This is a genomic window from Enterobacter cloacae complex sp. SHL001, from assembly GCF_049236825.1.
GTDB classification, from domain to species: domain Bacteria; phylum Pseudomonadota; class Gammaproteobacteria; order Enterobacterales; family Enterobacteriaceae; genus Enterobacter; species Enterobacter hormaechei_C.
Genome location: NZ_JBMKIP010000005.1, coordinates 56,998 through 172,340 on the forward strand (window position 1 = coordinate 56,998; position 115,343 = coordinate 172,340).

Consider the following 115,343-nt stretch of genomic DNA (forward strand, 5'->3'; position numbering starts at 1 on the left):
GGAACGTTAAATGGCGCAGTAGCGCAGAAAACGCTGGAGCGAGCTGGAAAGGTGTTTCTGACGATGATGGATGCACCACAGCGTGCGCACCAGCTTCGGCAGCGGAACGGGGATCTCAACCAGAGAGCCGGTCTCCAGCTGTTCGGCAATCACCCGTCGGGAAAGACAGCTAATGCCCAGGCCATGACGCACCGCATGCTTAATCGCCTCGGAGTTACCTAACTCCATCCCTAACTGGAACTGCGGCAGATGGGACAGCAGCAGATAATCGACAATCTCACGCGTGCCGGAGCCCTGCTCTCGCAGGATCCACTGCGCCTGCGCCAGACGCTCCAGCGTCACCTCGCCCTGGAGTAAAGAAGAGGCCGGGGAGGCAAACACCACCAGCTCATCCTCCAGCCAGGGTTCCGCAATGATATCCACGTTGTGGCACGGCCCTTCGATAAGCCCGATGTCCACGCGGAAATCGATCACCGCGTTGATCACGTCCTGGCTGTTGCCGACGCTCATTTCCAGCGGCAGGGTCGGAAAATCCCGGCGGTAGCGGGCAATCACTTCCGGCAGGATGTAGTTACCGATCGTGCTGCTGGCGTAGACGCGAATAGCGCCGTTGTCCTCGCGGAACAGCTGTTCGATCTCCGTTGCCTGCTCCAGCAAGGCCAGGGCACGCGGGTACAGCAGGCGGCCATGTTCGTTCACCACCAGCCGCTTTCCTACCCTGTCGAAAAGCTGAACGCCCAGTTGCCCTTCAAGATCGGTCAAGGCTGCGCTAACGGCGGACTGCGAGAGCGCCAGCATTTGTGACGCCTGGGTTGTCGAGCCGCTTTTCAGCACCTCGGCAAAAACTTCCAGCTGACGCAATGTAATGTGCATGGTTGCTTACCACTTATAAAGATTGATTATAAATATATAATCAATTTTATTTTTAAGCCAGAGCGCCGTAACCTTTAGCCAGACAAAGGAGAAGGTTATGTCAGAAATCACCTTACAACATCATCGTACAGTGTGGCACTTCGTGCCGGGCCTCGCGCTCAGCGCCGTGGTGACCGGCGTGGCTTTATGGGGCGGCAGTATTCCGGCGGTCGCCGGTGCAGGTTTCAGCGCGCTAACGCTGGCCATTTTGCTCGGCATGGTGGTCGGGAATACCGTTTACCCGCACATCTGGAAATCCTGCGACGGCGGGGTAATCTTTGCTAAACAGCATTTGCTGCGCCTCGGGATTATTCTTTACGGTTTCCGCCTCACCTTTTCGCAGATTGCGGACGTTGGCGTCAGCGGGATTGCCATTGACGTCCTGACCCTTTCGAGCACCTTTTTACTGGCGTGCTTTATCGGCCAGAAGATCTTTGGGCTGGACAAACAGACCAGCTGGCTGATCGGTGCGGGTAGCAGCATCTGCGGCGCGGCGGCGGTACTGGCAACAGAACCCGTCGTTAAAGCCGAAGCCAGTAAAGTCACGGTTGCCGTCGCGACGGTAGTTATCTTCGGTACGCTGGCGATCTTCCTGTATCCGGCCATGTATCCGCTGGTGGCGCACTGGTTTAGTCCGGAAACCTACGGCATTTATATCGGCTCAACCATGCACGAAGTGGCGCAGGTGGTGGCGGCAGGTCACGCCATTAACCCGGAAGCGGAAAACGCGGCGGTCATCGCCAAAATGCTGCGCGTGATGATGCTGGCCCCGTTCCTGATTTTCCTCGCGGCGCGGGTTAAACAGCTTGCTCCGGCAGGCGGCAGCGAGAAAAGCAAAATCACCATTCCGTGGTTTGCGATCCTGTTCATCGTGGTCGCTGTCTTCAACTCTTTCCACCTGCTGCCAAAAGCGATGGTGGATATGCTGGTGACGCTGGATACGGTCCTGCTGGCGATGGCGATGGCGGCGCTGGGCGTCACCACACACGTCAGCGCGCTGAAAAAAGCCGGCGCGAAACCGCTGCTGATGGCGCTGGTGCTGTTCATCTGGCTAATCGTTGGCGGTGGTGCGATTAACCTCGCCGTGCACAGCCTGTTGGCATAAACCATCTCGTCCTTCTCCTGTTAACCCGCTATCATAGGCATTTCGGGTTAACAGGAGTCTTTTTATGAAATATGTTGGAGCGCACGTCAGCGCTGCCGGTGGCCTTGCGAATGCCGCCATTCGCGCCGCCGAAATCGAGGCGACCGCTTTCGCCCTGTTCACCAAAAACCAGCGCCAGTGGCGCGCCGCAGCGCTCACCGCTGAAGTGATTGATGATTTCAAAGCCGCCTGTGAGAAATACCACTACGGGCCTGGCCAAATCCTTCCCCACGACAGCTACCTCATTAACCTCGGTCACCCGGTTGCCGAGGCGCTGGAAAAATCCCGCGAAGCGTTCCTGGATGAGGTTCAGCGCTGTGAACAGCTGGGGCTGACGCTGCTGAACTTCCATCCCGGCAGCCATCTGATGCAGATTGACGAAGACGCCTGTCTGGCGCGCATCGCCGAGTCCATCAACATGACGCTGGATAAAACCCAGGGCGTGACGGCGGTGATTGAGAATACCGCCGGTCAGGGCAGCAACCTCGGCTTTAAGTTTGAGCATCTGGCGGCGATCATCGACGGCGTGGAGGATAAATCCCGCGTGGGGGTGTGCATCGATACCTGTCACGCCTTTGCCGCCGGCTATGACCTGCGCACAACCGAGGCCACGAAAAATACCTTCGAGGAGTTCGAGCGTATTGTCGGTTTTAAATACCTTCGCGGTATGCACTTAAACGATGCGAAAAGCGCGTTCGGCAGCCGCGTTGACCGCCACCACAGCCTGGGCGAAGGCAACATCGGCCATGATGCGTTCCGCTTCATCATGCAGGACGCCCGCTTCGACGGTATTCCAATGGTGCTCGAAACCATTAACCCGGATATCTGGGCGGAAGAGATTGCCTGGCTGAAGGCGCAGCAAACCGCTGAACAGGCGGCATAAAAAAAGCCGGGCTGCTTACGCACCCGGCTTTTTTTGTAGGTCGGGTAAGGCGAAGCCGCCACCCGACACCTCTTTTAGGCTGCTTTTGCGACCACTTCCGCTTCCGGGCGCTTCAGCACCGCGTAAGACAGGCCTGCCACCAGCGTACCGGCAACAATCGCCAGCAGATAACCCAGCACCGGCGTGATGGCGCCAGGGATCAGCAGGACGAACAGACCGCCGTGCGGCGCCATCAGTTTCGCACCTACCGCCATGGAGATAGCCCCCGTCACCGCACCACCCACGATACAGCACGGCAGGACACGCATTGGATCGCGTGCCGCAAACGGGATTGCGCCTTCGGTGATGAAGCACAGGCCCAGCACCAGCGCCGCTTTACCGCCTTCCTGCTGCGCTTTATCGAACTTACGGCGGGCAATAATCGTCGCCAGACCGAGCGCCAGCGGAGGCACCATACCGGCCGCCATGATCGCCGCCATCGGCGCGTAGGTCTGGGTACTTAGCAGGCCAACGCCAAACGCATATGCCGCTTTGTTTACCGGACCACCCATGTCGGTACACATCATACCGCCGAGGATTGCGCCCAGCAGCACCGCGTTCGCCGTCCCCATGGTTTGCAGCCAGTGGGTCAGACCTTCCAGAATGCCCGCGACCGGCTTACCAATCAGGTAAATCATCGCCAGACCGACCACCAGGCTGGAAATCAGCGGAATGATCAGGATAGGTTTCAGCGCCTCCATACTCTGCGGTAGCTTCAGCTTCGAGCTGATCAGCTTCGCCACATAACCGGCGAGGAAACCGGCAATGATACCGCCGATAAAGCCAGAACCGGTGCTCACGGCCAGCATACCGCCGATAAGACCCGGCGTCAGACCCGGACGGTCAGCAATGGAGAAAGCGATAAAGCCCGCCAGCACCGGCACCATCAGCGCAAACGCGGAGCCGCCGCCAATCTGCATCAACGCAGCCGCCAGCGTGCCCGGCTCTTTAAACGCCTCGATACCAAAGGCGAAGGAGAGCGCAATACACAGGCCGCCCGCCACCACCATCGGCAGCATGTAGGATACGCCGGTCAGCAGGTGACGATACGCGCCCGCAGACTCTTTTTTCCCTTCGGTCGCAGTTTTAGCCGCACCGGTTGCCTGATACGGTTTGGCTTCTGCCAGCGCCTTATCAAACTCCTGCGCGGTCTTCTTCAGCGCCAGGCCGGTAGAGGTACGGTACATCGGCTTGCCGGCAAACTTCGCCAGATCCACTTCGATATCCGCCGCCACAATCACCAGATCGGCTTCCGCCACCTCTTCAGGCGTGATGGCATTGCCCGCACCAACAGAGCCGCGGGTTTCAACCTTCACCCACCAGCCACGTTTTTTCGCTTCGGTTTCAATGGCTTCAGCCGCCATAAAGGTGTGCGCCACACCTGTCGGGCAGGCCGTTACCGCAACAATGCGTTTCGGCCCAGCGGCGGCAACCGGCGCCGCCTCAACAGGTGCGCTGTAAACCGTCGCATGACCTTTTGCTTCGCTCAGAAACAGTTCAGGGTGTGCCACCGCGCGATTAATATCACCCAGCCACACTTTTTTACCGTTCAGGGCGCTGTCCGCGGGGATTTTGTCGCCCAGAACAATCGCCATTTCAGCATCACCCGGGTTATCAATGATATCCAGGTGCGCTTTTTGTGCCGCCGCGCCCAGCAGGGTCTTCGCCATATAGGCACGAGCCTGTCCGAGACCGGAGTCAATGATCAGCAGCGTTTTCATTATTCCTCTCCTGCTGTTAGTTAAAAGGTTTTAAGTCAACGCGCGCCATCATCGCGGCTAACTGGGTACGATCGGTAATACCGACATTGCTCTGGCTCACGGCCAGGGCCGCAACGGCGGTAGCAAGACGTAAGGTATGTTCACTGGATTCGCGCATCAGCAGACCGTAGATCAGGCCGCCAACCATCGAATCCCCGGCACCCACGGTGCTGACCACCTCCATTGAAGGCGGTTTGGCAATCCATTCCCCGGAGGCGTTCACCCACAGGGCACCTTCTGCACCCAGCGAAATCACCACGTGAGCGATACCCTGCTCGCGCAGCGCATGGGCAGCGTCAATCACATCCTTTAATTCTGGCAGCTTACGGCCCGCCCAGATCTCCAGTTCGCGGCGGTTAGGCTTAACCAGCCATGGCGAGGCTTTCAGACCGGCGACCAGCGCGTCGCGGCTGCTGTCGAAAATAATGCACGGGCACTGGCTGCGCAGGCGCGTCATCCAGTCGGTGAACGCTTCCGGGCTGACGCCGGACGGCAGACTGCCGCTGACGCACACCATGTCAAACTGGCCCAGCCAGCTCAGGGAATCGGCAACAAAGCGCTCCCAGTCAGCCGGGGTCACTTCGAAGCCGGAGAAGTTCAGATCGGTCACTTCACCGTCTTTCTCGGTCAGCTTAACGTTGATGCGGGTACGGCCCTGCACAACCTGAAAACGGTTAGCGATGCCCAGTTCACTGAACAACTGCTGAAAACCATCCTGGTTGTCTTTACCGAGGAAGCCGCCTACGGTGACGTCGATGCCGAGATCTTTCAGCACCTTCGCCACGTTAATCCCTTTTCCTGCGGCATGCAGGCCGGTCGTCCGCACCAGGTTGACTTCGCCACGCTCAATTTCCGGGCAGAAACCCACCAGATCGTAAGCCGGGTTCAGCGTAATGGTCGCAACACGTCTGCTCATTATGCGCCCTCCCCCAGACCGGCCGCGATGGCGTCGCCAATCGCTTTCAGCGCCTGTTCAGCATCCGCACCCTGCGCGGTAAAGCGCAGACGATGGCCTTTCTTCACGCCCAGCGCGACAACTTTCATCAGACTGCGCCCGTTGGCTGGTTTACCCGAACCGTCCAGATTGGTCACGGTGATCTCACTTGCAAATTGTTTAATGGTATTCACCAGCATGGTGCCCGGACGGGCATGCAGGCCGTGTTCGTTACGCACCACGTACTCTGCGCTCAGCAGATCATCCGTCAGCGCATCGTCGCTGGTCAGCAGGGCCAGCACCGTCGCCGCGTCTGCGTTCAGCAGTTTTTCAGCTTTATTGTTCAGCAGCAGATCGCCCAGACGCTTCAGCACGGATACCGGCTGATCGTCCGCCATGGCGACCGTTACCAGCATCGCGGCGCGTTCGCCGTCTGTCTCAAAGGCAACCGCAGCACGGCTGACCGCGATAGCGCTACGCAGGTTGCCTTCAGCACTGTCGTTCAGCCAGATGCCCTGACCCAGGTTTAATGGCTTATCATTGATGGCGCGCGTCACAAAAGTGGTATCTGCCGCTCCCACTTCTTTCAGGCGGGCCGCGTTCAGCGCCTGGAGCGTCAACAAATCGGACGCAACGACGTCCAGCGTCAGGGTTTCATTATCCAGCTTCAGCGCTTCGCTCTGTTTTTCGCCCATCAGCAGGGCACGCAGCTCTTCAGCAGTGGTGGCGGATTTAAGCTGTTCCGCGACGGCATCATCACTCAGCACGTGCGTCAGCTGACGCAGCAGGCCCAGGTGTTCGTCACCGCTGGCCGCGATGCCGATCGCCACATAAGCCACCTGACCCTCGCCCCACAGCACGCCCTGCGGGAACTGGAAGACCTGCACGCCGGTTTTCAGCACCTGATCGCGGGTGTCCGTGGTGCCGTGCGGAATTGCAATACCGTTACCGAGGAAGGTGGAGGTCTGCTGTTCACGCGCCAGCATGCCGTTGACGTAGCCGTCAGCCACGTTGCCAGCCTGCACGAGCGCAGCGGCGACCTGGCGAATAGCCTCTTCTTTATTCCCGGCCTGTTCGCCCGGGTGAATATCCTGAACAGATAACTGGAACATGATTCTCCTCTCCTGCTGAAATTGAATCGTTTCAGCTTAACTGAGAAAATAGGCGCTAACCTGCTTCGTCAGGACAGGCAAGATAGCGCTGAAACGTTTCAAGAAGTCTTGTCTTTTCTACAAAAGGTTGCAAGAAAAGTTACATTTCTTGTTGCAGAATTTAGAAGTGCAGCACATTTCTTCTTCAGTCGGGAGGTTTTTGCTGATGTTCAGCAAACAGGTTCAGCACGCTTCAGCGAAACGGCGATAAACTGAAATGCTATTTTGATTTATTGTGGCAATCTTGATTTTGCCCTCTGTTTATTTATTGACAGGCGGCGTAAACTCCGCCTCTCTCTGTTACTCGCAAAGACTGAACATGCATAACACCCCCGCTGCCGCCTCACCAAAGCCTTTTGATTTGACGTCAACGGCGTTTTTGATCGTTGCTTTTCTCACCGGTATTGCCGGTGCGTTACAAACGCCTACGCTGAGCCTGTTTCTGACCAACGAAGTTCACGCCCGCCCGGCGATGGTTGGCTTCTTCTTCACCGGGAGCGCCATCATCGGCATTTTCGTCAGCCAGTTTCTAGCCGGGCGTTCAGACCGCAAAGGCGATCGCAAAAGCCTGATCGTTTTTTGCTGCCTGCTCGGGGTGTTTGCCTGCCTGCTGTTTGCCTGGAACCGTAACTACTTCATTCTGCTGTTCGTGGGCGTCTTCCTGAGCAGTTTCGGCTCGACCGCCAACCCGCAGATGTTCGCCCTTGCCCGCGAGCATGCCGACCGCACCGGGCGAGAAGCGGTGATGTTCAGCTCGATACTGCGCGCGCAGGTGTCGCTGGCGTGGGTGATTGGCCCCCCGCTCGCCTACGCGCTGGCGATGGGTTTTGGCTTTACGGTGATGTACCTCAGCGCAGCCGTGGCCTTCGTGGTATGCGGCGCAATGGTCTGGTTCTTTCTGCCCTCCATGCGCAAAGAGCCGAAAGTGGCGACCGGTACGCTGGAAGCTCCGCGACGTAACCGGCGCGACGCGCTGCTGTTATTCATTATCTGTACGCTAATGTGGGGAACCAACAGCCTCTATATCATTAATATGCCGCTGTTTATTATTGATGAGTTGCATCTGCCGGAGAAGCTGGCCGGGATCATGATGGGAACCGCCGCGGGGCTTGAGATCCCCACCATGCTGATTGCGGGCTATTACGCGAAGCGCTTCGGCAAGCGCTTTTTGATGCGCGTCGCCGCCGTAGCCGGGCTGCTGTTTTATGTCGGTATGCTGACGGTTCATACGCCAGCCCTGCTTCTTGCTTTACAGCTGCTGAACGCCATTTACATCGGCATTCTGGCCGGTATCGGCATGCTCTACTTCCAGGATCTGATGCCGGGTCAGGCAGGCTCTGCCACCACCCTTTATACTAATACCACCCGCGTGGGCTGGATTATTGCAGGCTCACTGGCGGGCGTTGTGGCTGAAATCTGGAACTATCATACGGTGTTCTGGATTGCGCTGGTGATGTGCGTCCTGACGCTGAGCTGCCTGACGCGAATCAAAGACGTTTAAGGCGCGGTGAGCGCTTCCAGCTCAAGCAGATAAGTGATGGCCTGCTGGCGCGTACTGCCGCACATTTCGGCGGTTGGCTGGAGCCCGGAGCACACCTTCGGGCGCAGGGGCGAGCCAAAGATCATGCACAGGTTAGTGTCAGAGAGCTGAACGCAGCGGGTATTGGCAGGCTTGCCCTCCGGCATGCCTGGAATGGGGCTTGAGATGGACGGTGCGGTACAGCACGCGCCACAGTCGGAACGACAATCCATACATGCTCTCTGTTGGTGGCAGATGCCCGCGCAGTCGGGCATTGCGCGCACAGTAACACCTTTTATGTATTGATAGCAAAACCCACGAATTCCGCTTGCCTGAAAGGCCGCGCGCGAGTAATTTGGCGCGATATTTTTTACCTCCCGTAAACAGGATTACTGCAATGCCAAGAGCGAACGAAATTAAGAAAGGTATGGTACTGAATTACAACGGCAAACTGCTGATTGTGAAAGATATCGACATTCAGGCACCCAGCGCCCGTGGCGCAGCAACGCTGTACAAAATGCGTTTCTCCGATGTCCGCACCGGCCTGAAAGTGGAAGAACGTTTTAAAGGCGACGATATCGTTGATACCGTGACCCTCACCCGTCGCTACGTTGATTTCTCCTACATCGATGGCAACGAATACGTGTTCATGGATAAAGAAGATTACACCCCGTATATCTTCACCAAAGATCAGATCGAAGAAGAGCTGCTGTTTATTCCTGAAGGTGGGATGCCGGACATGCAGGTGCTGACCTGGGATGGCGTGCTGCTGGCGCTGGAGCTGCCGCAGACCGTTGATCTGGAAATTGTTGAAACGGCACCGGGCATCAAAGGCGCGTCTGCAAGTGCGCGTAACAAACCGGCTACCCTGACTACCGGTCTGGTCGTACAGGTGCCAGAGTACCTGTCAGCGGGCGAGAAAATCCGTATCCATATCGAAGAAAAACGCTATATGGGTCGTGCTGACTGATCCTGCTTTTCGCCCGGTGGCGCTACGCTTACCGGGCCTACAAAAAACCGGCTCTGATGCCGGTTTTTGTGTTTTTGTAGGCCGGGTAAGGCGCAGCCGCCACCCGGCAACAACCTTTACAGCAGTTCAGGATACTTCGTCATTTTCAGCGCCAGCTCGATACCGCGCACTTCCGCCATCCCTTTCAGACGGCCAATCGCCGAATACCCTGGATTCGTTTTCTTGCGCAGATCGTCCAGCATCTGGTGCCCGTGATCCGGACGGAACGGGATAGGACGTACAACCCCCGCCTGCTTACGACGTACCTCTTCAGAGAGAATGGCATCCACCACCGCAACCATGTTCACGTCGCCGCCAAGATGGGCTGCTTCGTGGAAGGTTTTCGGGTTCTCTTCACGGCAGGTTGCACGCAGGTGGGTGAAATGAATGCGATCGCCGAAGGTTTCGATCATCCGCACCAGATCGTTATCCGCCCGCACGCCATACGAGCCCGTACACATGGTAAAGCCGTTGTAGATGCTGTCCACCGTCTCTTTCAGCCACTGCATATCTTCAATCGTAGACACGATACGCGGCAGGCCGAGGATAGGGCGCGGTGGATCGTCAGGATGAACCGCCAGCCGCACGCCGACTTCTTCTGCCACCGGCACAATAGCGCGCAGGAAGTGCGCCATGTTTTCACGCAGCTGGTTTTTATCGATATCGCCATATTCCGCCAGGCGCGCACGGAACTGATCGAGGGTATAACCCTCTTCCGCACCGGGCAGGCCCGCGATGATATTGCGAACCAGCTTCTCAATGTCCGCTTCACCGGCGGCATTGAACCACGCCAGCGCCTGCTGCTGCTCTTCGGCGGTGTAGTCTGCTTCCGCCCCCGGACGCTTCAGAATGTGCAGTTCGAAAGCCGCAAAAGCGATTTGATCGAAACGCAGCGCCTTCGAACCATCGGCCATTTCATATTCCAGGTCGGTACGCGTCCAGTCCAGGATCGGCATAAAGTTGTAGCAGACGGTATCAATACCACAGGCTGCCAGGTTACGAATGCTCTGCTGATAATTCGCAATCCAGGTATCACACTCACCGGAGTGGGTTTTGATATCTTCGTGAACCGGAATACTTTCCACAACAGACCAGGTTAACCCCTTCTCTGCCAGCTGAGCCTGACGCTTTTGGATTTCCTCTACCGGCCACACCTGACCGTTCGGAATATGATGCAGCGCCGTGACCACACCCGTTGCGCCAGCCTGACGCACATCATCAAGAGAAACCGGATCGTTCGGCCCGTACCAACGCCAGGTTTGTTCCATTGCCCCACCCTCTCAAGTTGTTATACCAATATGTGTTACTTCAATGACGACTACCATACATGTTTAATCGAAGTGGTCAATACAGCACGCGGCATTGATTGATCAAACTCACATAACAGGGATATTTACGGCTTACCAATTTAATTTGTTGTCATATAACTTTACACTGGCATTGTTAATTAATGGTTAATCAGGTGTGTATTACATGAAGACTATTGCCTCCACCGCGCTTCCTGCTCATGTCCAGCAGCCCCGCTACGATCGCGAGCAGTTACGCTCCCGCATCGTCCATTTCGGTTTTGGCGCGTTCCACCGGGCGCATCAGGCGTTGTTAACAAACCGGGTACTGAATGCCAAAGGAGGCGACTGGGGAATTTGTGAGATTAGCCTCTTTAGCGGCGATGTCCTTATGGGCCAGCTCCGGGCGCAGGATCATCTGTTTACCGTGCTGGAGAAAGGTGCCGAAGGCAATCAACCCATTATTATCGGTGCGGTAAAAGAGTGCCTGAACGCCAAACTCGACTCGCTGGCAGCCATTATTGAGAAATTCTGCGAACCGCAGGTGGCAATTGTCTCCCTCACCATTACCGAAAAAGGCTACTGTATCGATCCGGCGACGGGAAAACTGGATATGCGGAACAGCCGCATCCTGCACGATCTCGAGCACCCGTCTGAGCCGCATTCCGCGCCGGGTATTCTGGTTGAAGCGCTTCATCGCCGCCGCGAGCGGGGCCTGCCGGCGTTTACCGTGCTCTCCTGCGACAATATTCCCGACAACGGCCACGTGGTGAAAAATGCCGTTCTCGGCATGGCCGGAAAGCGTTCCGCAGAGCTGGCCGCATGGATCGAGGCGCACGTGAGCTTCCCTGGTACCATGGTCGACCGAATCGTGCCCGCCGCCACCGACGCCTCACTCGCGGAAATCACCCAGGAACTTGGCGTTGAGGATCCCTGCGCCATCAGCTGTGAACCGTTCATTCAGTGGGTAGTGGAAGATAACTTTGTCGCCGGGCGTCCGGAGTGGGAGGTGGCAGGCGTACAGATGGTTGAGGATGTCCTGCCCTGGGAGCAGATGAAGCTGCGGATGCTGAACGGCAGCCACTCCTTCCTCGCGTATCTGGGCTACCTTGCCGGCTACGCGCACATAAATGAATGTATGCAGGACGACAGTTTCCGCGAGGCTGCCCGCAGGCTGATGCTGAATGAGCAGGCCCCTACGCTGCGCATCACCAACGTTGATCTGACAGCCTATGCTGACAGCCTGCTTGACCGCTTCGCCAACCCGGCCCTACAGCATCGTACATGGCAAATCGCCATGGACGGCAGCCAGAAGCTGCCTCAGCGCATGCTGGAAGGGATCCGCATGCATCTTGAGCGTAACACCGCCTGGCCATTACTGGCGCTGGGGGTGGCGGGCTGGATGCGCTACGTCAGCGGTACGGACGAACAGGGCAACGCCATTGACGTACGCGATCCGCTGAGCGACAAGTTTCAGGCCATTGTCGCTACCAGCAGCGACGCAGAACGCGTTAGCGCCCTGCTGACGCTAAATGAAATCTTTGGCGACGACCTGCCGCAAAACCCTGTCTTTGTCGAGGCAATCACCAGCGCGTACCAGCGCCTCGTCCGGCTTGGCGCGCGCCAGGCCGTTATCGAAACGTTAAAAATTTAGCGATTATTGCGTTTAAGGCGAACGGTTTTATGCTCCGTTCGCCCTCCCTCTTCTCAATGCCCGATTTTTTCGTCAGGATGATAGATAGTTGTTACTACATCACAATTATTTATCGGAGCGCACGTGACCAAAACCAACCTGATCACCGGTTTTCTAGGCAGCGGTAAAACTACGTCCATTCTGCATTTGCTGGCCAATAAAGACCCGGCGGAAAAGTGGGCCGTGCTGGTCAACGAATTTGGCGAAGTGGGGATCGACGGCGCGTTGCTCGCCGACAGCGGCGCGATGGTGAAAGAGATCCCGGGCGGGTGTATGTGCTGCGTGAATGGTCTGCCGATGCAGGTCGGGCTGAATACGCTGCTGCGTCAGGGCAAGCCGGACCGTCTGCTGATTGAGCCCACCGGGCTGGGGCATCCTAAGCAAATCCTTGATTTACTGACCGCCCCGGTATACGAGCCGTGGCTTGAGCTGCGTGCGACGCTTTGCCTGCTCGACCCCCGCCAGCTGCTGGATGAAAAAGCGATCAATAATGACAATTTCCGCGACCAGCTCGCCTCGGCAGATATTATCGTGGCGAATAAATCCGATCGCGCGACGGCTGAGAGTCAGGCCGCGTTCCAGTCCTGGTGGCAGCAGGCTGGCGGTGGACGTCAGTATGTGCAGACGACCCAGGGCAACATTGATGGCGCCCTGCTCGACCTTCCCCGCCTCAACCAGACGCAACTGCCTGCCAGCGCTGAGCATTCGCATAGCCACGGCGCGAAGCAAGGCCTGGCTGCACTGAGCCTGCCGGAGCATCAGCGCTGGCGTCGCAACCTGAACAGCGGCCAGGGGCATCAGGCCTGCGGGTGGATCTTCGATGCCGATACGGTTTTCGACACCATTGGTATACTGGAATGGGCGAGACTCGCGCCGGTTGAGCGGGTAAAAGGGATCATGCGCACTCCGGATGGTCTGGTGCGCATTAACCGTCAGGGCGAGGATTTCTTTATTGAAACCCAGAACGTCGCCCCACCCGACAGCCGGATAGAGTTAATTAGTGCGGTTAATACCGACTGGAATGCCCTCCAGTCAAGCCTGTTGAAGCTTCGTTTAAGTTTGGGCGGCTAACGTTGCCCCTGATTTCACACATTGCTGAAGACTATGACGACTCGACTTCCTGCTATTTTATTGCTCAACGCTGCCGGCCTGGCGATCTTTTTCTCCTGGTATATCCCGGCGGATCACGGTTTCTGGTTCCCGCTGGATTCCGGGCTGTTCCACTTCTTTAACCAGGCGCTGGCGAAGAGTGAAGCCTTCCTGTGGCTGGTGGCGATCACCAACAACCGCGCGTTTGACGGCTGTTCGCTGCTGGCAATGGGCTGTCTGATGCTCTCCTTCTGGCTGAAGGAAGACAAAACGGGTCGTCGCCGTATTCTGATTATCGGCCTGGTGATGCTGCTGACGGCCGTGATTATCAACCAGCTGGCGCAGCATCTGATGCCGGTTAAACGCGCCAGTCCTTCGCTCTTTTTCCCGAATATTAACCGCGTCAGCGAGCTGCTTCATATTCCAACCAAAGATGCCTCGAAGGACAGTTTCCCGGGCGACCACGGTATGATGCTGCTGATTTTTGCAGGCTTCATGCTGCGCTATTTTGGTAAAAAAGCCTTCACCATCGCCCTGGTTATTGTGGTGGTATTTGCATTCCCGCGGGTGATGATTGGCGCTCACTGGCTGACAGATATCGCCGTAGGCTCCCTCACGGCGGTGTTAATTGGTTTACCGTGGGTGCTGATGACCCCCCTGAGCGATCGCATAATAGACATTTTTGATCGCTATCTTCCTGGCAAATTTAAACAAGCTGGAAACAAATAAATAACGAAAATTAACACCATTCATCAGGGATCGTTTTCGATCCCTGCGTCACTTCTTTTCGGCGTCATTCAACGCTGTCATCATCCCGTCATACAATTCGTGATAAAAATGAAGCAATTGCAGGGATTACCGATATGAATGGCGGCATTTTGAGCAATTCCGCGCTGTAACTTTGTGTATCACATTTTCTTATAAAAAAACGGACTTTTTTGCTCGCAATACCCCGTGCAATCGGTTAACCTCGAACTCGTTTTGCCCCACTGAGATAATTATTATCATGGTGAATAATTTTGTGCGTTGAGCCACAGTTTTCACCATAAAGAATTGTCTCATTGTGAACAGATTATTAGTCTCGTCACGGTTGGCATTTTTATAACGATATTTTCGTTAAGGACTTCAAGGGAAAACAAACAAAATGGTCAAATCTCAACCAATCTTGAGATATATCTTGCGGGGGATCCCGGCGATTGCAGTGGCGGTTCTGCTTTCGGCATGTAGTACGACGAACACCGCGAAGAATATGCATCCTGAGACGCGTGTTGTGGGAATGGAAGATTCCTCTTCACTGCAAGCCTCTCAGGATGAATTTGAAAATATGGTACGTAATCTCGACGTTAAGTCGCGTATTATGGATCAGTATGCTGACTGGAAAGGCGTGCGTTACCGTCTGGGCGGCAGCACCAAGAAAGGCATCGATTGTTCCGCGTTCGTACAGCGTACATTCCGTGAGCAGTTTGGGTTAGACCTTCCGCGTTCTACTTATGAACAGCAGGAAATGGGCAAATCCATTTCGCGCACTAAACTGCGCACGGGCGATTTAGTCCTGTTCAGAGCGGGTTCAACCGGTCGACACGTTGGCATCTATATCGGTAACGATCAGTTTGTCCATGCTTCCACCAGCAGTGGTGTGACGATTTCCAGCATGAACGAACCTTACTGGAAGAAGCGCTACAACGAAGCTCGCCGCGTTCTGAGCCGTAGTTAATATTGCTGTCGTATCGTTGGTTATCCCTTGGCTGGCGATACGATAAAAAAAGCACTGCTCCGGCAGTGTTTTTTTTTGCCCGTTACACTGATAACTATCCAGCGGCATTTCAGGAATCACGACATCTATGTTTACCCGCTACTTCTCCAGCAACCGCAAGATTCTGTTTCTCAGTTTCCTTACGGGGTTATTCACTGCCCTGCTCCTGGGAGCATTACAGTTTTACTGGAGTTATCACAAGCGAGACGTCAGATTCGATACCCTTATTACCGATTTAAGCGTCTACATGGAGAGCTATTTTGATGAGCTCAAAATGTCGATTGATACGCTCCAGCCACTCACGCTAAACAGCTGCGAGGAAGTGAGTGCCGCCCTGACCTCCCGGGCGGCCTTTAGCATCAATGTGCGCGCCTTTTTGCTGGTCAGGGATAAAAACGCCTACTGCTCTTCCGCCACCGGCCCGATGAATGTCCCTCTGGAAGCGCTTATTCCTGAACTGCACATCAATAAACAGGTTGATATGGCGCTCCTGCCGGGCACTCCCATGCTGCCGGACAAGCCCGCGATTGCCATCTGGTATCGCAACCCACTGGTGAAGGACGGCGGTGTATTTACCTCCGTTAATCTTAACCTGACTCCTTATCTCCTCTACACCTCAAGACAGGATGAGTTTGCCGGTATTTCCATCATTATTGGCGATTATGCGTTATCAACCCATTCCGGAACGCTGGTCCCTGCACGTGATTTGCCTGATATCCCGGTCCGTACCGCCACGCTGAAAAATGTACCTCTGACCATCCATGTTTATGCGGAAGCCTGGACGACCGATGATGTGCTGTACGCCCTGTTTTTCGGCCTGGTCTGCGGTATCGCGGCGGGCCTGTTGAATTTCTATATTCTTACTATCCGTCTTAATCCGGGGAAAGAGATCCTAACGGCCATCAAACGCGACCAGTTTTACGTGGTCTATCAACCCGTCGTGGATGCGCAGTCGCTCAAAATGACCGGGCTGGAAGTCCTGATGCGCTGGAAGCATCCGGTGATGGGAGAAATTCCACCGGATGCCTTTATTAATTTCGCTGAAGCGCAGAAGCTGATTGTCCCGCTGACGCTGCATCTTTTTGACCTGATTATCCGCGATGCCCCTGTCCTGCAAACGGTGCTCCCGCCTGGGGCCAAGTTTGGGATCAACATCGCGCCCGGGCATCTGCATGCGGAAAGCTTTAAAGAGGATATGCGCGCGTTTGCCGCCGCTCTTCCACCCGATCACTTCCAGATTGTGCTGGAAATAACCGAGCGCGATATGATCAACCACCGCGAGGCTAATCAGCTGTTCGAATGGCTGCACGAAGAAGGTTTCGAAATTGCCATCGATGATTTTGGCACCGGCCACAGCGCGCTGATCTATCTGGAACGCTTCACGATGGATTACCTGAAAATTGACCGTGGCTTCGTGAATGCCATCGGGACTGAAACCGTCACCTCGCCAGTGCTTGACGCGGTGCTGACGCTGGCAGAACGCCTGAATATGTTAACCGTTGCCGAGGGTGTTGAAACGCCGGAGCAGGCGGCGTGGCTGCGCGAGCATGGCGTGAACTATCTTCAGGGCTACTGGATCGGCCGCCCGATGCCGCTGGAGCAGTTCAGGACGTGGCAACCCGACATCACGCTCGGGGAATAATTTCACAATCACGGCGCTGTCCCTTATTATTCTGTTCAACCGAGCCTGCCTGTGAACAAAGGGATCCGCCGCACTATGATTATGCGCGTTGTGTTGACGCTATTGGCGCTGGTGAGCCTGTCGAGCCAGGCGCAGACCATCAAAGAGAGCACGGCCTTTGCCGTCATTGGCGAGCCGAAGTACGCGGTTAACTTTAACCACTACGATTACGTTAACCCCGCCGCCCCGAAAGGCGGAAACGTGACGCTTTCCGCCACGGGAACGTTTGACAACTTTAACCGCTTTGCCCTGCGCGGCGTGGCGGCAGCGCGTACCGAATCCCTCTATGACACGCTGTTCGTCACCTCCGACGACGAGCCCGGCAGCTATTATCCCCTGGTCGCCGAGAACGTGCGATACGCCGATGATTTCAGCTGGGCAGAAATCGCGATTAATCCGCGGGCGCGTTTTCACGACGGTACGCCGGTTAGCGCCCGTGACGTGGCATTCACCTTTCATAAATTTATGACCGAAGGCGTGCCGCAGTTTCGTCTGGTGTACAAGGGCACCACGGTGAAAGCCATCGCCCCGCTGACCGTGCGAATCGAACTCCCTGAGCCGAACAAAGAGAATATGCTGAGCCTGTTCTCCCTGCCCGTCATGCCCGAATCCTTCTGGAAAAATCATAAGCTGAGCGATCCCCTCTCTACCCCGCCGCTGGCCGGAGGGCCGTATCGCATTACCGACTGGCGAATGGGCCAGTACGTGATCTATTCCCGGGTGAAAGATTACTGGGCAGCCACGCTGCCGGTAAACCGGGGCCGCTGGAACTTCGATACAATCCGCTACGACTACTACCTGGATGATAACGTGGCCTTCGAGGCATTTAAGGCGGGCGCGTTTGATTTACGTGTCGAGAACAGCGCCAAAAATTGGGCGACCCGCTATATTGGAAAAAATTTCGCGAAAGGCTATATCGTTAAAGACGAACACAAAAACGAATCCGCGCAGGACACGCGCTGGCTGGCGTTTAATATTCAGCGCCCGGTTTTTTCCGATCGTCGGGTGCGTGAAGCCATTACCCTGGCGTTTGATTTCGAATGGATGAACAAAGCGCTGTTTTACGGAGCCTACAGCCGGGCGAACAGCTATTTCCAGAATACTGAATATGCCGCCCGTGATTATCCCCACGCGGACGAGCTGGTTTTGCTGGCGCCAATGAAAGCGGAGCTCCCGCCGGAGGTGTTCACCCGCGTATTTGAACCGCCCAAGTCCGACGGAAACGGGTTCGACCGGGACAAACTGCTGAAAGCCAGCAACCTGCTGGATGATGCTGGCTGGGTGCTGAAAAATCGGCAACGGGTTAATGTGCAAACCGGTAAACCGCTCAGCTTCGAACTGCTGATTGCCTCCGGCGCAAACGATCAGTGGGTGCTGCCATTCAAGAAGAACCTTGCCCGGCTTGGCGTCACCATGAATATCCGCCAGGTCGATATGGCCCAGTTAACCAACCGCAAGCGCAGTCGCGATTACGACATGATGCAGACCCTGTGGGCCGCGCAGCCGTGGCCGAGTTCAGATCTGCAAATCTCCTGGGCATCGGGGTATATCGACTCCTCGTACAACGCCCCGGGCGTAAAGAGCCCGGTGACTGATGCGCTGATTGCAAAAATTGTCGCCGCTCAGGGCGATAAGAACAAGCTTCTGCCGCTTGGCCGCGCGCTCGATCGGGTCTTAACCTGGAACTATTACATGCTGCCGATGTGGTATATGGGCGAAGATCGCGTGGCCCGCTGGGATAAATTCTCCCTGCCTGCCGTTCGCCCGGTCTACACCCTCGGCTTTGACACCTGGTGGTATGACGTGAATAAAGCCGCAAAACTGCCCGCAGAGCGGCGTTAAGGAGTGACGATGGGCGCTTATCTTATCCGCCGGCTGCTGTTAGTGATCCCGACGCTGTGGGCCATCATTACCATTAACTTTTTTATCGTCCAGATCGCCCCCGGCGGTCCGGTGGACCAGGCAATTGCGGCAATAGAATTTGGTCACGCTGGCGGCATGCCGGGCGGCGGCGGTGAAGGAATGGGGGCCAGCCATGCCCGGACGGGCGTGGGCAACATCAGCGAAAGCCACTACCGGGGCGGTCGCGGACTGGATCCGGAGGTGATCGCCGAGATTACCCATCGCTATGGTTTTGACAAGCCGCTGCACGAGCGTTATTTCAGGATGCTCTGGGATTATGTCCGTTTCGATTTTGGCGACAGCCTGTTTCGCAGCGCCTCGGTGTTAACCCTGATCAAACAAAGCCTGCCGGTTTCCATCACGCTCGGACTGTGGGGGACGCTGATTATTTATCTGGTCTCCATTCCGCTGGGGATCCGAAAAGCGGTCTACAACGGTAGCCGTTTCGATATCTGGAGCAGCACATTCATTATCATCGGCTACGCTATCCCGGCGTTTCTGTTTGCCGTGCTGCTAATTGTCTTTTTCGCCGGCGGCAGTTATTTCGACCTCTTCCCGCTGCGCGGGCTGGTCTCTGCGGATTTCAGCACCCTGCCGTGGTATCAGAAAATCACCGATTACTTCTGGCACATCACGCTTCCGGTGCTGGCAATGGTCATCGGCGGATTTGCGGCGCTTACGATGCTGACCAAAAACGCCTTTCTTGATGAGATCCGCAAACAGTACGTCGTCACCGCGCGCGCCAAAGGCGTCGGTGAAAAGCAGATCATGTGGAAGCACGTTTTTCGTAACGCCATGCTGCTGGTGATTGCCGGTTTCCCCGCCACGTTCATCAGTATGTTTTTTACCGGCTCGCTGCTGATAGAGGTGATGTTCTCGCTCAACGGATTAGGGCTGCTGGGCTATGAGGCCACCGTCTCCCGTGATTATCCGGTGATGTTTGGCACACTCTACATTTTCACCCTGATCGGCCTGCTGCTGAACATCATCAGCGATATCAGCTATACGCTGGTCGATCCCCGTATCGATTTTGAGGGTCGCTGATGTCGCGTTTAAGCCCCGTCAATCAGGCCCGCTGGGCGCGCTTTCGCCACAACCGTCGCGGCTACTGGTCGCTGTGGATCTTCGCCGTCCTGTTCGCCTTAAGTATGTGTTCGGAACTGATTGCCAACGATAAACCCCTGCTGGTGCATTTCAAAGACCGCTGGTATGTACCGGTGCTGGCCACCTACAGCGAAAGCGATTTTGGCGGCCCGTTTGCGACGCCAGCCGAGTACCAGGATCCCTGGTTACGTGAACAGATAGCGCAGCACGGCTGGGCTATCTGGGCGCCGATTCGTTTTGGCGCGAACAGTATTAACTTCGCCACGTCCACCCCCTTCCCTTCGCCGCCTTCCGCGCAAAACTGGCTGGGAACGGACGCCAACGGCGGCGATGTGCTGGCGCGCATTCTCTATGGCACCCGCATCTCGCTCCTGTTTGGGCTGCTGCTGACGCTCTTTAGCAGCGTAATGGGCGTTGTGGCGGGCGCCGTGCAGGGCTATTACGGGGGTAAAATAGATTTATGGGGACAGCGCGTGATTGAAGTCTGGTCCGGTATGCCGACGCTGTTTCTGATTATCCTGCTGTCCAGCGTGGTACAGCCTGGCTTCTGGTGGCTGCTCGGGATCACCGTCCTGTTCGGCTGGATGGCGCTGGTCGGCGTGGTGCGCGCGGAGTTTCTGCGTACGCGGAATTACGACTATATTCGCGCTGCGCAGGCGTTAGGCGTGAGCGATGGCGCAATCATCTTCCGCCACATGCTTCCCAATGCGGTGGTGGCGACCCTCACCTTCCTGCCGTTTATTTTGTGCAGCTCCATTACCACCCTGACGTCGCTTGATTTTCTTGGTTTCGGTTTGCCGCTGGGCTCACCGTCCCTTGGCGAACTGCTGTTGCAGGGCAAAAACAATCTCCAGGCCCCCTGGCTGGGCATCGCCGCATTCCTCTCCGTGGCGGTGCTCCTTTCCCTGCTGATTTTTATTGGCGAAGCCGTGCGCGATGCCTTCGATCCCAACAAGGCGGTATGACATGACCCGGCCTCTTCTGAGCATAGAGAACCTGTCGATTGCGTTTTCAAAACAGGGCGAATCACGCACGGTGGTGACGGATTTATCGTTGCAGATCCAGCGCGGAGAGACGCTGGCGCTGGTCGGGGAATCCGGCTCCGGTAAGAGCGTTTCGGCGCTGTCGGTGCTGCGCCTGCTCCCTTCCCCGCCGGTCAGCTATCCGCAGGGGGATATTCTGTTCCATGGACAATCGCTGCTGAACGCTGACGAGCAAACCCTGCGCGGCATTCGTGGCAACAACATCGCCATGATTTTTCAGGAGCCGATGGTGTCGCTCAACCCACTGCATACCCTGGAAAAACAGCTCTATGAAGTGCTGTCCCTTCATCGGGGAATGCGTAAAGAGGCAGCGCGGGGTGAAATTCTGAACTGCCTTGAACGCACCGGTATCCGTAATGCGGCGAAACGGCTAAACGATTTCCCGCACCAGCTTTCCGGCGGCGAGCGCCAGCGCGTGATGATTGCAATGGCCCTGCTCACGCGCCCCGAACTGCTGATTGCCGATGAACCTACTACCGCGCTGGACGTCACGGTACAGGCACAAATTCTGCAACTGCTGCGCGAACTGCGCGACGAGCTGAACATGAGCCTGCTGTTTATTACGCACAACCTGAGCATCGTGAAAAAGCTCGCTGACGCGGTGGCCGTGATGCAAAACGGCCGCTGCGTGGAACAGAACCGGGCATCCGCCCTGCTGAGCGCGCCTCAGCACCCGTATACACAGCGCCTGCTCGATAGCGAACCCGCTGGCGACCCGGTTCCGCTTAACGCTGACAGCGCGCCGTTGCTGAGGGTTGAGGGGCTGTCGGTGTCATTCCCGATCCGCAAAGGCATTTTGCGTCGCGTGGTCGATCACAATCATGTTCTGAAAGACATGAGCTTCGCTCTGCGTCCAGGCGAATCGCTTGGGCTTGTGGGCGAGTCCGGTTCAGGCAAAAGCACCACCGGCCTGGCGCTGCTGCGCCTGATCGCCTCTCAGGGAAGCATTGTTTTTGACGGCATGCCGCTGCAAAACCTGAATCGCCGGATGATGCTTCCCGTGCGCCCGCGGATGCAGGTGGTATTTCAGGATCCAAACTCTTCGCTTAACCCGCGCCTGAGCGTATTACAGATTATTGAAGAGGGCCTGCGCGTCCACCAGCCGACAATGACGGCGCAACAGCGTGAAATCGACGTGATGCGGGTGATGGCGGAAGTGGGTTTAGATCCCGAGACCCGGCACCGGTATCCGGCTGAGTTTTCCGGCGGACAGCGCCAGCGTATAGCGATTGCCCGCGCGCTGATCCTGAAACCGGAGCTGATCGTGCTGGACGAGCCAACCTCTTCCCTGGACCGCACCGTGCAGGCGCAAATTCTGGCGCTGCTGAAGGGGCTACAGGAAAAGCATCGGCTGGCCTATATCTTTATCAGCCACGATTTACAGGTGGTGCGTGCGCTTTGCCATCAGGTGGTGGTATTGCGGCAGGGAGAAGTCGTTGAGCAGGGAGAGTGCCAGCGCGTATTCACCGCGCCGACGCAGGATTACACACGCCAGCTATTGTCCGCTGACTAGCACTCAGAAAGGATATTGACCGGAGAACGGCTCGGCAATGGCCACGCCGAAGTTTTTCAGCCGACAGGTGGCGGCAAACTCATCCTGGCTGTTAACAAACAGGCACGGCTCACCTTCGCATTCCAGCACGGAGCTGTCCACTTCGATGTCCGTCAGCGCCTGGCTGAGACGTTCCATGACCGGCCACGCATTTTCATCGCTCGGGCTGAGCAGTTTGAGGGCCACCAGACAATTATCCTCCCCGGCAACGCTTTGCGGAATCGGTTCAACTTTCGAACCTGCAAAACCCGTCGACCAGCGATAGCTCTGGGGCAAGCGATGGACAATGGAGAGTTGTAATGTATTCACGTTCAGATCCCCGGAAGCAAATTTACTTCACAATTTATTTACATTTATAGTAACACATCATCGCCAACCTGCACTGTTTAGCGGATTTTATAGGCGTTGCAGGCTCGCGTCGGCGCTATATGTACCCGTTTCTGCGATCTAACTCAACCTTTTTAAATACAATGATGTGACTTTTTACATAAATAGATTTTACATAAAAGAAACAAACACAGGGTAAACGAACGGAGGGTTGGTTGATATGGGTCAACAAAAAGGCCCGTCACGGGCCTTAAGTGGTCATTTATGCGCCGTCTTTCGCGGCCGGCTGGCGTAAAGATAGAAGAGTATGGAGCAGGTCGCGCAGAGGGCAATCGCCCACAGCATCGGCCAGGCGGTATTAAACGTCGCCGTCGAGAGCAGCGCCCCGACTATCGCGCCAATTCCGAAACGGAACGTTCCTGCCAGCGACGAGGCGGTGCCCGCCATATGCGGAAATTCGTCGAGGATCACCGCCATCGCGTTGGATGAAACCATCGACACGCAGCCGACAAACGCCGCCACGCCCACCACCAGCGCCCAGAAACCGACGCCCAGCAACGCGCTCAATACCAGCCAGATAGCCATCACGAACTGGATCCACAGCCCGGCGCGGAACATATTCAGCGCCCCAACCCGCCGGACAAAGCGGCTGTTGATAATGGTCATCACAAACAGGAACACAATATTCAGCGCGAAGTAGTAACCAAAATGCTGGGGTGACACATGGTTCAGTTCGATGTACACAAACGGCCCCGCGCTCAGGAACGAGAACATTCCGGCAAAGCTGAAGCCGCTGGCCAGCATATAGCTGAGCACACGCTTATGGCGAAACAGCGAGGCAAAGTTGCCAAGCGTGGTGCGAATGTGGAACTTCTGACGTCGCTCGACCGGCAGCGTTTCATCGATAAAGACGAAGATCATCACCGAGGCCAGCAGCGCGGCAATCGCCAGGATCCAGAAAATCGCATGCCAGCTGAACCACACCAGGACCGCCCCGCCCACCATGGGGGCGACCAGCGGCGCAATTGTCGTGACCAGCATGACGAACGACATCATGCGTGAGAACTCTTCCTTCGGGTAGACGTCGCGCATCAGCGCGTTAATCACCACGCTTGCCGCAGCCGCCGCCAGGCCATGGAAGAAGCGCATCACAATCAGCTGATCGATACTCTGCGCCAGCGCGCAGGCCACCGCCGCCGCGGCAAATATCAATGTCCCGCCCAGGATAACCGGTTTACGCCCCAGGCTGTCGGCCATTGGGCCATAAAAGAGCTGACCGAGGGCAAAACCAAGAATGTAGGTGCTGAGCGTCATCTGCGCGCTGCCTGCCGGTACGCCAAACTGCGCGGAAATCACCGGCAGCGCGGGCAGATACATATCGATAGACAGCGGCATCAGCATGGCCAGCAGGCCAAGGATAAATACAATTTTAAACGACGAGTGTGGCCTGGTGGTCACAGGGTTCTCCTGAATTTAGCGTGAAGGCAGCCCGACGCTGGCAATCTCTTCTTCCGTCAGCGGGCGATATTCCCCTGGGGCCAGGTCTGGATCGAGTTCAATCGCGCCGATACGTTCACGATGCAGCCCCACAACGTGGTTGCCCACGGCGGCAAACATCCGCTTCACCTGATGGTAGCGGCCTTCACTGATGGTCAGACGGACGTCCGTGGGGGTGAGGATTTCCAGCACCGCCGGTTTGGTCAGATCCTTCTCATTATGCAGCTGAACGCCTTTCGCGAATTGCTCTGCCGTGTCATCCGAGACCGGAGACTCAAGCATCACCCGATAGGTTTTCTCACAGTGATGGCGCGGGGAGGTGATGCGGTGCGACCACTGGCCGTCATCGGTCATCAGCACCAGGCCGGTAGTATCGATATCCAGTCGCCCTGCCGCATGCAGCTTGTGCGCCACAGGTTCGTCGAGGAAATAGAGCACCGTCGGGTGATCCGGATCGTCCGTTGAACAGACGTAACCTTCCGGTTTGTTGAGCATGAAGTAGCGCGGGCCATTCTGCTGGGTCAGCGGGTTGCCGTCATACTCCACCTGGTGCTCAGGCTGGAGTTTAAAAGCGCTGTCTTTCACAATGTCGCCGTCCACGGTTACGCGGCTGGCGCGAATTTCACGCCCGGCAATAGCGCGGCTTACGCCGAGTTGCTGAGCGATAAACTTATCAAGTCGCATGAAATCTTTTTAGCCTTAATGGTGCTGGAAGTCGGACTACGCGTCCGAAAAAGAAGCAGTCAGAAACAGTTCAGTATAATGGTCTGGTTGCGCCACTCAAGGGAAAAAGTTTCGTGGCATACTATATGCGAGTTAACTGAATAGAGAAGCTATGACGTTCACATTACGCCCCTATCAGCAGGAAGCCGTTGATGCCACCCTCGCCTGGTTTCGCAAGCATCGGGAGCCCGCCGCCATCGTTCTCCCGACCGGAGCCGGTAAAAGCCTGGTGATTGCCGAACTGGCGCGCCTGGCCCGCGGACGCGTGCTGGTGCTGGCGCACGTCAAAGAGCTGGTGGCGCAAAACCACGCCAAATATTGCGCGCTCGGCCTGGAGGCCGACATTTTTGCCGCCGGACTGAAGCGCAAAGAGAGCCACGGAAAAGTGGTGTTTGGCAGCGTACAATCCGTTGCGCGCAACCTGGAACTGTTTCGCAGCGAGTTTTCCCTGCTGATTGTCGATGAGTGTCACCGCATCAGCGATGACGACGACAGCCAGTATCAGCAAATCCTCACTCATCTGAAAAAGGTGAATCCTCACCTCCGTCTGCTTGGCCTCACCGCCACGCCGTTTCGTCTGGGCAAGGGCTGGATTTATCAGTTTCATTATCACGGCATGGTGCGTGGCGATGAAAAGGCCCTGTTCCGCGACTGTATCTATGAGCTTCCGCTGCGCTACATGATCAAGCACGGCTACCTGACGCCGCCGGAGCGGCTGGATATGCCCGTCGTGCAGTACGATTTCAGCCGCTTACAGGCGCAGAGCAACGGGCTGTTCAGCGAGGCAGATCTTAACCATGAGCTGAAAAAACAGAAGCGGATCACGCCGCATATCATCAGCCAGATTGAAGAGTTCGCACAAACGCGCAAAGGGGTGATGATTTTTGCTGCCACTGTCGAACACGCGCGCGAAATTACGGGGCTGCTGCCCGCCGACGACGCGGCGTTAATTACCGGTGAAACCCCCGGCCTGGAGCGCGACAGCCTGATTGAGGACTTCAAAGCTCAGCGGTTCCGCTATCTGGTGAATGTCTCCGTACTAACCACCGGCTTTGACGCCCCGCACGTCGACCTGATTGCGATTCTTCGCCCGACGGAATCCGTCAGCCTGTATCAGCAGATTGTTGGCCGCGGGCTGCGTCTGGCGCCGGGCAAAACCGACTGTCTGATCCTTGATTACGCCGGTAACCCGCACGATCTCTATTCGCCGGAAGTCGGCACGCCAAAAGGCAAGAGCGACAACGTGCCCGTTCAGGTTTTTTGCCCTGCCTGCGGGTTTGCCAACACCTTCTGGGGGAAAACCACCGCCGACGGCACGCTGATCGAACATTTTGGCCGCCGCTGTCAGGGCTGGTTTGAAGACGATGAAGGCCATCGCGAACAGTGTGACTTCCGCTTCCGCTTCAAAAACTGCCCGCAGTGCAATGCCGAAAACGACATTGCCGCCCGCCGCTGTCGGGAGTGCGACACGGTCCTGGTCGACCCGGACGACATGCTGAAAGCGGCGCTGAAGCTGAAAGATGCGCTGGTGCTGCGCTGTTCCGGCATGGCCTTACAGCCCGGCGCGGATGAAAAAGGCGAGTGGCTAAAAATTACCTACTACGATGAGGATGGCGCAGACGTCAGCGAGCGGTTCCGGGTCCAGACGCCCGCCCAGCGCACCGCGTTTGAGCAGCTCTTTATCCGCCCGCATACCCGCACGCCTGGCGTGCCGCTGCGCTGGATAACCGTGGCGGATATCGTGCGCCAGCAGGCGTTACTGCGCCATCCTGATTTTGTTGTCGCCCGTAAAAAAGGGCAGTTCTGGCAGGTGCGTGAGAAGGTCTTTGACTATGAAGGACGCTTTCGCCGGGCAAACGAATTGCGCGGTTAACGGGACTTTTCGTTGATGCGCGAGCCATTTGAGTATAAAATGCCGCCCGCTTCACATCCGTGAGGCAGAACACTCACCTGCTGCTGGGTCGCCTGTAGTAGGGTTTTAAATACAGAGAGAAATCAATGTTCACTATCGAAGCAGAAGTACGTAACGTGCAGGGTAAGGGTGCGAGCCGCCGCCTGCGTACCGCAAACAAGTTCCCGGCTATCGTTTACGGTGGCGAAGCTGCTCCAGTTGCTATTGAACTGGATCACGACAAAGTATGGAACATGCAGAACAAAGCTGAATTCTACAGCGAAGTTCTGACCATCGTTGTTGACGGTAAAGAAGAAAAAGTGAAAGTTCAGGCTGTTCAGCGTCACGCGTTCAAGCCAAAACTGACTCACATCGACTTCGTTCGCGCGTAATCGCAAACCTGTCGAGAAAAACCCCGCGTTTGCGGGGTTTTTTTATGGCTGTTACTTACCGCCTGAAGTGCGACGCTGAAGCTGGTCGCGCAGATTCGGCGGTGTGCCTTTAATGGTCAGCGTGTCGGTGGCCGGGTCCCAGAAGATACGTTCCCCGAGCAGCATGGCATCAAAGTTAATGGTTAACCCACCGCCGCTACCGGCAAATTTCGTCAGCTGACGCAGCGTACTGCGATCCGCCGGGAAGCTCTCTTCCAGCTCATAGCCTTTTTCCGCAGTAAATTCCTGGAAGCTGACTTCGCTGACGCCTGCCAGCTCTTTGGACAGCGACTCCAGCTCAATCTCTTCTCCAGCCTGTAGCTGCTCGTTGCAGTAGCTGTAAACCTGCTGACGCACGGTCTGACGCTCAGATTTATCAAGCTGCGCCTCAGCCGTAAAGTCATCCACCGCCTGGAGGAGACCTTTGTTCTGCGCTTTGGCATTCAGCCCTTCGCTGGCGCCGAGGAAGTCCATAAAGAAATCCGCCACTTTGCGGCCCACGCGGCCTTTAAGGAAGGTCAGATAGCGCGTTGATTCCGGGTTGGTTTCCCATTCGGTTAAATCGATACGCGCCACAATATCCGCATGGTTGATATCCAGGTAGTGCGTTGAGCTGATATCCAGCTGCTCGTTCACGCGCATACTGCTTAAGTTATTCAGCACGGTGACCAGCAGATACTCTACCGCCAGATAGCGGTAGTGGCAGAACAGGACGATACCGCCATCGGCGAAGGGATATTTCGCCAGCTCGTCACGCAGACGGCCAGTAGCAGCGCGGCTGAATGCCAGGAAATCCTCTTCGCCCTGACGTTGCAGGCGCAGGCTATCCGCCAGTTCGCTCTCTTCGCTGAACAAGCCATAAGCTTTATTTTTCGCGCTGTAGACGCGATGCAACTCCGCCATCATCTCGACAACGGTAGGCGTTGGTTCCAGTAACGAATCGCGCAGCACCACTTCAAGGGTTTGCTCATCACGCTTGATAAGCTGGTGCAAGGCAATCTGGTTGATTTCCAGACTCATGATAAACTCTCCTTTTAGACCGGGCGGTATTCAACCACCACCAACGCATGTGTGCAACAGAAGATAAAAAAGGGGAAAAAAAGCTGTTGCTACGGTAATATGTCGCCCTTCTCTCAACAAACTGATTTTGATTTATGCCACAACATTCCCGCTACAGTGACGAACACGTTGAACAATTGCTCAGTGAGCTGGTCAACGTACTGGAAAAACATAAAACGCCAACCGATCTCTCCCTGATGGTTTTGGGAAATATGGTTACCAACCTGATCAATACCAGCGTTGCTCCGGCTCAGCGTCAGGCGATCGCCAAATCTTTCGCCCAGGCTTTGCAGTCCTCCGTTAGCGACGACCAGGCACACTAAGGGAAACGAACAACAGTTTATGGTGACGAATCGTCAGCGCTACCGTGAAAAAGTCTCCCAGATGGTCAGCTGGGGGCACTGGTTTGCCCTGTTCAACATTCTGTTGGCGATGGTGCTCGGCTGCCGTTATCTGTTTGTGGCGGACTGGCCAACCACGTTAACCGGGCGCATCTACTCGTGGATGAGCCTTGTTGGTCACTTTAGCTTTCTGGTCTTCGCCACCTATCTGCTGATCCTGTTCCCACTGACGTTTATCGTCATGTCGCAGCGGCTGATGCGCTTCCTGTCCGCCATTCTTGCGACGGCGGGCATGACGCTGTTGCTGATCGACAGCGAAGTCTTTACCCGCTTCCACCTGCACCTGAATCCTGTCGTCTGGGAGCTGGTGATTAACCCGGATCAGAACGAGACCGCGCGCGACTGGCAGCTGATGTTTATCAGCGTGCCGATTATCCTGCTGATCGAAATGCTGTTCGCCACGTGGAGCTGGCAAAAACTCCGCAGTCTGACCCGACGCCGCCATTATGCGAAGCCCGTCGCGGCGCTCTTTTTCGCCTCATTTATCGGTTCGCACCTGATGTATATCTGGGCAGATGCGAACTTCTACCGCCCGATTACCATGCAGCGCGCGAACCTGCCGCTCTCCTATCCGATGACGGCGCGTCGTTTCCTCGAAAAACACGGCCTGCTGGACGCGCAGGAGTATCAGCGTCGTCTGGTCGAACAGGGTAATCCGGAAGCGGTCAGCGTGCAGTATCCCCTGAGCGATCTGAAATATCGCGACATGGGCCGCGGTCAGAACGTGCTGCTGATTACCGTCGATGGCCTGAACTATTCCCGCTATGAGAAGCAGATGCCAGCGCTGGCTGAATTCGCTGAGAACAACATCGTATTCACTCAGCATATGAGCTCCGGTAATTCGACCGACGCGGGTATTTTCGGCCTGTTCTACGGCATTTCACCGAGCTATATGGACGGCGTGCTGTCGGCCCGTATTCCGGCGGCATTGATTACCGGGCTTAATCAGCAGGGCTACCAGCTGGGGCTGTTCGCCTCTGATGGTTTCAACAGCTCGCTGTACCGCCAGGCGCTGCTGTCTGATTTCTCACTGCCCGCCGCGCAGAGCCAGTCTGACGATCGGACCGCTGACCAGTGGATAGACTGGCTGAAGCGCTATGCGCAGGAAGATAACCGCTGGTTCTCCTGGGTTGCGTTTAACGGCACAACGCTTGATGACAGCAATCAGAAAGGCTTCGCGCGCCGCTATAGCCGTGCGGCGGGCGATGTCGATGCGCAGATCGGCCGCGTGCTGACCGCCCTGCGCGACGCGGGCAAGCTGGATAATACGGTCGTGATTATCACGGCGGGGCATGGCGTGCCGCTCGGCGACGAGGCGAAGGGCATGGAGTGGTCGCGTCCGAACCTGCATGTTCCCCTGGTGATCCACTGGCCGGGCACTCCCGCGCAGCGCATCAACATGCTCACCGACCATAAAGACGTCATGACCACGTTAATGCAACGGCTGCTGCACGTCAGCACACCGGCAATTGAGTACTCGCAGGGACAAGACCTCTTTAGCGCCACGCGGCGTCATAACTGGGTCACGGCTGCTGGCGGAAACACGCTGGTGGTGACCACGCCGACGTTGTCCCTGGTGCTGAACAGCAATGGCAATTACCAGACGTATAACCTCGAAGGTGAGAAGCTGAAAGACCAGAAGCCGCAGCTCAGTTTGCTGTTGCAGGTGCTGACAGACGAGAAGCGCTTTATCGCTAACTGATTATTTATGAATCAGTTAGCGTTGCTTGCCCCTTGCATTCAAAAAGGAATCGAGTAGTATTCCTTTTATGCGTCGGCACGTAGCGCAGCCTGGTAGCGCACCGTCATGGGGTGTCGGGGGTCGGAGGTTCAAATCCTCTCGTGCCGACCAAAACTACATAAAAAAACCAGCCGCTTATGGCTGGTTTTTTATTGCCTGTCTCCGCATGCGCAATGCTTAGTGTTTTTCACGCCCACCGAGAAAGAAAATCCCCAGCGGAATCGCCAGCAGGACGGTAAACACCAGGCTGTAAACAAAGATCATCGCCGATTGCAGGACAAACATGCTGGTTGTCCAGGCAGAGAGCGGGATGTTGTACTGCTCAATCACACCGACAATGGTTGCTCGCCCCACGCATGCAGCAGCAATCATAAACACAACCAGTAACGCCAGCAGGAACTTGCGGCCTTCAGGTGTCTTCAGTTTTTCACGTACCATCTCCCCTCCCTTTACAGATGAATAACAGTAATTAACGCGTAAAATAACACGATTGCCGCATCGACTCCAACACAGCATTAAACACCAATAAATGAACATGAAAGCAGTGCATTACTCCATTTAAAATGAAAATATGAGTAAATTGCGCCAACTATTCACGTGCTATATGTTAGTCTTTCCAGGATCGTTTTAACAAAAAGGAATGACAGTGAAAAACGCACCTAAATTTGCCATCGCCCTCATCGCCGCTGCGTGCGCCAGCACTAGTGCTTTCGCCAGCGAAACCCGGAAAGAGCAGCCGCTGGAAAAAGTTGCTCCGTATCCGCAAGCGGACAAAGGGATGAAGCGCCAGGTTATTCAGCTCCCGGCTCAGCAGGATGAAGCAAATTTCAAAGTTGAGCTGTTAATCGGCCAGACACTGGAAGTGGACTGCAACCAGCATCGCCTGGGCGGCCAGCTGGAAAGCAAAACGCTGGAAGGCTGGGGCTATGACTACTATGTCTTCGACAAAGTAACCTCGCCAGTCTCCACCATGATGGCGTGCCCGGACGGCAAGAAAGAGAAGAAATTTATTACCGCGTATCTGGGTGATAACAGTCTGCTGCGCTATAACAGCAAGCTGCCGATCGTCTTATACACGCCGGAAAACGTGGATGTGAAATATCGCGTATGGAAAGCGGATGAGACGGTAGGACAAGCGGTAGTTCGTTAAAAATAAGTCGGGTGGCGCTCTCGCTTACCCGACCTGGAAAGGGTGCGTTCTGGTGCCCTCACCCCAACCCTCTCCCACCGGGAGAGGGAGAAAGCACTAAAAACGGTAACAGATGTTACCGTTTTGCGTTTACCTTACAGCGCGATATCCGCTACCGGCTTGCTTTCCGCCTGAGGTTTCAGCTCTGCCTGTGGCGCAGCATCCGCAGCCTGCGGTTTGACGTATTGCAGTTGCAGAACGCGGCTGGTGTATTCCAGCTCTTGTTCCGTGGCTTCAACGTTACCGTTCAGCTTCGTACCGTAGGATGGAATAATGGTTTTCAGCTTCGCCTGCCATTCCGGGCTGGATACTTTGTCCTTAAACACTTTTTCCATCAGGTGCAGCATGATTGGCGCAGCGGTAGACGCCCCCGGAGATGCCCCCAGCAGCGCGGCAATGGTGCCATCCTTGTCGCTTACCACTTCGGTGCCCAGACGCAGCACGCCGCCCTCTTTCGGATCGCGTTTGATAATCTGCACGCGCTGACCCGCCTGCCACAGACGCCAGTCTTCTTTCTTCGCCTGCGGATAGTACTCTTTCAGCGCCTCGAAGCGTTCTTCATCAGAGAGCATCACCTGGCTAATCAGGTATTTCACCAGATCGAAGTTATCCAGCCCCACGTCCATCATTGGCTTAACGTTTGACGTCGTGGTCGCGCTCAGCAGATCCCACAGGGAACCGTTTTTCAGGAATTTGGTGGAGAATGTGGCGAACGGCCCGAACAGCACTACGCGCTTACCGTCCAGCATGCGGGTGTCGATATGCGGAACGGACATCGGTGGTGCGCCCACAGAGGCCTGACCGTACACTTTAGCCAGATGACGGTTAACCACTTCCGGGTTTTCCGACACCAGGAACTGGCCGCCGACCGGGAAGCCCGCGTAGTCGTCCGCTTCCGGAATACCGGACTCCTGCAACAGTTTCAGCGCCGCGCCGCCCGCACCGATAAACACGAACTTAGCCTTAATCACATGCTCGGCTTCGTTGTTTTTCAGATCGGCAACGGTCACGCTCCAGCTGTTATCCGCGTTGCGCTTGAAACCACGCACTTCGGAGCTGAGTTGCAGGTTAAAGTTCTCTTTTTTCTTCAGAGAGGACACCAGCTGACGGGTGATTTCACCGTAGTTAACGTCAGTACCAATTTCAGTGCGGGTCGCCGCTACTTTCTGGTTCGGATCGCGGCCTTCCATGACCAGCGGCGCCCACTCTTTGATTTGAGCGTGATCTTCAGAGTATTTCATCCCGCGGAAAAGCGTGCTCTGTTGCAGGGCAGCGTAGCGCGCGCGCAGGAAGTTGACGTTTTGATCGCCCCACACAAAGCTCATGTGCGGTACGGTGTTGATGAAGGAGTGCGGATTGTGCAACACACCGCTGTTCACCTGGTGAGACCAGAACTGACGTGAGATCTGGAACGCTTCGTTGATCTCTACCGCCTTCTCGATACTAATGGAACCGTCCTTTTTCTGCGGCGTATAGTTCAGTTCCATGAGTGCCGAGTGCCCCGTCCCGGCGTTGTTCCAGCCGTTAGAGCTTTCCTGTGCCACGCCATCGAGGCGCTCGACCATGGTCATGGACCAGTTCGGCTCTAATTCCTGAAGATACGTTCCCAGCGTGGCGCTCATGATGCCGCCACCAATTAAAAGGACATCCGTTTCCTGCTCTTTTGGTGCGTCAGCCTTCGCCGCTAGCGAGACGACGTTCAGCCCCACGGCCAGAGAAAAGAGCACGGCAGTCATTTTTTTCATCATTTATGCCTTAGTTGAATAATGCTTGATGCGTGGAAATTACAGGTGAAACACGCTGCGGTGGCACGGTAGCAACTTTTAAATATTGTTTAAAGGTTACGAAATTATTGTAATTGTGAAATTTAATGATGGATTGTTTGTAGGGATTTGGCAGACAGGCTGGCACCCGACGATTTTCCTGGCTATCATGCTGCACTTTGTGATCGCGCGCACGGAAGCCTGCCCCTACCAGCGAATTGTTATGTCATTACCCCACTCGTCTGTACCTCAAGAAGGCCATGTCGCCACTGTTTTACGTTCGCCTCACCGTCTGATGCGCGAAACCCTGGCCGGTGTGATTACCGCGCTGGCGCTGATCCCGGAAGTGATTTCGTTTTCCGTGGTCGCGGGCGTGGATCCGAAAGTGAGCCTTATCGCCTCCGTGGTGCTCTGTTTCGCCCTTTCCCTGCTCGGCGGGCGTCCGGCCATGGTGACGGCGGCGGCAGGTTCCGTCGCGCTGGTGATTGGGCCGATGGTCCATCAACACGGCGTACAGTACATTCTGCCCGCGGTGGTGATGGCAGGCGTGATTCAGATCCTGTTCGGCGCGCTGGGTATGGCGCGGCTGATGCGCTTTATTCCCCAGTCGGTGATGACCGGGTTTGTTAACGCCCTTGGCATTTTGATTTTCTTTGCCCAGGTGCCCCATTTCTGGAGCCGAAGCCCGCTGATTGTGGGCCTGTTCGTGCTGACGCTGCTAATTGTGCTCTGGGTGCCACGCTATATCAAAAGCGTGCCCTCCCCGCTGATTGCCATTGTGCTGCTGACTTTGTTCACCGTCACCAGCGGGCAAATCCTGCCGACGGTAGGGGATGAAGGTTCCATGGGCGGCGGTTTGCCGGGCTTTACGCAACTGCTGGTGCCGCTCAATCTGGAAACCCTGAGCATCATCTGGCCGTGCGCGCTAAGTATCGCTTTCGTTGGCCTGCTGGAATCCTTGTTGACGGCAAAACTGGTGGACGAGCTGACCGCTACCCCCTCCAGTAAGCGCCGCGAGAGCATCGGGCTGGGCGTGGGCAATATTATGGCCGGGTTCTACGGCGGCATTGCGGGCTGCGCGATGATTGGGCAGACCATCGTTAACGTGGAGATGGGGAAAGGCAGAAGCCGTATCTCCACCCTTGCGGCGGGCATCGTACTGCTGGTGCTGGTTACGGCGCTCAGCGAGGTGATGGCCAAAATTCCGATGGCGGTACTGGCGGGAATTATGGCCATTGTGGCCGTCAAGACCTTTAGCTGGCATAGCGTTCAGCCCGGAACGCTGAAAAACGCGCCGGTGGCTGAAACCGTCGTGATGCTGGTGACGGTTCTGGCAACGGTTTTCACCGGCAACCTGGCAATTGGCGTGCTGGGCGGGATTATGATGATGTTCATCCTCCCTGCCCGACTTAAGCAAAAAGCGCTGGCTACAGAAGAAAAATCGTCGCCAGTCCAAGAAAAATAAAGAAACCGCCGGTATCGGTAATGGCGGTGATCATCACGCTCGACCCCACCGCGGGGTCGCGCCCCAGCCGGGTCATGGTCAACGGGATAATCACGCCCATCATCGCCGCCACCAGCAGGTTCAGCACCATCGCCAGCATCATGACCCCGCCCAGCGCCATATCATCATACAGCCACCAGGTAATGCCGCCCATGATGCCGCCCCAGACCAGGCCGTTAATCAGCGCGACGCCCATCTCCCTGAAAATCAGCCACGAGAAATTACCCGGCTGTATGTTTTCCAGCGCCAGGGCGCGAACGATCATGGTGATAGTCTGGTTGCCGGTGTTCCCGCCGATCCCCGCCACAATCGGCATCAGCGACGCCAGGGCCACCAGCTGGGAAATGGTATGTTCGAAGCCGTCAATAACGCGGGACGCCACGAACGCGGTGCATAAATTGATGGCGAGCCACGCCCAGCGCGTTTTGACGGCCTTGCCGACGGAGGCATGAACGTCATCTTCGGCACTGATCCCGCCAAGGGCACGCAGGTCGTTATCGGTCTCTTCATAGACCACGTCAACGATCTCATCGATGGTCAGACGCCCCATCAGCTTGCCCACCGAATCCACCACCGCCGCGCTCACCAGGTCATCACGTTCGAAGGTACGCGCCGCTTTTTCGGCATCGTCTTCCGGCGAGAAGACCATCGGCTCGGTTTCCATGACCTCACTCACCCGCTGCTGGGTGCTGTTCAGCAGGATCGTTTTCAGCTCCAGCTCCCCGAGCAGAGTTTTATCCCGCGAGGTGACGAACAGTTTATCGGTGTTGTCCGGCATACTGCCCAGGCGACGAAGATAGCGCTGCACCGTACCCAGGGTGACGTCCGGACGCACGGTGATGACGCCAAACTCCATGATCGCGCCGACGCTGTTTTTCTCGTAGTGCATCACCTGACGCACACGCGCCCGCTCTTCAGCAGGCAGGGAAGCCAGCAGGCGTCCGGTCAGGTTGCGCGGAAGATGCTGAACGAGGTAAATCTGCTCATCGATATCCAGCGTTTGCAGGGCGTCAAGAATGTCCCGGTCGCTCATCTCATCGATAAGGTCATCCCAGACGTTTTCCGAGGCTTCAAGCAATACCTGACCGCGCTCGTGATCCTGCACCAGCCGCCACAGGGCGTGGCGCTCTTCGGAAGGCAATGCCTCCAGGGTGTCCGCCAGGTCCGGGGGCGGTAAATGTGCAACCAGCGCACCTACCTCAGCAATATCGTCGGCCAGCGTGCCGACATCATATTGCTCAGCCAGGGTTAGCTTACCCAATAACGTTGACGTGACCGCTTTATCGGTCGTCAGGAGCCAGATGAGCCGCGCACGCTCCTGGTCACGCTGCCTGGCGCTGTTTTTCTTTAATACCGACATCAATCATAAATCCATTAAATGAGTTGGCGTTAAGCATAGCGCGGGGATATGTAAATAAGAATAAACGGCGGGTCGGGATGGAGAAAAAAACGGCATATATGAAAAATTAGTGTGCCGGGCGCCACCCGGCACAATTGCAATCAGGCCGTACGCGCCACCGCGTCCCGTGACGCCGCATCGCGCTCATCGCCGGTCAGCTCGCTCAGCTTGCCGTCGCGCATCTCCAGCAGACGGTCGGCGTGAATGAAGTAGTGATCGTCATGGCTGATGGCAAAAATGGTTTTTCCCATCGCCTGCATCAGCGGCAGCAGGACCTGATAAAACTCGCGACGGAAGTGCGGGTCCTGATCGGCGGCCCACTCATCCAGCAGGATGATGTCACGCTCCTCGGCCAGGGCCAGCAGCAGCGCCACGCGCTTCTTCTGCCCTTTCGATAGTTTGAGATTCAGGATTTTGCCATCCTGTAGCTCCAGCTTGTGCGACATTTGCAGGTGCGCAAGCCACTTTTCCACCAGCGCCGGATCCGCCTGCTGCCCTTCCGGTCCCAGCAGCCGGTCAAACAGCCAGACGTCGGTAAATACCGCCGAGAAGAGCTTGCGGTAGTCCTCCGGTTTCTCCGCGCTCAGCGCTTTACCATCCAGCAAAATTTCACCCGTCTGCGGCTGGTAGAGGCCCGTCAGCAGCATCGCCAGCGTAGATTTGCCGCTGCCGTTGCCGCCGATAAGGAACAGCAGTTCGCCGCGGTGAATGGTCAGGTTTATCGGCCCTACGGAGAAGGCGTTATCCTGATAGCGGAAGGTAACGTTACGCAGCTCCAGCGTTTGCCAGTTCGGGAAGGCCTGCGGGCGCGGGAACTCAGCCTTAAACGGCGCAAGGTCGAATTTCTTCAGCTTGTTGAAGGCAACCTGAGCGCTCAGCAGCGTCGGCAGTGCGCCAACGGCCGACAGCAGCGGCGTGCGTAAAAACAGCAGCGTCAGGGAGTAGGTTGCCGCCACGTTGGTATCCGCCCACCCCAGGCTGTTCGCCATCCAGAACACCAGGCCAATCGCGCCCAGCATCATGATGTTGGACCAGTTCACGGCGCTCAGGTGGAACGTATCGGCGCGGATAATATGATGACGATATTCGTGCGCATCCGGGATATAAAGATGGTTGAAGATATGCTCGGCACGCTCGCGGTTCAGCGTCAGCTCTTTGCGCCCTTCCAGCACCGTCTGATAATCGTTATAGAGCTTGTCTTCCGTTTCGCGCAGCACTGCCATGTGCTTATAGACGCGTGATACCAGCAGGAACCCGCCCCAGATGGTAATAACAATCCACAGCGCCGTAACCGCCAGCATTTTGCTGGAGAGCCAGGCGAGATAGGCTGCCGAGCCAAATGTCAGGATGATCCCCTGCACCAGCTCCGGCAGGCGCACAAAGGCGATGGTAATGGCGCGCACATCGCTGGTCAGCCCCGCCAGCAGAGAGGCACTTCCCAGCTGCTCGATGCGTTCCACCTGAGTATCAAGGATCCGTTTGATGAACTCACTGCGCAGACGGAAAACGAAATGGTGGCCGAGGGCGGTCAGCGCCAGCTGTGACCCGAGCGTGACTGCCATCAGCAGCAGCAGTAAACCCAGAAATTCCGGCAGGACGGAGAGTGACGTGTCGACCATTTCGATCAAACGCACGTTAATGAAGGCAATCAGGCCGATCCCCAGCGCCGCGCTGGCAAGGCTTAACGCCATCACCGCGATAAAAGGCCAGCGATACTGCCGCCAGACAAGAAGAAGTAGTTGCATGCAGAGCAATCCGGACAAGAAAAATCAGCCAGCAGTGTAAACTGCCTTTCACACACATCAAGAATAATTCTTATTTTTATTCTCTGTATGCCGCCTGACGGAACGTGAGGTTGTAGCGAAATGCCCCCGCCACCGGGTGATCGCCAGGTTTAAGCGGCTGAATACCGTGGTAAAAAAGCCGTGATTCACCGCCCCAGACCACCACATCACCATGCTCCAGCATCAGCCGTTTGAGCGGGTCGTTGCGCCGCAGGCCGCCAAACTGAAAGACAGCGGGCAGCCCAAGGGATACCGAGACAATCGGCGCGCGCAGATCCGGCTCGTCCTTATCCTGATGCAAGGAGAGCTTTGCCCCAACGGCATAGCGGTTGATAAGACAGGCATCGGGTCGAAAATCAGGATAGCCGGCCGCCACGGCGGCGTCATGACACAGCGCCTGAAACGCCTCCGGCATCGGCGGCCACGGCTGATCCGTCAGCGGATCGTTCGCGGCATATACATAGCCCCGCTCATTCGTCGCCCATCCCAGTTCGCCGCAGTTGGTCATCGCCACGGACATGGTATACCCGCCCGGCGTAACCATATGGCGAAATGGTGAACAAGCGGTAACGGCATCAATACCGTCGAACAGCGCCGCCGCGCGGGAAAGCGCGAAGCGTCTCAGGATCGTCGCCCCCGGCGCGAGCGGCTCGTGCCAGGGTTCAGCATCAGCAAAAAGATCGAGCATTATCCCTCCGGGTTGTTCGCCTCACGTTTCAACAATAGCATCTTACACGCTGCTCCCCAGCGATAACCCGACAGCGCACCGTCGTTACGCACCACGCGGTGACAGGGGATGACTATCGCCAGTTTGTTGGCACCGCAGGCCCCCGCCACGGCACGTACGGCATTGGGTTTACCAATGGCCTTCGCCACCTGCTGATAGCTTGCCGTTTCACCGCAGGGGATATCCCGCAGCGCCTGCCAGACCTGCTGCTGGAAGGCGGTACCACGGATATCCAGCGGCAGCGTCAGCGGCGTCGCGCGGCTGTCGACAGAGGCAATAACCTGCCGAACACGCCCGGCAAACGCGCCTTCCATCGGTTCACGGACGGCAAGCGGAAACAGTGACAGCAGCTCAGCCGTCAGCCCGGCGTCGTCATCACCCAGCAGTATTGCGCAGATCCCGCGCTCGCTTTCCGCCACCAGACAGCGGCCCAGCGAGCAGTCACTGATGGCATAGCGGACCGCAGCCTCTCCGTTGCGGTACTGTTTTGCCGTCATGCCCAGCGCGCCGTTGGCTTTACGGTAGTAGCTGCTGCCGTCCGGAAAGCCAGCGGCCAGTACGGCGTCGGTGATTTTACCGCCCTGTGCAAGCAGGGTGCGCAGGCGTTGTTCACGCGCGGCCTGCTGCCATGCTTTCGGCGTCATGCCGGTGACGGATTTAAACAAGCGGTGGAAATGGAACGGACTCATGGCAACCTGCTGCGCCAGTGCCTCCAGGTTCAGCGCGGCATCCTGTTCAAGCAGTCGACAGGCCAGCGCAATGTTGGCCTTTTTCTGCGCCATAGGGTCGACCTGGTCCGGCCTACAGCGCTTACAGGGGCGGAAACCCGCCTGCGCGGCCTGGTGAGCATCAGGATAAAAGCAGACATTTTTACGCAGCGCGTGGCGGGCGCGGCAGGACGGACGACAATAAATGCCGGTCGTCTGCACGGCAAAGACAAACTGGTTATCCGCACGCGGATCGCGGGCCAGTACGGCCTGCCAGCGATCCTCATCGGTAAGATAGGTTGTGTTTTTCATTATCGGCTCCTCTTACAAGCATACGCTCAGCTTGCCTGAACGCCACCGAACAAAAACCCGCAACCTTGCTTTTTAATTTTTTTCGCTCACCAGGAAGCTATTGAACTGCGGCGAACTCCAGGTTTTAAATCCGTCAGCCTCTTTGGTGATCATATAGACGGCCAGCCCTTCCTGACGCACCACCTCTTTGGCCTTCTCCGTGCCGAGCACCATCAATCCGGTATCCCAGGCATCCGCTTCCAGCGCGGTTGGGGCTATCACCGTCACGGACACCAGGTTGTGGGTAATCGGGCGTCCGGTTTGCGGATCAATCACGTGCGAGATACGTTTGCCATCCAGCTCGTAATAGTTGCGGTAGCTTCCGGAGGTGCTGATACCATGCCCGTTGATGTCGACAATCGCCTGCACCGCGTTCTGCTGATCGGTTGGTTTTTGGATGGCCACTCGCCACGGCCTGCCGCTGGCGTTCATGCCCCGGCTGACGAGCGCGCCCCCGACGGAAACCAGATAACGCGGAATGCCTTCCTGCGCCATCAGGGCCGCGAGATGATCCGCAGCATACCCCTCGCCTACCGTGGAGAGATCCACAAACAGGTCGGGAATATCTTTTTGCAGGTATTGCTGACCGTACTGGGAGATCACCGCCAGATGCTGTAACCCCGTACGGGCGCGGGCGTCGTCGATGGCGGCTTGATCGGGTGTAGTCACCGGCTGCTTGTTGGGGCCAAATCCCCACAGGTTCACCAGCGGCCCCACGGTCACATCCATTGCGCCGTTGGTTTTGTAGCCCACGCGCATGGATTCCGTGACGATATCGGCCATCGCTTCGCTCACCGGCCACAGCGAGGTGCTGCTGGAGCGATTGAAACGCATCAGCGCTGAGTCATTTTTATAGGTAGAGAGTAGCTGATCGTCGGCATCCAGCTGCGCCTGAATTTTACCGCGTAATTCTTCAGCGCGGGATTTATCAATATCCATCACGCTGACGCGCCAGAAGGTCCCCATGGTTTTCCCTTCCAGCACCGTCGCGGCGGGTGCGTCGATTTTTGCGGGCTGTGTGGAAGAGTCACACGCGGTCAGGAGTAAAAAAGTCGCCAGAACGCTGGCGCGTAAAAAAGTCATATCCATTGGTTATTATCCTCATGCCAGGGCGGCAAGAGTACACTAAAACAGCGTATTTGTAAGACCCTAAAAAAGCATGAAAAAAGGGGCCTGATGGCCCCTTTGTCGCTGTATGAGCAATTAGAACTGGTAAACCAGACCCAGCGCGACGATATCGTCAGTACCGATACCTGCTGCGCGAGTGAAGTCGTTCTCATCAACCAGGTTGATTTTGTAATCAACGTAGGTGGACATGTTTTTGTTGAAGTAGTAAGTCGCGCCAACATCAACATATTTCAGCAGATCCTGGTCGCCGTAGCCGTTTTCCAGGTCCTTACCTTTAGATTGCAGGTACGCCACGGATGGACGCAGACCGAAGTCGAACTGATACTGCGCAACCACTTCGAAGTTCTGCGCTTTGTTAGCCCAGCCCAGGTCGCCCGCACGGGTCGCGTTGTAAGTCTGAGTATACTGTGCAGCCAGGTAGATGTTGTTCGCGTCGTATTTCAGACCACCGGTGTAGGTCTCTGCGCGATCGCCTTCACCGTAGAAGCCCGCAGCGTTCTGGTCAGCAGTACGTTTAGAACTGGTAACTGCCGTACCGATAGCGAAGCCTTCGCCCAGATCGTAGGTCAGAGAGCCGCCGTAGCCATCACCGTTCTGACGCAGCGCGTCACGACCGTTGTTGGTCTGGCCTTCGCCGCTTGCGCTGCCGTTTTTACCCTGGTACTGCAACGCGAAGTTCAGACCATCAACCAGACCGAAGAAGTCCTGGTTACGGTAGGTCGCGAAGCCGTTACCACGCTGCTGCATGAAGTTGTCAGAACCGTAGGTATCGCCGCCGAATTCCGGCAGAACGTCGGTCCATGAAGTCACATCGTAAACAACGCCGTAGTTACGACCGTAGTCGAATGAACCCGCATCAGCGAATTTCAGACCTGCGAACGCCACACGCGTCCATGAGTTGTTTTCGTTCTCACCAGAGTTACCCTGGATCTGGTATTCCCACTGGCCGTAACCGGTCAGCTGGTCGTTAACCTGAGTTTCGCCTTTGAAGCCCAGACGCATGTAGGTCTGGTCGCCGTCTGCACTGTCGTCATCAGAGAAATAGTGCAGACCATCCACTTTACCGTACAGATCTAATTTGTTGCCGTCTTTGTTATAAATTTCAGCCGCATTTGCTGCGCCTGCCACCAGCAGAGCTGGTACCAGGAGGGACAGTACTTTAACTTTCATTTTATTAACCCTCTGTTATATGCCTTATTATTTACCACTGCTTACTGGTCAACCCTCTTAACCAGTCGGCAAGTTCATTCTCCTCAAAAATGCAGAATAATCCAACAGGAATATGATACGAAAACTTTGAAGATGTTTCACTTTACCATCAACATGTTTCAATTTGTAAATTTGAAGGAACTTTTACAGAGCATAAATAGTTTAAAAATATAGCACGGATAATCAAAACAAAAATATATTCTATTTAATACAAGTGATTAGCTTAAAAAACAGTACAGCACTGAATGACAAAAAAATTCCCTTCAACACCACTAAAATAACTCTCGCTATCATCATTAACTTTATTTATTACCGTCATTCAGTTCTGAATGTCTGTTTATCCCTAATTTAACCGGATGCTTCGCATTCGGTTTTTTTTTACCTTTCTTTACGTCAGCCTACATTTTATGTGCTACCCCTCAGAAATGATAACGACTATTAACTAAATCCAGATTCCGGCTTTCGCTGAATTCTTTTTTATGCTATTGAAATTAATTTCTTGTTTATTCGTGCTATTTTCCTGCCGGTGCGATCGCGTATTTATACATTTCACGGGGTTTTGTACACCTTTCATCCGGGGACGTTGAAGCCGCTTACCCGGATAAAAAGTCAAGGTCATACCGTTAACGACGCTGGAAATTCAGTTATTACCCTTTATACTGCCCTATCCCATTACCGCGCGGCCATTACGGGTTAAACACATCGATGAGTCAGACTGAAACTACCGCCCCGAGCAAATTCTCCCTTCTACCGGGCAGCATCACCCGTTTCTTTCTTCTGTTGATCGTTGTGCTGTTAGTCACAATGGGGGTGATGGTTCAGAGCGCCGTTAATACCTGGCTTAAAGATAAAAGCTATCAAATCGTCGATATCACCCATGCGGTGCACAAGCGCATTGATACGTGGCGCTATGCGACCTGGCAAATCTACGACAATATCGCTGCCGCGCCTGCCACCTCGTCAGGCGAAGGGTTGCAGGAAACGCGCCTTAAGCAGGATGTGTATTACCTTGAAAAACCGCAGCGCAAGACGGAAGCCCTGATTTTCGGCTCGCACGACAGCGCAACGCTTGAGATGACGCAGCGGATCTCCTCCTATCTGGACACCCTGTGGGGCGCCGAGACCGTACCGTGGTCAATGTATTACCTGAACGGTCAGGACAACAGCATGATCCTGATCTCGACCCTGCCGCTTAAGGATCTCTCCTCCGGCTTTAAAGAGACCACCGTTGGCAGTATTGTTGATTCCCGTCGGGCAGAAATGCTGCAACAGGCCAACGCGCTGGACGAGCGAGAAAGTTTCTCGTCACTACGCCGTCTTGCCTGGCAGAATGGCCACTACTTTACGCTGCGAACCACCTTTAACCAGCCGGGCCATCTGGCGACCGTGGTTGCCTTCGACCTGCCGATTAACGATCTCATCCCACCGGATATGCCGCTGGACAGTTTCCGTCTGGAGCCAGACAACAGCACCCAAAATATGCGCACGCCGTCGGATAAAGAAGGCGCGGACAGCGTAGCGATCTCCTTTAATGGCTCAAAGATTGAGATTGCCTCATCGCTCAACTCAACCGGTATGCGTCTGGTGTGGCAGGTGCCTTTTGGCACCCTGATGCTTGATACTCTGCAAAACATTCTGCTGCCGCTGTTGCTGAATATTGGCCTGCTGGCGCTGGCGCTGTTTGGCTACAGCACCTTCCGTTTCCAGTCGGGCCGCCAGAGCGACTCGACGTCGGTATCAGCCGGGACCAGCAACGAGTTGCGCATTCTTCGTGCCCTGAATGAAGAGATTATTTCCGTGCTGCCGCTTGGGGTGCTCGTTCACGACCAGGAGGCTAACCGCACGGTAATGAGCAATAAAATTGCCGATCACCTTCTGCCGCATCTTAACCTGCAAAATATTACGGCCATGGCGGACCAGCACCAGGGCGTTATTCAGGCCACCGTTAATAATGAACTGTATGAGATCCGCCAGTTCCGCAGTCAGGTCGCCTCGCGCACGCAAATCTTCATCATTCGCGATCAGGATCGCGAAGTGCTGGTGAATAAAAAGCTCAAGCAGGCGCAAAGGCTGTACGAGAAAAACCAACATGGCCGCGCGGCGTTTATGCAAAATATTGGCGATGCCTTTAAACAACCGTTGAAGTCACTCGCCACGCAGATTGCTGATCTGAGCACGCCGGAAAGCCGACAGCTCAGCAGCCAGGCCGACTCCCTGGTTCGTCTGGTGGACGAAATCCAGCTTGCGAACATGCTGGAAAATGACATCTGGAAGGGCACCCCTACGCTCTTCTCCATTCAGGACCTGATTGATGAGGTGGTGCCGGAAGTCCTGCCGGTGATCAAGCGCAAGGGACTCCAGCTGCTGATCAACAACCATTTACCGGCCAACGACGAACGTCACGGCGATCGCGATGCCCTGCGTCGCATCCTGATGATGTTGATACAGTATGCCGTCACCACGACGCAGATCGGCAAGATCACCCTTGAAGTCAGCACCGATGAGTCCACCGACGATCGTCTGACGTTCCGCATTCTGGATACGGGCGAAGGCGTCACAGTGAGCGAAATTGATAACCTGCACTTCCCGTTCCTGAACGATACCCAGCGCGACCACTACGGCAAGGCGAATGCCCTCACCTTCTGGCTCTGCGATCAGCTGGCGCGTAAGCTGGGCGGTCATCTGAACATCAAGGCGCGCGAATCCCTCGGCACCCGCTACTCTTTACACGTGAAAATGGCGGCGAATCCCCAGGAAGAGGATGAAGAGCGTCTGCTGGACGATGTGGTGGTGATGGTGGATGTGACCTCCAGTGAGATCCGTAATATCGTCGTTCGTCAGCTGGAAAACTGGGGGGCGTCCTGCATTACCCCGGACGAAAGGCTCGCGAGTCAAGAATTTGATCTATTTTTAACTGATAATCCGTCTAATCTTACTGCCTCAGGCTTGCTTTTAAGCGATGATGAGCCAGGCGTGCGGAAAATCGGCCCTGGGCAGCTGCGCGTCAACTTTAATATGAGCAATGCAATGCAGGAAGCTGTATTACAACTGATTGAAGAGAATCTGGCGCAGGAAGAGATCCTGGAGTCACCGTTAGGCGGCGATGAAAATGCCGAACTCCATGCCAGCGGATATTATTCGCTCTTCGTTGATACAGTACCAGATGATGTTAAGCGGTTGTATACTGAGTCCGCTGCGCAGGATTTTGCAGCGCTGGCACAGACAGCACACCGGCTTAAAGGGGTGTTTGCCATGCTTAATCTGGTTCCCGGCAAGCAGTTATGTGAAACGCTGGAACATCTAATTCGTGAGAAAGATGCCTCTGGCATTGAAAAATACATCAGCGACATTGACGCTTACGTCAAGAGCTTGCTGTAGCAAGGTAGCCTTATACATGAACAATATGAACGTAATTATTGCCGATGACCATCCGATTGTACTGTTCGGTATTCGCAAATCACTTGAACAGATCGAGTGGGTGAATGTAGTCGGTGAATTTGAAGATTCCACAGCCCTCATTAACAATCTGCCTAAACTTGATGCGCACGTGCTCATTACCGATCTCTCCATGCCTGGAGATAAGTACGGTGATGGGATCACGCTCATCAAATACATTAAACGCCACTTCCCGGACATTTCGATCATTGTTCTGACCATGAACAATAACCCGGCGATCCTGAGCGCCGTTCTGGATCTCGATATTGAAGGGATTGTGCTGAAACAAGGCGCACCTACCGATCTGCCAAAAGCGCTGGCGGCGCTACAGAAAGGGAAGAAATTCACTCCTGAGAGCGTCTCACGCCTGCTTGAAAAAATCAGCGCGGGTGGTTATGGCGACAAGCGTCTCTCGCCTAAAGAGAGTGAAGTTCTGCGTCTGTTCGCTGAAGGTTTCCTGGTCACTGAAATCGCCAAAAAGCTGAACCGCAGTATTAAAACCATCAGTAGCCAGAAAAAATCCGCAATGATGAAGCTGGGTGTGGATAACGATATCGCCCTGCTGAACTATCTCTCTTCCGTGACGCTGAGCGCAACGGACAAAGATTGATCTTCGCTGTCTACGCCGGGTGGCGCTCGCGCTTACCCGGCCTACAGCCGCCGGAGAAATAAAAAAGGCCCTTTCGGGCCTTTTTTATTGTCTCGCTTTTCGTACCCGCTCCGCATACACGGACAGCGTCTGCTTCAGTACATCCAGCGTGACCGGCTTCGACAGGCAGCTGTCCATTCCCGATTCCAGACAGCGCTGCTTCTCCTCCGCCAGCGCGTTGGCTGTCACCCCTACCACCGGCAGCGTCAGCCCCAACTGTCGGATACGCTGCGTCAGACGGTAGCCGTCCATGTTAGGCATGTTCACATCGCTGAGCACAATATCAATATGGTTCTTACTTAAGACATTCAGGGCATCCACGCCATCATTGGCCGTTTTACACTGATAGCCCAGAGAGCCAAGCTGATCTGCGAGCAGACGACGGTTAATTGGATGATCGTCGACGACCAGAATCATCATATCGTCGTTCACCGACGCCAGCTCATCAGGGGAAGCCAGCACGGTGGCGCCGTCGCTGTCCTCAAGCTGCACGCTGTAAATACGCGCCAGCAAGCCCAGCAGCTCGTGCGGTGTCGCCACGCTGTGCACCCATACCCCAGGCGAACGCTCAAGCGGAATACCGATATGACGGCGGCAGAACATCACTACGCCCCGCCCCGCCCACGCCTGCTCCGGCTCAACGTCGGTGATCAGCATGTCATCCGCGTCCGGCGTCTGGCCTTCGTAGCGTGAAACCCGCACGCCGCTGCTGGTCAGCATCGAGGTCAGGAAATCATGTAAGGAGGCGTTGTGCACCGCCAGCCAGCAGTGCTTATCGCTCAGCCCGTCGACGGTGGTTTTCGCCGGATAGTGCGCCGAATAGAGCGGAATACGAATGGTGAACTGGCTGCCCATGCCTGGCTCTGTATCGACGGAGATATCTCCATCCATCATACTGATAAGCTTCTCGCAAATCGCCAGACCTAGCCCGGTCCCCTGGAAATTACGCTGGACGCCGGTTCCCACCTGGAAGAACGGATCGAACAGGCGAACGACCTCTTTCGCCGGAATGCCAACACCCGTGTCGCGCACGCGAATGGTCAGGTACTCCCCTGCCCGACAGACGTGCAGCACAATACAGCCGATATCGGTAAATTTGATGGCGTTGCTCAGCAGGTTTGAGATGACCTGTTGCAGACGCATCGGATCGCCATGCAGCGTCAGCGGCACATCCGGCTCGATAAAGCAGTACAGCCCAAGCTGTTTACGCACCACCAGCGGCAGGTAGTTAGCGCAGATATGGTTCATCACTTCGCGCGGGGAGAACTCGCGCGGCTCTATTTTCAACTGCTCGGATTCAATTTTAGAGAAATCGAGAATATCGCTGATGATTTTCAGCAGCAGGCTGGACGAGTTGTTCATGGCCGTCACCAGCCGGTCGACCCCTTTCGGCAGCTCTTTGGTCTGGAGCAGGTCGAGGTTACCGATAATGCCGTACAGCGGCGTTCGCAGCTCATGGCTGACGGTCGCGAGGAACATCGATTTCGACTGACTGGCCTGCTCCGCCGCCTGCGCCATATCCTGCAATGACTCTTCCATTTTCACGCGCGCAGAGACGTCCACCAGCACGCAAATGGCCACGTTTTCATTGCGGTAGCGAGAATGGACGAAGCTGATTTGCAGGTTGGTGTGGGTGCTGGTCAGCACATCCACAAAGTTAACCTGCTGACCGCAGATGATCTGCGTTAACCGCTGGCGGTCTTCATGCGTGAGCATGTTCAGGTAGTTATGGGCAAGCTCGTTACTGAGGATATTTGTCCCGTCCTGAGTACGCAGGATGCAGATCCCTACCGGCGCCGAGGCGACAATTTTACGGTTAAACTGCTCATGCTCTTCCAGACGCTGAGCATCCGCTTCCGCAGGAATAAAGATCCGCCGCTCATACATTCTCGCCAGCATAAACAGCGCGACGCCTACCGCGATGTTTAGCAAAATGGCGTTAAGGATCAGGATGCGAATGCGCTCCAGGACCTTGTCCACCGGCAGCGAGTAGACAATGCTCAGCGACGATGGCGGTAAACTTTTCTTCAGCACCAGCTCGCGGAACCCGGAGGTATAGCCAAACCATGACCGCTCCTGCATCCAGCTGGGTTCCACCTTCAGGCGGTTTTCAGGCCCGGTAAGGGAGATGAGCGGATGGCCGTTTTCATCCAGAATGGTCACGCCCATCGGCAGACTGCCCGGCGTGAAGAAGTTTTCCATACGGATGGTTTGTTCAATCCCCAGCAGCGCTTGCAGGCGGTTTCCGAGGTAAACCGGAGTCAGGGCATAGAAATAGCCGACGCCCATGCGCGGCCCCTGGCTTATCCAGAAGATGTTGTTCCCGCGCTCTTCCTGAGGCGCATTGCGGTATTTCACTATACGCTCATGCAGACTTTTCAGCGCGTCTTCGCGTTCGACGGGCATATCCCGCAGGCCGAAATCCGCCATGCAGAGATTTTCGTTGCCAATCAGGTAGACACGGTTCAGATCGTAGGCGGCCGAGAAATTATCGCGCCAGTAGCGCATAAACCATGAGAGGGACTCCAGTGAACCACGCCAGGCTTTGCTCATGGCGGAACAATCGGAGTCCGGGAAGAGCGGTTCGAAATCAGGTACTTCGGTTTTTTCATCCCGACCGCGGATAGCAAGAATGCCGTTCTCCGCCGTGAGTCGATTCTCAGCAATATACTTAAGCTCTTTCATCACGTCAGACGTGCGCTGGATATAGCGCTGAGCCTGATCCGAGCTTAAGTTAAACTCCTGGCGGATCTCCGCTTCTTTCTGGTGTAACGCGTTAACGATGTAAAACACCGAGAGCAGTGCCACCAGCAACCATAGCAGTAGCGCAAGCGCCCGAAACAGATAGCGAGAGACTTTTAACGTGGTACGAAAGGAGACGAGGTATTTCAAAGGGGCGAGGCTCCGCCGTCGGGGTCAAAAAGAATGTGGTTAAGGTAGCGGTAAACGCGGCTTGTCGCAACGTTCACTTGTCTGCTTGCGCAAAACAAAAGGGCCGGAAACCGGCCCTTTATGCGTCAGGAGACGTTACTCGTCAGCGTCATCCGCTACTTCATCATCGGTGTCCGCTTCCGGGGCGATTTCATCATCCCCTTCCGCAACGCTGCCGTCGATAGAGTCGAGCTCTTCGTCATCCACCGGCTCAGCAACGCGTTGCAGACCGACGACGTTTTCATCTTCCGCAGTGCGGATGAGGATAACGCCCTGGGTGTTACGACCCACCACGCTGATCTCAGACACGCGGGTACGCACCAGCGTACCGGCATCGGTGATCATCATGATCTGGTCCGCGTCGTCCACCTGCACCGCGCCAACAACGGAACCGTTGCGCTCGGTCACTTTGATGGAGATAACGCCCTGCGTGCCGCGTGACTTGGTCGGGTATTCGCTTTCCGCCGTACGTTTACCGTAGCCGTTCTGGGTGACGGTCAGGATTGCGCCTTCGCCACGCGGAACGATCAGGGAAACCACGCTGTCTTCACCCGCCAGCTTGATACCACGCACGCCGGTCGCCGTACGACCCATTGCGCGCACGGCGTTCTCTTTAAAGCGCACCACTTTACCGGCGGCAGAGAACAGCATCACTTCATCGGAACCGGAGGTCAGATCCACGCCAATCAGCTCATCGCCTTCGTTCAGGTTCACCGCGATGATCCCGGCAGAACGTGGACGGCTGAACTCGGTCAGCGCAGTTTTCTTCACGGTACCGCTCGCGGTCGCCATAAAGACGTTCACGCCCTCTTCGTACTCGCGTACCGGCAGAATGGCGGTGATACGTTCGTTCGCTTCCAGCGGCAGCAGGTTGACGATTGGTCGACCCCGCGCGCCACGGCTCGCTTCCGGCAGCTGATAGACTTTCATCCAGTACAGACGGCCCCGGCTGGAGAAGCAGAGGATCGTGTCGTGGGTGTTGGCCACCAGCAGACGGTCAATAAAGTCTTCTTCTTTAATACGCGCCGCAGATTTGCCTTTACCGCCACGACGCTGTGCTTCGTAGTCGGTCAACGGCTGATACTTCACGTAGCCCTGGTGAGACAGCGTCACTACCACGTCTTCGCGGTTGATCAGATCTTCAATGTTGATATCAGAGCTGTTGGCTGTGATTTCGGTGCGACGCTCGTCGCCGAACTGATCGCGAACCAGCTCCAGCTCTTCACGGATCACTTCCATCAGGCGCTCTGCGCTACCCAGGATATGCAGCAGCTCGGCAATCTGCTCCAGCAGCTCTTTGTACTCGTCGAGCAGTTTTTCATGCTCAAGGCCGGTCAGTTTCTGCAAACGCAGATCCAGAATCGCCTGGGCCTGCTGTTCAGTCAGGTAGTACTGACCGTCACGCACGCCGAATTCCGGTTCCAGCCACTCAGGACGCGCGGCGTCATCACCGGCACGTTCCAGCATTGCCGCCACGTTGCCCAGATCCCATGGACGCGCAACCAGCGACGCCTTCGCTTCTGCCGGCGTCGGCGCACGGCGGATCAGCTCGATGATCGGGTCGATGTTCGCCAGCGCAACGGCCAGTGCTTCAAGGATATGGGCACGGTCGCGCGCTTTGCGCAGTTCGAAGATGGTACGACGGGTCACCACTTCACGGCGGTGACGCACGAACGCGCTCAGGATCTCTTTCAGGTTCATGATCTTCGGCTGGCCATGGTGCAGCGCAACCATGTTGATACCGAAGGAGACCTGAAGCTGAGTCTGGGAGTAAAGGTTGTTCAGCACAACTTCACCCACCGCGTCGCGCTTGATTTCAATCACGATGCGCATACCGTCTTTATCAGACTCGTCACGCAGCGCGCTGATGCCTTCAACGCGTTTTTCTTTTACCAGCTCGGCGATTTTTTCAATCAGTCGCGCTTTGTTCACCTGATACGGGATCTCGTGAACAATAATGGTTTCACGGCCGGTTTTAGCGTCCGCTTCCACTTCGGCGCGGGCACGGATGTAAATCTTGCCGCGACCGGTGCGGTACGCTTCTTCAATACCGCGACGGCCATTGATGATTGCCGCCGTCGGGAAGTCCGGGCCCGGGATGTGTTCCATCAGCCCTTCAATGCTGATGTCTTCATCGTCAATGTAGGCCAGGCAGCCGTTGATCACTTCCGTGATATTGTGCGGTGGAATGTTGGTTGCCATACCGACGGCGATACCGGACGAACCGTTCACCAGCAGGTTTGGGATCTTCGTTGGCATAACGTCAGGAATTTTTTCCGTGCCGTCGTAGTTATCAACGAAATCAACCGTCTCTTTTTCCAGGTCAGCCATCAGCTCATGGGCAATCTTCGCCAGACGGATTTCCGTATAACGCATTGCCGCGGCGGAGTCGCCGTCGATAGAACCAAAGTTACCCTGACCATCTACCAGCATGTAACGCAGCGAGAAGGGCTGCGCCATACGGACAATGGTGTCGTACACCGCGGAATCACCATGAGGATGGTATTTACCGATTACGTCACCAACGACACGGGCAGATTTTTTGTAGGCTTTATTCCAGTCATTGCCCAATACGTTCATGGCGTATAGTACGCGACGGTGTACCGGCTTCAGGCCATCGCGGACGTCCGGCAGCGCACGGCCAACAATGACCGACATCGCATAGTCCAGATAGGAGCTTTTCAGCTCTTCCTCGATGTTAACCGGTGTAATTTCTCTCGCAAGGTCGCTCATCTAACCGCTATCCCTCTACTGTATCCCGGATTCAAAGGTCGCAAATTATAACACAGCCGCGGTGATACAGGTAAACCTATACGCTTTATTCACAGGGATTGCCTGATATACTCATTTGTCTTGCTAAATAAGGAGTAAAAGCGCCCATGAATGCCGAAAAATCCCCGGTGGCTCACAACGTTGACCACGAAGAGATTGCCAAATTTGAAGCGGTGGCGTCCCGCTGGTGGGATCTCGAAGGTGAGTTCAAACCTCTGCATCGTATTAACCCGCTGCGTCTGGGCTATATCGCGGAGCGTTCCGGCGGTCTGTTCGGTAAGAAAGTGCTCGACGTCGGCTGCGGCGGCGGCATCCTGGCGGAAAGTATGGCGCGTGAAGGGGCCACCGTCACCGGTCTGGACATGGGCTTCGAACCTCTACAGGTTGCGCGTCTTCATGCGCTGGAGTCCGGCGTACAGGTAGAATATGTCCAGGAAACCGTGGAAGAGCACGCGGCAAAACATGCGCACCAGTATGACGTGGTGACCTGCATGGAGATGCTGGAGCACGTTCCCGATCCGCAGTCGGTGGTCAGCGCCTGTGCAAAACTGGTGAAACCGGGTGGACAGGTCTTCTTCTCGACCATCAACCGCAACGGCAAAGCCTGGCTGATGGCCGTGGTAGGCGCGGAATACGTGCTGCGCATGGTGCCGAAAGGGACGCACGACGTGAAGAAGTTCATCAAGCCTGCCGAACTGCTGGGCTGGGTTGACCAGACATGGCTTAAGGAGCAGCACATGACGGGCCTGCACTACAATCCGCTGACGGATAAATTCAAACTTGCCCCAGGTGTGGATGTTAACTATATGTTGCACACAACCGCCAAAAACGACTAACGTCATCCGTTATTCTTATAATGATTGCGCGACATCATGTTGCGCAATTCTGACCTCCCGTTGAAGAAATCAGCACTCGATCAAATTTTGAATTTTTTTTCTTAATTATTGACATCTCTTCCAGGCCTTACGGCACGAGGACTTAGCCTTTTTTACCCTTTCACAACCTCAATTTAACGTCAAAATCAACCCTTGTGCTGAAAAGATTCGATACTAGAATACTCACCATATAGCGTTCTTCTTATCGCAAAACCCCTATATGTAGTATTTATCCACAGAGTTAGTCACAAGACGGTTCTGTGGATAAGCGGGGGATATTTTTTTATTTCACGGACAGGTAAAAACCCACATGAATCAGAGTCTGCTGGTGACAAAGCGCGACGGTACCACCGAGCGTATCAATCTGGACAAAATCCATCGAGTTCTCGACTGGGCAGCAGAAGGACTGAACAACGTATCTATCTCCCAGGTTGAACTGCGTTCTCACATTCAGTTCTACGACGGCATCAAAACGTCTGATATCCACGAAACCATTATCAAAGCCGCGGCAGATCTGATCTCCCGCGACGCACCGGATTATCAGTACCTCGCTGCGCGTCTGGCGATTTTCCACCTGCGTAAAAAAGCCTACGGCCAGTTCGAGCCGCCGAAGCTTTACGATCACGTAGTGAAAATGGTCGAGCTGGGCAAATACGACACGCATCTGCTGGAAGACTATACGGAAGAAGAGTTCGAGCAGATGAACGGGTTTATCGATCACTGGCGCGACATGAACTTCTCCTACGCGGCGGTGAAGCAGCTCGAAGGTAAATACCTGGTTCAGAACCGTGTGACGGGCGAAATCTACGAGAGCGCCCAGTTCCTCTATATTCTGGTGGCCGCCTGCCTGTTCTCTAATTACCCGCGTGAAACCCGTCTGGACTACGTGAAGCGTTTCTACGATGCGGTCTCTACGTACAAGATTTCTCTGCCTACGCCAATCATGTCTGGCGTGCGTACCCCTACCCGTCAGTTCAGCTCCTGCGTACTGATCGAGTGTGGTGACAGCCTGGATTCCATCAACGCGACCTCCAGCGCCATCGTGAAATACGTCTCCCAGCGTGCCGGTATCGGCATCAACGCCGGCCGTATCCGTGCACTGGGCAGCCCGATCCGCGGCGGTGAAGCGTTCCACACCGGCTGTATTCCGTTCTACAAGCACTTCCAGACGGCAGTAAAATCCTGCTCTCAGGGCGGCGTGCGTGGTGGTGCAGCGACCCTGTTCTACCCGATGTGGCACCTGGAAGTGGAAAGCCTGCTGGTTCTGAAGAACAACCGCGGCGTGGAAGGCAACCGCGTGCGTCACATGGACTACGGCGTGCAGATCAACAAGCTGATGTACACCCGTCTGCTGAAAGGGGAAGACATCACCCTGTTCAGCCCGTCCGACGTCCCGGGTCTGTACGACGCCTTCTTCGCCGATCAGGACGAGTTCGAGCGTCTGTACACCAAATATGAAAAAGACGACAGCATCCGCAAGCAGCGCGTGAAAGCGGTCGATCTGTTCTCCCTGATGATGCAGGAACGTGCTTCTACCGGCCGTATCTACATCCAGAACGTTGACCACTGCAACACCCACAGCCCGTTCGATCCGGTGGTTGCACCAGTGCGCCAGTCCAACCTGTGCCTGGAGATCGCCCTGCCGACTAAACCGCTGGAAGACGTGAACGACGAAAACGGTGAAATCGCGCTTTGTACGCTGTCCGCGTTCAACCTGGGTGCGATTAAGAGCCTGGACGAGCTGGAAGAGCTGGCGGTGCTGGCGGTTCGTGCGCTCGACGCCCTGCTGGATTACCAGGATTACCCAATCCCGGCGGCAAAACGCGGCGCAATGGGCCGTCGCACTTTAGGTATCGGCGTGATCAACTTCGCCTACTGGCTGGCGAAAAACGGCAAGCGTTACTCCGACGGCAGCGCCAACAATCTGACGCACCAGACGTTCGAAGCGATCCAATACTACCTGATGAAAGCCTCTAACGAGCTGGCGAAAGAGCAAGGCGCGTGCCCGTGGTTCAACGAAACCACCTACGCGAAAGGCATTCTGCCGATCGACACCTACAAAAAAGACCTGGATGCGATCGTCAGCGAGCCGCTGCACCTCGACTGGGAAGGCCTGCGCGAGTCCATTAAAACTCACGGTCTGCGTAACTCCACGCTCTCTGCCCTGATGCCGTCCGAGACCTCTTCGCAGATCTCCAACGCCACCAACGGTATTGAGCCACCGCGCGGCCACGTCAGCATCAAAGCGTCGAAAGACGGCGTGCTGCGTCAGGTGGTGCCGGATTACGAAACGCTGGGTGACAACTACGAGCTGCTGTGGGAAATGCCAAACAACGACGGCTATCTGCAACTGGTGGGTATCATGCAGAAGTTTATCGACCAGTCGATCTCTGCCAATACCAACTACGACCCGACGCGCTTCCCGTCTGGCAAGGTTCCGATGCAGCAACTGCTGAAAGACCTGCTCACCGCCTACAAATTTGGCGTGAAAACGCTGTACTATCACAACACCCGTGATGGTGCGGAAGACGCCCAGGACGACCTGGTGCCGTCAATTCAGGACGATGGCTGCGAAAGCGGCGCATGTAAGATCTAATAAATTCCCTCACCCTAACCCTCTCCCACAGGGAGAGGGAACTCTTTCCCCCTCTCCCTGTGGGAGAGGGCCGGGGTGAGGGGAAATAACACCACAGGACTCACCGCAATGGCATATACCACCTTTTCACAGACGAAAAACGACCAGCTCAAAGAGCCGATGTTCTTCGGCCAGCCGGTCAACGTGGCACGCTACGATCAGCAAAAATATGACATCTTCGAAAAGCTGATTGAAAAGCAACTCTCCTTCTTCTGGCGTCCGGAAGAAGTTGACGTTTCCCGCGACCGTATCGATTTCCAGGCGCTGCCGGAACACGAAAAGCACATCTTCCTCAGCAACCTGAAGTACCAGACGCTACTGGACTCCATCCAGGGCCGTAGTCCAAACGTGGCGCTGCTGCCGCTGATCTCGATTCCTGAGCTGGAAACCTGGGTAGAGACCTGGGCGTTCTCCGAGACGATCCACTCCCGCTCTTACACCCACATCATCCGCAACATCGTGAACGATCCGGCGGTGGTGTTTGACGATATCGTCACCAACGAGCAGATCCAGAAGCGCGCGGAAGGCATTGCGCACTACTACGACGAGCTGATCGAGATGACCAGCTACTGGCATCTGCTGGGCGAAGGCACGCATAACGTGAACGGCAAAACCATTACCGTAAACCTGCGGGCCCTGAAAAAGCAGCTGTACCTGTGCCTGATGAGCGTTAACGCGCTGGAAGCGATCCGCTTCTACGTGAGCTTCGCCTGCTCCTTCGCCTTTGCCGAGCGCAAGCTGATGGAAGGCAACGCCAAAATCATCCGCCTGATCGCCCGTGACGAAGCCCTGCATCTGACCGGGACTCAGCACATGCTGAACCTGCTGCGCAGCGGCGCGGACGACCCGGAAATGGCTGCGATTGCCGAAGAGTGCAAGCAGGAATGCTACGATCTGTTCGTGCTGGCCGCCCAGCAGGAGAAAGAGTGGGCAGACTACCTGTTCCGCGACGGCTCCATGATTGGCCTGAACAAAGACATTCTGTGCCAGTACGTGGAGTACATCACTAACATCCGCATGCAGGCTGTGGGTCTCGATCTGCCATTCCAGACGCGCTCTAACCCGATTCCGTGGATCAACACCTGGCTGGTGTCCGATAACGTGCAGGTTGCGCCGCAGGAAGTGGAAGTGAGTTCTTATCTGGTCGGTCAGATTGATTCTGAAGTCAACACCGACGACCTGAGCGATTTCCAGCTCTGATGAGCCGCGTAACGCTGAGCCTTTCTGGTACAGAGGTGTTGTGCCAGGAAGAGCACCCTTCTCTGCTGGTGGCGCTTGAAGCGCATCAGGTAGAAGTAGAGTACCAGTGTCGTGAAGGCTACTGCGGCTCCTGCCGCTGCCGTCTGGTCGCAGGCCAGGTAGACTGGCTGACCGAACCGCTGGCCTTTATCAGCGAAGGGGAAATTTTGCCCTGCTGCTGCCGGGCAAAAGGCGATATTGAGATCGAGATGTAATTATGTCGGGTGGTGCTTCGCTGACCCGACCTACAAAACCGCAGTTCGTAGGCCGGGTAAGGCGCAGCCGCCACCCGGCAATTTCAGCGTTTATCCTTCAAAAAGCTCACCGCTTTATCCGGGAAATCCGTAAACAACCCGTCCACATCCGCCTGGTTATACAGTACGTCGTAAAGCTGATTCACGTCCGTCGCATACTCCGGCAGCTGGTCTGCGCGTACGGTATACGGATGCACCTGCATCTTGCTCGCATGCGCCTCTTTCACCATCGCCGTCAGCTTCACGTGACCCGGCGTTGAGCCTTCCGCCACCAGCATGTGGTAATCCGGCCCGATGCCGTCGGCGTACTGCGCAATCTGCTTCATCGCGCCCGGCTTAAACATCCAGTCGTAGCTGTAGTTCACCCACTTCCCGTCCGGCTGTTTTTCCTGGGTTTCATTCCAGTCGGTATACGCAATCAGCTGCACCAGATTGAGATCCATCCCCATTTTCGGCTCCAGCTCGGTTTTGATGCGCTTCAGTTCCGCGGCGTCGAAACATTGCAGGAAAACCTTATCCTGCTTGCTGGTGTAGCCGTACTTTTTCAGTACCTCCAGCGTCTTCGCGGCAATGTCCTTCCCTTCCTGATGGTGGAACCACGGCGCTTTGATTTCCGGGTAGATACCGATATTTTTTCCTGTCGAGTGGTTCAGCCCCTGAACAAACTCGATCTCCTCTTCGAAGGTGTGAATACGGAAGTCAGACTTGCCCATCGGGAAACGTCCCGGATAGACCTGTACCTTCTTACCGTTTTCAATCTCGAAGCCCTCGGTAAACTTCAGCGAGCGGATCTCCGCCAGCGTGAAGTCGATGGCGTAGTAGCGACCATCTTTACGGGCGCGATCCGGGAAACGTTCCGCCACGTCCGTCACGCGGTCAAGATAGTGGTCATGCAGAACGACCAGCTGGTCGTCCTTCGTCATCACCAGATCCTGCTCCAGATAATCCGCGCCCTGGGCATAGGCCATCGCTTTTGCCGGCAGCGTATGCTCCGGCAGATAACCGCTGGCGCCACGGTGGGCGATCACGATCTTATCCGCCGCCAGCGCGGAGCTTGTCATCAGGCCCGCCAGCAGCAGACCTGTCGCTAACTGAGTTAATTTCATCGCAATGCTCCTTATTGACGACGCGCCAGCACTTCGGCGTGGTGACGTTTTTCACCAATCATCACAACAACCAGCAGCAGAACAGCCAGCACGCTGCCGCCAATCATCACCATAAAGCCGCCGTCCCAGCCGAAGAAGTCGACGGTGTAACCGACGATGGCACTTGCCGCCACTGAACCGCCGAGGTAGCCAAACAGACCGGTAAAGCCTGCCGCCGTGCCTGCCGCTTTCTTCGGCGCCAGCTCCAGGGCATGCAGACCAATCAGCATAACCGGACCATAAATCAGGAAGCCGATGACGATCATACAGGCCATATCCACACCCGGATTCCCCGGCGGGTTAAGCCAGTAAACGACCGTCGCGATGGTGACCAGCGTCATAAAGAACACGCCCGTCGCCCCACGGTTGCCCTTAAACACTTTGTCCGACATCCAGCCACAGATCAGCGTGCCGGGAATGCCCGCGTATTCATACAGGAAATAGGCCCAGGAGGATTTATCCAGCGCGAAGTGCTTCACCTCTTTCAGGTAGGTTGGCGACCAGTCGAGGATGCCGTAGCGCAGCAGGTAGACAAATACGTTTGCCACCGCGATGTACCACAACAGCTTGTTCGGCAGCACGTACTTCATGAAGATCTGCTTTGCCGTCAGCTCTTCTTCGTGCTTCTCGCTGTAATCATCCGGGTAGTCGTTTTTGTACTCTTCAATCGGCGGCAGGCCGCAGGACTGTGGGGTGTCGCGCATCAGAGCGAAGGCGATAATCGCCACCAGAATGGCGCCAAAGGCTGGCATATAGAGCGCGGCATGCCAGTCGTTGAACCAGGCCATCCCCAGCAGGAACAGCAGCGGCGGAAGCCCGCCCCCGACGTTATGTGCGCAGTTCCACACAGATACAATTCCACCACGCTCTTTCTGTGACCACCAGTGAACCATGGTGCGTCCGCATGGCGGCCATCCCATCCCCTGAAACCAGCCGCAGAGGAACAGCAGCACGAACATGATGGCAATGCTGGAGGTCGCCCACGGCACAAAGCCCATGAACAGCATCACCGCGGCCGCTAGGATCAGGCCGGCGGGCAGGAACACGCGCGGATTCGAGCGATCCGACACCGACCCCATAATGAACTTCGAAAAACCGTACGCGATGGAGATCCCCGACAGCGCAAATCCCAGATCGCCGCGTGAGAAGCCCTGCTCCACCAGGTACGGCATGGCGAGCGCAAAGTTTTTACGTACCAGATAGTACGCCGCATACCCGAAGAAGATCCCGAGGAAGATTTGCCAACGCAGACGGCGGTAGAGAGGATCAATCTCTGCCTCTGGCAGTCGCGCCCGATGTGGCGCAGGTTTAAAGATACTGAGCATAACAGCCTCCGTGGCCTTTCAAAAAATGACCGGGCATCTCGCGCCCGGCTACAGAGGCGGCGATGTTAAGAAATCACGGTGAATGTTACTGTGAATCAACGCACAGATTGTTACAGAAATATGACAGAATGCGCAAAAAAGCGCATGAAATCACGTTTCACTTTCGAATTTCGCGCGTTTATGTTCGAAATCAAACAAACCACACGATCAATGTGGCTAAATGCTAAAAAACGAACATAGAGGAAAGGCAATGACAATTCACGATCCAAGCTTCAGCGATGTGATTATCATTGGCGGTGGCGCGACGGGTGCCGGCATCGCACGCGACTGCGCCCTGCGGGGATTGAGCGTCACGCTTCTGGAACGCCACGATATCGCCACCGGCGCGACGGGACGTAATCACGGTCTGTTGCACAGCGGCGCCCGCTATGCGGTCACTGACGCTGAGTCAGCACGCGAGTGTATCGCTGAAAACCAGATCCTCAGGCGCATCGCCCGCCACTGCGTTGAACCGACCAACGGTCTTTTTATCACCCTTCCCGAAGATGATCTCGGCTTTCAGCAAACCTTTATCACCGCCTGCACGGCGGCAGGCATTCAGGCCGAGGCGATCGATCCTGCGCAGGCGCGCCGTCTTGAACCCTCGGTAAACCCGGCGTTACTGGGCGCGGTAAAAGTACCGGACGGAACCGTTGATCCTTTCCGCCTGACCGCCGCCAATATGCTCGACGCGCGGGAACATGGCGCCCAGATCCTGACCGGGCATCACGTCACCGGGCTTATTCGTGAAGGTAATACCGTGCGCGGAGTGCGCATGTTTGATGCGCAGTACAACGAACACCGCGAGCTGTATGCCGCCGTCGTGGTCAACGCGGCGGGGATCTGGGGCCAGCGCATCGCGGAATACGCGGACCTGTCGGTGCGCATGTTCCCGGCGAAAGGCTCGCTGCTGATCCTCGACCACCGCATCAATAACCATGTCATCAACCGCTGCCGTAAACCGTCTGACGCCGATATCCTCGTGCCGGGGGACACCATTTCGTTAATCGGCACGACCTCAATGCATGTGGACTACAGCGAAATTGATTACAACCGCGTCACCGCTGAAGAGGTGGATATCCTGCTGCGCGAAGGGGAAAAGCTGGCCCCGGTGATGGCGCAGACGCGTATTCTGCGTGCCTACGCGGGCGTGCGTCCCCTTGTCGCCAGCGATAACGATCCGAGCGGGCGTAACGTCAGCCGCGGCATCGTGCTGCTCGATCACGCCGAACGCGACGGCATGGACGGGTTTATCACCATTACCGGCGGCAAGCTGATGACCTACCGGCTGATGGCCCAGTGGGCCACCGATGCCGTCTGCCGTAAGCTCGGCAACACCGCACCGTGCGTGACGGCGGAACAGGCTCTGCCCGGCTCGCAGCAATCGACAGAAAAAACGCTGCACAAAATCATTTCACTCCCTGCCCCGCTTCGCGGTTCGGCGATTTACCGTCACGGCGACCGCACCCCAACCTGGCTCGGTGAAGGGCGACTCAGCCGCAGCCTGGTGTGCGAATGCGAAGCCGTGACCGCAGGCGAGGTGCAGTATGCCGTGGAAAACCTGACGGTGAACAACCTGCTCGATTTACGCCGCCGCACGCGCGTCGGGATGGGCACCTGTCAGGGGGAGCTGTGCGCCTGCCGTGCCGCCGGGCTGCTGCAACGTTTTCACGCCACCACGTCAACCCAGTCGCTTGCCCAGCTCAGCGATTTTTTAAACGAGCGCTGGAAAGGCATTCAGCCCGTCGCCTGGGGCGATGCCCTGCGCGAAAGCGAGTTTACCCGCTGGGTCTATCAGGGGCTTTGCGGTCTGGAGAAGGAGCACAACCATGAAATTTGATACCGTGATTGTGGGTGGGGGACTGGCGGGCCTGCTGTGCGGCCTCAAACTGACGCAGCGGGGTCTGCGCTGCGCCATTGTCACTCGCGGTCAGAGTGCCCTGCACTTCTCTTCCGGCTCGCTGGATTTACTGGGCGCGCTATCGTTCGCCGATCTGCCGCCTGAACATCCCTACCGCCTGACGGGCGCAGAGAATATGGCCCGCTTTGCCTGCGAAACCGAACACCTGCTCACCACCTGCGGCGCACGCATGCAGGGTGACGCCGAGCAAAATCATCAGCGCGTCACGCCGCTCGGCACCCTGCGCGCCGCCTGGCTTAGCCCGGAAGAGGTGCCTGTCGCCCCCATCGCTGCCGAGCGCGTGCGGGTGGTGGGGATCAGCGGCTTCCTCGATTTCCAGCCGCATCTGGCCGCCGCGTCTCTCAGACAGCAGGATGTTCAGGTGGATACGGCGGAGATTGATCTCCCCGAACTCGACGTGCTGCGCGAAAACCCCAGCGAGTTTCGTGCGGTGAACATTGCCCGCCTGCTGGATAATGAAAGTTACTGGCCGCAGCTGTACGCGGCGCTTCAACCGCTCGGCGAGACCTGCGACGCCCTGTTTATGCCCGCCTGTTTTGGCTTAACGGACAACCGGCTCTGGCGCTGGCTCTCGGCGCGCCTGCCCTGTACGCTCGGTTTACTGCCGACGCTCCCCCCTTCCGTGCCCGGCATTCGTCTGCACACCCAGCTTCAGCGTCAGTTTGTTGCCCAGGGTGGCGTCTGGATGGCAGGCGACGAGGTGAAAAAAATCACCCTGGCTGAGGGCGCGGTAAGCGAAATCTGGACCCGCAACCACGGCGACATCCCGCTTCGCGCACGCTTTACGGTGCTGGCAAGCGGCAGTTTCTTCAGCAACGGTCTGCTGAGCAGCCGGGATGGCGTGCGTGAGGCAATCCTCGGTCTGGACGTCCGGCAAAGCGCTTCCCGCGCGGACTGGTATCAAAGCGATTTCTTCACCCCGCAGCCCTGGCAGCAGTTCGGCGTGATCGTCGACAGCCAACTGCGCCCGCGGCTGGGCGGGGAACCGGTTGAAAATCTTTACGCCATCGGCTCGGTTCTGGGCGGGTACGATCCCGTGGCGCAGGGCTGCGGTGGCGGCGTCTGCGCCGTCACTGCGCTGCATGTCGCGGAGCAGATTATCCAGCGCAGGGAGGGAGCACAATGAACGACACCCGATTTGAAAGCTGTATCAAATGCACGGTCTGCACCACGGTTTGCCCGGTCAGCGGCGTCGATCCGCGCTATCCCGGCCCGAAACAGGCCGGTCCCGACGGGGAGCGTCTGCGCCTGAAGGATGGCGCGCTCTACGACGAGGCGCTGAAATACTGTATCAACTGTAAACGCTGCGAAGTTGCCTGCCCGTCGGACGTGAAAATAGGCGATATCATCCAGCGCGCCCGCGCCCGCTACAGTACGCAAAAACCGACGCTGCGTGACGCGATACTGAGCCACACCGACCTGATGGGTAGCCTCTCGACGCCTTTCGCGCCGGTCGTCAATGCCGCCACCGCCCTGAAGCCGGTGCGCAGGCTGCTGGATGCGACGCTCAAAATCGACCATCACCGCAGTCTGCCGAAATATTCTCACGGCACCTTCCGCCGCTGGTTTAAATCCGTGGCGGCAGAACAGGCGCAGTTCGCTGAGCAGGTTGCCTTCTTCCACGGCTGCTACGTGAACTACAACCATCCGCAGCTGGGGAAAGACCTGCTGAAAGTCCTGAACGCCATGGGAACGGGCGTTCAGCTGCTGAGCAAAGAAAAGTGCTGCGGCGTTCCGCTGATTGCCAACGGCTTCATCGACAAAGCGCGCAAGCAGGCGAGCAGCAACGTCACCTCTTTACGTGAGGCGATCGTCGACAAAGGGATACCGGTACTGGCGACGTCGTCAACCTGTACCTTCACGCTGCGCGATGAATATCCGCATCTGCTGGAGGTGGATAACACCGGCCTGCGCGAGCACATTGAGCTGGCGACCCGTTTTCTCTGGCGCAAACTGGACAGCGGGCAGACGTTACCGCTGGGCAACTTGCCGCTGAAGGTGGTGTATCACACGCCATGTCATATGGAGAAGATGGGCTGGTCGATCTATACGCTTGAGCTGCTGCGGCTGATCCCCGGGCTGGAGCTGACGGTGCTGGACTCACGCTGCTGCGGCATCGCAGGCACGTACGGCTTCAAGCGTGAAAACTACCCAACGTCACAGGCCATTGGCGCGCCGCTGTTCCGGCAGATTGAAGAGAGCGGCGCAGATATCGTGGTGACGGACTGCGAAACCTGCAAGTGGCAGATCGAGATGTCCACCAGCAAACGCTGTGAACATCCCATTACCTTGCTGGCAAAAGCGCTGGCGTAACCGTTGCCGGGGACACGGCCCCGGCACACTCTCACTCCACGAACAGCGATTCGACGACGTTGATCCAGCCGTGCTCGCTGGCGACCTCTTTCCCGTTCAGCCAGCGGCGCAGCATGTTCAGCGCCATCATCGCGCACACCTCCTGACGCACGGCCAGGCTGTGGCGGGTAATGCTCATCCTGACCCGCAGGGCGTGCGTCCCTTCCGGCGTTGCCAGGGCAAAGTTGAGGTGCTCCTCATCCAGCCCGCCCACAAACAGCGCCAGCCCGGCGAAATGCTTCACTCTGCGCTCGGACGCCCAGCGCGCGGTCTGCGCCAGCGTCTCCTGCTGGAACGGCACCACTTCACTGGCCAGCAGCGGCGCACCCGCCCGGGTAAGCTGAAGCGCCAGAAGCCCACCGGTAAACTGCTCGCTTAACGTCACGCTCAGCTGGCGGGACTGCAAATGCCCTGCAATCTGCGCCGGCAGCCCTTCCGTTCCTTCGAAAATCAGGCTTTCCCCGGCGACGCGCTGCACTTCCGGCCACAGCGCCAGCATGGCGGCTTTCTCTGACGCCGGTCCGGTCAGCTTCAGTTCAATAATCGGCATGGAGGAGCGATAGCCCATCGACACGCCGGTAGGCAGTTGCAGGTGATCGAGGCTCTGGGCCAGATCGCTTTCCGAGCGACCAAAGGTGGTCAGACGCAGGCACAGCGGCGGTTCAGGCAGCGTAAAGCGCGCGCGCAGGCGCGGCAGGATCTGCTGCTCGACCATCACTTTAAATTCCGACGGGACGCCCGGGGTGAAGAACATCAGGCAGCGGTTCAGCTGAACGGCAAACCCGCAGGCGGTGCCGACCGGGTTATCAATCAGTTCCGCGCTGGCGGGAATTTCAGCCTGCTTGCGGTTGCTGGGGGCCATCACGCGGCCACGCCCGGAGAAAAAGCGCTCCATCTGTGCCAGCCACGCCTCGTGCAGAACCAGGCCTTCGCCTTTGGCCGTGGCGGCGGCCAGCGCGCTGAGATCGTCGCTGGTGGGTCCCAGCCCGCCGTTCACAATCAGCACGTCGCAGCGTTCGCTGCGCTCGCGCAGAACGTTGACCAGCGACTCAAGATTGTCACCTACGGTGTTGCGGCGCGTTAACGGTAATCCTTGCTCAAAGAAGAGATCGGCGAGCCAGGCGGCATTGGTATCAATGATTTGCCCATGCAGCACTTCGTCGCCAGTGGATAACATTTCCACATTTATCATTGTGTTCTCCCATTTCAATGGTCAAAACACTATAGCGCAATCGAAGACCGGGGGAAGAGAGAAACTGGCGCGACTGAACGCCGCGCCGAGAGGATCAGAAACCGGCGCTCACGCCAATGTACGGGCCGTCTGCCAGGGCGTTGTCGCGGTTGCCGTCTTTACCGGCCAGGTTCAGATAGCGATAGCCCGCTTCGATGGTGATCGGACGCATGATGGTCCAGCGCGCGCCGGCATTAGCTTCCTGATAGCTGTCGATACCGCTGGAGAGGGAATCCGGGGAGTAGTAGTACTCACCGAACAGGCCAAAGCTGTCGCCAATTTTCCACTGCAAGCCGCCACCCACTGCCGCCGCGTAGCCTTCGTCGCCGTCGTTCGGGTTGGTGTAAATGCCTTTACCGCCGACGGTCGCCAGGAAGGGACCCAACGGCACGTTGAAGCCGAGGCCCAGGCTTGCCGCATCCCCATCGTCGTCGTTGTGCGTCCAGCCGCCGGTCATTGCCAGGCCTGCGCTATCCGTGCCAAGACCAAAGCCCAGATGGGTATAATCTTGTCCCGCCGAGCCGTTGAAGGAAATTGCGTTTGCCGCTGCTGAAACAAACATCAGGCCGCTTAAGCCCATTAATGCCACTTTTTTCATTGTCGTGATCCCGCACAATTTATTCAGAGATGTCCAAAAACCGCGAGATTTTAACCTGACTGCCTGTGTGATCAATGGACTCCGCGTGCGGCGGGCAATTAGTTTGTAACGATTTGATAATATCGGCATTTATACCAGCATCAGAAAGCGCATTTTCACGCTCAGCCCACCCAGATTTTCACTGGGCATCAGCTGAAGATGGCTGCGGTGCAGGCGGGCAATATCGTTAGCCAGCGCCAGGCCAATGCCGGACCCGGCGGCATCGCCCACGTTATCCAGCCGATGAAACGGCAGCATGGCCTGGGAGATCTGGTCTTCAGCAATGCCCGGTCCGCTGTCCTCCACGCTCAGCTCAACGGCATCGTTAGCCGTGCGCAGGTACACCGTCACGACGCCCTGCTCCGGTGTGTATTTGATCGCGTTCTCCAGCAGGTTGGCGCAAAGTTCGCCCAGCAACACGTCATCCCCCTCAATCATTACCGGCTGCTGTACGCCGTCATAACCGAGATCGATACCCTTGCTGCGCGCCTGCGCCAGCCGGGAAAAGCAGCAGTTTTGCACCACCTGTACCAGATCGACAGGCGCAAACTGTCGCTCCCCCTGCTCTTTTCGCTTCACCGCCGAAAGCTGCAACAGCCTTTCCGTCAGCACGATGGTGTTATCCAGCGTGACGTTCATCGCCCGTAAGCTCTCCTGCCACAGCGCCGGATCGTTACGCGTCAGGGCAACCGATACCTGGGTTTTCAGCACCGCCAGCGGCGTTTTGAGCTGGTGTGAGGCGTCGGCGTTAAAGCGCGCCTGCCGCGAAAGCACGCCACGTAACCTGTCGATATAGCGGTTAAATGCCACAATCAGCAGCCGCGTTTCCGACCAGGGCAATAACTCCGGCAGCGGAGCCAGCAGCCCCGGCTCACGGCGCACCATCAGGGACGAGAGCTGCCGCATCGGGCGCAGCACGCGACGCAGCAGCCACGCGGTCAGGACCAGCGTCAGCAGCACCAGCAGCCCCTGCGACACGAGCGAGGAAAACAGCAGCTGAGTGGCCAGATAGCGCCGCGACTGCAACGTTTCGGCGACGTAGATCTCCGCCATCCCGAACACACTGTCCTCGTTAACCGGCTGGAGCAGCTTCGCCACGCGGATCGCCTGTCCGCGATACTCGGTATGATAAAACCACGCCAGCGCCGGATAGTGTGTAGTGCGCGACGTGGAGGGAGGCATATTCGGCAGATCGTCGTAGCCGGAGATCGTCCGCCCGTCAGGGTCCACGACCTTGTAATAGAGGCGATCGTTCATGTTCAGCTCGAAGCTGTCGAGCACGACCCAGGGCACGTTCACCTGGAGCTTGCCGTTGTGCACCACCAGCCGCTCTGACACCGTGCGCGCCGAGGATAACAGCGTGCGGTCATAGGCCTGCGTCGCCGCCTGTAACGCGCTAACGTAGCTGTTAAAGGCTGACAGCCCCCATAACAGCAGCAGCGGCAAACCCAGAAAAAGCAAAAGTTGCAGGTAAAGCGACTGCGGCTTAACCCACCTCATCGCCGCACTCCAGCACGTAGCCCAGCCCCCGGAGGGTAATGATCCGCACCCCGCTGCCGGTCAGCTTCTTACGCAGGCGGTGAATATAGAGATCGATGCTCTCGGGGCTGACGTCGTCGTTCAGGCTGAATACCTGGTCGAAAAGCTGTTGCCGGGAGACGGGACGGGTCCGGCGGTGCATCAGCACCTTCAGCAAAGAGAGTTCGCGCGGCGTGAGGGAAAGGGGTTCATCGCGCAGCAGAAAAAAGCCTTCATCATCGTACTCCAGCTCTCCCAGCCGCTGGCGCTCCTGGGTTCGTCCTTCGCTGCGGCGCAGCAGCGCGCGCAGGCGGGCATCAAGCTCCTCCAGCTCGAACGGTTTCGGCAGGTAGTCATCCGCCCCGGCATTCAGCCCCTTCACCCTGTCTGCCACGTTGCTGCGGGCGGTAAGAAACAGCACCGGCAGCGTCTGCCCGCGCTTTCTCAGGCGATGCACCACCTCCAGCCCGTCGAAGCCGGGCATACCGATATCAAGGATCGCGACGGCATAGTTTTCTCCCTGCAAAAGATGATCGGCCGCCCGTCCATCATTGACGCAATCCACGGCAAATCCGTTTTGTACCAGCGCTTTTTCCAGCCAGTGAGCCAGCTCACGATTATCTTCCGCGAGTAAGAGACGCATATCACATCCTGTAAAGTTGGTGTCGCAGTGAAAGGGAAATGAAAGGTTATTGTTTTAACAATCACGCAACGGAACCGCTACAAGGTGGTTCACATAATCAGAAAAAATACACCCGTACCCGTACTCCCGGTTCTCCGGCGTGAGGATAAACGATGAAAAAACAATTACTTTCTACCCTTGCTGCAAGCGTATTGCTGTTGAGTGCCTCTGTCGTCCAGGCGCAGGACGCGCCATCCCGTACCGAATGTATCGCCCCGGCCAAACCCGGCGGCGGCTTCGACCTGACCTGTAAGCTGATTCAGGTCAGCCTGCTGGAGACGAAGGCCATTGAAAAACCGATGCGCGTCACCTACATGCCCGGCGGCGTGGGCGCGGTAGCCTATAACGCCATCGTCGCGCAGCGCCCTGCCGAAGCGGGCACCGTGGTGGCCTTCTCCGGCGGTTCGTTGCTGAACCTGTCGCAGGGGAAATTTGGTCGTTATGACGTGAATGACGTGCGCTGGCTCGCCACCGTAGGCACCGATTACGGCATGATCGCCGTGCGCGCGGACTCCCCATGGAAATCCCTGAAAGATCTGCTGACCGCCATGGAAAAAGATCCGAACAGCGTGGTCATTGGCGCGGGCGCCTCTATCGGCAGCCAGGACTGGATGAAAGCCGCGCTGCTGGCGCAGCAGGCCAAAGTGGATCCGCACAAGATGCGTTACGTGGCCTTTGAAGGCGGCGGCGAGCCGGTGACGGCGCTGATGGGCAATCACGTCCAGGCGGTATCGGGCGATCTCAGCGAAATGGTGCCCTACCTGAGCGGGGATAAGATCCGCGTGCTGGCGGTCTTCTCGGAAAACCGTCTGCCGGGCCAGCTGGCAGACGTCCCAACCGCTAAAGAGCAGGGTTATAACCTGGTCTGGCCGATCATCCGCGGCTTCTTCGTCGGGCCAAAAGTGACCGACGCCGAGTACCAGTGGTGGGTGGATACCTTCGCAAAACTTCAGCAAACCGAGGAGTTCAAAAAACAGCGCGATCTGCGCGGGCTGTTTGAGTTCAACCTGAACGGCAAGCAGCTGGACGAGTATGTCAAAAAACAGGTGAATGACTACCGAGAACAGGCGAAAGCCTTTGGTCTGGCGAAATAACCGGAGGCGCTATGAGCGATCGCATTTTTGCCGGGATATGGCTGCTGCTCTGCATTGGCGGCATGTTCGTCGCCTGGCAGATCCACAGCGAATACAGCTATGAACCCGTGGGGCCACGCCCCTTCCCCGTCGGCATAGTCGGCCTGATGCTGCTCTGCTCGGTGGCGCTGCTGCTGCGCCATCCGGATACCGTGGAGTGGCCGCCACGCCGTACGCTGCAACGTCTGCTGGTAATGGTAATTGTCCTGCTGATGTATGCGTGGGGCTTTGAGTGGCTCGGCTTCCCGATTGCCACCGCCCTGCTGACGATGGTGATTGGCATACTGTTTAACGCCTCGCTGCCTGCGGCGGGGATCTCCGGGGTCGTACTGGGCATTTTACTCTGGTACGCCTTCGACCGCCTGCTGGACGTGACCCTGCCGCTCGGCGCATGGTTTAACTAACGGAGCACGCTATGGATACCTGGATCTATCTCTCTCAGGGGTTCGCGGTAGCGATGACCCCGGAAAACCTGGTGATCGCCCTGATCGGCTGTTTCGTCGGGACCATCGTCGGCCTGCTGCCGGGCCTTGGCCCTATCAACGGCGTGGCGATTTTACTGCCGCTGGCCTTTGCGCTACACCTGCCTGCGGAATCGGCGCTGATCCTGCTGGCGACGGTCTATATCGGCTGCGAATACGGGGGGCGTATTTCCTCGATTCTGCTTAACGTGCCCGGCGATGCCGCCGCCATTATGACCGCGCTGGATGGCTACCCGATGGCGCAGCAGGGGCGCGGCGGCGTGGCGCTCTCTATTTCTGCCGTCAGCTCGTTCTTTGGCTCCATGATCGCCATTGGCGGCATCATCCTCTTCGCCCCGGCGCTGGCCCAGTGGTCGCTGGCGTTTGGTCCGGCCGAGTATTTTGCCCTGATGGTGTTCGCCATCGCCTGTCTCGGCAGCATGATGGCGCAGAATCCGCTGAAGTCGTTTTTGTCTGCGTTGATTGGCCTCAGTCTGGCCACCGTCGGCGTGGATGCCAACACCGGGGTTTATCGTTTTACCTTCGACAGCGTTCATCTCTCCGACGGCGTGCAGTTTATCGTCGTGGTGATTGGTCTGTTCTCTGTCTCAGAAATCTTACTGATGCTGGAGCATACCAGCAGCGGGCAGACGCTGGTGCGTAAAACCGGACGTATGCTCTTTAATGCCAAAGAGGGGGCGCAGTGTATTGGCGCCACCCTGCGTTCGTCGGTGATCGGTTTCTTCGTCGGCATTCTGCCCGGCGCGGGGGCTACTATCGCCAGCGCTATCACCTACATGACCGAGAAAAAGCTGAGCGGTAACAGCGACAGCTTCGGCAAAGGCGATATCCGCGGCGTGGCGGCGCCGGAGGCGGCGAATAACGCCTCGGCCTGCGGCTCGTTTATCCCGATGCTGACCCTCGGCGTGCCGGGCTCCGGCACCACGGCGGTAATGATGGGCGCGCTGACGCTCTATAACATCACCCCGGGTCCGGCGATGTTTACCGAGCAGCCCGATATCGTCTGGGGTTTAATTGCCGCCCTGCTGATCGCCAACGTGATGTTGCTGGTAATGAACATCCCGCTGATCGGCCTGTTCACCCGCATGCTGACCATTCCCCTGTGGTTCCTGGTCCCGGCCATCGCCGCCGTCTCTGCGGTTGGGGTGTACGCGGTGCACAGCACCACCTTCGACCTGGTGTTGATGGTGCTGCTCGGCGTGCTGGGCTACATTCTGCGCAAGATGCACTTCCCGATGTCGCCGCTGATTTTAGGGTTTGTGCTGGGGGAAATGCTGGAGCAGAACCTGCGCCGCGCCCTCTCCATCAGCAATGGCAACATGGGGATCCTGTGGGAGAGCAGCGTGACGAAGATCCTGCTGGCAATGGCGATTATGGTGATTGTCGTGCCGCCGGTGCTGCGCTGGGTCCGCCGACGCCAGCACAAACCGCAGCCGGATATCGGTTGATTAGCCCCTCAACAGGGCATTGACCCACTGCTTTAACGCCTGGCGGGAGATTTTAATCCCGCCATTTTTCAGTTCTGACGGCAGCGCCAGCCAGTGTACCGGCTGCTCAAAGCGCGCCAGCCTGCCCTGAACCCACTCCGGCAGCAGCGTGATATCCGTGCCCGGCTCGCATTCCACTACCGCCACCGGACGTTGCCCATACTCGGCATCATCCAGCGGAACGACAAACGCCTGGCTTACCTGCGGATGCGTGGCGATAACGCGCTCCAGCGCTTCGGGCTGGATCCCTTCTCCACCGCTGAAAAAGAGATTGTCCATTCGGCCCAGAATGGTCAGGCGTCCGTCATGCCACTCGCCGCGATCGCGGGTGGCGAACCAGCCCTGCTCATTGACCAGAGGCAATAATGCGCCGTCTCGCCAGTAGCCCGCCGCCATGCTTTCCGCCCGGATCCAGACTTCACCATTCACCACCTGAACGTCTCTGCCCGGCAGCGCGCTGCCCACGTCCGGCGCGCCGTCGGCCTCTTTGGCGCAGACGGTGGAGGCGAACTCGGTCAGACCGTAGCCGCAGAACGTACGGATCCCCTGCTCGCACGCCTGTTCGGTCAGCGCAACGGGGATTTCCGCCCCGCCGAGCAGCACGGCTTTCAGCGCGACGGGATGGTGTGAATTAAGCAGCCGCCACAGCTGCGTTGGCACCAGCGAGGCGTGGGTACAGCCCTGTAGCGCCTGCTCCAGCGGCTGTTTTTCACGCACGGTGAGACGGCCTCCGCCCTGCAACCAGCGCCACAAAATCCCCTGACCGGAGACGTGAAACAGCGGCAGAGAGAGCAGCCAGTCATCGCTACCGCCGTAAGACATCAGCGCCAGCACGCCCTTTGCGCTGGCAAGGTGGGCGGCACAGGTGTGCACCGCCGCTTTCGGCAAGCCGGTGGAGCCAGAGGTGAGCGTCATTGAGGCCAGCCGTTCTGCCCGCCACGTCACGCCGCCCTGCCCCTCGCCCTCTCTTAATACCAGACCGGGCAGACCGTCATACTCACCGTTAAGCACCAGCGCAAAGCGCAGGGTCATCTGCGGCAGGAGGACGTCCAGCAGCGGACGGGGAAGCTGAGGGTTCACCGGCAAAATGCGGGCGCCGCACTGAAGCAGCGCCAGCCAGGCCAGCAGGGTCTGCGGGTGGTTGTGGGCGAGCAGCATGACGCCATCACCGTCCGTAACGCCCTGAGACTGAAAACCGGCTGCGAGACGATCGATACGCTCGCCCAGCTGAGACCAGCTGAGCGTTATCTCGTCTAAACGCAGCGCGGGTTTATTGGCACTCCGGGTGCGCCAGTGCCGCCACGGCCAGTCGGTAAAACTCATCGCAATGGCTCCAGCGCCCCGACGTCGAGGCACGGCAAGGTGCTGCCAGGCCACTGACGAATCAGCTGGGCCTGCATAAGGTTTAGCGTATCGAGACCGGGAACGGTGTCCGGCGTTAACCATGCAGCGATGCGCGCCAGCTGCGTCAGGCCGAGGCTGGATTCGATGGATGAACTGATCACCGCCGTCAGCCCTGCGGCATGGGCCGCCGCAACCTGCTCGCGCACCTTGTCGAGGCTGCCGGTCAGCGTTGGCTTAATCACCACGGCCCTGACGCCCGGCTCGGCGGCAAACGCGAAATCGGCTTCGCGCAGGCTCTCATCCCAGGCAATGGCAATGCCGGTTTCCCGGGCGAAGGCGCGCGAGTCGTCGCGCGTTTTGCACGGCTCTTCGAGAAACGCGATGCGGCTGCGGTACGCCGGGTTGACGTACTTCGCGAACTGTTGCGCCCTGAGCGGCGTCCAGGCGCGGTTGGCGTCCAGGCGCAGGTGCAGATCGGGAATGGCTTCCAGTAACAGGTTAACCACCATTCCGTCGCGCACTGCTTCGTACAGGCCAACCTTTATTTTCGCCACCTTCTCGCCAGGCATCGCGGAAAGGAGCGCGAAAAGTTCATCCGGATCGCCGGTACAGAGCGGCGCGGCGCGATAGTTCGCCGCGTCCGGCAAACTGCCGTCCAGCTCTGCCAGCGCACAGCTGATGCCGAACGCGGCGGAAGGCATGTCCGGCAGCGCCGGAGCTGCCCCCTCACGCCATTCGTACGTCCAGGCCATCAGCGCAGCCTGCGCCTCGTCCAGCGTTTCCAGGCTAAAACCCGGAAGCGGGGTGATTTCGCCCCACCCTTCCCGCTCGCCCTGCCGGAGATGCACGCAAAAGCCGTCACGGGTTTTTAACCGCCGTTCACGCAGCACCACGCCCGCGTCCATCGGTATCTGCCAGCGGTAAACCTGCGCGCAACGCATTACGGGTTCCGTTTGTATTTGCTGAAGTCTGGCTGGCGTTTTTCGTTGAACGCGTTGCGCCCTTCCTGACCCTCTTCGGTCATATAGAACAGCATGGTGGCGTTACCTGCCAGCTCCTGAAGGCCCGCCTGACCGTCACAGTCGGCGTTGAGGGCCGCTTTCAGGCAGCGCAGCGCCATTGGGCTGTTTTGCAGCATTTCGCGACACCAGCGCACGGTCTCTTTTTCCAGATCGGCGATCGGCACCACGGTGTTAACCAGCCCCATATCCAGCGCTTCCTGGGCGTTGTACTGACGGCACAGGAACCAGATTTCGCGGGCTTTTTTCTGACCGACAATGCGCGCCATATAGGACGCGCCCCAGCCGCCGTCGAAAGAGCCGACTTTCGGGCCAGTCTGACCGAAAATGGCATTTTCCGCCGCGATCGTCAGGTCACACATCATGTGCAGCACGTGACCGCCGCCGATGGAATACCCTGCCACCATCGCGACCACCGGTTTTGGACAGGTGCGGATCTGGCGCTGGAAATCCAGCACGTTCAGGTGGTGTGTGCCCGCATCATCCTGGTATCCGCCGTAGTCACCGCGGACTTTCTGATCGCCGCCGGAGCAGAAGGCTTTCTCCCCTTCCCCGGTGAGGATGATGACGCCGATAGTGTCATCGTAGCGGGCATCCGCCAGCGCCTGGATCATCTCTTTTACGGTCAGCGGACGAAATGCGTTGCGCACCTGTGGACGGTTGATAGTGATTTTGGCGATACCATCGGCGGATTTGTGGTAACGAATGTCGGTGTAGCCTTCGGAGCAGTCCTGCCATTCAACCGGCGCGTAAAGCATGTGTTCATCAGGATAGATCATAGCGTGTCCTTTGTTCGATAACGCAGTATCTGAGCCAGACTCGCGGCAACCGCTTCCGGGTTGTCCCGGTGGGCGTTGTGTCCGGCGTGAGGGATAGCATGACGCGTGGCGTTAAGTTCAGCGGCGATGGCTGCAAACTTCCCGTCACGTTCGCCATAGAGAAAGTCAAAAGAAAAGTCACGCGCGGTGAGCGCGGGCCGTAAATCAGGCTGAATGGCAAGCGAGGTGGCTTCCAGCATCTCTGCCAGCCTCGGGCCGTTGTTCCGGCTGCGCAGCGCGATCAGCGCCTTGCGCTGATCATCCGTAAGGGAGGCAAAGACCGGCTGTTGATACCAGTCGGCAAAGACGTCCTCCAGCGGCTCACTGCGAAACCGTGATGCCCAATGACGGTCAGAGGTCAGCCGCGCCTGGCGCGCATCGGCGTCTTGCAGGCCCGGGTGTCCACCTTCCACAATCACCCCGTCTAACCCCGCAGGATGCTGACAGGCATGGAACATCGCAATGCGGCCGCCGAGGGAGTACCCCACGAGCCAGTATCTTAGTATGTTGTAACTAACAAGGGTATGCGAGAGCAATTCACTTACCTCTGCAAACCCCGTCACGCCCGTATCCGCTGAACCACCGTGCCCGGGCAGGTCAATGTAGAGCCGGGGGTAGTCATGCAGCGACGCCCCGACAGCCTGCCACTCGCGACAGTCGCCGGAAAAACCGTGCAGGAAAACCAGCCAGGGGTAGCCTGGTTTTCCTGGCTGGGAGAGGCCTGCGAGGATCACAGGTGACTCACCTGCGCAAGCAGATGTTGCAGCTTCTGCGCGCCGTCAGCATCGTTTACCACCAGCTCAATCAGCGTCGCGCCAGGCTGCCGCCAGGCGGTGTTCAGCGCCGTCTCCAGCGCGTCCCAGTTTTCCGGGCGATGGTACTTCAGGCTGAACATGGCGGCGGCGTGTTCGAACTGCACGTTTTGCGGCATCAGATAGAAGCGCTCACGCTCGCTTTGCGGCGTCGGCAGCAACGAGAAAATCTGCCCGCCGTTATTGTTCACAACAATCAGCACGAACGGGGCCGACGCCTGACGCAGGAGCGCCAGCGCGTTGAGATCGTAGAGGGCTGAGAGATCCCCCACAATCGCCAGCGTGGATTTCGCGCTGGCCCGCTGTACGCCAGCGGCGGTGGAGATCAGGCCGTCAATGCCGCTCGCGCCCCGGTTGCTGTACACCGGATAACCCGCCGGCAGCTGCGAAAAGGCGTCAATCAGGCGCACCACCAGGCTGTTACCGACAAAAAGTTGTCCCTGCTCGGGAAGATATTTGCGGATACGGTGCGCAAGCCCGGCTTCACTGAACGCCTCGCACTGCGTTTTGGTGAGTTCCCACGCCTGACGTGACAGCGCCGGGATCTCCACCGCCCAGGGTTTGCGTTTTTCCGCCGGATGCAATTCCAGCCAGCTGTCAATGTTGCTCACCAGGCGGCGGCCGCGATGGTGCGCCGGGTCAAGGCGTCCTTCGAGCGGATCCACCAGCCAGTACTCTTCTGGGGTACAGGTGGCCTGCCACTGGAGCAGACGCTTCCCCGTCAGGCTCGATCCCAGCTGGACGACAATCTGCGCCTGCGCCAGCTCGGTAACCGCTTTCGCGTTACCCAGCCAGAGGTCGGCGCAGGGCAGCGGCTGGCCCGTCTGGGAAAGCACGTCACCAATCAGCGGCCAGCCAAGCGTTTGTGCCCACTCCGCCGCCAGCTTGCCTTCCGCCGCACTCATCCGCCCGGCAATCACCACGCCGCGCTTCTGGCGCCAGAAGAACCAGTCGCGCTGTTTTGCGCTTTCCAGATGCGTCTGCTCGCGCAGCCAGGGTTTTTCGCTCTCCCACCAGTCTCCCAGCTGCTGTTGCCAGACGAGGCCAGTATCGTTCATTTCACCGTACAGCGGCTCGGCAAACGGGCAGTTAATGTGCAGCCCGCCGCTGCGCAGTGCGTTCATGGCGTGGTCGAGGGTTGAGACCAGCCAGCTGGCGGGAATATCCTGGGTGGGGCGCGGCAACGAGACCGTCTGTGAAGGATGCGAGGCAAAAATGCCAGGCTGACGAATCGCCTGATTAGCACCGCAGTCAATAAGTTCCGGGGGACGGTCGGCAGTGAGTAAAATCAGCTTTTCGCCGGTTAATCCCGCTTCTATCAGCGCCGGATACAGGTTCGCCACCGCCGTGCCGGAGGTGACTATCACCGCCACGGGCGCTTTGCTGACTTTCGCCAGCCCGAGCGCCAGATGGCCCAGACCCCGCTCATCAAAATGGGTGTGGTGAATAAAAGCCCGGTTTTCCGCGGCAGCAAGGGTGAGCGGCGTGGAGCGAGAGCCCGGGGCAATACACACATGCCTGACACCATGACGGGTCAGGGCTTCAAGGATCACCGCCGCCCAGCGTCGGTTAAAAGAACTTACTGACATGAGATTGTCCAGTATCAAGAATGCGACACAGTATAAATAATAGAAAAAGTCAGAATTTTGATATGAATCGGGATTGCACGAATCAGTATTAATCCCTTAGGAGAAGGGAACGCAGCCCGGCGGCCTTGTTTTCGATCTCCTGCCACTCCTGCTCCGGATCGGAGCCGCTGACGATGCCCGCCCCCGCATAAAGACGCAGCGCAGCGTCGTGAACGCGGGCGGAGCGTAATGCCACACAGAATTCGCTTTGATCGCGCGATAAATAGCCCGCCGACCCGGCGTACCACTCCCGGTCAAACGGCTCCACTTTCGCAATAAATTCTCGCGCCGCCTGTCGCGGCAGCCCGGCCACCGCCGCCGTCGGTTGCAGAATATGCAGGCACTGCTCGTCGTCAGGCTGTTTAAGTTCGGTCCAGATACAGCGACGTAAATGCTGCACCTTGCGCAGACGCAGCACCTGCGCAGGCAGGATCTCCAGCGTCCGGGTATGGTGCTGAAGACGCTGGCAGATATCTTCCACCACCAGCATATTTTCCCGCTGATTTTTGTCGTCGTTCATCAGCCAGTCGCCCAGACGCTGAGCCTGCTTATCGTCAGAATGGCTGGCGACGGTGCCTGCCAGCGCTTCAGTGCGCAGCAGCGTGCCGCGTCGCCGCCACAGGCGTTCAGGCGTCGAGCCGAGGAACGCGTTGCTGGCGTCAAAGACCATACAAAAATGATAGCAGTTGAGGTTTAGCGCGCGGCTGGCAGCCATCAGCGCGATGGCGTTCACGGGCTGCTGGCAATGCACGTCTGTAGCACGTGCGAGGACCACTTTCTCAAAATCGCCGCGAGCAAGGGTATCCGTCGCCTGACGAATCAACGCCAGCCATTCCGGTTTTTCCGGATGATGGGTTTCCTGCACAATCTGCACGGACAACGGGCGGATCGGCGCGGCGTCGCGCAGGTTATCGACAAAATTCAGCGCCTCACGGGCATCTTCCCGCAACGACGTTTCGCTCCACAGTTGCAGACGCAGCGTGGCGACCCCGCCAGACCGTCGCCAGAGAAGGCGCGGTAAAAACAGCTTGCCCTGCGCCGGGTTGAAGGCGTTCAGGCCGCAGATACGGGTGTCATTGGCTACGTCGTGGGTGTGCAAAAACCGCGAGGCCGAGGCCAGAGAATCAAAATGGGCGAGGCTTCCGAGCGCGGCAAGTTCTTCATCACCACTGCGCTGTTGCCAGTAAAACTGAGGATAGCATCGCTGCACACCGAGCCAGGCCAGCGGATCGAAGGCGTCGTTTAACGGGAAAGAGACATCGAAATGGCGTAAACCGGGTGTAGCTGGCAATGCTTGCGCAAGCTGAGTACGCAGGCTTTGCAGCGCGAGGAAAATCGAGTGCACGCGAACCTCTCCCTGTTAAAGCCTTATATTATACGGGGTACTGACGATAAATAGCAGTACCCACGTGTAGGGAGTGGTTTACCGGCTTAACGACGGGCTAACAGCAGACCCAGCACCAGCCCTACGGCCGCACCGACCCCAATGCCCTGCCACGGTTTTTCATGCACATAATCGTCAGCACGATAAACCGCCTGCTTGGCGCGGTAGTAGTAATTGTCGGATGCGTTACTGACGCGGTTTTTCACGTCATGCAGCGCCTGCTCGGCGCGGGCTTTGAGCTCAATGTACTTCTGATCGGCAGGATCGCCTGAAGAGCGCAGCACTTCTTCCAGCGTTTCGCTTAGCAGTGTCAGGTCGTCGTCGACTCGGGTATCCCAGGATTGAAATGACATATTTTTCTCCATGTTAGTACACCAGTCCGGTAACTATAGACAACGTATTGCTATTGCGCCTGTTTCGCTTCGCGTGCCATGCCGATGTGTGGGATGCCGTCTTCGTCGTAAATGTCCGTGACCGGGGTAAAACCAAAATGGCCATAGAATGATTGCAAATGCGCCTGCGCGCCCAGGTATAACGCCTTGTCCGGCCACTGTTTCTGGCATGCGTCCAGCGTTTTTTCCATCAGCTGATAGCCCAGCTTTTCACCGCGCGCGCGGCCGCTGATAATGACGCGGCCAATGACGACAGGGTCAAAATCCTCTTCGCTTTTCAGAATCCTCGCATACGCCACCAGCTCGTTATCGCGCCAGCCGAGGATGTGCCGGTTCTCGCCGATCAGGTCATCGCCGTCGATATCCTGATACGGGCAGGTTTGTTCAACCACAAAGACTTCGCAGCGCAGCTTGAGCAGGGCGTAGAGTGAATGCACGGTCAGTTCGCTGTGGTGTAGATCTTGCCACTGGATCATGTGTTTCTCCTTCCTGGTGTTCATCACGTTATACTAAACCCCTTCCCATTCGGCAAAGGGCTGATTGCGTTATGGAACTGATTTTTCTGGGTACGTCCGCCGGGGTGCCAACCCGCTCACGAAACGTGACGGCGATTCTGCTGGATCTTAAGCATCCTACCCGCGGTGGGCTGTGGCTGTTTGACTGCGGCGAGGGTACGCAACATCAGCTGCTGCATACCTCATACCACCCGGGGAAAGTGGATAAAATATTTATCACCCATCTGCACGGCGACCATCTGTTTGGCCTGCCGGGCCTGCTGTGCAGCCGTTCGATGGCCGGTAACGCTAACCCGCTGACCATTTATGGCCCCGCGGGTATTCAGGAATTCGTTGAAACCACGCTGCGCCTGAGCGGCTCGTGGACCGATTATCCGCTGGAGGTGTTAGAGATCGGCGAGGGTCTGGTGTTCGATGACGGAGATTACCTGGTGCGCGCTTACCCGCTTAACCATCCGGTGGAATGCTACGGCTATCGCGTTGAGGAGCATGACAAGCCCGGGGCGCTGAACGCCGCCGCGTTGCAGGCCGATGGAGTGAAACCTGGCCCGCTGTTCCAGCGTCTGAAGCACGGCGAGACCGTCACGCTGGAAGACGGGCGCGTCATCAACGGTCAGGATTACCTCGCCCCACCGCAGCCGGGCAAAAAACTGGCTATTTTTGGGGATACCGCCCCCTGCCCTTCGGCGCTCAGGCTTGCCAGAGGTGTAGATGTGATGGTGCATGAGGCGACGCTGGAAGCGGCGATGGAAGAAAAAGCCAACAGTCGAGGGCACAGCTCTACGCGTCAGGCGGCGCAGCTGGCACGTGAGGCTGGCGTCCGGAAACTGATTGTTACTCACGTCAGCTCACGCTATGACGTCCGCGGCGCTGAAAGCCTGCTGGCAGAGTGCCGGGAAGTATTTCCGGCATGCGAGCTGGCGGAAGATTTTGCTCAGGTCAGCGTTTAGTCCTTCATTTTTCCCTCAACGTGCCGATAACGATTAAAAGGCCAGCATTTCTCTTGAGGGTAGAATGGATAATTTCCAGAAAGATATTGATGACAGGGCAAACCTGACCCTGTCCAACCGTTTTGAACTGTTGCTGTTCCGTCTTGGCACCTCTCTGAACGAAAATAAATCCGAGCTGTTCGGCATCAACGTATTCAAATTGCGCGAAATTGTGCCGATGCCGACCTTCACCAAACCGGCGGGAATGAAGTCTCCGCTGATGGGGATGGTGAACATTCGTGACCAGGTGATCCCGGTGATCGATCTGGCCGCCGTCGCCGGCTGCAAACCAGCCACCGGGCTGAACATCCTGCTGATCACCGAATATGCCCGCAGCGTGCAGGCGTTTGCCGTAGAATCGGTGGAAAACATCATGCGTCTGGACTGGAAGCAGGTGCACGCCGCGGAAACCGCCGTCAGCGGTCGCTACATCACCAGCATTGCCTGTCTGGACGAGAAGACCGATACCAACGATCTGGCGATGGTGCTGGACGTGGAGCAGATCCTGTACGACATCACCCCGGCGAACCACGATCTGCACGCCACCCATCTGGAAACCACCAAATTCAACATCAAGCCTGGCTCTGTCGCGATTGTTGCAGAAGATTCAAAAGTAGCGCGCTCAATGCTGGAGAAGGGATTGCAGGCGATGGAGATCCCGGCCCAGCTGCATATCACCGGCAAAGACGCATGGGAGAAAATCACTCAGCTGGCCGCGCAGGCACAGGCCGAGGGCGTTCCCGTTACCGATAAGATTGCCCTGGTATTAACCGACCTCGAAATGCCGGAGATGGACGGATTTACGCTGACGCGCAAAATCAAAACCGACCCGGTACTGAAAGATATTCCGGTGGTGATCCACTCGTCTCTTTCCGGCAACGCGAACGAAGATCATATTCGCAAAGTGAAGGCGGACGGCTATGTGGCGAAGTTTGAGCTGAACGAGCTGTCGTCGGTAATTGAAGAGGTGCTGGACCGCTCGATGAAGAAGATTGACGGGCCGTTGATTAGCCGCAAGCAGCTGGCTTAGTCGGGTGGCGCTTCGCTTACCCGACCTACAAGACCCGTAGGCCCTGCAAGCGTAGCGCCGCTGGGCATGTTTTACTCTGTGCGGGCTGGTGCCCTCACCCCGGCCCTCTCCCACGGGGAGAGGGAGAAAACAATAAAAAACCCGCCGAGGCGGGTTTTTTGTTTTTACATCAGCGGCATCGCGCGCTGCACGATATCAATCAGCGGCTGCGGATAGATACCGAAGATCAGCACCAGCAGCGCGGAGATCAGCACCACGATACCGCCGGCGCTGTACTGCCAGTTGGACGGCGCATCGCGGTTGAGCTGCTGAGGCGCGCTCAGGTACAGGCTCACGGCAACGCGCAGGTAGTAGTAGAGACCAATCGCGGAGCCGATAACGACACCCGCCGTCAGCCACCACAGACCCGCCTGCACACCGACGGCCAGCACGTAGAACTTACCGATAAAGCCCAGCGTCATCGGGATACCCGCCAGAGAGAGCATCATCACGGTCATTACCGCAGACAGAATCGGACGGTGCCAGAACAGACCACGGTAGGAGAACAGGGAATCCGCATCCGGGCCACGGTACGGGCTGGACATCAGGCTCACCACGCCGAACGCGCCGAGGCTGCTAAACAGGTAACCGGCCAGATAGACGCCCACAGTTTCCATCGACATCTCACCGCTTTGCAGCGCAATCAGCGCCACCAGCAGGTAACCCAGATGGGAGATAGAGGAGTAGCCCAGCAGACGCTTGATGTTGGTCTGGCTCAGCGCCATCAGGTTACCGAAGATGATGGACACGAACGCGATAATGCCCAGCACCACGCGGACCGCTTCGCTGTCACCCACCGGGGCGTACAGGAACAGACGCATGACCACACCGAAGATAGCGATTTTGCTCGCCGTCGCCAGGAAGGTCGAGACTGGTGCAGGGGCACCCTGGTATACGTCTGGCGTCCACAGGTGGAACGGAACCAGTGAGAGTTTAAAGCCAAGGCCAACAATCATCATGCCCAGACCCGCCAGCAGCAGCGGCTCATGCATCATGCCGTCGCCAAGGCTCTTACCGAGCGCCATGAAGGAGAGATTACCCGTCTGTGCGTACAGCAGCGCGATACCAAACAGCAGGAACGACGACGCGGCAGCAGACAGGATCGTGTACTTGATTGCCGCTTCCAGAGAGCGCTTCTGGCGGAAAGCGTAACCAATCAGGCCGAACAGCGGGAGTGAGATCAGCTCAATACCGAGGAACAGCGCGGCCAGGTGGTTCGCGTTCGCCAGCAGAATACCGCCCAGTGCGGCAATCAGTACCAGCAGGTAAAACTCTTCTTTGTTGTCGTTGTAACCTTCGAGCCACGGGTACGCAAAGGTACAGGTTGCCAGGCTCGCCAGCAGCACCAGACCGGTGTAGAGCATGGCGTAACCGTCAACGCGCATCAGCGGCGTGACGTCCATCGCTCCCGCCTGGCCAACAAACCAGAGGGAAACTAACGCAGCGTTCAGACCCAGAACGGACAGGGTCGCATTCAGGAAGTGATTGCGTCGCCACGCAATGGAGAGCATCACAACCACCACCGTCAATCCGACGATCAGCAGCGGTAGCAGCGCGATCAGTTGTTGTGGAGTTATTGTCATGGCGAATTACGGCCTTGTAGTAGAAGCAGAATTAACAAACCACTGCTGGATGTTACCCATCGCGGAGTGCGAGGTATCCAGAATCGGCTGCGGATAGAAGCCCAGCAGCACCAGCAGTACGACCAGCAGCAGGATGATGAACAGCTCACGCAGCGACATCCCCGGCAGTTCTTGTGCAGCAATTTCACTCTTCGCTTTACCGAAGTAAGCGCGGTGCAGCATCGCCAGCGAGTACACGGAGGCAAACACCAGACCAAAGGTGGAGATGACGGTGATCGTCGGTACCACGTTGAAGCTGCCGAACAGGATCATAAACTCGCCGACGAAGTTACCGGTACCCGGCATACCCAGAGTCGCCACCGCGAAGAACATGGAGAGCGCCGGCAGCCATTTCATTTTGCCCCACAGACCGCCCATCATACGCATGTCGCGGGTATGCAGACGTTCATACAGTTGACCGCACAGGATGAAGAGACCGGCAGCGGACAGGCCGTGCGCAATCATCTGGATCACCGCCCCCTGGTACGCCAGCTGGCTGCCGGTGTAGATGGCAATCAGCACGAAGCCCATGTGGGAAACGGAGGTGTAAGCAATCAGACGTTTGATGTCGTACTGCGTGAAGGCCATCCACGCACCGTAGAAGATACCGATCACGCCAAGCCACATGGCAATCGGCGCGAACTCTGCGGAGGCGTTCGGGAACAGCGGCAGGGAGAAACGCAGCAGACCGTAGGCCGCCGTTTTCAGCAAGATACCCGCCAGGTCAACGGAACCCGCCGTTGGCGCCTGAGAGTGCGCGTCCGGCAGCCAGCCGTGCAGCGGTACGACCGGCATTTTCACCGCGAAGGCGATGAAGAAGCCGAGCATCAGCAGGTATTCCACACCGTGAGACATCGGGGTCTTCAGCAGGTCTTCGTAGTTGAAGGTCCAGACGCCGGTCGCATTGTAATGCACAAATACCAGCGCCAGGATGGCAATCAGCATCACCAGACCACTCGCCTGGGTATAGATGAAGAACTTGGTGGCCGCCGTGATACGCGTTTTACCGTCGGACGCCTTATGGCCCCACAGCGCGATCAGGAAGTACATCGGCACCAGCATCATCTCCCAGAAGAAGAAGAACAGGAACATGTCGATGGCCAGGAACACGCCGATCACGCCGCCCAGGATCCACATCAGGTTCAGGTGGAAGAAGCCCTGATATTTTTCGATTTCTCGCCAGGAGCAGAGTACCGCCAGAACGCCGAGCAGACCGGTCAGCACCACCATCAGCAGCGACAGACCGTCAATCGCGAGGTGGATCGTAATACCGAAACGTGGGATCCACGGCAGAATGAACTCAGACTGCCACTGCGGAAGGCCCGCGGACTGGGTCAGTGAGTAGCCACCCTGCAACCAGAGTTGCAGACCAAGCGCGAGCGTCAATCCCATGGTGATCAGCGCGATCCAGCGCGGCATCTTCACGCCAAAGCGTTCGGTCTGCCAGCACAGGAAGCCGCCGATGAAGGGAATTAATATTAGCCAGGGTAGTAACATGGCGATTTACATTCCTTTTTAAGGCCCCCAGCAGGGGCCTGATTTTCAACGAATTCGAATAAAATTCACGTTTGAGTGCGGGGCCTTTTGCCCGGTGGCGCTTCGCTTACCGGGCCTACGGTCCGTAGACAATCCCCGCTAACTCAAAATCAACGCAACACCATCAGCAGCGCCAGTATGACAACCGCACCGATGCTCATGGACGCCACATACCAGCGCAGATAACCGTTCTCGCTGAACAGCAGGCCTTTACCTGCAAAGCGAGAGAGGATCGCCGGGATATTCATCAGGCTGTTCAGTGGATCGCGCTTCAGCAGCCACGCAATGCCCAGGAACGGCTTCACGAAGATCATGTCGTACAGCCAGTCGAAGCCCCATGCGTTGTACCACCAGGTGCCCAGCAGACGGCCCGGCGCGCTGTTGGCAACGGCAGTCACCAGCGTGCGTTTGCCCAGCCACAGCCATGCGGCAATCAGGATGCCCGCGATAGCCACTACGCCGGAGGTGATTTCAAGCGTCAGAACGCGACCGTGCTCAAGCTCGGTTGTCGCCGGCAGTACGCCCTGCAACGGTGGCACAATCATCGCGCCAACGAAGGTGGACAGGACCAGCAGCACAATCAGCGGCAGGTGGTGGGTAATCCCCTTCCCTGCGTGAGCGTGAATTTGTTCTTTACCGTGGAAGACGATGAAAATCATACGGAAGGTGTACAGGGAGGTCATAAACGCACCGACCAGACCCGCAACCATCAGATTGATATGACCATTCGCCATGGCGCCCGCCAGGATTTCGTCCTTACTGAAGAAGCCTGCGGTGATCAGCGGCAGTGCCGCCAGCGCCGCGCCGCCTACCAGGAAGCAGACATACACCAGCGGGATAGACTTACGCAGTCCGCCCATTTTGAAGATGTTCTGCTCGTGGTGGCAGGCCAGAATCACCGAACCGGATGAGAGGAACAGCAGCGCTTTAAAGAACGCGTGCGTCATCAGGTGGAAAATGGCCGCGTCCCACGCCTGAACGCCCAGCGCCAGGAACATGTAACCAATCTGGCTCATGGTGGAGTACGCGAGCACGCGTTTGATGTCGGTCTGCACCAGCGCGGCAAAGCCAGCCAGCACCAGCGTAACCGCACCGACGATACCCACCAGATGCAGAATTTCCGGGGTCATCAGGAACAGGCCATGGGTACGCGCAATCAGGTAGACACCGGCGGTGACCATGGTCGCGGCGTGAATCAACGCGGAGACAGGGGTTGGACCCGCCATCGCGTCGGCCAGCCATGTCTGCAACGGCAGCTGCGCGGATTTACCCACAGCGCCACCCAGCAGCATCAGCGTTGCCCACCACAGCATGTTGTTGCCTGCTTCGAAGTGCGCCGGCGCCAGTTCCACCATTTCGCGGAAGTTTAGCGTGCCCAGTTCGTTGTAAAGAATGAACAGCGCGAAAGCGAGGAACACGTCACCCACACGGGTCACGACGAACGCTTTCATGGCCGCTGCGCCATTCTTCGGATCGGTGTAGTAGAAACCGATCAGCAGGTAAGAACACAGACCCACGCCTTCCCAGCCCAGATACATCAGCAGCAGGTTATCGGCCAGCACCAGAACCACCATGCTGGCGATAAACAGGTTGGTGTAGGCGAAGAAGCGGGAGTATCCCTCTTCACCGCGCATGTACCAGGAGGCGAACATGTGGATCAGGAAGCCGACGCCGGTAACTACGGAGAGCATGGTCAGAGACAGACCATCCAGCACCAGGTTGAAACCGATGTTGAAGTTACCGACCGACATCCAGTTCCACAGCGGTACGCTGTAGGCCTGACGTCCATTGTTAAAGAAGTCGATACCCGCATACGCTGTGACCAGCGCAGCCAGGCCGATAGAGCCAATGCCCACGGTGGCAGACAGATTCTCAGACCAGCGGCCGCGAGAAAACGCCAGCAGCACGAAGCCAATCAGCGGAAAAATAATGGTTAAGGCAAGCATGTTCATCCACGCAACTCACTTACTGAATCGATGTTCAGGTTCTGGCGGCGACGATGGAGCTGTAGCAACAGCGCCAGGCCAATACTCGCTTCAGCAGCCGCGAGGCTGATGGCGAGAATGTACATCACCTGACCATCGGTCTGGCCCCAGTAGCTACCGGCGACCACAAAGGCCAGCGCGGAAGCGTTGATCATGATTTCCAGACCGATCAGCATAAACAGCAGATTGCGGCGGATAACCAGACCGGTTAAGCCCAGAACGAATAAAATCGCAGCGAGGATCAGTCCATGTGTTAAGGGGATCATGCGCGTTCCTCCGTTTTTCTTTTCGCGCGGTCGTCAGTGCGGTTGCTCAGCACCTCGCCGACACGCTCTTCGCGGCCAACGTGGAAGGCCACAACCAGACCCGCCAGCAGCAGCATTGAGGCCAGCTCAACCGCCAGAACGTACGGACCAAACAGGGTGATACCCACGGCTTTCGCGCTGATTGGCGTCCCGTCGATACCCTGGTCGTTGACGCCCAGAATGGCGTAAACAATCACCGCCAGCATGATGGCCGACAGAATCGCCGGACCAATCCACACCTGCGGTTTTAACCACTGACGTTCCTGCTCAATTTCAGAGCCGCCCAGGTTCAGCATCATCACCACGAACACAAACAGCACCATGATGGCCCCGGCGTAGACGATGATTTCCAGCGCACCAGCGAAGTGCGCGCCCAGCGCAAAGAACACCCCGGAAATAGCCAGCAGCGAAATGATTAAATACAGCAGCGCATGCACCGGATTGGTGTGCGTGATCACTCGCAGCGTAGCCAGGATGGCGATAAGGCCACAGATATAAAAAGCGAATTCCATTGCCCTCTCCTTACGGTAACAGGCTCTTGACGTCGATAGGCTTAGCTTCGTTCTCTGCTTCGCCTTTATCTTTGCCGTCGATTGCCATACCCGCCATCCGGTAGAAGTTATATTCCGGGTATTTGCCCGGACCGGAAATCAGCAGATCCTCTTTCTCGTACACCAGATCCTGACGCTTGTACTCACCCAGCTCGAAGTCTGGAGTCAGCTGAATCGCCGTGGTTGGGCACGCTTCTTCACACAGACCGCAGAAAATGCAGCGTGAGAAGTTGATGCGGAAGAACTCAGGGTACCAGCGGCCGTCTACCGTCTCTGCTTTTTGCAGAGAGATACAGCCCACCGGACACGCTACCGCACACAGGTTACAGGCAACGCAACGCTCGGAACCGTCCGGGTCGCGCGTCAGCACGATACGTCCACGGTAGCGCGGCGGCAGATATACCGGCTCTTCCGGGTACATCCGGGTTTCGCGTTTGGCAAACGCATGCAGGCCGATCATCCAGATACTGCGTACCTGGGTGCCGAAACCTACCAATAATTCTTTTAAGGTCATGATCTCAAAGCCCCTTATGGCTGCTGCCAGAGAATGACAGCCGCCGTTACCAACAAGTTGACGAGCGTCAGCGGCAGGCACACTTTCCAGCCGAAGGACATTACCTGGTCATAACGCGGACGCGGTAACGCTGCGCGAATCAAAATGAACATCATCATGAAGAACGCGGTTTTCAGCGCGAACCAGATGAACGGCGGTAAGAACGGGCCATGCCAGCCACCAAAGAACAGCGTTACCATCAACGCGGAAATGGTGACGATACCGATGTACTCGCCCACGAAGAACAGACCGAACTTCATACCGGAATATTCAATGTGGTAACCGTCGGCCAGTTCCTGTTCGGCTTCTGGCTGGTCAAACGGGTGACGGTGACACACCGCCACGCCCGCGATGGCAAAGGTAATAAACCCAAAGAACTGCGGGATAACGTTCCAGATGTCGGCCTGGTTGTTGACGATGTCGGTCATGTTAAATGAACCGGCCTGCGCCACCACGCCCATCAGGGAGAGACCCAGGAACACTTCGTAGCTCAGCGTCTGCGCGGAAGCACGCATCGCACCCAGCAGCGAGTATTTGTTGTTACTGGACCAGCCTGCGAACAGCACCGCGTAAACCGCGAGGCCTGCCATCATCAGGAAGAACAGAATGCCGATGTTCAGGTCAGCCACCACCCAGGTCGGGCTGACCGGAACGATAGCAAACGCCAGCAGCAGCGAGGTGAAGGCGATCATCGGCGCCAGCGTAAAGATCACGCGGTCCGAGAAGCGTGGAACCCAGTCCTCTTTAAAGAACATCTTGATCATGTCCGCGACCAGCTGGAGTGAACCACCCCAGCCCACGCGGTTCGGTCCGTAACGGTTCTGGAACAGACCGAGCAGACGACGTTCACCAAAGCTCATGAACGCGCCGCAGGTGACGACCACCAGCAGAATCACAACCGCTTTCAGAATGCTCAGCAGGATGTCGATAAGATCCGGCGTTAACCAACTCATGCTTTTGCCTCCTGAAGGTTATCAAGATGCGCACCCGCCAGGACCGGCGCGATGCCAGGCATACCCATCGGCAGACCCACCTGCCCTGCTGACAGGCGTTCAGAAATAATCAGCGGCAGGCTGATTGTCTGGCCGTCGTAGCTAAAGGCAATGTTCGCACCCGCGTTAACGCCAAGCTTCGCGGCATCCGCCGGGTTGAGCTTGATGTACGGCTGCGGCATACGCTGCTGGAATACCGGAGAACGCTGGGACATTTCGTCGCTACCGAACAGATGGTAGTACGGTGCAATACGCCAGTGACCTTCCTGCGCCTGGAAGCTCGCCGGAACGGTGGTGAAGAAGTCCAGACCGGTTTCGGAGGCTTCAATCAGACGCACGCCCGGATCGCCGTGGCGCAGGTGACCGCCCACTTCAGCCTGGAACTTGTTCCATGCCTGCGGGGAGTTCCAGCCCGGTGCCCATGCAAACGGGATTTGCGAACGCGGCGCAGACGGCTGGTTGTTCCCTTCCATCGAGAAGGCAAACATAGTGTCTTTATCCTGCGGCTGACGCGGTTCGTGCACGCTGATGTTGGCGCGCATCGCGGTACGACCGCTGTAGCGGTGCGGCTCACGCGCCAGTTTCTGGCCGCGAATGCGGAAGCCTGCGTCAGGCGCGGCGTCTTTAATGCCCGCCAGCTGAGGCAGTTTCTCAACAACCGCGTCAATAACGTGGTCGAGCTGCGTCCAGTCCACTTCACGGCTCTGCACGGTGCTGTGCAGAGAGTGCAGCCAGCGCCAGCTTTCCAGCATCACGGTGTTGCTGTCGTAGTAGGCCGGGTCATAAACCTGGAAGAAACGCTGGGCGCGGCCTTCGTTGTTGATCACCGTCCCGTCGCTTTCTGCGAAGCTTGCCGCAGAGAGAACCAGGTGCGCTTTGTCCATGATCGCGGTGCGCTGATGGTCGATAACCATCACCAGCGGCGCTCTGGAGAGCGCGGCGTCAACGCGAGCGGCAGAAGCATGGCGATGCAGGTCGTTTTCCAGCACCACAACGGCGTCAGCGGCACCGGATTCCAGTTCGCTTAACGCGTCTTCCAGCGAGCCGCCGCCAATCATACCCAGACCGATGCTGTTCACCGCACGGGCAATCATAGTCACACCGACGTCAGCGCCACGGCCCTTCAGGGCTTTGGCAACGTTCGCTGCGGCCTGAATGATTTCAGCGCTACCGGCGTTGGTACCGGAAATAATCAGCGGTTTCTTCGCCCCCGCCAGTGCCTGAACAATCACGTCGACCTTGTTTTGCAGGTCGCGATCCAGTTCAACGGCCGGCGAGTTGCTGTCCAGCGCGTGGGCAATGGCAAAGCCGAGGCGCGCCTGATCTTCAACCGGCGCGCAGTAGGTCCACGCGGCGATATCGTCCAGACGGGTGTTGTCGACGTTAGTCACAAACAGAGGATGCTTCGCGCGCTGACCGATGTTGAGGATGGCCGCAATCTGCCAGTCAGCCACTTTCTGCGCCGCTGCCATTTCACGTGCTTTGCCTTTCACCGCCTGACGAACCGCCAGGGCAGCGCGTGCGCCAGTCTGCGTCAGGTCTTCACCCAGCACCAGAACCGCATCATAAGATTCGATTTCGCGCAGCGCAGGCGTATGAATGCCGCCTTCACGCAGCACTTTCAGCACCAGCTGGAGACGTTCCTGCTCGCCCTGGGCGATACCGGTATAGAAGTTTTCCGCCCCAACCAGCTCGCGCAGCGCGAAGTTGCTTTCGATGCTGGCGCGCGGGGAACCGATGCCGATCACTTTCTTCGACTGACGCAGAATATCCGCCGCGCCCTGCATCGCCTGCTCAGCGTTGAGGGTAATGACGTCATCGCCACGGCGCTGTACCGGCTGACGCGGACGGTCTTTCAGGTTCACATAGCCATAGCCGAAACGACCGCGGTCGCAGAGGAAGTAGTGGTTAACGGTACCGTTGTAACGGTTTTCGATACGACGTAGTTCGCCGTAGCGCTCGCCCGGGCTGGTGTTACAGCCAAGGGAACACTGCTGGCAGATGCTTGGCGCAAACTGCATGTCCCATTTACGGTTGTAACGTTCAGAGTGGGTTTTATCCGTGAATACGCCGGTCGGACAGATTTCTACCAGGTTACCGGAGAATTCGCTTTCCAGCGTACCGTCTTCCGGACGACCGAAGTAGACGTTGTCATGCGCGCCATATACGCCCAGATCCTGTCCGTCTGCATAATCTTTGTAATAACGCACGCAGCGGTAGCAGGCGATGCAGCGGTTCATTTCGTGAGAGATGAACGGCCCCAGATCCTGGTTACGGTGGGTACGCTTGGTAAAGCGATAGCGACGGAAGCTGTGACCGGTCATGACGGTCATATCCTGAAGGTGGCAGTTACCGCCCTCCTCACACACCGGACAGTCGTGCGGGTGGTTGGTCATCAACCACTCCACCACGCTTTCACGGAACTGTTTGGCTTCTTCGTCATCAATCGAAATAAAGGTGCCTTCGGCGGCTGGCGTCATACAGGACATCACCAGGCGACCACGCGTGTCTTCCGCGTTTTGATATTGCTTCACCGCACACTGGCGGCAAGCACCGACGCTGCCCAGCGCCGGATGCCAGCAAAAGTACGGAATATCGAGGCCAAGAGACAGACAAGCTTCCAGCAGGTTGTCCGCCCCGTTGACTTCGTATTCTTTGCCGTCTACATGAATCGTAGCCATTAGCATGCTTCCAGTTGGCTCGGCCGAAACCGAGCGTTAATCAAAATTCTGTTTTTACCAGCGCGCTTTCAGCAGGTTCGGCTGAATACCATTGATCGAATGGGTATTGCTGAACGGCTGCTTGATGCCTGCTTCGAATTCGTCGCGGAAATATTTAATCGCGCTTTGCAGCGGCTCGACGGCGCCCGGTGCGTGGGCACAGAAGGTTTTACCCGGCCCTAAGAATCGACACAGTTGCTCAAGTGTCTCGATATCGCCAGGCTGGCCTTCGCCACGTTCGATAGCACGCAGGATCTTCACGCTCCACGGCAGACCATCACGGCACGGTGTACACCAGCCGCAGGACTCGCGGGCGAAGAACTCTTCCAGGTTACGCACCAGGGATACCATGCCGATCTCATGGTCGACGGCCATCGCCAGCGCCGTACCCAGACGGCTGCCTGCTTTACCAATGCTTTCGAACTCCATTGGCAGGTCAAGGTGGGCTTCGGTCAGGAAGTCCGTCCCTGCCCCACCCGGCTGCCAGGCTTTGAATTTCAGGCCATCGCGCATGCCGCCGGCGTAGTCTTCAAGAATTTCGCGTGCGGTGGTGCCGAACGGCAGCTCCCAGACGCCAGGGTTCTTCACGCGACCGGAGAAGCCCATCAGCTTGGTACCGGCATCTTTGCTTGAGGAGATGCCCTGATACCACTCCACGCCGTTCGCGAGGATCGCCGGGACGTTGCACAGGGTTTCGACGTTGTTGACGCAGGTCGGTTTACCCCACACGCCGGAGCTTGCCGGGAACGGTGGCTTGGAGCGCGGGTTCGCGCGGCGGCCTTCCAGGGAGTTAATCAGCGCGGTTTCTTCACCGCAGATATAACGCCCGGCACCGGTGTGCACGAACAGCTCGAAGTCAAACCCGGTGCCCAGGATGTTTTTACCCAGCAGACCGGCTTCAGTGGCTTCGGCAATCGCGCGACGCAGGTTTTCAGCCGCTTCGATGTATTCACCGCGCAGGAAGATATAGCCACGGTACGCTTTCAGCGCGAACGCGGAGATCAGCATGCCTTCAACCAGCAGGTGCGGCAGCTGTTCCATCAGCAGGCGGTCTTTATAGGTACCCGGCTCCATTTCATCGGCGTTACACAGCAGGTAACGGATGTTCATGGATTCATCTTTCGGCATCAGGCTCCACTTCAGACCGGTGGAGAAGCCCGCGCCGCCGCGGCCTTTCAGGCCAGACTCTTTCACCGCGTTAACGATGTCGTCCGGCGCCATGCCGCCAAGGGCTTTACGCGCGCCGGCATAGCCGTTTTTGCTCTGATATTCGTCGAGCCAGACCGGCTGTTTGTCATCACGCAGACGCCAGGTCAGCGGATGCGTCTCAGCAGTACGAATTACAGTTTTCATTTGTACTGCTCCAGCAGGTCAGGAATCGCTTCCGGCGTCAGATGGCTGTGAGTGTCCTCATCAATCATCATGGTCGGCCCCTTGTCGCAGTTACCCAGGCAGCAGGTTGGCAGCAGAGTAAAGCGTCCGTCGAAGGTGGTCTGGCCCGGCTTGATATTGAGTTTCTTCTCAATCGCAGCCTGAATGCCCTGATAACCGGTGATGTGGCAGACCACGCTGTCACAGTAGCGGATCACATGGCGGCCTACCGGCTGACGGAAGATCTGGCTGTAGAACGTGGCTACGCCTTCTACGTCACTTGCCGGAATGCCCAGCACTTTTGCGATCTCGTAGATCGCCCCATCCGGCACCCAACCACGCTGTTTCTGTACGATTTTCAGCGCTTCAATGGACGCCGCACGCGGGTCTTCGTAGTGGTGCATCTCGTGCTCAATGGCGGCACGCTCTGCTTCACTCAGCTCAAAAGCCTCGGTTTGTGGTTGTTGATTCTCGTGCATAATTAGCGGTCCACATCTGACATAACAAAATCGATACTACCCAGATACACAATCAGGTCGGAGACCAGACTGCCGCGAATGGCGGCCGGGATCTGCTGCAAGTGCGCGAAGCTTGGCGTACGCACGCGGGTGCGGTAGCTCATGGTGCTGCCGTCGCTGGTGAGGTAGTAGCTGTTGATACCCTTGGTCGCTTCAATCATCTGGAAGGATTCCTGTGCCGGCATGACCGGGCCCCAGGAAACTTGCAGGAAGTGGGTGATCAGGGTTTCGATATGTTGCAGCGTGCGCTCTTTCGGTGGCGGCGTCGTCAGCGGGTGATCCGCCTTGAACGGGCCTTCCGGCATGTTGTTGAGGCACTGCTCAAGGATGCGCAGGCTCTGGCGCAGCTCTTCCACTTTCAGCATCACGCGGGTGTAGCAGTCGGATACGCCGCCGCCAACCGGGACTTCAAAGTCGAAGTTCTCGTAACCAGAGTAAGGACGCGCTTTACGCACGTCGAAATCAATCCCGGTCGCACGCAGGCCAGCACCTGTGGTTCCCCACTCCAGCGCTTCTTTCGCGCCGTAGGCAGCAACGCCCTGGGAACGGCCTTTCAGGATGGAGTTACGCAGCGCGGCTTTCTCGTAAGACGCCAGACGTTTTGGCATCCAGTCGAGGAATTCACGCAGCAGACGGTCCCAGCCGCGCGGCAGATCGTGCGCCACACCGCCGATGCGGAACCAGGCCGGGTGCATACGGAAACCGGTAATCGCTTCCACCAGATCGTAGATTTTCTGACGGTCGGTAAAGGCGAAGAAGACCGGCGTCATCGCGCCGACGTCCTGAATGAACGTGGAGATGTACAGCAGGTGGCTGTTAATACGGAACAGTTCAGACAGCATCACGCGAATCACGTTAACGCGATCCGGGACGGTGATGCCTGCCAGCTTCTCAACGGCCAGCACGTATGGCATTTCGTTCACGCAGCCGCCGAGGTATTCGATACGGTCGGTGTACGGAATGTAGCTGTGCCAGGACTGACGCTCACCCATCTTCTCAGCACCACGGTGGTGGTAGCCGATGTCAGGCACGCAGTCGACAATCTCTTCGCCATCAAGCTGAAGAATAATACGGAATGCACCGTGCGCAGAGGGGTGGTTTGGACCGAGGTTGAGGAACATGAAGTCCTCGTTTTCGGTGCCGCGCTTCATGCCCCAGTCTTCCGGCTTGAAGGTCAGCGCTTCCATCTCCAGATCCTGCTTGGCTTTGGTCAGCTCAAACGGGTCGAATTCGGTGGCGCGTGCCGGGTAGTCTTTACGCAGCGGGTGGCCGGTCCAGGTCTGCGGCATCATGATGCGCGTCAGATGCGGGTGACCGTCGAAGGTCATGCCGAACATTTCCCAGGTTTCACGCTCGTACCAGTTGGCGTTCGGGAAAAGTTTGGTGATCGTCGGCAGATGCATGTCGTTTTCAGACAATGCCACCTTGAGCATGATATCCGTGTTGCGGTCTATTGAGATCAGGTGGTAGAAAACGGAAAAATCCGCAGCAGGGAGACCCTGGCGGTGCGTTCTCAGACGTTCGTCCATGCCGTGTAAGTCAAACAGCATGACGTAAGGTTTTGGCAATTTCTTGAGGAAATCGACAACTTCCAGTAATTGCTCACGCTTCACCCAAACAACGGGTACCCCGGTGCGGGTGGCCTGAACAGTAAAGGCATCCGGCCCAAAACGGTTGCGCAGTTCGCCAATGACGGGGTCATCGAGATGATCCCGGGTCTGCCAGGCGGCTTCTTGCGCGGTTAAGTCGGTCATATTGTTCACCATTGCAAATGGTCCGTGGTGACTGTTAAGCCTGGCTTCGCGCTATTTGAGTAGTGATATGCGAAGGTGTTCTCCAGGCCCACAGGCGCAAATTAAATTTCGTCAGGCGTACGCAGGTTGGTGACGGCAATACGTTCACCACGTTTACGCTCGCGCTCAGACTGCATGTTCGCGCGATAGACACCCTGATCGCCAACAACCCATGAAAGCGGGCGGCGTTCTTTACCAATTGACTCCTGGAGCAGCATCAGCGCCTGCATATAGGCCTCTGGACGCGGCGGGCAGCCCGGGATGTACACATCCACCGGAATGAACTTATCAACGCCCTGCACAACGGAATAAATGTCGTACATACCGCCGGAGTTTGCACATGCGCCCATGGAGATAACCCATTTTGGCTCCAGCATCTGGTCATAAAGACGCTGAATAACTGGTGCCATCTTGGTAAAGCAGGTCCCGGCCACCACCATCAGGTCAGCCTGACGTGGAGAAGCACGCAGTACCTCGGCCCCAAAACGCGCAACGTCATGCACCGCAGTGAATGACGTCACCATTTCAACGTAGCAGCAAGAAAGGCCAAAGTTGTATGGCCAGATGGAGTTCTTACGACCCCAGTTGACCATGTCGTGCATGGCATGTTCGAGCTTGCCCATGTACACGCTTTTGTTGACTTCTTGCTCCAGGGGGTCGGTTACGATCTCCTGTTTTTGCAGGGGGTAACGGTCATTCTCACCGTTAGGATCTATGCGGGTGAGCGTATAATCCATCTTATTGCCTCGCTGTTACTGCTGACGATTAGAGATACTGTTTTCCGGGTTGATGTGTTCACGGCGTGAACGCACAGGTGTCCAGTCCAGCGCGCCAATACGCACCAGATAAACCAGACCGGCCAGTAACACTAAAATGAAAATTGCGGCCTCGACAAAGCCCACCCAACCACTTTCGCGAATGGAGGTAGACCACGCGAAGAGGTAAAGCGCTTCCACGTCAAAAATGACGAAGAACATGGCTACCAGGTAGAACTTGGCAGACAGGCGTAAGCGAGCGGTACCTACTGAATCAATACCTGATTCGAAAGGTGTGTTTTTGTGCCTTGCGCGGGCGCGACCGCCCAGGAACCAGCCGCCGACTAACATCAGGCAGCACAGGCCAATGGCTACAATAAGAAAGATTGCGAATGCCCAGTGATGAGCGATGACTTCTGTGGATGTTGACATACTCATTGCTTACTCATCAAAAGTGATACCGACGACACTGCTCTTGCTGGCAGATGGGCATCACATCGATTCATGGGGAGGAACAAAATAACCTTACACTAACTGTCAGAAATGAGACATAGACAGCAAAATGATGGGGTTTTTTACTCCTTTCTATAACCTTTTGTCAACTTTAACAAAGGTTTCTTCACATTAAATTACAACGTGCGATTCTCATTAACATTTGGTGCCCTTTAACCCTGGTGGGTACATGACTTTCCGTCAAATGCATCTTGTTGAATCGTGTCCGTTTTGGAAGTAAAAAAAATAACCCTCCTATTTTGACAGGATTTGCCAACGATTCCTCCCCCCAAATGGGAGTATTTTCTTGATCTGAGACACGCTTTTGTTAATTCAATCAAAAAAACAGCAACATATTTCCTGTTTTTTTAACATCGGCGGGGTATGAGGTAAGTTAGAACAGGTATTGTTTACATCTTAACCAAAAACATTTTCTGCATTGATAAATAAGCGGTATTTGCTTTATCCCTGCTCCGTTCACGGTTATGAATAGCAAAAAAAACCACTCGCAGGAAAAAATCATGCGAGTGGCTCTTTTTTGCACTTACATTTTGTTACGAGAATTTTGAGGGAATGATCACTCAAAATCCCCTTCCACGATCAGGGAGTCGTCCCCTCCTTCGGGAGTAACAGGCGCGTACTGCCATGGATTGTGGTAGTTTTCCATTGCCTCGAACACCACTTTTGCCAGCTCGTTGTTGCTGGCGGCGTTATGGCACAGCAGGTACTCCGTATCCGGCAACGACGGGAGTCCCTCGGATTGACCCAGCACACGCAGATCGGGGCTCATCATCTCCACCGGACGGGCCGTTACGCCAAGCCCGGCCTTCACCGCCGCTCGCACTGCGGGCAAGGTTGACGCCACGTACGCCAGGCGCCATGGAATACCGGCTTCGTTGAGCGCAGCCAGCACCATATCGCGGAACGGACTCGGATCGTCCAGCAGGACCAGGGGTATCGGCTCACCTTTCTGCAATACATACTCCGCGGCACAGTACCAGTGCGTTGGAGAAGTACGCAGCGTCAGGCTGTCAAACTGGCCAGGTCGATGCGTGGTGACCACCAGGTCAACCTCGTTTTCTTTCAGCATCTCAACCATGAAAGCATTGCGTTTAACGCTAACGTCCAGGGCAAGCTTCGGATAAACCGAGCTAATTCGGTTGAGAAGGAAGGGTAAAATGGTATCTGCTGATTCATCTGACGCCCCTAATGTTAACACTCCCTGAAGGTTGCTAAACATTAATGACATACAGGCTTCATCATTAAAGCGCAGTATCTTTCTGGCATAACCCAGAAGCTGAATACCATGTTCTGTTAAAAGCTTATTACGTCCATGACGCGCAAAAAGCTCTTTACCAACCAGTTGTTCCAGCCGCTGCATTTGCTGACTCACGGCGGACTGGGTACGGCAAACGGCGGCAGCAGCTGCTGCAAAAGTGTTGAGATCGGCGACCGCAACAAACGTTCTCAGCAGATCGAGGTCGAGATTCATTATCGGACGATTTGCATTTATCATATCTTTTCACTTTCAGGTTGCTCGTGCGGAGCTGCCCGGGTTGAAGCTGTGTGTAACAGTTAAGCAATTCCTTCTGAAGAGTTTCCCTCGCATCCCGGCCCGGCAGACTGCCTGACAGATAGTTATTGTACTGCGGTATATCACCAGTCAGAAATCACGTTTCATGACGTTATTTTTATTCTCTTGCGTCCAGGATATTTCGTTGTTTGCAGGTCGATGTTAATACCATAAAGAGTAAGACATGTTTTCTGCCATCTATATCGCAGCGTTGGCAACGTAGCAAGATGTGACTTACCCAATCAGCCAGAGATAATTTTAACAATAACAATCGATTAATACAGGAAAGCAGTATCCGATATACGTAACAGGCCTATCGCTATGCTGCATTCCCGAAACACATCTTAACCCAAATCCACTATATTTATAAGTCTTATTGCAATATTAAGGATTTACCGCCAATGATAAGCAACTACACTCTTTTTATTAAAATTAACGAAAGTTGCATTTTCGTCGTTAATAATAAATAAAGTTTAATTTAGATTCAGGCCATTCATTAATAACCCTTAACATTAATTTCACATGAGTAACTTTTAACCTGGCTTTGCTAATATGGCAATCGGTATCTCAGCATTCAGGTTTTACGAATGGTCACTCAGGGGGACTAATGCATCAGCCCGAATCGTCTTTTTATTTATTCCAGAATAATATTCATCCTTATATGAAATTTTTAGCATAAACCACCCAGCACCCCTCTTTATCACGATAAATTCAGGCACAAAATCACTCCGTCGTTAGAGTAAGCGATCACCGCGGCATTGCCCGGTTGGACGAAATCTTCTTCTGTGCGCCCTTCAAAACGAAGCGCGGTGGGAGTACATTGTTCCGTGCTCACTTCCACGGCAGGAAGTTGCAATAATAGCGAAAAGGTTAAAGGTTCATGTCCCCTATCGAAAAATCCAGCAAGCTCGACAACGTCTGTTACGACATCCGTGGCCCGGTACTCAAAGAGGCAAAACGCCTTGAAGAGGAAGGCAATAAGGTTCTGAAACTCAACATCGGCAACCCCGCGCCATTTGGTTTTGAAGCGCCGGATGAGATCCTGGTGGATGTGATCCGTAACCTGCCCACTGCACAAGGCTACTGCGATTCAAAAGGGCTTTATTCCGCGCGTAAAGCCATCATGCAGCACTATCAGGCTCGCGGTATGCGCGACGTCACCGTTGAAGATATCTACATTGGCAACGGTGTCTCGGAGCTGATCGTTCAGGCGATGCAGGCGCTCCTGAACAGCGGCGATGAAATGCTGGTTCCTGCCCCGGATTATCCGCTGTGGACGGCTGCGGTGTCCCTGTCCAGCGGTAAAGCGGTGCACTACCTGTGCGACGAATCCTCTGACTGGTTCCCGGATCTGGATGATATTCGCGCCAAAATTACCCCGCGCACCCGGGGTATCGTGATCATTAACCCGAATAACCCGACGGGTGCGGTCTATTCAAAAGAGCTGCTGATGGAGATCGTCGAGATCGCCCGCCAGCACAACCTGATCATCTTTGCCGACGAGATTTACGACAAGATACTGTACGACGCGGCGCAGCACCACTCTATCGCCGCGCTGGCGCCCGATCTGCTGACGGTCACCTTTAACGGACTGTCTAAAACTTACCGCGTTGCCGGTTTCCGTCAGGGCTGGATGGTACTGAACGGTCCGAAAAAACATGCGAAAGGCTACATTGAAGGGCTGGAGATGCTGGCATCCATGCGTCTGTGCGCCAACGTACCGGCGCAACATGCGATCCAGACAGCTCTCGGCGGCTATCAAAGCATCAGCGAGTTTATCGTTCCAGGCGGCCGCCTGTATGAACAGCGCAACCGCGCATGGGAATTGATTAATGATATTCCGGGCGTCTCCTGCGTGAAGCCTAACGGCGCGCTGTACATGTTCCCGAAAATCGACGCGAAGCGCTTCAATATTCACGACGACCAGAAAATGGTGCTCGACTTCCTGTTGCAGGAAAAAGTGCTGCTGGTTCAGGGGACGGCGTTTAACTGGCCGTGGCCGGATCACGTGCGTATCGTCACCCTGCCGCGCGAAGACGATCTCGAGATGGCCATCAGCCGCTTCGGGCGCTTCCTCTCCGGGTACCATCAGTAACGCTGACTTTCCGCCGGGTAGCGCTGCGCTTACCCGGCCTGCAACATCCGCAAATTTGCATCTTCCCTCCCCTCCCCGCACAATGAAGTCTGTCGCAGTGAAGACATAAGGTAACCTATGAGTCAGAGTCATTTCTTTGCCCACCTCTCCCGCCTGAAACTCATCAACCGCTGGCCGCTGATGCGCAACGTGCGTACTGAAAATGTGTCTGAGCACAGTTTGCAGGTTGCCATGGTCGCGCACGCGCTGGCCGCGATTAAAAACCGCAAATTCAACGGGCAGGTGAATGCCGAACGTATCGCCCTGCTGGCGATGTATCACGATGCATCGGAAGTGCTGACCGGGGATCTGCCTACGCCGGTGAAATATTTCAACTCGCAGATTGCCCAGGAATATAAGGCCATTGAGAAGATTGCCCAGCAGAAGCTGATCGACATGGTGCCTGAAGAGCTGCGCGATATCTTCGGGCCGCTGATCGATGAGCATCAGTATACGGAAGAGGAGAAATCCCTGGTTAAGCAGGCCGATGCGCTGTGCGCCTACCTGAAGTGTCTGGAAGAGTTATCCGCCGGGAATAACGAATTTTTACTGGCAAAAACGCGTCTGGAAAAAACGCTGGAATCCCGTCGCAGCGAAGAGATGGACTACTTTATGCGCGTGTTTGTGCCGAGCTTCCATTTGTCACTGGATGAGATTAGCCAGGATTCGCCACTCTGATTTTCGCCCAGCGGCGCTGCGCTTGCAGGGCCTACGGGGTTGTAGGCCGGGTAAGGCGTAGCCGCCACCCGGCAAAATGCTCAGAACGGAAACAGGACCGGTATCAATACCACGCACACCACCATCACCAGCACGGTGAACGGCACACCCAGCTTCACGAAATCACTGAACCTATAATTCCCGGGCCCCAGCACCAGCGTATTGACCGGGGAAGAGACCGGCGTCATAAATGCCGCGGACGCCGCCATCGCAACCATCATCGCAAACGGATACGGCGAAACGCCCATCGATTTTGCCATCGCCAGCGCAATGGGCGCCATCAGCACCGCCGTTGCGGTATTGGAGATGAACAAACCAATGGTGGCGCACATGACGAACAGGCAAACCATCATCAGGTACGGACCATATCCCCCTCCCGCGTCCATTAAGCCTTTCACGATCAAATCCACCCCGCCGGTTTTCTGTAGCGCCAGGGCGAAGGGCATCATCCCGACGATGAGAATGATGCTCGGCCAGTGAATCGCTTTGTAAGCGCTTTCGGCGTCAATACAGCGGAATTTGCCCATTAACAGACAGGCGATTATCGCCGCCACCGGGTTAGGGATCTCGTCCGTCAGCATCAGCGCGACCATCAATACCAGGCAAAAAATCGCATGGGGCGCCTGGCTGTGCGCCGGTGATGCATCGTTCTCTTCAATCGGCATATTCAGCACCACAAAATCGCGGCCTTTCTGCCCGAGCTGGCTAATCAGTTTCCAGTTGCCGACCACGAGGAAGATATCCCCCAGCAGGATCGGCTCATCCACCACCGCCCCTTCAAGGGCTACGCCATCGCGCTTCAGGCCCACCACGTTGAGGCCATAGCGGGTACGAAAGCCGATTTCACGCACGGTTTTGCCCAATAACTCCGATTCCGGGATCAGCGACACCTCGGCCATTCCCACATCCAGCGCCTGGTCAGAGAAATACTCGCCGCGCAGGACCATCGGCTCCAGCAGTTGCTCGCTACAAAACTCCCGCAGATCCACGTCTGCGGTGGACATATCAATCAGCAGGACGTCACGCGCGCGAAACTCTGACACCCCGTTCACGTTAACGATCACCCGACGAAAACGACGCCAGCGCTCAACCCCGATGACGTTCGCGCCATAGCGTTCGCGTAGCTTAAGGTCATCCAGCCGCTGCCCCACCATAGGCGATCCCGGGCGGATAGCCAGACGTCGGGCACGCCCGGTCAGACGATACTCTTTAATCAGATCGCGGAAAGAGCGCCGCTTCCAGCCCTCTTTGGCTTTATCCTGCTTCTCCCCTTTCAGCGCGAAACGGGTCAATAGCATATAGATAATGCCCATCACCAGTACCACCAGCCCGATCGGCGTAACGCTGAAAAAGCTAAACCCCTCAAGCCCCTCACGGATCAGTTCGCTGTTCACGACGAGGTTCGGCGGCGTTGCGACCAGCGTCATCATGCCGCTGATGAGCCCGGCGAAGCTCAACGGCATCATCAGCCGCGACGGGGAGATCTGCATCCTCATGCAGACGCTCAGCACGACCGGAATAAAGATGGCCACGACGCCCGTAGAGCTCATAAACGCGCCCAGCCCGGCGACCGTCAGCATCAGGTAAATCAGCATTTTGGTTTCGCTGCTGCCCGCCACCTTAACCAACCACGACCCCATCATCGTCGCCACGCCGGTGCGTACCAGCCCGTCGCCAATAATAAACAGGGCGGCAATCAAAATAACGTTGGGATCGCTAAACCCTGAAAAGGCTTCCGGCAGGGAAAGGGTACCGCTCAGAACGAATGCGACAATCACAAACAGGGCGACGGCATCCATGCGCACCTTGCCCGTGGCAAAAAGAATGATGGCGATTAACAGCAGGCTCAGGACCCAAATCAGTTCACCGTTCACAACATGTCCTTGTCAGTGGAGGAGAAGCAATTCTGCCATAAAAAAGCCCCGGTAATGCGGGGCTATATCATGGGATTACATTTTTAGCGAGACGGTTACAACTCCGTCTGACGCCTTCGAGACGTCGATGGCGGTCAGGGTGTTAAGCACGAAATCCGCCTCCTCCAGCCGGGGGGAACCCGCCGTGACGTTAACGGCAATGACGTGGCTTCCGGCGTTCAGCCCGGCCAGCACGCCTGCTGCCGCGTCTTCCACCACCACGCACTCCGCTGGCGCAAGGCCAAGCAGTTCAGCGCCGAGCAGGAACGCATCCGGTTCAGGCTTGCCGCGCTTCACGCGCTCAGCGGTAATGAAGACGTCCGGCGTCGGTAAACCTGCCGCCTTATGACGGGCATGCGCGACGGGAACCGAGCCGGAGGTGACGATAGCCCACGGGATCTGCGCTTCATTCAGGTGCTCAAGCAGTTCACGCGCACCGGGCAGCGCGGTGATGCCTTCGGTATCGGTAGCTTCAATCTGCTCAAGATAGCGGAACTCCGCCTGAATCTCTTCCTCAGAACGTCCCGCAAGGAAGTGCCGCAATGAGGTAATGGCCTGTTTGCCATGGATGAAATTCAGTACGTCCTGATGGTCGATGCCGTGCCGGTCGGCCCAGTGGCACCACGAGCGCTCCACCACCGGTAGCGAATCCACCAGCGTACCGTCCAGATCAAACAGAAAACCTTTACACTGCACACACACCTCCGTCAGGCATTAATGATTTGTTGAATTTCGTTGCTGCTTAAATGGTACTGACGCGGACAGGCGTGCCACGCGCTCAGCATACGTTGATACTTATCCCACATCGGGGTCTGGGCGTTGAAGCCGTGCGTACCCGCATCAAAATGGGTGTAACGCCCTTCGGTATTCACCATAAAGCGTACATAGCTCAGATAGCGCGCTTCCGTCGCAGCATCAAAGCCCAGGAACGTCACGCGGCGCTCGTCAATGGTCTGCTGGTCCTTCAGATTGGTCCAGGACACATGCAGCGCATGGTACATCTCCATGATGTCGATAACGATACGGCAGGTTTCCTCTTTCAGTTCGCCGAATTCGCGATCCAGTTCGCGCATCTGCAAGCCAAAACCACGTTCGACAATGGTTTGCAGGCGGCTGTAGCGCGCAGCGTTATCGGGATCAAGCATAGTCATCATCTTGTACTGGTTAGACAAAATCAGACGTTGAGCATGGGTCATTTCCATCTTTCGACTCCTGTAGCGCATTGCACTGTAAAAAAAAGACACGGTAACTGATTGTTACTGTGCCTTCTTTTGGTCGTCGTTTCGATGATCAATCACAAGTCATCGAGGAATGTTTTATCAAGCTGTTTAAACGCACGCTTGAGGGTATCCGCCAGCGCCTGATAGTCTGGCTTGCCTTCAACCGGTGCCAGCGCCTGGCCCGCCTCCTCCAGTTTTCCACGCACTTCATAAAACCAGTGTAAAACAGAAGGCGGAAGTGGCGTGACGGAACGTTTGCCTAACCACCATAGCCCCTGCATCGGCAGGCTTAAAGCAAAAAGCGCCGTCGCGACGGCAGGGCCAAGCTGTCCACCTAACGCTATCTGCCAGCACAGGGTAAAAACGGCAATCGGGGGCATAAAGCGAATCGCATAGCGCGTGGCGCGAATAGTGCGATTTTCAATAAACATGGGCGCGAGGCGCTTTTCCATCGGCCATGTCTTTGCGTAATGCTGTCCCCGACGAAACAGACTAAAAAAGTTCACGGACGGGATTTCGGGTGTCGACATGGCTGTACCTCAACTTCACATATAAAAATTAAAATTTTCGTGCAAAACCACAACAGGCTATGACAACGTTCAAAATATTTTGTCATCGCTACCCCGTATCGGGTATCCTGTGCCAGCCTGATAGGGCCGTAGACGATAAGCGTTAACTCGTCAAATTATCGCATATTATGCCATTGCCTGAAAAATGTTCAAAATGGCTTAAAATCATAGGTATTTCTTCCATCCTGCCAGAATGTTTGTTTGGCATGATGTTAATCATAAATGTCTGGGTCAGCATGCGTTACGCTTTTAGACTCACTGACGTTTTTTTAGCCACGTATCAATAATAGGTACTTCCATGTCGAGTAAGTTAGTACTGGTTCTGAACTGCGGTAGCTCCTCACTGAAATTCGCCATCATCGATGCGCTCAACGGTGACGAGTACCTCTCTGGTTTGGCCGAATGTTTCCATCTGCCTGAAGCACGTATCAAGTGGAAGATGGACGGCAGCAAACAAGAAGCGGCTTTAGGTGCAGGCGCCGCTCACAGTGAAGCGCTGAACTTTATCGTTAACACTATTCTGGCACAAAAACCAGAACTGTCTGCTCAGCTGACCGCAATTGGTCACCGTATCGTCCACGGCGGCGAAAAATACACCAGTTCCGTGGTAATCGACGACTCCGTGATCCAGGGTATCAAAGACTCTGCGTCTTTCGCACCGCTGCATAACCCGGCTCACCTGATCGGTATCGCTGAAGCACTGAAATCCTTCCCGAGTCTGAAAGACAAAAACGTGGCCGTGTTTGATACCGCGTTCCATCAGACCATGCCGGAAGAGTCTTACCTCTATGCCCTGCCATACAGCCTGTACAAAGAGCACGGCGTTCGTCGTTACGGCGCACACGGCACCAGCCACTTCTATGTGACTCAGGAAGCCGCAAAAGTGCTGAACAAGCCGGTTGAAGAAGTCAACATCATCACCTGCCACCTGGGCAACGGTGGTTCTGTTTCCGCTATCCGCAACGGTAAGTGTGTTGACACCTCTATGGGTCTGACCCCGCTGGAAGGTCTGGTGATGGGTACCCGTTCCGGTGATATCGACCCGGCGATCATCTTCCACCTGCACGACACCCTGGGCATGAGCGTTGACGACATCAACAAAATGCTGACCAAAGAGTCTGGCCTGCTGGGCCTGACCGAGGTCACCAGCGACTGCCGTTACGTTGAAGACAATTACGCAGAAAAAGCTGACGCTAAACGTGCAATGGACGTTTATTGCCACCGTCTGGCGAAGTACATCGGTTCTTACACCGCGCTGATGGAAGGCCGTCTGGATGCTGTTATCTTCACCGGCGGTATCGGTGAGAACGCGGCAATGGTACGTGAACTGTCCCTGGGCAAACTGGGCGTTCTGGGCTTCGAAGTTGATCATGAGCGTAACCTGGCTGCCCGCTTCGGCAAGTCTGGCTTCATCAACAAAGAAGGCACCCGCCCTGCTATCGTTATCCCAACTAACGAAGAGCTGGTCATCGCGCAAGACGCGCACCGCCTGACTGCCTGATTCCACACCGCCAGCAATGCTGGCGGTGCTGTTTTGTAACCCGCCCAACGCGGCGGTAACGAAAGAGGATAAACCGTGTCCCGTACTATTATGCTGATCCCTACCGGAACCAGCGTCGGCCTGACCAGCGTCAGCCTCGGCGTAATCCGCGCTATGGAACGCAAAGGCGTTCGTCTGAGCGTCTTTAAGCCTATCGCCCAGCCACGTGCCGGTGGCGATGCGCCAGACCAGACCACCACCATCGTTCGCAAGAACTCCAATCTGCCAGCGGCTGAACCGCTGAAGATGAGCCACGTTGAATCTCTGCTCTCCAGCAACCAGAAAGACGTGCTGATGGAAGAGATCATTGCCAACTACCACGCAAACGCGCAGGACGCGGAAGTGGTGCTGGTTGAAGGCCTGGTCCCGACCCGTAAACACCAGTTTGCCCAGTCTCTGAACTTTGAAATCGCGAAAACCCTGAACGCAGAGATCGTTTTCGTGATGTCTCAGGGCACGGATACCCCAGAGCAGCTGAAAGAGCGTATCGAACTGACGCGCAGCAGCTTCGGCGGTGCGAAAAACACCAGCATCACCGGCGTGATTGTTAACAAGCTGAACGCGCCAGTAGATGAGCAGGGCCGTACGCGTCCTGACCTGTCCGAAATTTTTGACGACTCTTCCAAAGCGAAAGTCATCAAAGTTGACCCGGCTAAGTTGCAGGATTCCAGCCCGCTGCCTGTTCTGGGCGCGGTGCCATGGAGCTTCGATCTGATTGCCACCCGTGCAATCGATATGGCGCGTCACCTGAACGCCACCGTGATCAACGAAGGCGATATCAACACCCGCCGCGTGAAGTCCGTAACTTTCTGCGCACGTAGCATTCCACACATGCTGGAGCACTTCCGTGCAGGTTCCCTGCTGGTAACCTCCGCAGACCGTCCGGACGTGCTGGTTGCAGCCTGTCTGGCCGCGATGAACGGCGTGGAGATCGGCGCGATCCTGCTGACCGGTGCCTACGAGATGGACCCACGCGTAAGCAAGCTGTGCGAACGTGCGTTCGCCACTGGCCTGCCAGTCTTCATGGTGAACACTAACACCTGGCAGACCTCCCTGAGCCTGCAAAGCTTCAACCTCGAAGTGCCGGTTGATGACCACGAGCGTATCGAGAAAGTTCAGGAATACGTTGCGGGCTACATCAACGCAGACTGGATCGAATCCCTGACCGCGACCTCCGAGCGCAGCCGTCGTCTGTCTCCTCCAGCCTTCCGTTACCAGCTGACCGAGCTGGCGCGTAAAGCGGGCAAACGCGTGGTTCTGCCAGAAGGCGACGAACCACGTACCGTTAAAGCGGCAGCCATCTGTGCAGAGCGCGGTATCGCGACCTGTGTGCTGCTGGGTAACCCGGATGAGATCAACCGCGTTGCGGCGTCTCAGGGCGTTGAGCTCGGCGCGGGCATCGAAATCGTTGATCCTGAAGTGGTCCGCGAAAGCTACGTTGCCCGTCTGGTTGAGCTGCGTAAGAACAAAGGCATGACCGAAGCCGTTGCGCGCGAGCAGCTGGAAGACAACGTGGTGCTGGGTACGCTGATGCTGGAGCAGGACGAAGTTGACGGTCTGGTTTCCGGTGCGGTTCACACCACCGCAAATACCATCCGTCCACCGTTGCAGCTGATCAAAACTGCACCGGGCAGCTCTCTGGTCTCCTCCGTGTTCTTCATGCTGCTGCCTGAACAGGTTTACGTTTACGGCGACTGCGCGATCAACCCGGACCCAACCGCAGAGCAGCTGGCAGAAATCGCTATCCAGTCTGCGGACTCCGCGATTGCCTTCGGTATCGAACCACGCGTCGCGATGCTCTCCTACTCCACTGGCACCTCTGGTGCAGGTAGTGACGTAGAGAAAGTCCGTGAAGCGACCCGCATTGCACAGGAAAAACGTCCGGATCTGATGATCGACGGCCCGCTCCAGTACGATGCCGCGGTAATGGCTGACGTGGCGAAATCCAAAGCGCCGAACTCGCCGGTTGCAGGTCGCGCTACCGTGTTCATCTTCCCGGATCTGAACACCGGTAACACCACCTATAAAGCGGTACAGCGTTCAGCAGACCTGATCTCCATCGGGCCAATGCTGCAAGGCATGCGCAAACCTGTGAACGACCTGTCCCGTGGTGCGCTGGTTGACGATATCGTCTACACCATCGCGCTGACCGCGATCCAGTCTTCGCAGCAGCAGTAAGCTAAAAAGCCCGGTGGCGCTAGCGCTTACCGGGCCTACGGTTTTATAGGCCGGATAAGCGAAGCGCCATCCGGCAAGAGAGGCGACCACAAATGGTCGCCTTTTTTATTACAGCAGCTCCCGCGCCGCCGACACAATGTCATGTGCCGTCAGGCCATACTCCTTCTGCAAGAAGTCCTGCGTACCCACCTGACCATACCGTTCCTTCACCCCCACCCGCCGCATAGGCACCGGACAGGTTTCCACCAGCACTTCCGCCACCGCCGACCCCAGCCCGTTGTGAATGCTGTGATTTTCGCAGGTCACAATACGCCCGGTTTTCTCGGCATAGTTTTTCACCAGCATCCGATCGATGGGCTTCAGGGTAAACATGTCGATGACCGCTGCGCTTACCCCCTCCTGCTCCAGCTGGCGCGCCGCCTCCAGCGCTTCCGCCACCATAATGCCGTTAGCAATCAGGGTAATATCGGTTCCCTCGCGCAGCACGTTGCCCTTGCCGATGGTGAAGGTTGACCCCGGGGCATACACGCTCGGCGCCTGTTTACGGATGGTCCTTACCCAGTAAAAGCCTTCCAGGTCGATAAGCTGACGCAGCACATCTTCGAACATCACCGCATCGGTCACCTCCAGCACCACTGAATGCGCCAGACCGCGCACGATGCCCATATCCTCAAAAGACATATGCGTCCCGCCGTTGTGGCAGGCCGTCACGCCCGCATCCGAGGCAATCACCTTCACGTTATTGCGCTGGTAGTCCAGGGACATAAACAGCTGGTCGAAGCAGCGACGGCTGGCAAAGGCGGTAAAGGTATGGACGAACGGCTTACGTCCGGTGAGCGACAGCCCGGCGGCCGTCCCAATCACGTTGGCCTCCATAATGCCGCAGTTGATAACGTGCTGTGGATAATCACGCGCTACGCCGTCCATCGCCATCGAACTCATCAGATCCGCTTCGAGCGCAATGATCTCGCTCCCGGCCTCAATCTGTTTTGCCACAAAACCCGCGTAGACCTTACGCATCTCAACGGCATCTTTCTGTCCTGTCGGTGCAACCTTAATCATGTGAAGCCTCCAGTTGGCGAATCGTCTCGTTAAGCGCCGCTTTGCTCTCCTCGGTTAATCGCAGGTGATGCGAGTTGCTGAGCTGTTCCAGGTATGGCACCCCCTGCCCTTTGATGCTGTCGAGGATCACCACCCGCGGACGCGCATCGGCCTCAGGAATCGGCGCGGTCACCTCCAGCAGCGCCGGAATGTCATCCCCTTTCACCGTCACCACGTCAAAACCAAAGGCGCGGAATTTGCCTTCCAGGTCGAAGGCGCTGATGATTTCGTCCAGCTCGCCGTCGAGCTGCTGTTTGTTCCAGTCCACGAATACCGTCAGGTTGTTCAGTCGATGGTGAGCGATAAACTGGAAGGCTTCCCAGCACTGCCCTTCATTCAGTTCTCCGTCGCCAACGATGCAAAACACCCGGTTTGGCCTTCCTGCCAGCTTGTGCGACAGCGCCATGCCGCCAGCGATGGAGATCCCCTGCCCCAGTGAACCGGTGGTGGCATCCACGCCGCGTGTTTTCAGGCGATCCGGGTGACTTGGCAGACGCGTCCCGTTCTGGTTCAGCGTGCTCAACTCTTCAATCGGGAAGTAGCCCTTAATCGCCAGCGTGCTGTACAGCGCCGGCCCCGCATGGCCTTTCGACAGCACAAAGTAATCGCGCTCTGGCCAGTCCGGATCGGCCGGGTCGATCTTCATCACCGCGCCGTACAGAACGGCCAGCGTTTCAACGACTGACATGCTGCCGCCGTAGTGCCCAAAACCCAGCTGCGTAAGGGATTTCAGCGTCTCAAGGCGGATCTGACGCGCCAGGTCGGTTATTTCATTCTCATTCATGATTTGGCTCCGGGGTTTTCCTGCGCGTTACCGCTGGCAGGTTTGTTTTTAGCGAAGACGTTGTAGGCCACCAGCAGCGCGAACAACACAACAACCAGTCCGGTGATGGCAAGCGGCGACAGGAAGCGTGCCAGGTTGCCCAGCACAATCCCGACCGCACCAAAATCAGCGTCCGAGAAGGTCGTATTCGCAAAGCCAATTGCGCCCAGAACAGGCAGCAGCAGGACCGGGAGGAAGGTGATCAGCAGGCCGTTAGCAAAGGCGCCAATCATTGCCCCGCGGCGTCCACCGGTGGCGTTACCGAACACGCCCGCCGTTGCGCCGGTGAAGAAGTGCGGAACGACGCCCGGGAGGATCAGCACCCAGCTAAACTGACCGCAGATGAACAACCCAACAATCCCGCCGAGGAAGCTAAACAGGAAACCAATCAGCACCGCGTTTGGCGCATACGGGTAGACTACCGGGCAGTCCAGCGCAGGCCGCGCATTGGGCACCAGTTTTTCCGAGAAGCCGGTAAAGGCCGGGACGATTTCCGCCAGAATCAGGCGCACGCCCTGCAAGATGATGAACACGCCTGCCGCGAAGGTGATGGCCATAATGATGGCGTACACCAGGTAGTTCTGGCCGCCGCTGAAGGTGGCCTCCACGTACTCACGTCCGGCGCTCACCGCCATGATCAGGTAGATAATCATCATGGTAAGGGAGATGGAGATTGAACTGTCACGCAGGAAGCTAAGGTTCTTCGGCAGGTTCATCTCTTCGGTGGAGCGCGAGCCTTTCCCGACCTTGCTGCCAATCCAGCCGGACAGCACGTAGCCCAGCGTGCCGAAATGACCGAAGGCGATCTCATCGTTGCCGGTAATACGCTTCATATAGCGCTGCGCAATCGCCGGGAAGAAGGCCATAATCAGGCCGAGGATCAACGAACCGGTAAAGACCAGCCCGACCCCCTCGAAGCCTGCAACCGTCAGGATCACGCCGATCATGCATGCCATGTAGAAGGTGTGATGCCCGGTGAGGAAGATGTATTTCAGGCGGGTAAAGCGCGCAACAATAATATTCGCCACCATCCCGAAGGCCATAATGAGCGCGGTGGAAGCGCCATATTTCTCTAGGGCAATCGATACAATAGCTTCATTGTTGGGAATAATGCCCTGAATATTAAAGGCGTGCTCAAACATACCGCCGAGCGGATTTAAAGAGCCCACCAGCACAGTTGCGCCGCCGCCCAGTACAATAAAGCCGAGAATGGTTTTAATTGTGCCTTTTACCACATCCGAAAAGGCTTTTTTCTGCGCCACAAGACCAATCAGAGCAATTAACCCGACCAGCACTGAAGGGACTTTTAAAATATCAACAACGAAATTCAGCGTTTCAAGGATAAACATATCCACCTCGCCTTATCAGGATTATTGTCTTTCGAACCAGGCGCGCAGCTGCGCTTCGAGTTCGTTGATATCGATGATATTGTTGATTACCACCAGCTGGCTTTCCGGCACGCTGGCGCTGGCGGCAATGTCTTTCGCCATTACAAACAGGTCCGCCGCGCCCGGCGTGGCCGAGGAGAGATCGGAGTGTTCAACCTCGGCCTCAATTTCCAGTTTTTTGAGCACCTTTTTAATATTCATTTCGACCATAAAACTGCTGCCCAGGCCGGAGCCGCAAATAGCCATGATTTTCATTGTTATCCCCTTTTTTGAGTAGAGTACGCCCCATCACGCTGACGCGTAATGTTGAGATGAATCGGATTAAATAATTAAATCAGAAGCGATCGATAACGGTTTTTATCTCCTCCAGCGTATTCTCCCGATGTAATTCAGCCATATCTTCGTCGCTGGAAAATAATTCCGCTAAGGCTGAGATCATTTCGATATGGCTATGCTTGTCCGGTGCCGCCAGCATCACAATCACATCGACGGGGTCAAACTCACCGGCACCAAAAGAGACGCCCTGTTTTAGTTTTAATAATGACAGGCCAAGTCCTTTCGCCCCTTCTTCCGGTCGCGCATGTGGCATTGCCAGCCCTGGAGCCAGCACATAGTAGGGACCTAACGTCTGGTGCTGCTCGATGATAGCCGTGACATATTCCGGCGCAATGACCTGCAAATCCAGCAGCGGTTTCGCGCACAGTTCCAGCGCCTGGGGCCAGCTTTCAACGCTATCCTGTAGGATGATGGTTGTATCATATATCCACTTTTTGAGCATTTTTCACTCCCGCTAAAGACCAGACATGGGCAAACTCTATTCAACCCATCAATCAATGACTGCGATCGCGATCACAAAGATAGCGCTACCAACGACTAACATGCAGAACTGTGATAGCGCTATCAAATTGCTATCCTGGTGCGAAATCACAGCAAAAAAAGGGATTTAAGGCGTATACTGCCTGTCACGTAAAATGAAGGATGAAACTGAATCGCGTCCTGTCAGCAGGAAGATGTATGTCTTTAACCCGAAAACGGCGCAGTACCGGAAAAGTAACGCTCGCGGATGTCGCACAGCTTGCCGGCGTAGGCACGATGACTGTTTCCCGTGCCCTCCGCACGCCCGAACAGGTTTCCGATAAACTGCGTGAAAAAATTGAAGCCGCGGTGCAGGAGCTGGGTTATATGCCCAATCTTGCCGCCAGCGCACTGGCATCGGCGTCGTCATGGACGATCGCGATGGTAGTTCCCAATCTTTCCGAAGCTGGCTGTTCCGAGATGTTCGCCGGGCTACAGCAGGTGCTCCAGCCAGCCGGATACCAGATCATGCTGGCGGAATCTCAGCATCGTCTTGAACAGGAAGAGAAACTGCTCGAAACGCTGCTGGCCTCGAATATCGCCGCGGCGATACTGCTCAGCGTCGAGCACTCCGATACCGTACGCCACTGGCTGAAAAACGCCTCTATCCCGGTGATGGAAATGGGTGCAATGCGTGCCGATCCGATTGATATGAATATCGGGATTGATAACGTCGCCGCCATGTATGAACTTACCGAGATGGTGATTCAGCGTGGCTACCAGAATATCGGCCTGCTGTGCGCTAACCAGGAGCAGTGGATTTTTCAGCAGCATTTGCAGGGCTGGTACAAGGCGATGCTGCGCCACCACCTGTCGCCGAACAGAGTGATTAATGCCGCCATGCCGCCGAACTTCTCCACCGGTGCGGCACAACTGCCAGAGTTCCTGCTGGCGTGGCCGGAACTGGATGCGCTGGTGTGCGTATCAGATGAACTGGCCTGCGGCGCGCTGTATGAGTGCCAGCGTCGACGCATCAAAGTGCCGGACGATTTAGCGGTCGTGGGCTTTGGCGACAGCGACGTCAGCCGCGTCTGCCAGCCGCCGCTGACAACGATGGCAGTACCGCATCGCAAGATTGGGATTGAAGCCGGGAAAGCGTTACTGGAACGTCTGAATGACGGAGACTGGCGCGATCATAAACCCATCGCGTCCAGCCTGTGTCTGCGGGAAAGCTGTTAAGGCTTACTCAGCCTCTTCCTCTTTTTCCGCCTTATTTTCCGGTTTAGCGGATTCGTTTTTGGCGTTGCGGGTCATCCACAGCGCCAGTGCTTTAAGGGAATCGGGCGTGAACTCGTCGCAACGCGCGGTGATCTCTTCCGGCGTCATCCAGCACACTTCGCTCACTTCCTCTTCCTGCAAGGCGAAAGGTCCGTGGGAAACGCAGCTGAACAGCCCGCCCCAGACGCGACAATGTTCATCTTCGAAATAAAATTGCCCGTGCTCGGCAAACGGCACGCCAGCGATACCTAACTCTTCTTCCGCTTCACGACGCGCGGAATCCAGCAATACTTCATCGGCCTGCACGACGCCACCCGCTGTGGCATCCAGCATACCAGGAAGAAAATCTTTGGTGTCGGTGCGACGCTGGACCAGAATCTTGCCCATGCCGTCATGAACAACGATGTAAGTCGCGCGGTGACGCAGACGCTCCGCACGCATTTGTTCGCGGCTGGCCTGCGCGATCACTTCATTCTCTTCGCTGACAATGTCAACCCACTCAGTACTTGCCAAATGATTCTGCTCCACCATCGGGAAACCTTCTCGTCTAAGCGCTCTTTCGGCGCGTTTGCAGTTGTGGTGTAACTTACGGATTAATCGCTATCTGCGCAATAACTTGCTGATCATTAAGTGCGATAACGCTTAATGTCCCGTCTTCATACATGCCGTAGCTTGCCGGATTGCCGCCTTTAGGAATGCTGACAGACCCGGGATTAAAGTGATAAAACGCCCCGCGTTTTTCCGCCACCGGAATATGAGTATGACCATAAACCAGGACATCGCCAGCGGCGAGTGACGGCAGGTTATCCGGGCCGAACAGGTGCCCGTGGGTCAGGAACAAACGGCTGTTTTCCATCAACACCTGTTGCCAGGGAGCGGTGATGGGAAAATTCAGCAGCATCTGGTCAACTTCGCTGTCACAGTTGCCGCGAACGGCGATAATGCGCGAGGCAAAATGATTAAGTTTTTCCGCCACCTGCGCGGGAGCGTAGCCTTCCGGCAACGCATTGCGTGGGCCGTGGTTTAACACGTCGCCCAGGATCACCAGCCATTGCGCTCCGCTTTCGGCGAACAGAGAAAGCACGCGTTCGGTCGCGGGCAGCGATCCATGAATATCCGACGCAAACATCAGTTTCATCAGTTACTCCTCAGGAATTCAGACTGCTCCTATCATACCTCAAGCGCCCCGTCTTATCAGCCCGCGCGCTTAGCAGAGAGTGCCAGATAGCGCTGTACCGACGCGCGTTGCCACTGGAATGTGGCGTAATCCACCAGCAGCTGTGGGACGTCATCGCCATTGAGGATCAAGCGATTGAGCATCAGCGCCAGATCGGTGTCGGCAATACACCACTCGCCAAACAGGTTGGGGTTACCCTGCGCCAGCAGCGATGAGGCAGTTTCGATCAGCTTCCGGGCGCTGGATAAGCCTTCCTCGCTGAGGGCGGGCTTTTTGACGCCAGCGAACACCACATCCGTAGAGCGTTCTGTGCGAATCGGCACCAGGTCGCTACGCAGCCATGCCTGGATCTGGCGGGCGCGGGCGCGCTTTTGCAGATCGTGAGGATAGATGCGTTCCCACTCTGGCGGGGCAAAGCGGTCCTCAAGATACTCGTCAATCGCCGAGGATTCACTCAACTCAAAACCGTCGATCTCCAGCACAGGGACTCGGCGAGTGAGCGCGTAGCCCTGCCACTGGGGCTTCAGATGTTCGCCGCTGTCCAGGTCGACGGTTTTCAGACTAAAAGTAAGCCCCTTTTCTGCCAGCGCCACATAAACGCTCATGACATAAGGAGAAAAAAAGTTCGCATCGGACCACAACGTTATTACAGGCTGGCTCATAACATCCTCATCGGCTGATCGGTTTTCACTCAACATATAATCTCTTTGCCTCGCTGTCACTTGATGAAAACTCACGATTTACAAC

The 115,343-nt window shown here is 56.6% G+C and carries 98 protein-coding genes and 1 tRNA gene; 39 read left to right on the top strand and 60 right to left on the bottom strand.

What is annotated here, in order from left to right; translation table 11 throughout:
- Positions 1 to 6: 6 nt before the first annotated feature.
- Positions 7 to 873, bottom strand: a complete 867-nt coding sequence (yieE, locus tag ACOTYH_RS14870; protein ID WP_017383387.1) for a DNA-binding transcriptional regulator YeiE — start codon at positions 871 to 873, stop codon at positions 7 to 9.
- Positions 874 to 970: 97 nt separating this feature from the next.
- Between yieE and ACOTYH_RS14875 the strand changes: the two genes are divergently transcribed.
- On the top strand, positions 971 to 2,017 hold the full coding sequence (locus ACOTYH_RS14875) for a YeiH family protein (RefSeq protein ID WP_017383388.1): 1,047 nt from the start codon (positions 971 to 973) through the stop codon (positions 2,015 to 2,017).
- Positions 2,018 to 2,081: 64 nt separating this feature from the next.
- A complete protein-coding gene (gene nfo / locus ACOTYH_RS14880; protein ID WP_017693043.1) occupies positions 2,082 to 2,939 on the top strand; it encodes a deoxyribonuclease IV in 858 nt (285 codons plus the stop codon).
- 74 nt (positions 2,940 to 3,013) lie between these two features.
- Here nfo and fruA read toward each other — a convergent pair whose 3' ends face one another.
- Genes fruA through fruB form a run of 3 tightly spaced genes read right to left on the bottom strand, consistent with a single transcriptional unit; the run spans position 3,014 to position 6,784 of the window.
- Positions 3,014 to 4,699: a PTS fructose transporter subunit IIBC gene (fruA, locus tag ACOTYH_RS14885; RefSeq protein ID WP_015572312.1), complete on the bottom strand. Its 1,686-nt coding sequence runs from the start codon at positions 4,697 to 4,699 to the stop codon at positions 3,014 to 3,016.
- A gap of 16 nt (positions 4,700 to 4,715) precedes the next feature.
- Positions 4,716 to 5,654, bottom strand: a complete 939-nt coding sequence (fruK, locus tag ACOTYH_RS14890) for a 1-phosphofructokinase (protein WP_006811313.1) — start codon at positions 5,652 to 5,654, stop codon at positions 4,716 to 4,718.
- A complete protein-coding gene (fruB, locus tag ACOTYH_RS14895) occupies positions 5,654 to 6,784 on the bottom strand; it encodes a fused PTS fructose transporter subunit IIA/HPr protein (RefSeq protein ID WP_017693041.1) in 1,131 nt (376 codons plus the stop codon). The genes fruK and fruB overlap by 1 nt, the downstream gene beginning before the upstream one ends.
- Positions 6,785 to 7,142: 358 nt before the next feature.
- On the opposite strand from fruB, the gene setB reads away from it, so the two are divergent.
- Positions 7,143 to 8,324, top strand: coding sequence for a sugar efflux transporter SetB (gene setB, locus ACOTYH_RS14900; RefSeq protein WP_015572310.1), 1,182 nt, complete (start codon positions 7,143 to 7,145; stop codon positions 8,322 to 8,324).
- On the opposite strand, the gene ACOTYH_RS14905 is transcribed toward setB, so the two are convergent.
- Positions 8,321 to 8,575, bottom strand: coding sequence for a YkgJ family cysteine cluster protein (locus ACOTYH_RS14905; RefSeq protein WP_003859353.1), 255 nt, complete (start codon positions 8,573 to 8,575; stop codon positions 8,321 to 8,323). The two genes, setB and ACOTYH_RS14905, sit on opposite strands and share 4 nt — an antisense overlap.
- A gap of 164 nt (positions 8,576 to 8,739) precedes the next feature.
- Here ACOTYH_RS14905 and yeiP point away from each other — a divergent pair, with 164 nt between their 5' ends.
- Positions 8,740 to 9,312: an elongation factor P-like protein YeiP gene (gene yeiP / locus ACOTYH_RS14910; RefSeq protein ID WP_003859355.1), complete on the top strand. Its 573-nt coding sequence runs from the start codon at positions 8,740 to 8,742 to the stop codon at positions 9,310 to 9,312.
- Between the two features lie 116 nt (positions 9,313 to 9,428).
- Here yeiP and uxuA read toward each other — a convergent pair whose 3' ends face one another.
- Positions 9,429 to 10,619, bottom strand: a complete 1,191-nt coding sequence (uxuA, locus tag ACOTYH_RS14915) for a mannonate dehydratase (protein WP_058689090.1) — start codon at positions 10,617 to 10,619, stop codon at positions 9,429 to 9,431.
- A gap of 205 nt (positions 10,620 to 10,824) precedes the next feature.
- Between uxuA and ACOTYH_RS14920 the strand changes: the two genes are divergently transcribed.
- From ACOTYH_RS14920 to yejF, 9 genes are all read left to right on the top strand, one after another.
- Entirely contained in the window at positions 10,825 to 12,291 is a 1,467-nt protein-coding gene (locus tag ACOTYH_RS14920) for a mannitol dehydrogenase family protein (RefSeq protein ID WP_063659508.1), read from the top strand.
- 123 nt (positions 12,292 to 12,414) lie between these two features.
- A complete protein-coding gene (locus ACOTYH_RS14925; protein WP_017383393.1) occupies positions 12,415 to 13,401 on the top strand; it encodes a CobW family GTP-binding protein in 987 nt (328 codons plus the stop codon).
- A 33-nt stretch (positions 13,402 to 13,434) separates the two neighbouring features.
- Positions 13,435 to 14,148, top strand: a complete 714-nt coding sequence (locus tag ACOTYH_RS14930) for a phosphatase PAP2 family protein (RefSeq protein ID WP_032103237.1) — start codon at positions 13,435 to 13,437, stop codon at positions 14,146 to 14,148.
- Between the two features lie 415 nt (positions 14,149 to 14,563).
- Positions 14,564 to 15,133, top strand: coding sequence for a bifunctional murein DD-endopeptidase/murein LD-carboxypeptidase (gene mepS / locus ACOTYH_RS14935; protein ID WP_003859364.1), 570 nt, complete (start codon positions 14,564 to 14,566; stop codon positions 15,131 to 15,133).
- A gap of 127 nt (positions 15,134 to 15,260) precedes the next feature.
- The gene (locus ACOTYH_RS14940) at positions 15,261 to 16,814 is read left to right on the top strand and encodes a cyclic di-GMP phosphodiesterase (RefSeq protein WP_033487356.1); all 1,554 of its coding nucleotides are present in this window, start codon (positions 15,261 to 15,263) and stop codon (positions 16,812 to 16,814) included.
- 75 nt (positions 16,815 to 16,889) lie between these two features.
- The gene (locus ACOTYH_RS14945) at positions 16,890 to 18,695 is read left to right on the top strand and encodes an extracellular solute-binding protein (RefSeq protein WP_421637805.1); all 1,806 of its coding nucleotides are present in this window, start codon (positions 16,890 to 16,892) and stop codon (positions 18,693 to 18,695) included.
- A gap of 9 nt (positions 18,696 to 18,704) precedes the next feature.
- Positions 18,705 to 19,799: a microcin C ABC transporter permease YejB gene (locus tag ACOTYH_RS14950; RefSeq protein ID WP_058689093.1), complete on the top strand. Its 1,095-nt coding sequence runs from the start codon at positions 18,705 to 18,707 to the stop codon at positions 19,797 to 19,799.
- Complete coding sequence (locus ACOTYH_RS14955; RefSeq protein ID WP_017693033.1) at positions 19,799 to 20,824, top strand: microcin C ABC transporter permease; 1,026 nt, start codon at positions 19,799 to 19,801, stop codon at positions 20,822 to 20,824. Before ACOTYH_RS14950 ends, ACOTYH_RS14955 begins: the two co-directional genes overlap by 1 nt.
- Before the next feature lies 1 nt (position 20,825).
- Entirely contained in the window at positions 20,826 to 22,415 is a 1,590-nt protein-coding gene (yejF, locus tag ACOTYH_RS14960; protein ID WP_032669467.1) for a microcin C ABC transporter ATP-binding protein YejF, read from the top strand.
- Between the two features lie 3 nt (positions 22,416 to 22,418).
- Here the strand turns inward: yejF and ACOTYH_RS14965 are convergent, their stop codons facing one another.
- The 3 genes from ACOTYH_RS14965 to rsuA form a co-directional block, all read right to left on the bottom strand.
- Positions 22,419 to 22,763: a YejG family protein gene (locus ACOTYH_RS14965; RefSeq protein ID WP_003859372.1), complete on the bottom strand. Its 345-nt coding sequence runs from the start codon at positions 22,761 to 22,763 to the stop codon at positions 22,419 to 22,421.
- A 276-nt stretch (positions 22,764 to 23,039) separates the two neighbouring features.
- Positions 23,040 to 24,239 (bottom strand): Bcr/CflA family multidrug efflux MFS transporter, encoded by a 1,200-nt coding sequence (locus ACOTYH_RS14970; RefSeq protein ID WP_017383400.1) that lies wholly within the window; start codon positions 24,237 to 24,239, stop codon positions 23,040 to 23,042.
- 15 nt (positions 24,240 to 24,254) lie between these two features.
- Positions 24,255 to 24,962: a 16S rRNA pseudouridine(516) synthase RsuA gene (gene rsuA / locus ACOTYH_RS14975; protein ID WP_017383401.1), complete on the bottom strand. Its 708-nt coding sequence runs from the start codon at positions 24,960 to 24,962 to the stop codon at positions 24,255 to 24,257.
- A gap of 151 nt (positions 24,963 to 25,113) precedes the next feature.
- On the opposite strand from rsuA, the gene ACOTYH_RS14980 reads away from it, so the two are divergent.
- Together ACOTYH_RS14980 and rplY are read left to right on the top strand one after the other, a co-directional pair.
- Entirely contained in the window at positions 25,114 to 26,874 is a 1,761-nt protein-coding gene (locus ACOTYH_RS14980; RefSeq protein WP_015572299.1) for a DEAD/DEAH box helicase, read from the top strand.
- A gap of 125 nt (positions 26,875 to 26,999) precedes the next feature.
- Entirely contained in the window at positions 27,000 to 27,284 is a 285-nt protein-coding gene (gene rplY / locus ACOTYH_RS14985; protein WP_015572298.1) for a 50S ribosomal protein L25, read from the top strand.
- Positions 27,285 to 27,335: 51 nt separating this feature from the next.
- On the opposite strand, the gene yejK is transcribed toward rplY, so the two are convergent.
- Positions 27,336 to 28,343 carry a nucleoid-associated protein YejK gene (gene yejK, locus ACOTYH_RS14990; protein ID WP_017693031.1) on the bottom strand — a complete coding sequence of 336 codons (1,008 nt, stop codon included), beginning with the start codon at positions 28,341 to 28,343 and terminating at the stop codon, positions 27,336 to 27,338.
- Between the two features lie 134 nt (positions 28,344 to 28,477).
- On the opposite strand from yejK, the gene ACOTYH_RS14995 reads away from it, so the two are divergent.
- The 3 genes from ACOTYH_RS14995 to ACOTYH_RS15005 all read left to right on the top strand — a co-directional run bounded on the left by ACOTYH_RS14995 (position 28,478) and on the right by ACOTYH_RS15005 (position 30,635).
- Positions 28,478 to 28,705 (top strand): YejL family protein, encoded by a 228-nt coding sequence (locus tag ACOTYH_RS14995; RefSeq protein WP_001135586.1) that lies wholly within the window; start codon positions 28,478 to 28,480, stop codon positions 28,703 to 28,705.
- Between the two features lie 19 nt (positions 28,706 to 28,724).
- A complete protein-coding gene (gene yejM, locus ACOTYH_RS15000) occupies positions 28,725 to 30,485 on the top strand; it encodes an LPS biosynthesis-modulating metalloenzyme YejM (protein WP_017383404.1) in 1,761 nt (586 codons plus the stop codon).
- A 73-nt stretch (positions 30,486 to 30,558) separates the two neighbouring features.
- Positions 30,559 to 30,635: transfer RNA gene (locus ACOTYH_RS15005), tRNA-Pro, on the top strand.
- Between the two features lie 66 nt (positions 30,636 to 30,701).
- On the opposite strand, the gene ACOTYH_RS15010 is transcribed toward ACOTYH_RS15005, so the two are convergent.
- Entirely contained in the window at positions 30,702 to 30,962 is a 261-nt protein-coding gene (locus tag ACOTYH_RS15010) for a DUF2534 family protein (RefSeq protein ID WP_006811332.1), read from the bottom strand.
- Between the two features lie 202 nt (positions 30,963 to 31,164).
- Here ACOTYH_RS15010 and eco point away from each other — a divergent pair, with 202 nt between their 5' ends.
- Positions 31,165 to 31,674 (top strand): serine protease inhibitor ecotin, encoded by a 510-nt coding sequence (eco, locus tag ACOTYH_RS15015; RefSeq protein ID WP_063932863.1) that lies wholly within the window; start codon positions 31,165 to 31,167, stop codon positions 31,672 to 31,674.
- Positions 31,675 to 31,808: 134 nt separating this feature from the next.
- Here eco and mqo read toward each other — a convergent pair whose 3' ends face one another.
- Positions 31,809 to 33,458 (bottom strand): malate dehydrogenase (quinone), encoded by a 1,650-nt coding sequence (gene mqo, locus ACOTYH_RS15020; RefSeq protein ID WP_049134631.1) that lies wholly within the window; start codon positions 33,456 to 33,458, stop codon positions 31,809 to 31,811.
- A 187-nt stretch (positions 33,459 to 33,645) separates the two neighbouring features.
- On the opposite strand from mqo, the gene ACOTYH_RS15025 reads away from it, so the two are divergent.
- Positions 33,646 to 34,941, top strand: a complete 1,296-nt coding sequence (locus ACOTYH_RS15025; protein WP_421637830.1) for a SulP family inorganic anion transporter — start codon at positions 33,646 to 33,648, stop codon at positions 34,939 to 34,941.
- On the opposite strand, the gene mgtE is transcribed toward ACOTYH_RS15025, so the two are convergent.
- From mgtE to ACOTYH_RS15055, 6 genes are all read right to left on the bottom strand, one after another.
- The gene (gene mgtE, locus ACOTYH_RS15030; protein ID WP_006811337.1) at positions 34,904 to 36,340 is read right to left on the bottom strand and encodes a magnesium transporter; all 1,437 of its coding nucleotides are present in this window, start codon (positions 36,338 to 36,340) and stop codon (positions 34,904 to 34,906) included. The genes ACOTYH_RS15025 and mgtE overlap by 38 nt on opposite strands.
- Positions 36,341 to 36,480: 140 nt before the next feature.
- Positions 36,481 to 38,124 carry a multidrug ABC transporter permease/ATP-binding protein gene (locus ACOTYH_RS15035; RefSeq protein ID WP_045338072.1) on the bottom strand — a complete coding sequence of 548 codons (1,644 nt, stop codon included), beginning with the start codon at positions 38,122 to 38,124 and terminating at the stop codon, positions 36,481 to 36,483.
- A gap of 76 nt (positions 38,125 to 38,200) precedes the next feature.
- A complete protein-coding gene (alkB, locus tag ACOTYH_RS15040; RefSeq protein ID WP_003859395.1) occupies positions 38,201 to 38,851 on the bottom strand; it encodes a DNA oxidative demethylase AlkB in 651 nt (216 codons plus the stop codon).
- Positions 38,851 to 39,909 carry a bifunctional DNA-binding transcriptional regulator/O6-methylguanine-DNA methyltransferase Ada gene (gene ada, locus ACOTYH_RS15045; protein WP_421637806.1) on the bottom strand — a complete coding sequence of 353 codons (1,059 nt, stop codon included), beginning with the start codon at positions 39,907 to 39,909 and terminating at the stop codon, positions 38,851 to 38,853. The genes alkB and ada overlap by 1 nt, the downstream gene beginning before the upstream one ends.
- A gap of 72 nt (positions 39,910 to 39,981) precedes the next feature.
- Complete coding sequence (gene apbE, locus ACOTYH_RS15050; RefSeq protein WP_015572290.1) at positions 39,982 to 41,037, bottom strand: FAD:protein FMN transferase ApbE; 1,056 nt, start codon at positions 41,035 to 41,037, stop codon at positions 39,982 to 39,984.
- Positions 41,038 to 41,151: 114 nt separating this feature from the next.
- Positions 41,152 to 42,246, bottom strand: a complete 1,095-nt coding sequence (locus ACOTYH_RS15055) for a porin OmpC (protein ID WP_032648928.1) — start codon at positions 42,244 to 42,246, stop codon at positions 41,152 to 41,154.
- A 744-nt stretch (positions 42,247 to 42,990) separates the two neighbouring features.
- Between ACOTYH_RS15055 and rcsD the strand changes: the two genes are divergently transcribed.
- Positions 42,991 to 45,663 carry a phosphotransferase RcsD gene (gene rcsD, locus ACOTYH_RS15060; protein WP_017383411.1) on the top strand — a complete coding sequence of 891 codons (2,673 nt, stop codon included), beginning with the start codon at positions 42,991 to 42,993 and terminating at the stop codon, positions 45,661 to 45,663.
- 16 nt (positions 45,664 to 45,679) lie between these two features.
- The gene (gene rcsB / locus ACOTYH_RS15065) at positions 45,680 to 46,330 is read left to right on the top strand and encodes a response regulator transcription factor RcsB (RefSeq protein ID WP_003859405.1); all 651 of its coding nucleotides are present in this window, start codon (positions 45,680 to 45,682) and stop codon (positions 46,328 to 46,330) included.
- Between the two features lie 84 nt (positions 46,331 to 46,414).
- Here the strand turns inward: rcsB and rcsC are convergent, their stop codons facing one another.
- Together rcsC and gyrA are read right to left on the bottom strand one after the other, a co-directional pair.
- The gene (gene rcsC / locus ACOTYH_RS15070) at positions 46,415 to 49,261 is read right to left on the bottom strand and encodes a two-component system sensor histidine kinase RcsC (RefSeq protein WP_017693023.1); all 2,847 of its coding nucleotides are present in this window, start codon (positions 49,259 to 49,261) and stop codon (positions 46,415 to 46,417) included.
- A gap of 135 nt (positions 49,262 to 49,396) precedes the next feature.
- Entirely contained in the window at positions 49,397 to 52,033 is a 2,637-nt protein-coding gene (gene gyrA, locus ACOTYH_RS15075; protein WP_017693022.1) for a DNA topoisomerase (ATP-hydrolyzing) subunit A, read from the bottom strand.
- Between the two features lie 146 nt (positions 52,034 to 52,179).
- On the opposite strand from gyrA, the gene ubiG reads away from it, so the two are divergent.
- The 4 genes from ubiG (at position 52,180) to yfaE (ending at position 57,036) form a co-directional block, all read left to right on the top strand.
- Positions 52,180 to 52,908, top strand: a complete 729-nt coding sequence (gene ubiG / locus ACOTYH_RS15080; RefSeq protein ID WP_006811346.1) for a bifunctional 2-polyprenyl-6-hydroxyphenol methylase/3-demethylubiquinol 3-O-methyltransferase UbiG — start codon at positions 52,180 to 52,182, stop codon at positions 52,906 to 52,908.
- Positions 52,909 to 53,257: 349 nt separating this feature from the next.
- Entirely contained in the window at positions 53,258 to 55,543 is a 2,286-nt protein-coding gene (gene nrdA / locus ACOTYH_RS15085; protein WP_421637807.1) for a class 1a ribonucleoside-diphosphate reductase subunit alpha, read from the top strand.
- 108 nt (positions 55,544 to 55,651) lie between these two features.
- Positions 55,652 to 56,782, top strand: a complete 1,131-nt coding sequence (nrdB, locus tag ACOTYH_RS15090; RefSeq protein WP_026080618.1) for a class Ia ribonucleoside-diphosphate reductase subunit beta — start codon at positions 55,652 to 55,654, stop codon at positions 56,780 to 56,782.
- The gene (gene yfaE, locus ACOTYH_RS15095) at positions 56,782 to 57,036 is read left to right on the top strand and encodes a class I ribonucleotide reductase maintenance protein YfaE (protein ID WP_003859419.1); all 255 of its coding nucleotides are present in this window, start codon (positions 56,782 to 56,784) and stop codon (positions 57,034 to 57,036) included. Before nrdB ends, yfaE begins: the two co-directional genes overlap by 1 nt.
- 83 nt (positions 57,037 to 57,119) lie before the next feature.
- Here the strand turns inward: yfaE and glpQ are convergent, their stop codons facing one another.
- Positions 57,120 to 58,181 carry a glycerophosphodiester phosphodiesterase gene (gene glpQ, locus ACOTYH_RS15100; protein WP_047719282.1) on the bottom strand — a complete coding sequence of 354 codons (1,062 nt, stop codon included), beginning with the start codon at positions 58,179 to 58,181 and terminating at the stop codon, positions 57,120 to 57,122.
- A gap of 11 nt (positions 58,182 to 58,192) precedes the next feature.
- Positions 58,193 to 59,545 carry a glycerol-3-phosphate transporter gene (glpT, locus tag ACOTYH_RS15105; protein ID WP_003859423.1) on the bottom strand — a complete coding sequence of 451 codons (1,353 nt, stop codon included), beginning with the start codon at positions 59,543 to 59,545 and terminating at the stop codon, positions 58,193 to 58,195.
- 250 nt (positions 59,546 to 59,795) lie between these two features.
- Here glpT and glpA point away from each other — a divergent pair, with 250 nt between their 5' ends.
- Genes glpA through glpC form a run of 3 tightly spaced genes read left to right on the top strand, consistent with a single transcriptional unit; the run spans position 59,796 to position 63,818 of the window.
- A complete protein-coding gene (glpA, locus tag ACOTYH_RS15110; RefSeq protein ID WP_421637808.1) occupies positions 59,796 to 61,424 on the top strand; it encodes an anaerobic glycerol-3-phosphate dehydrogenase subunit A in 1,629 nt (542 codons plus the stop codon).
- Positions 61,414 to 62,631: a glycerol-3-phosphate dehydrogenase subunit GlpB gene (glpB, locus tag ACOTYH_RS15115; RefSeq protein ID WP_045347863.1), complete on the top strand. Its 1,218-nt coding sequence runs from the start codon at positions 61,414 to 61,416 to the stop codon at positions 62,629 to 62,631. Before glpA ends, glpB begins: the two co-directional genes overlap by 11 nt.
- Entirely contained in the window at positions 62,628 to 63,818 is a 1,191-nt protein-coding gene (gene glpC, locus ACOTYH_RS15120) for an anaerobic glycerol-3-phosphate dehydrogenase subunit GlpC (protein ID WP_421637809.1), read from the top strand. The genes glpB and glpC overlap by 4 nt, the downstream gene beginning before the upstream one ends.
- A 31-nt stretch (positions 63,819 to 63,849) precedes the next feature.
- On the opposite strand, the gene ACOTYH_RS15125 is transcribed toward glpC, so the two are convergent.
- The 4 genes from ACOTYH_RS15125 to tctD all read right to left on the bottom strand — a co-directional run bounded on the left by ACOTYH_RS15125 (position 63,850) and on the right by tctD (position 67,886).
- Positions 63,850 to 65,049, bottom strand: coding sequence for a nicotinamide mononucleotide deamidase-related protein YfaY (locus ACOTYH_RS15125; protein WP_219378506.1), 1,200 nt, complete (start codon positions 65,047 to 65,049; stop codon positions 63,850 to 63,852).
- A gap of 94 nt (positions 65,050 to 65,143) precedes the next feature.
- Positions 65,144 to 65,686 (bottom strand): YfaZ family outer membrane protein, encoded by a 543-nt coding sequence (locus tag ACOTYH_RS15130; protein WP_017383419.1) that lies wholly within the window; start codon positions 65,684 to 65,686, stop codon positions 65,144 to 65,146.
- A 129-nt stretch (positions 65,687 to 65,815) separates the two neighbouring features.
- On the bottom strand, positions 65,816 to 67,225 hold the full coding sequence (locus tag ACOTYH_RS15135; RefSeq protein WP_032654323.1) for a sensor histidine kinase: 1,410 nt from the start codon (positions 67,223 to 67,225) through the stop codon (positions 65,816 to 65,818).
- Positions 67,212 to 67,886, bottom strand: coding sequence for a transcriptional regulator TctD (tctD, locus tag ACOTYH_RS15140; protein ID WP_006811361.1), 675 nt, complete (start codon positions 67,884 to 67,886; stop codon positions 67,212 to 67,214). The genes ACOTYH_RS15135 and tctD overlap by 14 nt, the downstream gene beginning before the upstream one ends.
- Positions 67,887 to 68,038: 152 nt before the next feature.
- On the opposite strand from tctD, the gene ACOTYH_RS15145 reads away from it, so the two are divergent.
- From ACOTYH_RS15145 to ACOTYH_RS15155, 3 genes are read left to right on the top strand one after another with little or no spacing between them, the layout of a single operon-like run.
- Entirely contained in the window at positions 68,039 to 69,019 is a 981-nt protein-coding gene (locus ACOTYH_RS15145; RefSeq protein WP_006811363.1) for a Bug family tripartite tricarboxylate transporter substrate binding protein, read from the top strand.
- Positions 69,020 to 69,030: 11 nt separating this feature from the next.
- Positions 69,031 to 69,462: a tripartite tricarboxylate transporter TctB family protein gene (locus ACOTYH_RS15150; protein ID WP_003859443.1), complete on the top strand. Its 432-nt coding sequence runs from the start codon at positions 69,031 to 69,033 to the stop codon at positions 69,460 to 69,462.
- Between the two features lie 11 nt (positions 69,463 to 69,473).
- Positions 69,474 to 70,988, top strand: a complete 1,515-nt coding sequence (locus ACOTYH_RS15155; protein WP_006811365.1) for a tripartite tricarboxylate transporter permease — start codon at positions 69,474 to 69,476, stop codon at positions 70,986 to 70,988.
- On the opposite strand, the gene menE is transcribed toward ACOTYH_RS15155, so the two are convergent.
- The 8 genes from menE to ACOTYH_RS15195 all read right to left on the bottom strand — a co-directional run bounded on the left by menE (position 70,989) and on the right by ACOTYH_RS15195 (position 78,900).
- A complete protein-coding gene (gene menE / locus ACOTYH_RS15160) occupies positions 70,989 to 72,350 on the bottom strand; it encodes an o-succinylbenzoate--CoA ligase (protein WP_032671781.1) in 1,362 nt (453 codons plus the stop codon). It abuts the gene before it with no gap.
- Complete coding sequence (menC, locus tag ACOTYH_RS15165; RefSeq protein WP_048973464.1) at positions 72,347 to 73,312, bottom strand: o-succinylbenzoate synthase; 966 nt, start codon at positions 73,310 to 73,312, stop codon at positions 72,347 to 72,349. Before menC ends, menE begins: the two co-directional genes overlap by 4 nt.
- A complete protein-coding gene (menB, locus tag ACOTYH_RS15170) occupies positions 73,312 to 74,169 on the bottom strand; it encodes a 1,4-dihydroxy-2-naphthoyl-CoA synthase (protein ID WP_003859452.1) in 858 nt (285 codons plus the stop codon). Before menB ends, menC begins: the two co-directional genes overlap by 1 nt.
- Complete coding sequence (menH, locus tag ACOTYH_RS15175) at positions 74,166 to 74,942, bottom strand: 2-succinyl-6-hydroxy-2,4-cyclohexadiene-1-carboxylate synthase (protein ID WP_047741421.1); 777 nt, start codon at positions 74,940 to 74,942, stop codon at positions 74,166 to 74,168. Before menH ends, menB begins: the two co-directional genes overlap by 4 nt.
- Positions 74,939 to 76,609: a 2-succinyl-5-enolpyruvyl-6-hydroxy-3-cyclohexene-1-carboxylic-acid synthase gene (gene menD / locus ACOTYH_RS15180; RefSeq protein WP_045347871.1), complete on the bottom strand. Its 1,671-nt coding sequence runs from the start codon at positions 76,607 to 76,609 to the stop codon at positions 74,939 to 74,941. Before menD ends, menH begins: the two co-directional genes overlap by 4 nt.
- 88 nt (positions 76,610 to 76,697) lie before the next feature.
- Positions 76,698 to 77,993 carry an isochorismate synthase MenF gene (gene menF / locus ACOTYH_RS15185; protein WP_017693007.1) on the bottom strand — a complete coding sequence of 432 codons (1,296 nt, stop codon included), beginning with the start codon at positions 77,991 to 77,993 and terminating at the stop codon, positions 76,698 to 76,700.
- A gap of 86 nt (positions 77,994 to 78,079) precedes the next feature.
- The gene (gene elaB, locus ACOTYH_RS15190; protein WP_017693006.1) at positions 78,080 to 78,385 is read right to left on the bottom strand and encodes a stress response protein ElaB; all 306 of its coding nucleotides are present in this window, start codon (positions 78,383 to 78,385) and stop codon (positions 78,080 to 78,082) included.
- Positions 78,386 to 78,435: 50 nt separating this feature from the next.
- Positions 78,436 to 78,900, bottom strand: coding sequence for a GNAT family N-acetyltransferase (locus tag ACOTYH_RS15195; protein ID WP_023295084.1), 465 nt, complete (start codon positions 78,898 to 78,900; stop codon positions 78,436 to 78,438).
- A 71-nt stretch (positions 78,901 to 78,971) separates the two neighbouring features.
- Between ACOTYH_RS15195 and rbn the strand changes: the two genes are divergently transcribed.
- Entirely contained in the window at positions 78,972 to 79,889 is a 918-nt protein-coding gene (gene rbn / locus ACOTYH_RS15200; protein ID WP_015572275.1) for a ribonuclease BN, read from the top strand.
- 64 nt (positions 79,890 to 79,953) lie between these two features.
- Positions 79,954 to 80,958, top strand: a complete 1,005-nt coding sequence (locus tag ACOTYH_RS15205) for a chemotaxis protein (protein ID WP_058689103.1) — start codon at positions 79,954 to 79,956, stop codon at positions 80,956 to 80,958.
- Between the two features lie 164 nt (positions 80,959 to 81,122).
- On the opposite strand, the gene nuoN is transcribed toward ACOTYH_RS15205, so the two are convergent.
- From nuoN to lrhA, 14 genes are all read right to left on the bottom strand, one after another.
- Positions 81,123 to 82,580 carry an NADH-quinone oxidoreductase subunit NuoN gene (gene nuoN, locus ACOTYH_RS15210; RefSeq protein ID WP_015572273.1) on the bottom strand — a complete coding sequence of 486 codons (1,458 nt, stop codon included), beginning with the start codon at positions 82,578 to 82,580 and terminating at the stop codon, positions 81,123 to 81,125.
- 6 nt (positions 82,581 to 82,586) lie between these two features.
- Positions 82,587 to 84,116 (bottom strand): NADH-quinone oxidoreductase subunit M, encoded by a 1,530-nt coding sequence (gene nuoM, locus ACOTYH_RS15215; protein WP_003861498.1) that lies wholly within the window; start codon positions 84,114 to 84,116, stop codon positions 82,587 to 82,589.
- A gap of 149 nt (positions 84,117 to 84,265) precedes the next feature.
- On the bottom strand, positions 84,266 to 86,107 hold the full coding sequence (nuoL, locus tag ACOTYH_RS15220; protein WP_015572272.1) for an NADH-quinone oxidoreductase subunit L: 1,842 nt from the start codon (positions 86,105 to 86,107) through the stop codon (positions 84,266 to 84,268).
- Positions 86,104 to 86,406, bottom strand: coding sequence for an NADH-quinone oxidoreductase subunit NuoK (gene nuoK / locus ACOTYH_RS15225; protein WP_003861496.1), 303 nt, complete (start codon positions 86,404 to 86,406; stop codon positions 86,104 to 86,106). The genes nuoL and nuoK overlap by 4 nt, the downstream gene beginning before the upstream one ends.
- Positions 86,403 to 86,957, bottom strand: coding sequence for an NADH-quinone oxidoreductase subunit J (gene nuoJ / locus ACOTYH_RS15230; RefSeq protein WP_003861493.1), 555 nt, complete (start codon positions 86,955 to 86,957; stop codon positions 86,403 to 86,405). The genes nuoK and nuoJ overlap by 4 nt, the downstream gene beginning before the upstream one ends.
- Before the next feature lie 10 nt (positions 86,958 to 86,967).
- On the bottom strand, positions 86,968 to 87,510 hold the full coding sequence (gene nuoI, locus ACOTYH_RS15235) for an NADH-quinone oxidoreductase subunit NuoI (RefSeq protein WP_003861491.1): 543 nt from the start codon (positions 87,508 to 87,510) through the stop codon (positions 86,968 to 86,970).
- Between the two features lie 14 nt (positions 87,511 to 87,524).
- Positions 87,525 to 88,502, bottom strand: coding sequence for an NADH-quinone oxidoreductase subunit NuoH (nuoH, locus tag ACOTYH_RS15240; protein WP_003861490.1), 978 nt, complete (start codon positions 88,500 to 88,502; stop codon positions 87,525 to 87,527).
- Positions 88,499 to 91,222, bottom strand: a complete 2,724-nt coding sequence (gene nuoG / locus ACOTYH_RS15245) for an NADH-quinone oxidoreductase subunit NuoG (protein WP_421637810.1) — start codon at positions 91,220 to 91,222, stop codon at positions 88,499 to 88,501. Before nuoG ends, nuoH begins: the two co-directional genes overlap by 4 nt.
- A 54-nt stretch (positions 91,223 to 91,276) precedes the next feature.
- Positions 91,277 to 92,614 (bottom strand): NADH-quinone oxidoreductase subunit NuoF, encoded by a 1,338-nt coding sequence (nuoF, locus tag ACOTYH_RS15250; protein WP_003861487.1) that lies wholly within the window; start codon positions 92,612 to 92,614, stop codon positions 91,277 to 91,279.
- On the bottom strand, positions 92,611 to 93,111 hold the full coding sequence (nuoE, locus tag ACOTYH_RS15255; RefSeq protein WP_006176513.1) for an NADH-quinone oxidoreductase subunit NuoE: 501 nt from the start codon (positions 93,109 to 93,111) through the stop codon (positions 92,611 to 92,613). The genes nuoF and nuoE overlap by 4 nt, the downstream gene beginning before the upstream one ends.
- Positions 93,112 to 93,113: 2 nt before the next feature.
- Complete coding sequence (gene nuoC / locus ACOTYH_RS15260) at positions 93,114 to 94,916, bottom strand: NADH-quinone oxidoreductase subunit C/D (RefSeq protein ID WP_003861484.1); 1,803 nt, start codon at positions 94,914 to 94,916, stop codon at positions 93,114 to 93,116.
- 89 nt (positions 94,917 to 95,005) lie between these two features.
- Positions 95,006 to 95,680 (bottom strand): NADH-quinone oxidoreductase subunit NuoB, encoded by a 675-nt coding sequence (gene nuoB / locus ACOTYH_RS15265; RefSeq protein WP_003861482.1) that lies wholly within the window; start codon positions 95,678 to 95,680, stop codon positions 95,006 to 95,008.
- A 15-nt stretch (positions 95,681 to 95,695) separates the two neighbouring features.
- Positions 95,696 to 96,136 carry an NADH-quinone oxidoreductase subunit NuoA gene (nuoA, locus tag ACOTYH_RS15270; protein WP_003861475.1) on the bottom strand — a complete coding sequence of 147 codons (441 nt, stop codon included), beginning with the start codon at positions 96,134 to 96,136 and terminating at the stop codon, positions 95,696 to 95,698.
- Positions 96,137 to 96,767: 631 nt separating this feature from the next.
- Positions 96,768 to 97,706 carry a transcriptional regulator LrhA gene (lrhA, locus tag ACOTYH_RS15275; RefSeq protein WP_017693002.1) on the bottom strand — a complete coding sequence of 313 codons (939 nt, stop codon included), beginning with the start codon at positions 97,704 to 97,706 and terminating at the stop codon, positions 96,768 to 96,770.
- A 937-nt stretch (positions 97,707 to 98,643) separates the two neighbouring features.
- On the opposite strand from lrhA, the gene alaA reads away from it, so the two are divergent.
- Positions 98,644 to 99,858, top strand: a complete 1,215-nt coding sequence (alaA, locus tag ACOTYH_RS15280) for an alanine transaminase AlaA (RefSeq protein WP_003861471.1) — start codon at positions 98,644 to 98,646, stop codon at positions 99,856 to 99,858.
- 117 nt (positions 99,859 to 99,975) lie between these two features.
- Positions 99,976 to 100,575 carry a 5'-deoxynucleotidase gene (yfbR, locus tag ACOTYH_RS15285; protein ID WP_003861468.1) on the top strand — a complete coding sequence of 200 codons (600 nt, stop codon included), beginning with the start codon at positions 99,976 to 99,978 and terminating at the stop codon, positions 100,573 to 100,575.
- Between the two features lie 80 nt (positions 100,576 to 100,655).
- On the opposite strand, the gene ACOTYH_RS15290 is transcribed toward yfbR, so the two are convergent.
- The 4 genes from ACOTYH_RS15290 to yfbV form a co-directional block, all read right to left on the bottom strand.
- On the bottom strand, positions 100,656 to 102,488 hold the full coding sequence (locus tag ACOTYH_RS15290; protein ID WP_017693001.1) for an SLC13 family permease: 1,833 nt from the start codon (positions 102,486 to 102,488) through the stop codon (positions 100,656 to 100,658).
- A gap of 75 nt (positions 102,489 to 102,563) precedes the next feature.
- Positions 102,564 to 103,223 (bottom strand): sugar phosphatase, encoded by a 660-nt coding sequence (locus tag ACOTYH_RS15295; protein WP_077579890.1) that lies wholly within the window; start codon positions 103,221 to 103,223, stop codon positions 102,564 to 102,566.
- A gap of 11 nt (positions 103,224 to 103,234) precedes the next feature.
- Complete coding sequence (locus ACOTYH_RS15300) at positions 103,235 to 103,729, bottom strand: YfbU family protein (RefSeq protein WP_003861461.1); 495 nt, start codon at positions 103,727 to 103,729, stop codon at positions 103,235 to 103,237.
- Positions 103,730 to 103,821: 92 nt separating this feature from the next.
- Complete coding sequence (gene yfbV / locus ACOTYH_RS15305; protein WP_017383434.1) at positions 103,822 to 104,277, bottom strand: terminus macrodomain insulation protein YfbV; 456 nt, start codon at positions 104,275 to 104,277, stop codon at positions 103,822 to 103,824.
- Positions 104,278 to 104,614: 337 nt separating this feature from the next.
- Here yfbV and ackA point away from each other — a divergent pair, with 337 nt between their 5' ends.
- Both ackA and pta read left to right on the top strand, forming a co-directional pair.
- Positions 104,615 to 105,817, top strand: coding sequence for an acetate kinase (gene ackA / locus ACOTYH_RS15310; RefSeq protein ID WP_015572267.1), 1,203 nt, complete (start codon positions 104,615 to 104,617; stop codon positions 105,815 to 105,817).
- Positions 105,818 to 105,892: 75 nt separating this feature from the next.
- Positions 105,893 to 108,034, top strand: coding sequence for a phosphate acetyltransferase (gene pta / locus ACOTYH_RS15315; RefSeq protein WP_063619654.1), 2,142 nt, complete (start codon positions 105,893 to 105,895; stop codon positions 108,032 to 108,034).
- A 108-nt stretch (positions 108,035 to 108,142) separates the two neighbouring features.
- Here the strand turns inward: pta and ACOTYH_RS15320 are convergent, their stop codons facing one another.
- The 5 genes from ACOTYH_RS15320 to ACOTYH_RS15340 all read right to left on the bottom strand — a co-directional run bounded on the left by ACOTYH_RS15320 (position 108,143) and on the right by ACOTYH_RS15340 (position 112,124).
- A complete protein-coding gene (locus tag ACOTYH_RS15320) occupies positions 108,143 to 109,096 on the bottom strand; it encodes a transketolase family protein (protein ID WP_015572265.1) in 954 nt (317 codons plus the stop codon).
- Complete coding sequence (locus ACOTYH_RS15325; protein WP_015572264.1) at positions 109,089 to 109,919, bottom strand: transketolase; 831 nt, start codon at positions 109,917 to 109,919, stop codon at positions 109,089 to 109,091. Before ACOTYH_RS15325 ends, ACOTYH_RS15320 begins: the two co-directional genes overlap by 8 nt.
- Positions 109,916 to 111,307: a PTS ascorbate transporter subunit IIC gene (locus ACOTYH_RS15330; protein WP_017383437.1), complete on the bottom strand. Its 1,392-nt coding sequence runs from the start codon at positions 111,305 to 111,307 to the stop codon at positions 109,916 to 109,918. The genes ACOTYH_RS15325 and ACOTYH_RS15330 overlap by 4 nt, the downstream gene beginning before the upstream one ends.
- Positions 111,308 to 111,328: 21 nt before the next feature.
- Positions 111,329 to 111,601, bottom strand: coding sequence for a PTS sugar transporter subunit IIB (locus ACOTYH_RS15335; protein ID WP_003861447.1), 273 nt, complete (start codon positions 111,599 to 111,601; stop codon positions 111,329 to 111,331).
- Between the two features lie 79 nt (positions 111,602 to 111,680).
- Entirely contained in the window at positions 111,681 to 112,124 is a 444-nt protein-coding gene (locus tag ACOTYH_RS15340) for a PTS sugar transporter subunit IIA (protein ID WP_421637811.1), read from the bottom strand.
- 236 nt (positions 112,125 to 112,360) lie between these two features.
- Between ACOTYH_RS15340 and ACOTYH_RS15345 the strand changes: the two genes are divergently transcribed.
- On the top strand, positions 112,361 to 113,380 hold the full coding sequence (locus tag ACOTYH_RS15345) for a LacI family DNA-binding transcriptional regulator (protein ID WP_017383439.1): 1,020 nt from the start codon (positions 112,361 to 112,363) through the stop codon (positions 113,378 to 113,380).
- A 3-nt stretch (positions 113,381 to 113,383) separates the two neighbouring features.
- Here the strand turns inward: ACOTYH_RS15345 and yfcD are convergent, their stop codons facing one another.
- Genes yfcD through yfcF form a run of 3 tightly spaced genes read right to left on the bottom strand, consistent with a single transcriptional unit; the run spans position 113,384 to position 115,258 of the window.
- Complete coding sequence (gene yfcD / locus ACOTYH_RS15350) at positions 113,384 to 113,950, bottom strand: NUDIX hydrolase YfcD (RefSeq protein WP_006811396.1); 567 nt, start codon at positions 113,948 to 113,950, stop codon at positions 113,384 to 113,386.
- Between the two features lie 55 nt (positions 113,951 to 114,005).
- The gene (gene yfcE / locus ACOTYH_RS15355; protein WP_045341048.1) at positions 114,006 to 114,557 is read right to left on the bottom strand and encodes a phosphodiesterase; all 552 of its coding nucleotides are present in this window, start codon (positions 114,555 to 114,557) and stop codon (positions 114,006 to 114,008) included.
- A gap of 56 nt (positions 114,558 to 114,613) precedes the next feature.
- Positions 114,614 to 115,258, bottom strand: coding sequence for a glutathione transferase (gene yfcF, locus ACOTYH_RS15360; RefSeq protein WP_017692996.1), 645 nt, complete (start codon positions 115,256 to 115,258; stop codon positions 114,614 to 114,616).
- Between the last annotated feature and the right edge of the window lie 85 nt (positions 115,259 to 115,343).

Coding starts and splice junctions, on each gene's coding strand:
- yieE (WP_017383387.1), bottom strand. CDS start 873: ATGCACATTACATTGCGTCAGCTGGAAGTTTTTGCCGAGGTGCTGAAA.
- ACOTYH_RS14875 (WP_017383388.1), top strand. CDS start 971: ATGTCAGAAATCACCTTACAACATCATCGTACAGTGTGGCACTTCGTG.
- nfo (WP_017693043.1), top strand. CDS start 2,082: ATGAAATATGTTGGAGCGCACGTCAGCGCTGCCGGTGGCCTTGCGAAT.
- fruA (WP_015572312.1), bottom strand. CDS start 4,699: ATGAAAACGCTGCTGATCATTGACTCCGGTCTCGGACAGGCTCGTGCC.
- fruK (WP_006811313.1), bottom strand. CDS start 5,654: ATGAGCAGACGTGTTGCGACCATTACGCTGAACCCGGCTTACGATCTG.
- fruB (WP_017693041.1), bottom strand. CDS start 6,784: ATGTTCCAGTTATCTGTTCAGGATATTCACCCGGGCGAACAGGCCGGG.
- setB (WP_015572310.1), top strand. CDS start 7,143: ATGCATAACACCCCCGCTGCCGCCTCACCAAAGCCTTTTGATTTGACG.
- ACOTYH_RS14905 (WP_003859353.1), bottom strand. CDS start 8,575: ATGGATTGTCGTTCCGACTGTGGCGCGTGCTGTACCGCACCGTCCATC.
- yeiP (WP_003859355.1), top strand. CDS start 8,740: ATGCCAAGAGCGAACGAAATTAAGAAAGGTATGGTACTGAATTACAAC.
- uxuA (WP_058689090.1), bottom strand. CDS start 10,619: ATGGAACAAACCTGGCGTTGGTACGGGCCGAACGATCCGGTTTCTCTT.
- ACOTYH_RS14920 (WP_063659508.1), top strand. CDS start 10,825: ATGAAGACTATTGCCTCCACCGCGCTTCCTGCTCATGTCCAGCAGCCC.
- ACOTYH_RS14930 (WP_032103237.1), top strand. CDS start 13,435: ATGACGACTCGACTTCCTGCTATTTTATTGCTCAACGCTGCCGGCCTG.
- mepS (WP_003859364.1), top strand. CDS start 14,564: ATGGTCAAATCTCAACCAATCTTGAGATATATCTTGCGGGGGATCCCG.
- ACOTYH_RS14940 (WP_033487356.1), top strand. CDS start 15,261: ATGTTTACCCGCTACTTCTCCAGCAACCGCAAGATTCTGTTTCTCAGT.
- ACOTYH_RS14945 (WP_421637805.1), top strand. CDS start 16,890: ATGATTATGCGCGTTGTGTTGACGCTATTGGCGCTGGTGAGCCTGTCG.
- ACOTYH_RS14950 (WP_058689093.1), top strand. CDS start 18,705: ATGGGCGCTTATCTTATCCGCCGGCTGCTGTTAGTGATCCCGACGCTG.
- ACOTYH_RS14955 (WP_017693033.1), top strand. CDS start 19,799: ATGTCGCGTTTAAGCCCCGTCAATCAGGCCCGCTGGGCGCGCTTTCGC.
- yejF (WP_032669467.1), top strand. CDS start 20,826: ATGACCCGGCCTCTTCTGAGCATAGAGAACCTGTCGATTGCGTTTTCA.
- rsuA (WP_017383401.1), bottom strand. CDS start 24,962: ATGCGACTTGATAAGTTTATCGCTCAGCAACTCGGCGTAAGCCGCGCT.
- ACOTYH_RS14980 (WP_015572299.1), top strand. CDS start 25,114: ATGACGTTCACATTACGCCCCTATCAGCAGGAAGCCGTTGATGCCACC.
- rplY (WP_015572298.1), top strand. CDS start 27,000: ATGTTCACTATCGAAGCAGAAGTACGTAACGTGCAGGGTAAGGGTGCG.
- yejK (WP_017693031.1), bottom strand. CDS start 28,343: ATGAGTCTGGAAATCAACCAGATTGCCTTGCACCAGCTTATCAAGCGT.
- ACOTYH_RS14995 (WP_001135586.1), top strand. CDS start 28,478: ATGCCACAACATTCCCGCTACAGTGACGAACACGTTGAACAATTGCTC.
- yejM (WP_017383404.1), top strand. CDS start 28,725: ATGGTGACGAATCGTCAGCGCTACCGTGAAAAAGTCTCCCAGATGGTC.
- ACOTYH_RS15010 (WP_006811332.1), bottom strand. CDS start 30,962: ATGGTACGTGAAAAACTGAAGACACCTGAAGGCCGCAAGTTCCTGCTG.
- eco (WP_063932863.1), top strand. CDS start 31,165: ATGACAGTGAAAAACGCACCTAAATTTGCCATCGCCCTCATCGCCGCT.
- mqo (WP_049134631.1), bottom strand. CDS start 33,458: ATGAAAAAAATGACTGCCGTGCTCTTTTCTCTGGCCGTGGGGCTGAAC.
- ACOTYH_RS15025 (WP_421637830.1), top strand. CDS start 33,646: ATGCTGCACTTTGTGATCGCGCGCACGGAAGCCTGCCCCTACCAGCGA.
- mgtE (WP_006811337.1), bottom strand. CDS start 36,340: ATGTCGGTATTAAAGAAAAACAGCGCCAGGCAGCGTGACCAGGAGCGT.
- ACOTYH_RS15035 (WP_045338072.1), bottom strand. CDS start 38,124: ATGCAACTACTTCTTCTTGTCTGGCGGCAGTATCGCTGGCCTTTTATC.
- alkB (WP_003859395.1), bottom strand. CDS start 38,851: ATGCTCGATCTTTTTGCTGATGCTGAACCCTGGCACGAGCCGCTCGCG.
- ada (WP_421637806.1), bottom strand. CDS start 39,909: ATGAAAAACACAACCTATCTTACCGATGAGGATCGCTGGCAGGCCGTA.
- apbE (WP_015572290.1), bottom strand. CDS start 41,037: ATGGATATGACTTTTTTACGCGCCAGCGTTCTGGCGACTTTTTTACTC.
- ACOTYH_RS15055 (WP_032648928.1), bottom strand. CDS start 42,246: ATGAAAGTTAAAGTACTGTCCCTCCTGGTACCAGCTCTGCTGGTGGCA.
- rcsD (WP_017383411.1), top strand. CDS start 42,991: ATGAGTCAGACTGAAACTACCGCCCCGAGCAAATTCTCCCTTCTACCG.
- rcsB (WP_003859405.1), top strand. CDS start 45,680: ATGAACAATATGAACGTAATTATTGCCGATGACCATCCGATTGTACTG.
- gyrA (WP_017693022.1), bottom strand. CDS start 52,033: ATGAGCGACCTTGCGAGAGAAATTACACCGGTTAACATCGAGGAAGAG.
- ubiG (WP_006811346.1), top strand. CDS start 52,180: ATGAATGCCGAAAAATCCCCGGTGGCTCACAACGTTGACCACGAAGAG.
- nrdA (WP_421637807.1), top strand. CDS start 53,258: ATGAATCAGAGTCTGCTGGTGACAAAGCGCGACGGTACCACCGAGCGT.
- nrdB (WP_026080618.1), top strand. CDS start 55,652: ATGGCATATACCACCTTTTCACAGACGAAAAACGACCAGCTCAAAGAG.
- yfaE (WP_003859419.1), top strand. CDS start 56,782: ATGAGCCGCGTAACGCTGAGCCTTTCTGGTACAGAGGTGTTGTGCCAG.
- glpQ (WP_047719282.1), bottom strand. CDS start 58,181: ATGAAATTAACTCAGTTAGCGACAGGTCTGCTGCTGGCGGGCCTGATG.
- glpT (WP_003859423.1), bottom strand. CDS start 59,545: ATGCTCAGTATCTTTAAACCTGCGCCACATCGGGCGCGACTGCCAGAG.
- glpA (WP_421637808.1), top strand. CDS start 59,796: ATGACAATTCACGATCCAAGCTTCAGCGATGTGATTATCATTGGCGGT.
- glpB (WP_045347863.1), top strand. CDS start 61,414: ATGAAATTTGATACCGTGATTGTGGGTGGGGGACTGGCGGGCCTGCTG.
- glpC (WP_421637809.1), top strand. CDS start 62,628: ATGAACGACACCCGATTTGAAAGCTGTATCAAATGCACGGTCTGCACC.
- ACOTYH_RS15125 (WP_219378506.1), bottom strand. CDS start 65,049: ATGATAAATGTGGAAATGTTATCCACTGGCGACGAAGTGCTGCATGGG.
- ACOTYH_RS15130 (WP_017383419.1), bottom strand. CDS start 65,686: ATGAAAAAAGTGGCATTAATGGGCTTAAGCGGCCTGATGTTTGTTTCA.
- ACOTYH_RS15135 (WP_032654323.1), bottom strand. CDS start 67,225: ATGAGGTGGGTTAAGCCGCAGTCGCTTTACCTGCAACTTTTGCTTTTT.
- tctD (WP_006811361.1), bottom strand. CDS start 67,886: ATGCGTCTCTTACTCGCGGAAGATAATCGTGAGCTGGCTCACTGGCTG.
- ACOTYH_RS15145 (WP_006811363.1), top strand. CDS start 68,039: ATGAAAAAACAATTACTTTCTACCCTTGCTGCAAGCGTATTGCTGTTG.
- ACOTYH_RS15150 (WP_003859443.1), top strand. CDS start 69,031: ATGAGCGATCGCATTTTTGCCGGGATATGGCTGCTGCTCTGCATTGGC.
- ACOTYH_RS15155 (WP_006811365.1), top strand. CDS start 69,474: ATGGATACCTGGATCTATCTCTCTCAGGGGTTCGCGGTAGCGATGACC.
- menE (WP_032671781.1), bottom strand. CDS start 72,350: ATGAGTTTTACCGACTGGCCGTGGCGGCACTGGCGCACCCGGAGTGCC.
- menC (WP_048973464.1), bottom strand. CDS start 73,312: ATGCGTTGCGCGCAGGTTTACCGCTGGCAGATACCGATGGACGCGGGC.
- menB (WP_003859452.1), bottom strand. CDS start 74,169: ATGATCTATCCTGATGAACACATGCTTTACGCGCCGGTTGAATGGCAG.
- menD (WP_045347871.1), bottom strand. CDS start 76,609: ATGTCAGTAAGTTCTTTTAACCGACGCTGGGCGGCGGTGATCCTTGAA.
- elaB (WP_017693006.1), bottom strand. CDS start 78,385: ATGTCATTTCAATCCTGGGATACCCGAGTCGACGACGACCTGACACTG.
- ACOTYH_RS15195 (WP_023295084.1), bottom strand. CDS start 78,900: ATGATCCAGTGGCAAGATCTACACCACAGCGAACTGACCGTGCATTCA.
- rbn (WP_015572275.1), top strand. CDS start 78,972: ATGGAACTGATTTTTCTGGGTACGTCCGCCGGGGTGCCAACCCGCTCA.
- ACOTYH_RS15205 (WP_058689103.1), top strand. CDS start 79,954: ATGGATAATTTCCAGAAAGATATTGATGACAGGGCAAACCTGACCCTG.
- nuoN (WP_015572273.1), bottom strand. CDS start 82,580: ATGACAATAACTCCACAACAACTGATCGCGCTGCTACCGCTGCTGATC.
- nuoM (WP_003861498.1), bottom strand. CDS start 84,116: ATGTTACTACCCTGGCTAATATTAATTCCCTTCATCGGCGGCTTCCTG.
- nuoL (WP_015572272.1), bottom strand. CDS start 86,107: ATGAACATGCTTGCCTTAACCATTATTTTTCCGCTGATTGGCTTCGTG.
- nuoK (WP_003861496.1), bottom strand. CDS start 86,406: ATGATCCCCTTAACACATGGACTGATCCTCGCTGCGATTTTATTCGTT.
- nuoJ (WP_003861493.1), bottom strand. CDS start 86,957: ATGGAATTCGCTTTTTATATCTGTGGCCTTATCGCCATCCTGGCTACG.
- nuoI (WP_003861491.1), bottom strand. CDS start 87,510: ATGACCTTAAAAGAATTATTGGTAGGTTTCGGCACCCAGGTACGCAGT.
- nuoH (WP_003861490.1), bottom strand. CDS start 88,502: ATGAGTTGGTTAACGCCGGATCTTATCGACATCCTGCTGAGCATTCTG.
- nuoG (WP_421637810.1), bottom strand. CDS start 91,222: ATGGCTACGATTCATGTAGACGGCAAAGAATACGAAGTCAACGGGGCG.
- nuoF (WP_003861487.1), bottom strand. CDS start 92,614: ATGAAAACTGTAATTCGTACTGCTGAGACGCATCCGCTGACCTGGCGT.
- nuoE (WP_006176513.1), bottom strand. CDS start 93,111: ATGCACGAGAATCAACAACCACAAACCGAGGCTTTTGAGCTGAGTGAA.
- nuoC (WP_003861484.1), bottom strand. CDS start 94,916: ATGGTGAACAATATGACCGACTTAACCGCGCAAGAAGCCGCCTGGCAG.
- nuoB (WP_003861482.1), bottom strand. CDS start 95,680: ATGGATTATACGCTCACCCGCATAGATCCTAACGGTGAGAATGACCGT.
- nuoA (WP_003861475.1), bottom strand. CDS start 96,136: ATGAGTATGTCAACATCCACAGAAGTCATCGCTCATCACTGGGCATTC.
- lrhA (WP_017693002.1), bottom strand. CDS start 97,706: ATGATAAATGCAAATCGTCCGATAATGAATCTCGACCTCGATCTGCTG.
- alaA (WP_003861471.1), top strand. CDS start 98,644: ATGTCCCCTATCGAAAAATCCAGCAAGCTCGACAACGTCTGTTACGAC.
- yfbR (WP_003861468.1), top strand. CDS start 99,976: ATGAGTCAGAGTCATTTCTTTGCCCACCTCTCCCGCCTGAAACTCATC.
- ACOTYH_RS15300 (WP_003861461.1), bottom strand. CDS start 103,729: ATGGAAATGACCCATGCTCAACGTCTGATTTTGTCTAACCAGTACAAG.
- yfbV (WP_017383434.1), bottom strand. CDS start 104,277: ATGTCGACACCCGAAATCCCGTCCGTGAACTTTTTTAGTCTGTTTCGT.
- ackA (WP_015572267.1), top strand. CDS start 104,615: ATGTCGAGTAAGTTAGTACTGGTTCTGAACTGCGGTAGCTCCTCACTG.
- ACOTYH_RS15320 (WP_015572265.1), bottom strand. CDS start 109,096: ATGATTAAGGTTGCACCGACAGGACAGAAAGATGCCGTTGAGATGCGT.
- ACOTYH_RS15325 (WP_015572264.1), bottom strand. CDS start 109,919: ATGAATGAGAATGAAATAACCGACCTGGCGCGTCAGATCCGCCTTGAG.
- ACOTYH_RS15330 (WP_017383437.1), bottom strand. CDS start 111,307: ATGTTTATCCTTGAAACGCTGAATTTCGTTGTTGATATTTTAAAAGTC.
- ACOTYH_RS15335 (WP_003861447.1), bottom strand. CDS start 111,601: ATGAAAATCATGGCTATTTGCGGCTCCGGCCTGGGCAGCAGTTTTATG.
- ACOTYH_RS15340 (WP_421637811.1), bottom strand. CDS start 112,124: ATGCTCAAAAAGTGGATATATGATACAACCATCATCCTACAGGATAGC.
- ACOTYH_RS15345 (WP_017383439.1), top strand. CDS start 112,361: ATGTCTTTAACCCGAAAACGGCGCAGTACCGGAAAAGTAACGCTCGCG.
- yfcD (WP_006811396.1), bottom strand. CDS start 113,950: ATGGTGGAGCAGAATCATTTGGCAAGTACTGAGTGGGTTGACATTGTC.
- yfcE (WP_045341048.1), bottom strand. CDS start 114,557: ATGAAACTGATGTTTGCGTCGGATATTCATGGATCGCTGCCCGCGACC.
- yfcF (WP_017692996.1), bottom strand. CDS start 115,258: ATGAGCCAGCCTGTAATAACGTTGTGGTCCGATGCGAACTTTTTTTCT.